The sequence below is a fragment of the Halomonas sp. CKK8 genome (assembly GCF_029625235.1).
Classification (GTDB): domain Bacteria; phylum Pseudomonadota; class Gammaproteobacteria; order Pseudomonadales; family Halomonadaceae; genus Halomonas; species Halomonas ventosae.
Genome location: NZ_CP121193.1, coordinates 1,912,880 through 2,024,634, shown reverse-complemented (window position 1 = coordinate 2,024,634; position 111,755 = coordinate 1,912,880). Strand labels below are relative to the sequence as shown.

At 68.9% G+C, this 111,755-nt stretch carries 107 protein-coding genes (2 of these 107 running past the window's edge); 42 read left to right on the top strand and 65 right to left on the bottom strand.

What is annotated here, in order from left to right:
* Positions 1-857, bottom strand: partial view of a histone deacetylase family protein gene (locus tag P8934_RS09675; protein WP_278030847.1) — the 5' portion only. The gene continues 79 nt to the left of window position 1, outside the view; 857 of the gene's 936 nt are visible here — the first part of the coding sequence; its start codon is at positions 855-857; the stop codon falls past the left edge of the window.
* A gap of 110 nt (positions 858-967) precedes the next feature.
* Between P8934_RS09675 and P8934_RS09670 the strand changes: the two genes are divergently transcribed.
* A complete protein-coding gene (locus P8934_RS09670; protein ID WP_278030846.1) occupies positions 968-3,715 on the top strand; it encodes a bifunctional acetate--CoA ligase family protein/GNAT family N-acetyltransferase in 2,748 nt (915 codons plus the stop codon).
* 66 nt (positions 3,716-3,781) lie between these two features.
* Here P8934_RS09670 and pdxH read toward each other — a convergent pair whose 3' ends face one another.
* The 3 genes from pdxH to P8934_RS09655 all read right to left on the bottom strand — a co-directional run bounded on the left by pdxH (position 3,782) and on the right by P8934_RS09655 (position 5,553).
* On the bottom strand, positions 3,782-4,423 hold the full coding sequence (pdxH, locus tag P8934_RS09665; RefSeq protein ID WP_278030845.1) for a pyridoxamine 5'-phosphate oxidase: 642 nt from the start codon (positions 4,421-4,423) through the stop codon (positions 3,782-3,784).
* A gap of 93 nt (positions 4,424-4,516) precedes the next feature.
* Complete coding sequence (locus P8934_RS09660; RefSeq protein ID WP_278030844.1) at positions 4,517-4,864, bottom strand: AzlD domain-containing protein; 348 nt, start codon at positions 4,862-4,864, stop codon at positions 4,517-4,519.
* Positions 4,861-5,553 carry an AzlC family ABC transporter permease gene (locus P8934_RS09655; RefSeq protein ID WP_278030843.1) on the bottom strand — a complete coding sequence of 231 codons (693 nt, stop codon included), beginning with the start codon at positions 5,551-5,553 and terminating at the stop codon, positions 4,861-4,863. The genes P8934_RS09660 and P8934_RS09655 overlap by 4 nt, the downstream gene beginning before the upstream one ends.
* Positions 5,554-5,680: 127 nt before the next feature.
* Here P8934_RS09655 and P8934_RS09650 point away from each other — a divergent pair, with 127 nt between their 5' ends.
* Positions 5,681-6,364, top strand: a complete 684-nt coding sequence (locus P8934_RS09650) for a cytochrome b/b6 domain-containing protein (protein WP_278030842.1) — start codon at positions 5,681-5,683, stop codon at positions 6,362-6,364.
* 67 nt (positions 6,365-6,431) lie between these two features.
* On the opposite strand, the gene P8934_RS09645 is transcribed toward P8934_RS09650, so the two are convergent.
* From P8934_RS09645 to P8934_RS09620, 6 genes are all read right to left on the bottom strand, one after another.
* Entirely contained in the window at positions 6,432-6,899 is a 468-nt protein-coding gene (locus P8934_RS09645; protein WP_278030841.1) for a cytochrome c, read from the bottom strand.
* An 88-nt stretch (positions 6,900-6,987) separates the two neighbouring features.
* Complete coding sequence (locus P8934_RS09640) at positions 6,988-7,380, bottom strand: DUF2069 domain-containing protein (RefSeq protein ID WP_133634101.1); 393 nt, start codon at positions 7,378-7,380, stop codon at positions 6,988-6,990.
* Positions 7,377-8,003, bottom strand: coding sequence for an NAD(P)H:quinone oxidoreductase (gene wrbA / locus P8934_RS09635; RefSeq protein ID WP_106231302.1), 627 nt, complete (start codon positions 8,001-8,003; stop codon positions 7,377-7,379). Before wrbA ends, P8934_RS09640 begins: the two co-directional genes overlap by 4 nt.
* Before the next feature lie 44 nt (positions 8,004-8,047).
* The gene (arsC, locus tag P8934_RS09630) at positions 8,048-8,389 is read right to left on the bottom strand and encodes an arsenate reductase (glutaredoxin) (RefSeq protein ID WP_278030840.1); all 342 of its coding nucleotides are present in this window, start codon (positions 8,387-8,389) and stop codon (positions 8,048-8,050) included.
* A gap of 76 nt (positions 8,390-8,465) precedes the next feature.
* Entirely contained in the window at positions 8,466-8,927 is a 462-nt protein-coding gene (locus tag P8934_RS09625; protein ID WP_278030839.1) for an MgtC/SapB family protein, read from the bottom strand.
* 59 nt (positions 8,928-8,986) lie between these two features.
* The gene (locus tag P8934_RS09620; protein WP_278030838.1) at positions 8,987-9,403 is read right to left on the bottom strand and encodes a gamma-glutamylcyclotransferase family protein; all 417 of its coding nucleotides are present in this window, start codon (positions 9,401-9,403) and stop codon (positions 8,987-8,989) included.
* Between the two features lie 115 nt (positions 9,404-9,518).
* On the opposite strand from P8934_RS09620, the gene smrA reads away from it, so the two are divergent.
* Positions 9,519-10,112: a DNA endonuclease SmrA gene (gene smrA, locus P8934_RS09615; RefSeq protein WP_278030837.1), complete on the top strand. Its 594-nt coding sequence runs from the start codon at positions 9,519-9,521 to the stop codon at positions 10,110-10,112.
* Positions 10,113-10,176: 64 nt separating this feature from the next.
* On the opposite strand, the gene P8934_RS09610 is transcribed toward smrA, so the two are convergent.
* From P8934_RS09610 to metH, 4 genes are all read right to left on the bottom strand, one after another.
* Positions 10,177-10,707, bottom strand: coding sequence for a DUF934 domain-containing protein (locus P8934_RS09610; protein ID WP_278030836.1), 531 nt, complete (start codon positions 10,705-10,707; stop codon positions 10,177-10,179).
* A complete protein-coding gene (locus P8934_RS09605; RefSeq protein ID WP_133634112.1) occupies positions 10,700-12,352 on the bottom strand; it encodes a nitrite/sulfite reductase in 1,653 nt (550 codons plus the stop codon). Before P8934_RS09605 ends, P8934_RS09610 begins: the two co-directional genes overlap by 8 nt.
* 116 nt (positions 12,353-12,468) lie before the next feature.
* On the bottom strand, positions 12,469-13,797 hold the full coding sequence (locus P8934_RS09600; protein WP_278030835.1) for an MATE family efflux transporter: 1,329 nt from the start codon (positions 13,795-13,797) through the stop codon (positions 12,469-12,471).
* A 50-nt stretch (positions 13,798-13,847) separates the two neighbouring features.
* Positions 13,848-17,549, bottom strand: a complete 3,702-nt coding sequence (gene metH, locus P8934_RS09595) for a methionine synthase (RefSeq protein ID WP_278030834.1) — start codon at positions 17,547-17,549, stop codon at positions 13,848-13,850.
* A gap of 307 nt (positions 17,550-17,856) precedes the next feature.
* On the opposite strand from metH, the gene nfuA reads away from it, so the two are divergent.
* Positions 17,857-18,447, top strand: a complete 591-nt coding sequence (gene nfuA / locus P8934_RS09590) for a Fe-S biogenesis protein NfuA (RefSeq protein WP_133634118.1) — start codon at positions 17,857-17,859, stop codon at positions 18,445-18,447.
* Positions 18,448-18,513: 66 nt separating this feature from the next.
* Here nfuA and P8934_RS09585 read toward each other — a convergent pair whose 3' ends face one another.
* Positions 18,514-19,554, bottom strand: a complete 1,041-nt coding sequence (locus P8934_RS09585) for a DNA-binding protein (RefSeq protein WP_278030833.1) — start codon at positions 19,552-19,554, stop codon at positions 18,514-18,516.
* 209 nt (positions 19,555-19,763) lie between these two features.
* On the opposite strand from P8934_RS09585, the gene P8934_RS09580 reads away from it, so the two are divergent.
* Together P8934_RS09580 and P8934_RS09575 are read left to right on the top strand one after the other, a co-directional pair.
* Positions 19,764-20,978 (top strand): site-specific integrase, encoded by a 1,215-nt coding sequence (locus P8934_RS09580; protein ID WP_278030832.1) that lies wholly within the window; start codon positions 19,764-19,766, stop codon positions 20,976-20,978.
* 28 nt (positions 20,979-21,006) lie between these two features.
* Complete coding sequence (locus P8934_RS09575; protein WP_278030831.1) at positions 21,007-21,435, top strand: SufE family protein; 429 nt, start codon at positions 21,007-21,009, stop codon at positions 21,433-21,435.
* On the opposite strand, the gene yidD is transcribed toward P8934_RS09575, so the two are convergent.
* From yidD to P8934_RS09545, 6 genes are all read right to left on the bottom strand, one after another.
* The gene (gene yidD / locus P8934_RS09570) at positions 21,436-21,708 is read right to left on the bottom strand and encodes a membrane protein insertion efficiency factor YidD (protein WP_278034019.1); all 273 of its coding nucleotides are present in this window, start codon (positions 21,706-21,708) and stop codon (positions 21,436-21,438) included. It lies immediately after the preceding gene.
* A 69-nt stretch (positions 21,709-21,777) separates the two neighbouring features.
* Positions 21,778-22,218: a phosphoribosyl-AMP cyclohydrolase gene (hisI, locus tag P8934_RS09565; protein WP_278030830.1), complete on the bottom strand. Its 441-nt coding sequence runs from the start codon at positions 22,216-22,218 to the stop codon at positions 21,778-21,780.
* Positions 22,215-22,688, bottom strand: coding sequence for a transcriptional repressor (locus P8934_RS09560; protein ID WP_278030829.1), 474 nt, complete (start codon positions 22,686-22,688; stop codon positions 22,215-22,217). The genes hisI and P8934_RS09560 overlap by 4 nt, the downstream gene beginning before the upstream one ends.
* A gap of 75 nt (positions 22,689-22,763) precedes the next feature.
* On the bottom strand, positions 22,764-23,726 hold the full coding sequence (locus P8934_RS09555) for an alpha-L-glutamate ligase-like protein (protein ID WP_278030828.1): 963 nt from the start codon (positions 23,724-23,726) through the stop codon (positions 22,764-22,766).
* A 4-nt stretch (positions 23,727-23,730) separates the two neighbouring features.
* Positions 23,731-25,236 (bottom strand): UUP1 family membrane protein, encoded by a 1,506-nt coding sequence (locus P8934_RS09550; protein WP_278030827.1) that lies wholly within the window; start codon positions 25,234-25,236, stop codon positions 23,731-23,733.
* Between the two features lie 39 nt (positions 25,237-25,275).
* The gene (locus tag P8934_RS09545) at positions 25,276-26,127 is read right to left on the bottom strand and encodes an ATP-dependent zinc protease (protein WP_278030826.1); all 852 of its coding nucleotides are present in this window, start codon (positions 26,125-26,127) and stop codon (positions 25,276-25,278) included.
* A gap of 314 nt (positions 26,128-26,441) precedes the next feature.
* Between P8934_RS09545 and P8934_RS09540 the strand changes: the two genes are divergently transcribed.
* The 4 genes from P8934_RS09540 to P8934_RS09525 all read left to right on the top strand — a co-directional run bounded on the left by P8934_RS09540 (position 26,442) and on the right by P8934_RS09525 (position 31,537).
* Positions 26,442-28,868: an outer membrane beta-barrel protein gene (locus tag P8934_RS09540; protein ID WP_278030825.1), complete on the top strand. Its 2,427-nt coding sequence runs from the start codon at positions 26,442-26,444 to the stop codon at positions 28,866-28,868.
* Between the two features lie 190 nt (positions 28,869-29,058).
* Positions 29,059-30,306, top strand: coding sequence for a hypothetical protein (locus P8934_RS09535; protein ID WP_278033975.1), 1,248 nt, complete (start codon positions 29,059-29,061; stop codon positions 30,304-30,306).
* Between the two features lie 73 nt (positions 30,307-30,379).
* Positions 30,380-30,844, top strand: coding sequence for a hypothetical protein (locus tag P8934_RS09530; RefSeq protein WP_278033974.1), 465 nt, complete (start codon positions 30,380-30,382; stop codon positions 30,842-30,844).
* Positions 30,845-30,994: 150 nt separating this feature from the next.
* A complete protein-coding gene (locus P8934_RS09525; RefSeq protein WP_278033973.1) occupies positions 30,995-31,537 on the top strand; it encodes a DUF3833 domain-containing protein in 543 nt (180 codons plus the stop codon).
* 64 nt (positions 31,538-31,601) lie between these two features.
* Here P8934_RS09525 and P8934_RS09520 read toward each other — a convergent pair whose 3' ends face one another.
* The 4 genes from P8934_RS09520 to gorA form a co-directional block, all read right to left on the bottom strand.
* Positions 31,602-32,012: an ectoine synthase gene (locus P8934_RS09520; protein ID WP_278033972.1), complete on the bottom strand. Its 411-nt coding sequence runs from the start codon at positions 32,010-32,012 to the stop codon at positions 31,602-31,604.
* Positions 32,013-32,103: 91 nt separating this feature from the next.
* Positions 32,104-33,369, bottom strand: coding sequence for a diaminobutyrate--2-oxoglutarate transaminase (gene ectB, locus P8934_RS09515; protein WP_278033971.1), 1,266 nt, complete (start codon positions 33,367-33,369; stop codon positions 32,104-32,106).
* 110 nt (positions 33,370-33,479) lie between these two features.
* Positions 33,480-34,058: a diaminobutyrate acetyltransferase gene (ectA, locus tag P8934_RS09510; RefSeq protein WP_133634146.1), complete on the bottom strand. Its 579-nt coding sequence runs from the start codon at positions 34,056-34,058 to the stop codon at positions 33,480-33,482.
* Positions 34,059-34,296: 238 nt separating this feature from the next.
* Positions 34,297-35,658 (bottom strand): glutathione-disulfide reductase, encoded by a 1,362-nt coding sequence (gene gorA, locus P8934_RS09505; RefSeq protein WP_278033970.1) that lies wholly within the window; start codon positions 35,656-35,658, stop codon positions 34,297-34,299.
* A 159-nt stretch (positions 35,659-35,817) separates the two neighbouring features.
* Between gorA and can the strand changes: the two genes are divergently transcribed.
* The 11 genes from can to P8934_RS09450 all read left to right on the top strand — a co-directional run bounded on the left by can (position 35,818) and on the right by P8934_RS09450 (position 47,417).
* A complete protein-coding gene (gene can / locus P8934_RS09500) occupies positions 35,818-36,468 on the top strand; it encodes a carbonate dehydratase (RefSeq protein WP_278033969.1) in 651 nt (216 codons plus the stop codon).
* A 146-nt stretch (positions 36,469-36,614) separates the two neighbouring features.
* A complete protein-coding gene (locus P8934_RS09495; RefSeq protein ID WP_278033968.1) occupies positions 36,615-38,189 on the top strand; it encodes an ABC transporter substrate-binding protein in 1,575 nt (524 codons plus the stop codon).
* Between the two features lie 105 nt (positions 38,190-38,294).
* Positions 38,295-39,341, top strand: coding sequence for an ABC transporter permease (locus P8934_RS09490; protein WP_278033967.1), 1,047 nt, complete (start codon positions 38,295-38,297; stop codon positions 39,339-39,341).
* Positions 39,338-40,279, top strand: coding sequence for an ABC transporter permease (locus tag P8934_RS09485; protein ID WP_278033966.1), 942 nt, complete (start codon positions 39,338-39,340; stop codon positions 40,277-40,279). Before P8934_RS09490 ends, P8934_RS09485 begins: the two co-directional genes overlap by 4 nt.
* Before the next feature lie 3 nt (positions 40,280-40,282).
* The gene (locus P8934_RS09480) at positions 40,283-41,302 is read left to right on the top strand and encodes an ABC transporter ATP-binding protein (RefSeq protein ID WP_278033965.1); all 1,020 of its coding nucleotides are present in this window, start codon (positions 40,283-40,285) and stop codon (positions 41,300-41,302) included.
* Positions 41,302-42,366, top strand: a complete 1,065-nt coding sequence (locus tag P8934_RS09475; protein WP_278033964.1) for an oligopeptide/dipeptide ABC transporter ATP-binding protein — start codon at positions 41,302-41,304, stop codon at positions 42,364-42,366. Before P8934_RS09480 ends, P8934_RS09475 begins: the two co-directional genes overlap by 1 nt.
* 64 nt (positions 42,367-42,430) lie before the next feature.
* On the top strand, positions 42,431-43,381 hold the full coding sequence (locus P8934_RS09470) for a LysR family transcriptional regulator (protein WP_278033963.1): 951 nt from the start codon (positions 42,431-42,433) through the stop codon (positions 43,379-43,381).
* Positions 43,378-44,697 carry a Xaa-Pro dipeptidase gene (pepQ, locus tag P8934_RS09465; protein ID WP_278033962.1) on the top strand — a complete coding sequence of 440 codons (1,320 nt, stop codon included), beginning with the start codon at positions 43,378-43,380 and terminating at the stop codon, positions 44,695-44,697. The genes P8934_RS09470 and pepQ overlap by 4 nt, the downstream gene beginning before the upstream one ends.
* 203 nt (positions 44,698-44,900) lie before the next feature.
* A complete protein-coding gene (locus P8934_RS09460; protein ID WP_347403462.1) occupies positions 44,901-45,752 on the top strand; it encodes a hydrolase in 852 nt (283 codons plus the stop codon).
* Between the two features lie 84 nt (positions 45,753-45,836).
* Positions 45,837-46,475, top strand: a complete 639-nt coding sequence (locus P8934_RS09455; protein ID WP_278033961.1) for a hypothetical protein — start codon at positions 45,837-45,839, stop codon at positions 46,473-46,475.
* A gap of 255 nt (positions 46,476-46,730) precedes the next feature.
* Positions 46,731-47,417, top strand: a complete 687-nt coding sequence (locus tag P8934_RS09450; RefSeq protein ID WP_278033960.1) for a Crp/Fnr family transcriptional regulator — start codon at positions 46,731-46,733, stop codon at positions 47,415-47,417.
* Here P8934_RS09450 and msrA read toward each other — a convergent pair.
* From msrA to P8934_RS09430, 4 genes are read right to left on the bottom strand one after another with little or no spacing between them, the layout of a single operon-like run.
* Positions 47,398-48,012, bottom strand: a complete 615-nt coding sequence (gene msrA, locus P8934_RS09445) for a peptide-methionine (S)-S-oxide reductase MsrA (protein WP_278033959.1) — start codon at positions 48,010-48,012, stop codon at positions 47,398-47,400. The two genes, P8934_RS09450 and msrA, sit on opposite strands and share 20 nt — an antisense overlap.
* Positions 48,013-48,065: 53 nt before the next feature.
* Positions 48,066-52,148: a translocation/assembly module TamB domain-containing protein gene (locus P8934_RS09440; protein ID WP_278033958.1), complete on the bottom strand. Its 4,083-nt coding sequence runs from the start codon at positions 52,146-52,148 to the stop codon at positions 48,066-48,068.
* Between the two features lie 11 nt (positions 52,149-52,159).
* Positions 52,160-54,001 carry an autotransporter assembly complex family protein gene (locus P8934_RS09435; RefSeq protein WP_347403455.1) on the bottom strand — a complete coding sequence of 614 codons (1,842 nt, stop codon included), beginning with the start codon at positions 53,999-54,001 and terminating at the stop codon, positions 52,160-52,162.
* 39 nt (positions 54,002-54,040) lie between these two features.
* Positions 54,041-54,883 (bottom strand): hypothetical protein, encoded by an 843-nt coding sequence (locus tag P8934_RS09430; protein ID WP_278033956.1) that lies wholly within the window; start codon positions 54,881-54,883, stop codon positions 54,041-54,043.
* 233 nt (positions 54,884-55,116) lie between these two features.
* Here P8934_RS09430 and P8934_RS09425 point away from each other — a divergent pair, with 233 nt between their 5' ends.
* Positions 55,117-55,695 carry a Fe-Mn family superoxide dismutase gene (locus P8934_RS09425; RefSeq protein WP_133634177.1) on the top strand — a complete coding sequence of 193 codons (579 nt, stop codon included), beginning with the start codon at positions 55,117-55,119 and terminating at the stop codon, positions 55,693-55,695.
* Between the two features lie 109 nt (positions 55,696-55,804).
* Here P8934_RS09425 and P8934_RS09420 read toward each other — a convergent pair whose 3' ends face one another.
* Positions 55,805-57,094, bottom strand: coding sequence for a nucleotide sugar dehydrogenase (locus tag P8934_RS09420; protein WP_278033955.1), 1,290 nt, complete (start codon positions 57,092-57,094; stop codon positions 55,805-55,807).
* A gap of 5 nt (positions 57,095-57,099) precedes the next feature.
* Entirely contained in the window at positions 57,100-57,990 is an 891-nt protein-coding gene (galU, locus tag P8934_RS09415) for a UTP--glucose-1-phosphate uridylyltransferase GalU (RefSeq protein ID WP_133634181.1), read from the bottom strand.
* A 142-nt stretch (positions 57,991-58,132) separates the two neighbouring features.
* Between galU and ubiG the strand changes: the two genes are divergently transcribed.
* On the top strand, positions 58,133-58,858 hold the full coding sequence (ubiG, locus tag P8934_RS09410) for a bifunctional 2-polyprenyl-6-hydroxyphenol methylase/3-demethylubiquinol 3-O-methyltransferase UbiG (protein ID WP_278033954.1): 726 nt from the start codon (positions 58,133-58,135) through the stop codon (positions 58,856-58,858).
* Positions 58,858-59,532, top strand: a complete 675-nt coding sequence (locus tag P8934_RS09405) for an HAD-IA family hydrolase (protein ID WP_278033953.1) — start codon at positions 58,858-58,860, stop codon at positions 59,530-59,532. Before ubiG ends, P8934_RS09405 begins: the two co-directional genes overlap by 1 nt.
* 31 nt (positions 59,533-59,563) lie before the next feature.
* Here P8934_RS09405 and P8934_RS09400 read toward each other — a convergent pair whose 3' ends face one another.
* From P8934_RS09400 to P8934_RS09340, 13 genes are all read right to left on the bottom strand, one after another.
* Entirely contained in the window at positions 59,564-60,328 is a 765-nt protein-coding gene (locus tag P8934_RS09400; RefSeq protein WP_278033952.1) for a YciK family oxidoreductase, read from the bottom strand.
* Positions 60,329-60,345: 17 nt separating this feature from the next.
* Positions 60,346-61,125, bottom strand: coding sequence for a tol-pal system protein YbgF (ybgF, locus tag P8934_RS09395; protein ID WP_278033951.1), 780 nt, complete (start codon positions 61,123-61,125; stop codon positions 60,346-60,348).
* Between the two features lie 29 nt (positions 61,126-61,154).
* A complete protein-coding gene (pal, locus tag P8934_RS09390; protein ID WP_278033950.1) occupies positions 61,155-61,691 on the bottom strand; it encodes a peptidoglycan-associated lipoprotein Pal in 537 nt (178 codons plus the stop codon).
* Between the two features lie 37 nt (positions 61,692-61,728).
* Positions 61,729-63,018 carry a Tol-Pal system beta propeller repeat protein TolB gene (tolB, locus tag P8934_RS09385; RefSeq protein ID WP_278033949.1) on the bottom strand — a complete coding sequence of 430 codons (1,290 nt, stop codon included), beginning with the start codon at positions 63,016-63,018 and terminating at the stop codon, positions 61,729-61,731.
* A complete protein-coding gene (gene tolA / locus P8934_RS09380) occupies positions 63,018-64,151 on the bottom strand; it encodes a cell envelope integrity protein TolA (protein WP_278033948.1) in 1,134 nt (377 codons plus the stop codon). Before tolA ends, tolB begins: the two co-directional genes overlap by 1 nt.
* Positions 64,152-64,160: 9 nt before the next feature.
* Positions 64,161-64,601, bottom strand: a complete 441-nt coding sequence (tolR, locus tag P8934_RS09375; protein WP_278033947.1) for a protein TolR — start codon at positions 64,599-64,601, stop codon at positions 64,161-64,163.
* A 13-nt stretch (positions 64,602-64,614) separates the two neighbouring features.
* Positions 64,615-65,304, bottom strand: coding sequence for a protein TolQ (gene tolQ / locus P8934_RS09370; protein WP_106231030.1), 690 nt, complete (start codon positions 65,302-65,304; stop codon positions 64,615-64,617).
* Positions 65,305-65,351: 47 nt separating this feature from the next.
* Complete coding sequence (gene ruvB / locus P8934_RS09365; protein WP_278033946.1) at positions 65,352-66,368, bottom strand: Holliday junction branch migration DNA helicase RuvB; 1,017 nt, start codon at positions 66,366-66,368, stop codon at positions 65,352-65,354.
* Between the two features lie 44 nt (positions 66,369-66,412).
* Positions 66,413-67,027, bottom strand: coding sequence for a Holliday junction branch migration protein RuvA (ruvA, locus tag P8934_RS09360; protein ID WP_278033945.1), 615 nt, complete (start codon positions 67,025-67,027; stop codon positions 66,413-66,415).
* Between the two features lie 141 nt (positions 67,028-67,168).
* A complete protein-coding gene (gene ruvC / locus P8934_RS09355) occupies positions 67,169-67,708 on the bottom strand; it encodes a crossover junction endodeoxyribonuclease RuvC (protein ID WP_278033944.1) in 540 nt (179 codons plus the stop codon).
* A gap of 9 nt (positions 67,709-67,717) precedes the next feature.
* Positions 67,718-68,467: a YebC/PmpR family DNA-binding transcriptional regulator gene (locus P8934_RS09350; protein ID WP_278033943.1), complete on the bottom strand. Its 750-nt coding sequence runs from the start codon at positions 68,465-68,467 to the stop codon at positions 67,718-67,720.
* An 84-nt stretch (positions 68,468-68,551) separates the two neighbouring features.
* Positions 68,552-70,333 carry an aspartate--tRNA ligase gene (aspS, locus tag P8934_RS09345; protein ID WP_278033942.1) on the bottom strand — a complete coding sequence of 594 codons (1,782 nt, stop codon included), beginning with the start codon at positions 70,331-70,333 and terminating at the stop codon, positions 68,552-68,554.
* Positions 70,334-70,383: 50 nt separating this feature from the next.
* The gene (locus tag P8934_RS09340; RefSeq protein WP_278033941.1) at positions 70,384-70,641 is read right to left on the bottom strand and encodes a zinc ribbon domain-containing protein; all 258 of its coding nucleotides are present in this window, start codon (positions 70,639-70,641) and stop codon (positions 70,384-70,386) included.
* 213 nt (positions 70,642-70,854) lie between these two features.
* Between P8934_RS09340 and P8934_RS09335 the strand changes: the two genes are divergently transcribed.
* Genes P8934_RS09335 through P8934_RS09325 form a run of 3 tightly spaced genes read left to right on the top strand, consistent with a single transcriptional unit; the run spans position 70,855 to position 73,675 of the window.
* Positions 70,855-71,790 carry a D-2-hydroxyacid dehydrogenase gene (locus tag P8934_RS09335; RefSeq protein WP_278033940.1) on the top strand — a complete coding sequence of 312 codons (936 nt, stop codon included), beginning with the start codon at positions 70,855-70,857 and terminating at the stop codon, positions 71,788-71,790.
* A gap of 14 nt (positions 71,791-71,804) precedes the next feature.
* The gene (locus tag P8934_RS09330) at positions 71,805-72,737 is read left to right on the top strand and encodes a ribokinase (protein ID WP_278033939.1); all 933 of its coding nucleotides are present in this window, start codon (positions 71,805-71,807) and stop codon (positions 72,735-72,737) included.
* Positions 72,734-73,675 (top strand): nucleoside hydrolase, encoded by a 942-nt coding sequence (locus P8934_RS09325; RefSeq protein ID WP_278033938.1) that lies wholly within the window; start codon positions 72,734-72,736, stop codon positions 73,673-73,675. Before P8934_RS09330 ends, P8934_RS09325 begins: the two co-directional genes overlap by 4 nt.
* Before the next feature lie 61 nt (positions 73,676-73,736).
* On the opposite strand, the gene P8934_RS09320 is transcribed toward P8934_RS09325, so the two are convergent.
* Positions 73,737-74,009: an acylphosphatase gene (locus P8934_RS09320; RefSeq protein WP_278033937.1), complete on the bottom strand. Its 273-nt coding sequence runs from the start codon at positions 74,007-74,009 to the stop codon at positions 73,737-73,739.
* A gap of 214 nt (positions 74,010-74,223) precedes the next feature.
* On the opposite strand from P8934_RS09320, the gene P8934_RS09315 reads away from it, so the two are divergent.
* Complete coding sequence (locus P8934_RS09315; RefSeq protein WP_278033936.1) at positions 74,224-75,270, top strand: Glu/Leu/Phe/Val dehydrogenase dimerization domain-containing protein; 1,047 nt, start codon at positions 74,224-74,226, stop codon at positions 75,268-75,270.
* 78 nt (positions 75,271-75,348) lie between these two features.
* Here P8934_RS09315 and P8934_RS09310 read toward each other — a convergent pair whose 3' ends face one another.
* A complete protein-coding gene (locus P8934_RS09310) occupies positions 75,349-76,275 on the bottom strand; it encodes a YihY/virulence factor BrkB family protein (RefSeq protein ID WP_278033935.1) in 927 nt (308 codons plus the stop codon).
* A gap of 131 nt (positions 76,276-76,406) precedes the next feature.
* Here P8934_RS09310 and P8934_RS09305 point away from each other — a divergent pair, with 131 nt between their 5' ends.
* Positions 76,407-77,498, top strand: coding sequence for a bifunctional nicotinamide-nucleotide adenylyltransferase/Nudix hydroxylase (locus tag P8934_RS09305; RefSeq protein WP_278033934.1), 1,092 nt, complete (start codon positions 76,407-76,409; stop codon positions 77,496-77,498).
* Between the two features lie 34 nt (positions 77,499-77,532).
* Here P8934_RS09305 and P8934_RS09300 read toward each other — a convergent pair whose 3' ends face one another.
* From P8934_RS09300 to P8934_RS09270, 7 genes are all read right to left on the bottom strand, one after another.
* Positions 77,533-78,450: a LysR substrate-binding domain-containing protein gene (locus tag P8934_RS09300; RefSeq protein WP_106230924.1), complete on the bottom strand. Its 918-nt coding sequence runs from the start codon at positions 78,448-78,450 to the stop codon at positions 77,533-77,535.
* 94 nt (positions 78,451-78,544) lie between these two features.
* Positions 78,545-79,963 (bottom strand): cardiolipin synthase, encoded by a 1,419-nt coding sequence (cls, locus tag P8934_RS09295; protein ID WP_278033933.1) that lies wholly within the window; start codon positions 79,961-79,963, stop codon positions 78,545-78,547.
* A gap of 116 nt (positions 79,964-80,079) precedes the next feature.
* Positions 80,080-81,585, bottom strand: a complete 1,506-nt coding sequence (locus tag P8934_RS09290; RefSeq protein WP_278033932.1) for a fumarate hydratase — start codon at positions 81,583-81,585, stop codon at positions 80,080-80,082.
* A gap of 184 nt (positions 81,586-81,769) precedes the next feature.
* Complete coding sequence (gene nei, locus P8934_RS09285) at positions 81,770-82,594, bottom strand: endonuclease VIII (protein ID WP_278033931.1); 825 nt, start codon at positions 82,592-82,594, stop codon at positions 81,770-81,772.
* Positions 82,595-82,606: 12 nt separating this feature from the next.
* Positions 82,607-84,631, bottom strand: coding sequence for an excinuclease ABC subunit UvrB (uvrB, locus tag P8934_RS09280; protein WP_278033930.1), 2,025 nt, complete (start codon positions 84,629-84,631; stop codon positions 82,607-82,609).
* Between the two features lie 66 nt (positions 84,632-84,697).
* Positions 84,698-85,123, bottom strand: coding sequence for an OsmC family protein (locus tag P8934_RS09275; protein ID WP_278033929.1), 426 nt, complete (start codon positions 85,121-85,123; stop codon positions 84,698-84,700).
* Positions 85,123-85,320, bottom strand: a complete 198-nt coding sequence (locus tag P8934_RS09270) for a hypothetical protein (RefSeq protein ID WP_278033928.1) — start codon at positions 85,318-85,320, stop codon at positions 85,123-85,125. Before P8934_RS09270 ends, P8934_RS09275 begins: the two co-directional genes overlap by 1 nt.
* A 146-nt stretch (positions 85,321-85,466) precedes the next feature.
* Here P8934_RS09270 and P8934_RS09265 point away from each other — a divergent pair, with 146 nt between their 5' ends.
* Complete coding sequence (locus P8934_RS09265) at positions 85,467-86,504, top strand: folate-binding protein (protein ID WP_278033927.1); 1,038 nt, start codon at positions 85,467-85,469, stop codon at positions 86,502-86,504.
* Here P8934_RS09265 and P8934_RS09260 read toward each other — a convergent pair whose 3' ends face one another.
* The 5 genes from P8934_RS09260 to dkgB form a co-directional block, all read right to left on the bottom strand.
* Positions 86,505-87,266 (bottom strand): TatD family hydrolase, encoded by a 762-nt coding sequence (locus P8934_RS09260; RefSeq protein WP_278033926.1) that lies wholly within the window; start codon positions 87,264-87,266, stop codon positions 86,505-86,507. It abuts the gene before it with no gap.
* 104 nt (positions 87,267-87,370) lie between these two features.
* Entirely contained in the window at positions 87,371-88,960 is a 1,590-nt protein-coding gene (locus P8934_RS09255; RefSeq protein WP_278033925.1) for a peptide chain release factor 3, read from the bottom strand.
* A 121-nt stretch (positions 88,961-89,081) separates the two neighbouring features.
* On the bottom strand, positions 89,082-89,579 hold the full coding sequence (locus P8934_RS09250) for a DUF6647 family protein (protein WP_347403461.1): 498 nt from the start codon (positions 89,577-89,579) through the stop codon (positions 89,082-89,084).
* Positions 89,580-89,800: 221 nt separating this feature from the next.
* The gene (locus P8934_RS09245) at positions 89,801-90,466 is read right to left on the bottom strand and encodes an SDR family oxidoreductase (protein ID WP_278033923.1); all 666 of its coding nucleotides are present in this window, start codon (positions 90,464-90,466) and stop codon (positions 89,801-89,803) included.
* 26 nt (positions 90,467-90,492) lie between these two features.
* Positions 90,493-91,302 (bottom strand): 2,5-didehydrogluconate reductase DkgB, encoded by an 810-nt coding sequence (dkgB, locus tag P8934_RS09240; RefSeq protein WP_278033922.1) that lies wholly within the window; start codon positions 91,300-91,302, stop codon positions 90,493-90,495.
* A gap of 177 nt (positions 91,303-91,479) precedes the next feature.
* Between dkgB and ftsH the strand changes: the two genes are divergently transcribed.
* The gene (ftsH, locus tag P8934_RS09235; protein ID WP_278033921.1) at positions 91,480-93,333 is read left to right on the top strand and encodes an ATP-dependent zinc metalloprotease FtsH; all 1,854 of its coding nucleotides are present in this window, start codon (positions 91,480-91,482) and stop codon (positions 93,331-93,333) included.
* On the opposite strand, the gene P8934_RS09230 is transcribed toward ftsH, so the two are convergent.
* The 3 genes from P8934_RS09230 to P8934_RS09220 are packed head-to-tail and all read right to left on the bottom strand — an operon-like array spanning position 93,315 to position 99,058.
* On the bottom strand, positions 93,315-94,637 hold the full coding sequence (locus P8934_RS09230; protein ID WP_278033920.1) for an erythromycin esterase family protein: 1,323 nt from the start codon (positions 94,635-94,637) through the stop codon (positions 93,315-93,317). The genes ftsH and P8934_RS09230 overlap by 19 nt on opposite strands.
* A gap of 54 nt (positions 94,638-94,691) precedes the next feature.
* Positions 94,692-97,823, bottom strand: coding sequence for an efflux RND transporter permease subunit (locus P8934_RS09225; RefSeq protein ID WP_278033919.1), 3,132 nt, complete (start codon positions 97,821-97,823; stop codon positions 94,692-94,694).
* A complete protein-coding gene (locus P8934_RS09220) occupies positions 97,820-99,058 on the bottom strand; it encodes an HlyD family efflux transporter periplasmic adaptor subunit (protein WP_278033918.1) in 1,239 nt (412 codons plus the stop codon). Before P8934_RS09220 ends, P8934_RS09225 begins: the two co-directional genes overlap by 4 nt.
* A 166-nt stretch (positions 99,059-99,224) precedes the next feature.
* Here P8934_RS09220 and P8934_RS09215 point away from each other — a divergent pair, with 166 nt between their 5' ends.
* Together P8934_RS09215 and P8934_RS09210 are read left to right on the top strand one after the other, a co-directional pair.
* Complete coding sequence (locus P8934_RS09215; RefSeq protein ID WP_278033917.1) at positions 99,225-100,496, top strand: ATP-binding protein; 1,272 nt, start codon at positions 99,225-99,227, stop codon at positions 100,494-100,496.
* A 42-nt stretch (positions 100,497-100,538) separates the two neighbouring features.
* Complete coding sequence (locus P8934_RS09210) at positions 100,539-101,078, top strand: response regulator transcription factor (protein WP_133634260.1); 540 nt, start codon at positions 100,539-100,541, stop codon at positions 101,076-101,078.
* Between the two features lie 124 nt (positions 101,079-101,202).
* Here P8934_RS09210 and P8934_RS09205 read toward each other — a convergent pair whose 3' ends face one another.
* Complete coding sequence (locus P8934_RS09205) at positions 101,203-101,973, bottom strand: 3-hydroxybutyrate dehydrogenase (RefSeq protein ID WP_106230939.1); 771 nt, start codon at positions 101,971-101,973, stop codon at positions 101,203-101,205.
* A gap of 122 nt (positions 101,974-102,095) precedes the next feature.
* On the bottom strand, positions 102,096-102,530 hold the full coding sequence (gene hybE, locus P8934_RS09200) for a [NiFe]-hydrogenase assembly chaperone HybE (protein ID WP_278033916.1): 435 nt from the start codon (positions 102,528-102,530) through the stop codon (positions 102,096-102,098).
* A gap of 110 nt (positions 102,531-102,640) precedes the next feature.
* On the opposite strand from hybE, the gene P8934_RS09195 reads away from it, so the two are divergent.
* The 5 genes from P8934_RS09195 to P8934_RS09175 all read left to right on the top strand — a co-directional run bounded on the left by P8934_RS09195 (position 102,641) and on the right by P8934_RS09175 (position 106,971).
* Complete coding sequence (locus P8934_RS09195; protein WP_278033915.1) at positions 102,641-103,459, top strand: inositol monophosphatase family protein; 819 nt, start codon at positions 102,641-102,643, stop codon at positions 103,457-103,459.
* A 135-nt stretch (positions 103,460-103,594) separates the two neighbouring features.
* The gene (locus tag P8934_RS09190; RefSeq protein ID WP_106230942.1) at positions 103,595-103,864 is read left to right on the top strand and encodes a GrxA family glutaredoxin; all 270 of its coding nucleotides are present in this window, start codon (positions 103,595-103,597) and stop codon (positions 103,862-103,864) included.
* A gap of 106 nt (positions 103,865-103,970) precedes the next feature.
* The gene (locus P8934_RS09185; RefSeq protein WP_278033914.1) at positions 103,971-104,942 is read left to right on the top strand and encodes a bifunctional enoyl-CoA hydratase/phosphate acetyltransferase; all 972 of its coding nucleotides are present in this window, start codon (positions 103,971-103,973) and stop codon (positions 104,940-104,942) included.
* A complete protein-coding gene (locus P8934_RS09180; RefSeq protein WP_278033913.1) occupies positions 104,939-106,096 on the top strand; it encodes an acetate/propionate family kinase in 1,158 nt (385 codons plus the stop codon). The genes P8934_RS09185 and P8934_RS09180 overlap by 4 nt, the downstream gene beginning before the upstream one ends.
* A 107-nt stretch (positions 106,097-106,203) precedes the next feature.
* Positions 106,204-106,971, top strand: a complete 768-nt coding sequence (locus P8934_RS09175) for a DUF1338 domain-containing protein (protein WP_278033912.1) — start codon at positions 106,204-106,206, stop codon at positions 106,969-106,971.
* Positions 106,972-107,147: 176 nt separating this feature from the next.
* On the opposite strand, the gene P8934_RS09170 is transcribed toward P8934_RS09175, so the two are convergent.
* Together P8934_RS09170 and P8934_RS09165 are read right to left on the bottom strand one after the other, a co-directional pair.
* The gene (locus P8934_RS09170; protein ID WP_278033911.1) at positions 107,148-107,810 is read right to left on the bottom strand and encodes a CoA transferase subunit B; all 663 of its coding nucleotides are present in this window, start codon (positions 107,808-107,810) and stop codon (positions 107,148-107,150) included.
* A 52-nt stretch (positions 107,811-107,862) separates the two neighbouring features.
* Entirely contained in the window at positions 107,863-108,564 is a 702-nt protein-coding gene (locus tag P8934_RS09165; RefSeq protein ID WP_106230947.1) for a CoA transferase subunit A, read from the bottom strand.
* 171 nt (positions 108,565-108,735) lie between these two features.
* Here P8934_RS09165 and P8934_RS09160 point away from each other — a divergent pair, with 171 nt between their 5' ends.
* The 4 genes from P8934_RS09160 to P8934_RS09145 form a co-directional block, all read left to right on the top strand.
* Positions 108,736-109,641 carry a LysR family transcriptional regulator gene (locus P8934_RS09160; protein WP_278033910.1) on the top strand — a complete coding sequence of 302 codons (906 nt, stop codon included), beginning with the start codon at positions 108,736-108,738 and terminating at the stop codon, positions 109,639-109,641.
* A gap of 72 nt (positions 109,642-109,713) precedes the next feature.
* Positions 109,714-110,586, top strand: coding sequence for an acetyltransferase (locus P8934_RS09155; RefSeq protein WP_278033909.1), 873 nt, complete (start codon positions 109,714-109,716; stop codon positions 110,584-110,586).
* Complete coding sequence (locus tag P8934_RS09150) at positions 110,532-111,461, top strand: LysM peptidoglycan-binding domain-containing protein (RefSeq protein WP_278033908.1); 930 nt, start codon at positions 110,532-110,534, stop codon at positions 111,459-111,461. The genes P8934_RS09155 and P8934_RS09150 overlap by 55 nt, the downstream gene beginning before the upstream one ends.
* Positions 111,462-111,599: 138 nt before the next feature.
* Positions 111,600-111,755, top strand: partial view of a glycosyltransferase family 1 protein gene (locus P8934_RS09145; protein ID WP_278033907.1) — the start only. Its footprint extends 1,005 nt past the window's final position; only the first 156 of its 1,161 coding nucleotides appear in the window; the start codon lies at positions 111,600-111,602; its stop codon lies off the right edge, out of view.

Here is a 111,755-nt window from a genome sequence, read left to right as displayed (position 1 = left end):
CCTTCCAGGACCGACACCAGGCGGCCATCGGCGTAGAGGGCGGCGATCTCCAGCGCCATGTGGGTGATCCAGTGGTAATCCTCGTCCTCCAGGCAGAGCTCCGCCATGGGGTCCTCACGGTGGGCATCGAAGCCCGCCGAGACGAGCACGATCTCCGGCTTGAAGGCGTGCAGGGCAGGCAGCCAGTCGTCCTCGATCGCCTGGCGAAAGGCGGCGCTGTCGGTGCCAGCGGGCAAGGGGGTATTGACCACGTTCTGCCATTCGCTGCGCAGGTAGCGCCAGGGGTAGAAGGGGAACTGGAAGCTGGTGCAGACCAGCACCTCGGGGTCATCCTTGAAGATGTCGATGGTGCCGTTGCACTGGTGGACGTCGAAGTCGAGGATGGCGATCCGGCGGGCCCCGTACTTGGCCCTGGCATGCGCCGCGCCCACCGCCACGTTGTTGTAGAAGCAGAAGCCCATGGCGTCGCTGGCCTCGGCATGGTGCCCCGGGGGGCGCACCGCGCAGAAGACGTTGTCGGCCTGGTGGCGAAACACCTGGTCGACGCCACGTACCACCGCCCCCGCGGCCACCCTTGCCGCCTTGAGGCTGTTCGGGTTCATCATGGTGTCACTGTCGAGGGTGACGATGCCATGCTCAGGGACGCACTTGTCCAGGGCCCGCAGGTGGCGAAGAGGGTGGACCCGGGCGAGCTGTTCCTCGGTTGCCTCCCGGGCCTCGGACTGCATGGTCTGCTGCAACACACCGGAGAGCATCAGCCGCGCCCGGATGGCATCCAGCCGCAGCGGGCTCTCGGGATGTTCGGGGCCCATGTGGTGCAACTGGCAGTCGGGGTGAGTAATGTAGGCGGTGATCATGCACTGGCTCCGAAGTGACTTAGGTCACCTTAATCGTGACGCCCGCTTGCAGAACAGTGTCAATAAGTCTTACACAATGAAGGGCAACGTTCCTTCAGGGAGAATCCTGCTTGAGCACCCGCTTCCTGCGCCACTTCTTCGAACCCGCCACCATCGCGGTGATCGGGGCCTCCGAGAAGCCCCACTCCATGGGCGGCCTGGTGATCCGCAACCTCCGGGAAGGCGGCTTTGCCGGTAGCGTATGGGCGGTCAATCCCAAGGGCTATGAGTCGGTCTTCTCGATGCCCTGCGTCAGCCGGGTCTCGCAGCTGCCCGAGGTGCCCGACCTGGCGGTGATCTGCTCGCCGGTGGAGACGGTGCCGGGCCTGATCGAGAGGCTCGGGCGCTTCGGCGTCAAGGCCGCGCTGGTGCTCTCCGGCGGTGCCCACCTCGACGATGCGCGGGGCGACAAGGGCTCGATCCGCAGTCGCATGCTCGCCGCCGCCCGGGCATCGGGCATCCGCGTCCTCGGGCCCGAGTGCATGGGGCTGATCGTGCCGGGGCGCAAGCTCAACGCCTCCTATGCCAGCCAGCCGGTGAAGGCCGGGCGCGTGGCCTATCTCGGCCAGTCGGGGATGCTCGGCAATGCCATGATCGACTGGGCCGCCGGCCGCGGCATCGGCTTCTCGCACCTGCTCACGGTGGGCGACAGCGTCGACGTCCTGCTGCCCGACCTGATGGACTACATCAACCAGTTCTCGCCCGCCCAGGCGATACTGCTCCACCTCGAACGCATCATGGATGCCCAGCACTTCATGACCGCGCTGCGCGATGCCTCGCGCAACCGCCTGGTACTGGCCATCAAGAGCGGGCGCACCGCGGAGTCCGACATTTCCGGCCTGCCGCCCACGCCCGGTATCGCCAATCGTGACCAGGTCTTCGATGCGGCCTTCGCCCGGGCGGGGGTGGTCAGGGTCGACGACTCCGACGAGCTGTTCGACGCCCTGGAGACGCTGTCGCGCATGAAGCCCCTGAAGGGGGACCGCCTGGCCATCGTCTCCAATGGCCTGGGGCCGGCGATGCTGGCCATCGACAAGCTGATCAACGCCGGGGGCAAGCTGGCCCGCTTCAGCGAGGCGACCCGCGATGCCCTGCGCCGCGACGACTTCGACATGAGCAAGCCCGGCGAGAACCCGGTGGATCTGGGCGGCAATGCCAGCCCGGAGCGACTCGTCGAGGCCCTGGAGATCGTGGCGGCCGACCCGGGCGTGGATGCCGTGCTGGTGGTCCATGCCCCGACCCGCCTGGCCCCGTCGAAGACCACCGCCCAGGCGATCATCGCCGCACGCAAGCGCTTCCGGCGCAACCTGCTGACCAGCTGGATGGGCCTGGAGGAGGCGCTATCGGCACGCCACGAGTGCAACCTGGCCGGCATACCGACCTATATCTCCCCGGAGAAGGCGGTGAAGGCCTTCATGCACATGGTCGACTATCAGCGCGTGCAGGCACTGCTGCAGGAACTTCCCCCGAGCCTGCCCTTCACCACCACCCCGGAGATCCGGCGGCGCTGCCGGTCACTGATCGAGGAGGCCCGCGAGGCGGGTCGGGAGTGCCTGTCGCACTCCGAGACCGCGCAGGTGCTGGAGGCCTACGGGCTGCCGGTGGCCCCAAGCCGCTATCCGCAGACCGCCGAGGAGGCCGCCGAGGCAGCCACCGCCTTCGAGGGCCCCCTGGCCCTCAAGGTGATCCACGAGGGCAACTGCCGTCCCTTCCGCTACCGCCAGCACCCGCACAAGATCTCCGCCGGCCTGATCCAGGACCTGGCGAGCCCGGAACAGGTCGCCGAGGCCGTGGGTCGTCTGCACGACAAGGTGAAGGAGAAGTTTCCGGACTTCGCGATCCGCGAGTACTGCCTGCAGGCCATGCAGCGCGGCAAGCACTCCATGCAGCTGTGCGCCGGCATCACCCGGGATCCGATCTTCGGTCCGGTGATCGTGTTCGGCATCGGCGGCTACAAGGTCAACATCCTGGCCGACCGCCAGGTAGCGCTGCCCCCGCTCAACATGAGCCTGGCCGCGGACGTGGTGGGGCGTACCCATGCCGCCCGACTGATCCGCGAACACTCCAGCCATCCCGAGCGTGACCTGGAGCGGCTCTGCGAGCTGCTGGTCAAGCTGTCACAGATGGCCAGCGACCTGCCCCAGCTGCGCGGCCTGGAGCTCAACCCGCTGCTGCTCAACCGCGATGGCGTGGTGGCGGTGGACTTCGCCATGGACCTCGGCACCCCCGCGCGCTTCGCGATAATGCCCTATCCCGAGGAGCTGCGGGAGTGGGTGACGCTCAAGAACGGCTGGCAGGTCGAGGTTCGCCCGATCCGGGCCGAGGATGCGCCGCTGATCACGCGTTTCCACGAGCAGCTCTCCGAGGAGAGCATCCGCTTCCGTTACTTCCACAACAAGGCCGACCTGACCCAGCGAGACCTGTCGCACCTGTCGCACATCAACTACGACCGGCAGATGGCCTTCATCGCCGAGCACCTGCGAGACGACGGCAGCAAGGAGATGCTCGGGGTGGTCCGCGTCTGGAACGACCCGGACAACATCCGCACCGAGTTCTCGGTCATCATCCGCGACGACCTCCAGGGGCTTGGCATCGGCAGCCTGCTGATGAAGAAGATGATCAGCTACTGCCGGAGCGTGGGCACCCTGGAGATGATCGGCAAGATCATGGTCGACAACCACCCGATGCGCGCCCTGATGAAGCATCTGGGCTTCAAGCAGCGCTACAACATGGAGGAGCAGGTGGTGGATGCGGTGCTGCGGCTCAATGAGCCGGAGAGCGACTGGCAGAAGCATCGCCTGGAGAGCCTGCCGGACTGAGTCGCCCGCCGAAGGACGACGGCCCTCGCTGTTGCGGGGGCCGTTCCTCGGGGGCGGAAGGCGCGCTCAGGGCGCCAGGCGGAAGCGGTGCCAGCTGCCGTCGCGCCGCTCGTAGCGGATACGGTCGTGGAGCCGGCTCGGCTGCCCCTGCCAGAACTCGATCATGTCGGGAACGACCCGATAGCCACCCCAGTGGATGGGACGGGGGACCTCCTGTCCCTCATAGGCGCGCTCGAAGCGCTGCTCGCGCTCCGCGAGCCAGGTACGATCCGGGATCACCACGCTCTGGGTGGCTACCCAGGCCCCGAGCTGGCTGCCGCGCGGGCGAGTGGCGAAGTAGGCATCCGACTCCTCGGGCGCCACCTGCTCCACCCGGCCCTCGACGCGCACCTGCCGGGAGAGCGACGGCCACCAGAACACCACGGCCGCATGGGGCACGTTGGTCAGCTCGCTGCCCTTGTGGCTGTGGTAGTTGGTGTAGAAGACCAGCCCCTGGTCATCGATGCCCTTGAGCAGCACGATGCGCGCATGGGGGAGGCCCTGGCTGTCGGCAGTGGCCAGGGTCATGGCATTGCCGTCGTCCCCCTCTTCCTCCAGCGCCAGGGTCAGCCACTCGTCGAACAGCGCCATGGGCTCCTCGGGGGTGGCGGACTCGTCGAGCTGGCCACCTTCATAGTCGCGCCGGATGTCGGCAATCTTGCGTGTCATGACCTTCTCCTCGGATTTTGTGCCATGGTCGCCGCTCGCCGGGTCGAGCTCAATACCTCGGACGGGGCGGGTGAGAGATATTTTCGGCTGAGCTTATGGCGCCCAGCCCAGCTGCACCATCGCCATGTAGGCGCCGGTACCGCCGATGATCGACAGCAGGGCGTTGCGCTGCCAGAGGTGCAGCCCCACCACCGCCAGGGCGGCGAGGATCATCGGCCAGCCATCGGCCGCGGCATTGAGCTGGCCGTCGGCCAGCGGGCGGAAGTCGCGCAGGGCGTAGAGCACCAGGATCATCATCACCGCCGGCGGCAGGTAGCGCCCCAGGTGCAGGATCAGCGGATGCTCCGCCTGACGCGCCAGCGCCACGAAGGGCAGCACCCGGGTCGCGAGGGTCGCCGCGGCACACACCAGGATGAATCCCATCAGGTCGAGGCCGTTCATGGGCGACCTCCGGACTGCCGACGCCGATAGTCGACCAGCAGCACCAGGCTGGCCGCCCCGATGGCCCCCAGCAGCAGGTGGCGGTCCGGCAGCAGCAGCATGGCCCCGAGACCGGTGGCCAGGGCAATGGCGAAGGGCAGCAGCTGGCGCAGCCGTCGTGCCTGTTCCAGGGTCAGCACGATGAACAGCGCCGTGAGGGCGAACTCGATGCCGCGGCTGTCGAACGCCAGGGTGGTGCCGACCAGCACACCGGACATTGACCCCAGCACCCACCAGAGCTGGTTGAGCAGGCTGACCCGAAAGGCCTGGGCATGGTCCAGGCCGGCATCCCCGGCGTGAGTCGTAAGCAGCGAGTAGGTCTCGTCGGTGAGGGCGAAGACCAGGTAGGGCTTGCGCCAGCCGGCCCCCTGGAAGCGGCGCAGCAGGGAGAGGCCATAGAAGAGGTGGCGGGAGTTCAACATCAGGGTGGCCACGGCCACCTCCACCAGGCCGGCACCGGCGGCCAGCAGGGTGACGGCCAGGAACTGGCCGGCCCCGGCATAGATCAGCAGTGACATCAGCAGCGCCCCCCATGCCGGGATGCCCACCTCGATGGCGAGGATGCCGAAGGCCGCCCCCAGCGGCAGGTAGCCGAACATGACCGGCAGGGTGGTGACACCGGCTTCCTGCCAGGCGTGACGCTTGGGCAAGGTGGACCTCCTTGTCGTCGTGTGGCGTAGCGCCGACACTTTGATGAGCGGAACATTATACGCCGAGGCGGGCCGAGCCTCACCCATCGGCAAGGACGAAGTGCCATCAACGCGAGGAGCCAGCACGATGCACCAAGTGAGGGTCTGGGACCTGCCGATCCGCCTGTTTCACTGGGCCCTGGTCAGCGCCGTGGCGCTCTCCTTCTACACCATGAAGACCGGTGGCGCGCCCTTCGTGTTTCCCGTGGAGATCCATGGTCGGGTCGGACTGGTGGTGCTGGGCCTGCTGCTCTTTCGCTGGGGCTGGGCCCTGGGCGGCAGCCAGCATGCACGGCTGTGGCATTTCCTGCATGGGCCGGGGGCCATGCTGGACTACCTGCGATCCCTTCGCCGCGGGCCGCTGCCGCCCTATGCCGGCCACAACCCCCTCGGCGGGCTGGCCGTGCTGGCCATGCTGGTGTCACTGAGCGTCCAGGCGACCAGCGGACTCTTCCTCAGCGACGACATCTTCTTCCAGGCGCCGCTGCATGACCGGGTCTCGACCGAGGTCAGCGACACCCTGCGCACCCTGCACCACTGGAATGCCCAGCTGCTGATCGGGCTGATCGGGCTGCACCTGGTGGCCCTGGTGGTGCATCGGGCGAAGGGGGAGCGCCTGGTGGGCGCCATGCTCACGGGCCGCAAGCGGCTGCCGGGGCGTCCCGCGGATCGGGTCGACGACGGCGCGGACTCCGCACGTGGCAGCCCCTGGCTGGCGGCCGTCCTGCTGCTGGTCGCCGTCGGGGTGGTGAGCTGGCTATGGCAGCTGTGACAGGCGGTGAGCTGACGTCACGGCGGAGGCGGCTCGCTGCGCCGCCTCCGCATGAGCGCGCGCCGGATCACTCGGCGCGGTAGTTGTCGTGGCAGCCCTTGCAGGTGTCGGCGACCGTCGCCACCTGCCGGCGCATGGCGGCGAAGTCATCTCCCCGGGCGAGCTCGGCCAGGGTGGCGGTCTCCTCGATCAGGGTCTGCTGGCGAGACTCGAAGTCCTCCCGGTCGTCGGCGATATCGGCCAGGGCATCGGTGTCGACACCATGGTCGCCTCCCCGCAGGGAGCCCTCCACGAATCCCTCCCAGGGGAGAGGGGCCACGGCGGCGAGGTTCTCGGCACGCCGGGCGAACGTCTCGGCGTCGTAGTCGATCTTGCCCTGGGCCATGTCACCCAGCGGGCCGATCTGCCAGGCCATGACGCCCAGGGCATCCTGGCGATACTCGATGGCCTTGTCGACGTCGGCCTGGCTGCTGGTCGAGGCGAGAAGGGCGGTGGTGAGGGTGGCCGCGATGAGGGAAAGGCGGGACAGGGGCATCACGATCTCCGTTTCGTGTCCGGTGAGGGGGTGACCGGGCGTCGCTTGACGCCGGTCACGCTCAGCCTAGCAGCTCCCGCGCCATCCGCTAGTCGGCCCGCTGCTGCCGGCTGCGGAAGCGGGCGTAGGCCGTGCAGCCGACGAACAGGGCCAGGGCGACCAGGGCCTCGGCACCGCCGCGCAGCCCCTGGCCGGGCAGGGTGGCCACCATCACCCCCTGGGTGAAGTAGAGCAGGCTGACGAAGGCCAGCCAGGCATGGCCGCGGGGGCGGCGCGTGAGGATCGAGGGCAGGAAGAGCACCAGCGGCAGCACGAAGGCCAGCAGGGGCACCAGGGGGTTGCCGTCGGTGGTGACGATCACCCCACGATAGACCATCAGCGCCAGCAGCAGGCCGTAGCTGCCCAGCACCAGCCGGCGCGAGCCGTCGGTCAGCCGGTCGAGCCCCTTGCGGGCTTCTACGCCTTCCAGCCACTGTCTCATTTGGCCTCCCGGCGCGAGGCCTCGAGGGCCAGGGCCAGCCGGGCCAGGCGTTTGCCCTGAGCGAAGGCGAGGTGTCGCTCATGCTCGTCCAGCGGCCGGTCGCTGCGCTTGCCGGCGACATGGCTCGCCCCGTAGGGCGTCCCGCCGGCGGCGGTCTCCATCAACTCGACCTCGCTGTAGGGCAGGCCGGCATAGACCATGCCGTGGTGCAGCAGCGGCAGCAGCATCGAGACCAGGGTGGTCTCCTGGCCCCCATGCAGGCTGGAAGTCGAGGTGAAGGCGGTGGCCGGCTTGTCGACCAGGGCGCCACCGAGCCATAGCTCGCTGGTGCCGTCGATGAAGTACTTGAGCGGAGCGGCCATGTTGCCGAAGCGGGTCGGGCTGCCGATGGCCAGGCCCGCGCAGTGACGCAGGTCATCGAGACTGGCATAGACGGCACCCGCCTCGGGAATCTCGGGGTCGACGGCCTCGCAGGTGGCCGAGACCGGTGGCACGGTACGCAGTCGGGCCGCGATGCCGGGGCAGGACTCGACGCCGGCGACGAGGCGCTCGGCCATGGCGCGGGTGGCGCCGTGGCGCGAGTAGAAGAGGATCAGCACATAGGGGCGGTGGTCGTCGGTCATGGGGGTTCCTGATGGCCTGAAGAGACGGGGCGTGCGGATGGCGCTCAGTCGAGCAGGGCGAGGACCGCCTCGGGCGGACGGCCGATGACCGCCCGTCGCCCATCGTCGGCGATGGGCCGCTGCAGGATGCGCGGGTGGGTGACGATGGCATCGATCACCTGGCGGGGATCCTCGACATCGGCCCCCAGCTGCTTCCACTCGGTCTCGTTGCGCCGCACCAGCGCCGAGACACTCCCCTCCAGGCGCTGGATCAGGGAGCGCAGCTCATCGGCATCCAGCGGCTCGTCCAGGTAGCGGCGGACGGTCACCTCGGCACCGGCCTCCTCGAGCAGGGCCAGGGCCTGGCGTGACTTGGAGCAGCGCGGGTTGTGCAGGAGGGTGATCATGGACGCATCCTTTTGCCACTCGGAGAGAAGGGGCTCATTGTAGGCTGCGGCGGAATCTCGCCACAACCGGCCGGACTCAGTCTGCGTCCCGGTGGCCGGGGAGGACTCGCTCGATGGCGCCCAGGACCGACATGATCACCAGCGCCATGAAGGTGACCATGGCGGCCAGGGCGAAGTTGTTGACCCCGGCCGCAATGCCGATGGCGCCGGCCAGCCAGATCGAGGCGCCGGTGGTGATGCCGTGGACACTGGCGCCGCTGCGAATGATGCTGCCGGCCCCCAGGAAGCCGATGCCCCCGATCACCCCTTCGACGATACGCGTGGGGTCGATGCGCGCGGAGGGGTCTCCCTCGGCGGTGGCGAACAGGATCTCCAGCCCCACGATCAGGAAGGCCGCGGCCCCGAGCGCCACCAGCATGTGCGAGCGCAACCCCGCGGGCTTGCCGCGCAGCTCGCGTTCCAGGCCCAGCACCAGCGCCAGGCCGGCGGCCACGCCCAGCCGGGCGAACATGTCGAGCAGCGAGATCTCGCTTTCCATGATGTCTCCTTGAGCCGAAAGGACCGCCTATCCCCAACCCCGGATAACCGCGAAGCCGCCTAATCGCGTCGTCGATAGGCCCAGGCGCGGCGGCCATCCGCCAGCGTCACCCGGACGCGATCATAGCGAATGCCAAGCCTCTCGTAGCGATCCAGACGGGCCAGTTCCCCGGCATCGACGGTCAGCACCAGGCCTTCCACCTCTCCGCGAGGGGCCTTCTCAAGATCCAGGTCGTTGCGCCGGTAGCCCTCCAGCACGGCCGGCTCGGGATCGCCGGCGCGGCCGTAGACCAGCCAGCGGACCGGCGCATGGGTGAGGGTGCCATAGACGAAGACCCGATGGGGCCCCTCCTGGACGGGAGCCAGGTGGTCGGGACGGTCGTAGGTCCAGGGGCTGAGCAGGGAGAGCCACAGCCAGCCGGCCAGGGCCAGCGGGGTGCCGAGGGCCAGGGCCCCCAGCCACTTGAGGGGTCGCATGGGGCATCCTTGTCGTGGTCCGAGGGCCATCCTGCCACGATCGGGCCGGCGACTTAAGCCGCCGGGACGGCTCTGCTAGGATGGGATTTCCCCCATGACGTTCAGGAGGTGCCCCATGAGCCAGGCGAATCGCGACGACGTGGATTTCCGGGCACTGATGGGGGATGTTCGCCCCCTGCACGGCGCCACCAACCGGGCCGACCCCGGGCGCGCACGGCACGCGCCCAGCGAGGCGCAGCTGGCCAGGCGCGAGAGTGCCGCGGCCGAGGCGGCGGGCCGTGACTTCCTCTCCGACGACTTCGTCGACCTGTTGCCGCCCTTCGATCCCCTGGCCTTCCACCGGGACGGCATCCAGCAGGCGGTGGTCGACCGCCTGCGCCACGGTGGCTATCCGGTGCAGGCCAGCCTGCACCTGCTGCGTCGCCCCCTGGAGGAGTGCCGGCGCCTGCTGCCGCCCTTCATCCGCGAGGCCTACGCCCACGACCTGCGCTCGGTCATGATCGTCCACGGCCGGGGGCGCGAGATCGACAGCCCACCCAACGTGCTGCGCTCCTACCTGGCGAAGTGGCTCGGCGCCTTTGACGAGGTGCAGGCCTTCGTCTCGGCGGGGCAGGCAGACGGCGGCCTGGGCGCAACCTGGGTGATGCTGCGCAAGAGCGAACGGGCGAAGGCCGCCAACCGGGAGCGCCAGCAGAAGCGGCGCGGCTGAGGTCCTCGGCAAAACGACGCTGCCGGCCCGAGGGCCGGCAGCGTGCGCTACCCCGGGCAGGGTGTCAGGCCAGCGCGGGTTGCGCGCGCCGCTGGGCGAGCTCGCGCAGGCGCCGACGGAACAGTGGTTCGGGGTCGTCGGTGCCCGGCTGGTAGCCGCGACTGAAGGTATCCAGGGCGCGCAGGGCATCCTCAACGACCTGGTCCTCGCGCAGCGAGAAGGCATCGAAGCCGCAGCGGGACATGTAGAACAGCTGGTCGATCAGCACGTCGCCCAGGGCGCGGATCTGGCCCCGGTAGCCATGCCGCTCACGCAGCAGCCGGGCAATGCTGTAGCCCCGGCCATCGGTGAACTTGGGGAAGTCGATGCCGACCAGCGGGGCCGCCATCAGCTCGTCCGCCAGCGCCGGCGTGAGCTCGGTGTCGCTGGGCAGCCAGGGGGCCAGGTCGTCGCGCCGGCCGGCGGCCTGCCACACCGCCAGGGGGACCAGGGCAGGACCCTGCGCCGGGGCGGTCTCCTCGTCGTGGCGGATCCAGTGGTCCTCGACCAGGCGGCGCTTGACGATCAGCGGGCGGGTGACGGTCTGCTCAGGCATAGACACGCTCCTTGAAGGGTTTGAGGCCGATGCGGCGATAGGTGTCGAGGAAGGTCTCGTCGGGCTGGCGGCTGCCGACATAGACCTGCAGCAGCTTGTCGATCACCTCCGGCACGTCCTCGCGGAAGAACGAGGGCCCCAGGATCTTGCCCAGGGAGGTGCCATTGCCCTGGCTGCCGCCCAGCGAGATCTGGTAGTACTCCTCACCCTTCTTGTCGACGCCGAGGATGCCGATGTGGCCGACATGGTGATGGCCGCAGGCATTCATGCAGCCGGAGATATTGAGCTCCAGCGGCCCCAGGTCGTAGAGGAAGTCCAGATCCTCGAAGCGCTCCTGGATGGCATGGGCGACCGGGATCGACTTGGCATTGGCCAGGCCGCAGTAGTCGCCGCCGGGGCAGCAGATCAGGTCGGCCAGGGTGCCCACCGTGGGGTTGGCCATGCCCAGGGCCTCCAGCCGCTGCCAGAGTGCCTCCAGGCGGTCCACCGGCACGTCGGTGAGCACCAGGTTCTGCTCGTGGGTGACCCGCAGCTCGCCATGGCCGAACTCGTCGGCCAGGTCGGCGATGGCCGCCATCTGCTCGGAGGTGACGTCCCCGGGCGAGTGCTCGCGACGCTTGAGCGACAGGGTCACGGCCTTGTAGCCGGACACCTTGTGGTCGTTGACGTTGTTGGTGACGAAGCGGGCGAAGGCGCGGTTCTCGCCGCGCAGCCGCTCGAAGGCCGCGATGGCCTCGGCCGGCACCTCACGGCGCGGCGGCTCGACGAAGTGCGCCGCCACGGCCTCGACGGCGCCCTGGGTCAGGGTCTGGGGGCCATCCTTGAGGTGGGCCCACTCCTCCTCGACGCGGCGACGGAACTCGTCGACGCCCAGTGCCTTGACCAGGATCTTGATGCGCGCCTTGAACTTGTTGTCGCGGCGACCGAACTGGTTGTAGACCCGGACCAGGGCCTCCAGGTAGGTCAGCAGGTGCTGCCAGGGCAGGTCCTCGCGGACCACCTCGCCGATCATCGGCGTGCGGCCCAGCCCGCCGCCGGCCAGCACCTTCACGCGCACCTCGCCATCGCGATCGCGCCACAGGCGCAGGCCCACGTCGTGGACCTGGATGGCGGCGCGGTCCTCGACGGCACCGGTCACGGCGATCTTGAACTTGCGCGGCAGGTAGGCGAACTCGGGGTGGAAGGTCGACCACTGGCGGATCAGCTCGCACCAGGGGCGCGGGTCGACCTCCTCGTCGGCCGCCACGCCGGAGAACTGGTCGGTGGTGGTGTTGCGGATGTCGTTGCCACTGGTCTGGATGGCGTGCATCTGCACGCTGGCGAGATCGGCAAGGATATCCGGCACGTCCTCGAGCTTCGGCCAGTTCAGCTGCAGGTTGGTGCGGGTGGTGAAGTGGCCGTAGCCGCGATCATAGCGGGCGGCGATCTCGCCCAGCTTGCGCAGCTGATAGGACGCCAGCATGCCGTAGGGAATGGCGATGCGCAGCATGGGGGCATAGCGCTGGATGTAGAGGCCGTTCTGCACGCGCAGCGGCAGGAACTCCTCCTCGCTGATCCGGCCCGCGAGATAGCGGCGCATCTGGTCGCGGAACTGGGCGACGCGTTCATCGACCAGGGTCTGGTCGTGGGTGTCGTAACGATACATTCAGCGCATTCCTGATGCTGGGAAGTGGCGGACTATGGCGCTACCTTACCGTCTGTCTTTTATTCTAGAAAAGAATAAATGTTTATAGTTTATATGCAAAATGGAATGACGCCGACTCAGATGACCAGCGCCTGCCAGCGCCGACGCTGCCAGATCAGCACGAAGCCGGCCGAGTTCAGGGCGCGATAGCCCAGCTGCACCCACCAGATGCCGACCAGCCCCTGGTCGTGCACCACCCCGACCCACCAGGCGAGTGGCAGGAACACCAGCCACTGCAGGGTGAGGGTGGTCGCCATCACCGTGCGGTGGGCGCCGGCGCCGAGCAGGGCCTGGGCGAACACCAGTGCCGCGGCATCCAGCACGATCATCGCGGCGGTCAGGCGCAGCGGCAGCGTGCCCAGGACGACGAGCTCGGCATCATGCAGGAAGAGGCCCAGTACCGCCTCGGGAAACAGCACCATCGGCAGGGCCAGTACCGCCAGGCAGAGCCAGGCCAGATGGACCACCTCCCAGCCCCAGCGGTGGGCCTCGCCATGGGCCTCGCGCCCCAGCGCCTGGCCCACCAGGCTCATCGCCGCCATGCCGAGGCCCACGCCGGGCAGGATCAGCAGCAGCGAGAGGTTGACCAGCACGTGGCCGACGGCAACGCTGGCGGTCCCGATCTGCCCCAGGATCCAGAACAGCACGGCATAGCCGGCGGCAAACCAGATCTGCTGGAAGGAGTGGGGCGTGGCCAGGCGCAGGGTGGTGGCCAGGGCGGTGCGCCGGGGTAGCCCGGCCAGGAAGCCGCTGGCGGTGGCATGGCGCAAGCTCAGCCCGGCCCAGATGGCGAGCCCGACGAAGAGCGACAGCGTGGTGCCGGCCCCGGCCCCGGCCGCGCCCATGGCCGGCAGGCCGAGGAGCCCGAAGATCAGGCCGATGCTCGCCACCACGTTGATGGCATGCATCACCAGGATGATGCGCAGGTAGATGCCCGTCTGCTGGATGCCGTTCCAGTAGCCTCGGAAGCAGAAGATCATCGCCACCGGGATCAGCGAGACGACCCGCCAGCGAAAGTACGCCACCGCCTCGGCAGTGACCGCCGGGTCCTGGGTGATCAGCGCCAGCAGGCGCGGCGCCTGCCACAGGCAGAGCAGGGTCAGGGGCAGGGCCACCGCCAGGGCGATCGCCAGGCCGGCGTTGAGCGCCATGGCGCGCCGTGCCCAGTCCTGTTCCCCGTGGCGACGGGCCGTCTGGGCCTGGACGCCGGAGGAGAGTCCGAAGAGCACGGCGGTGACCAGGAACATGGCGTAGCCGCCGATGCCCACGCCGGCCAGCGGCACCTCGCCGAGCGAACCCACCAGGGCCGCGTCGATCAGGTTGAGCAGGCTCTGGGTGAGCATGCCGGCGATGATCGGCAGGGCGAGGCGCAGGATCGTCTGGCGGCGAGTGGGCTCGGGCAGCATCCGTGTTCCGGGCAGGTGAGGGCAAGGCCCGCCGCAGCGGGCCGGAAGGGTCAGGCCGGGTCGTAGGAGAGCACCGGCGCGAGCCAGCGCTCGAGCTCAGCGAGGCGCATGCCCTTGCGGCTGGCCAGCGCCTCGACCTGGTCCCGGGTAATCTTGCCGGTGGCGAAGTACTTCGAGCGCGGGTGGGAGAAGTACCAGCCGGCCACCGCGGCGGCGGGCCACATGGCGAAGTTCTCGGTCAGCGCGAGGCCGGTATTCTCGGTGGCCTCGAGCAGACGGAACAGGGTCGCCTTCTCGGTGTGGTCGGGGCAGGCCGGGTAGCCGGGGGCCGGGCGGATGCCCTGGTACTTCTCGGCGATCAGGGCGTCATTGTCCAGCGTCTCGTCGGGCACATAGCCCCAGAACTCCTTGCGGACCCGCTCGTGGAGCCGCTCGGCGAACGCCTCGGCCAGCCGGTCGGTGAGCGACTGGACGAGGATGGCGTTGTAGTCGTCGCCGGCGGCCTTGTACTGCTCGGCCAGGGCCTCCACGCCATGCCCGGTGGTGACGGCGAAGCCACCGATCCAGTCGGGCTTGCCGCTCTCCTTCGGGGCGATGAAGTCGGCCAGGCTGTGGCAGACGCCGTCACGGTTCTTGGTGGTCTGCTGGCGGATATGGTGAAGCCGCTCGATCACCTCGCGGCGCGACTCGTCGGCATAGACCTCGATGACATCGTCATCGACGCTGTTGGCCGGCCACAGGCCGATCACGCCGCGGGCCTGGATGCGCTTCTCGTCGATCAGCTTGCGCAGCATCGCCTGGGCATCGGCGAAGAGCTGGCGGGCCGCCTCGCCGACCTTGGCATCATCGAGGATCTTCGGGTACTTGCCGGCCAGCTGCCAGCTCATGAAGAAGGGGGTCCAGTCGATGCGCTCGACCAGCTCCTCGATGTCATAGTCGTCGAACACCTCGAGCCCGGTGATGGCCGGCCGCGGCGGCGTGTAGCCGTCCCAGTCCATGGCCGGCTTGCGCTGGCGGGCCTCGGTGTAGGTGAGGTCGGCGGCCTTGGGGCGACGCTTGGCATTGCGTTCGCGCACCGTCACATACTCGGCGCGGATCTCCTCGACATAGGCCGGCTTCAGGGCCGGGGAGAGCAGCTTGCCGGCCACGCCCACGGCACGCGAGGCATCGGTGACATAGATCACCGGATGCTCGTAGCCGGGTTCGATCTTCACCGCGGTATGGGCCTTGGAGGTGGTGGCGCCACCGATCAGCAGCGGCAGGGTGAAGCCCTGGCGCTGCATCTCCCTGGCCACGTGGACCATCTCGTCCAGCGACGGGGTGATCAGCCCGGAGAGGCCGATGATGTCGGCATTCTCGTCGCGGGCGGTCTGCAGGATCTTCTCGGCGGGGACCATCACGCCGAGGTCGATGACCTCGTAGTTGTTGCACTGGAGCACGACGCCGACGATGTTCTTGCCGATATCGTGGACATCGCCCTTGACCGTGGCCATGACGATCTTGCCCTTGGCCTGGGTGTCGGCGCTCTTCTCGGCCTCGATGTAGGGAATCAGGTAGGCCACCGCCTGCTTCATGACCCGGGCCGACTTGACCACCTGGGGCAGGAACATCTTGCCGGCGCCGAAGAGGTCGCCGACCACGTTCATGCCGTCCATCAGCGGCCCCTCGATCACCTCGATGGGCCGCTCGGCCCGCTGCCGGGCGAGCTCGGTATCCTCCTCGATGTAGGCGGTGATCCCCTTGACCAGGGAGTGGGCGATGCGCTTCTCGACCTCCCAGCTGCGCCACTCCAGGTCCTCCTTCCTGGCCGGGCCGCTGCCGTCGCCCTTGTACTTGTCGGCGAGGTCCAGCAGCCGCTCGGTGCTGTCGCTGCGGCGGTTGAGCACCACATCCTCCACGGCCTCGCGCAGCTCCGCCGGCAAGTCGTCGTAGACGGCCAGCTGGCCGGCATTGACGATGCCCATGGTCAGCCCGGCGCGGATGGCATGGTAGAGGAACACCGAGTGGATCGCCTCGCGCACCGGGTTGTTGCCGCGGAAGGAGAAGGAGACGTTGGAGACGCCGCCCGAGACCAGGGCGTGGGGCAGGTGCTCGCGGATCCAGCGGGTGGCCTCGATGAAGTCCACGGCGTAGTTGTCGTGCTCCTCGATGCCGGTGGCGATGGCGAAGATGTTGGGGTCGAAGATGATGTCTTCCGGCGGGAAGTCCAGCTCGTCGACCAGGATCCGGTAGGCACGCTGGCAGATCTCGGTCTTGCGCGCGAAGGTATCGGCCTGGCCGGCCTCGTCGAAGGCCATCACCACCACGGCCGCGCCATGGCGACGGCAGATGGTGGCCTGCTCGCGGAAGGCCTCCTCGCCCTCCTTCATCGAGATGGAGTTGACCACCGCCTTGCCCTGCACGCACTTGAGGCCCGCCTCGATGATCTCCCACTTGGAGGAGTCGATCATGATCGGCACCCGCGCGATATCGGGCTCGCCGGCAATCAGGTTGAGGAAGCGCACCATCGCCTCCTGGGACTCCAGCATCCCCTCGTCCATGTTGACGTCGATGACCTGGGCGCCGTTCTCCACTTGCTCCAGGGCGACCTCGAGGGCGGTGGTGTAGTCCTCCTCGACGATGAGGCGCTTGAAGCGCGCCGAGCCGGTGACGTTGGTACGCTCGCCGACGTTGACGAACAGTGAGTCGGCCTCGATGTTGAAGGGCTCGAGGCCGGAGAGACGACAGGCCCGCGGCCGCGCGGGCACCCGGCGCGGCGCCAGCCCCTGGATGGCGGCGTGGATCGCCGCGATATGCTCGGGGGTGGAGCCGCAGCAGCCGCCGATGATGTTGACCAGGCCGCTCGCGGCGAACTCGGCGACGATTGCCGCCATCTCCTCGGGGCTCTGGTCGTACTCGCCGAACTCGTTGGGCAGGCCGGCGTTGGGGTGGGCCGAGACGAAGGCGTCGGCCTTGGTGGCCAGCTCCTCGACATAGGGGCGCAGCTCCTGTGCCCCCAGGGCACAGTTGAGGCCGACGGAGAGCGGGCGGGCATGGCGGACCGAGTTCCAGAACGCCTCGGTGGTCTGGCCCGAGAGGGTACGCCCCGAGGCGTCGGTGATGGTCCCGGAGATCATCACCGGGTGCCGCTCGCCGCGTGCCTCGAACAGCTCCTCCAGGGCATAGATCGCCGCCTTGGCATTGAGGGTGTCGAAGATGGTCTCGATCAGGATCAGGTCGGCGCCACCCTCGATCAGTGCCTCGGCGGCCTCGAGGTAGTTCTCGCGCAGCTCGTCGAAGGTGACGTTGCGCTTGGAGGGGTCATTGACGTCCGGCGACAGCGAGGCGGTACGCGAGGTGGGCCCGAGCACGCCGGCCACGTAGCGCGCCACCCCCGTCTCCTCGGCCACGGCGTCACAGACCGCGCGGGCCAGGCGCGCCGACTCCCGGTTGAGCTCGGGCACCAGGTCTTCCATGCCGTAATCCGACTGGGAGAGGCGCGTGCTGTTGAAGGTGTTGGTCTCGACGATGTCGGCGCCGGCTTCCAGGTACTGGCGGTGGATCCGCGTCACCAGGTCGGGGCAGGTCAGGCCCAGCAGGTCATTGTTGCCCTTGAGGTCGCTCGGCCAGTCGGCGAAGCGCTCACCACGGAACTCCTGCTCCGAGAGCCCGGCGTTCTGCAGCATGGTCCCCATGCCACCGTCGAGCATCAGGATGCGTCGCGCGAGGCTGTCATGGAGCGTGGCGGTCAGGGAGGTGGGAGCGGCGGCCATGGGTCGAATCAATCTCCAGCGTGGGGCAGTCAGGGTCGAGCCGGCAGCGGGGCGCCTGGGGCGTCTTGTCGAGGATAGGCGCTGCGGGCAAGGGGCGGGTCCACCGGACTCGGGAACATCGGCAGACCGCCGGGAAAGGCGCTCATCTTAGCAAAAGCCATGACGCCGCGGCAGGGGGCAGCCTAAAACCCAGCAATTCAGTCGGGATTGTGTCGGCCGCGTGGGTCGCTTACCATTGAGGGCATCACACGTTCAGTACATGTCGCGACGCCACCCCGGCGCGGCATGTCGCGATAGCGAGAGCACCATGAGCGACAGCATACAGATTACCGACAGCGCCCAGGACTACCTTGCCGAACTGCTCGAGAAGCAGAACGTCGAGGGCATCGCGGTGCGCATCTTCATCACCCAGCCGGGCACCCCCTACGCCGAGACCTGCCTGGCCTACTGCCGGCCCGGCGAGGAGGAGCCCAGCGACGAGCTGCTGGAACTCGAGAAGATCCGCGTCTACCTGGACAAGAACAGCCTGCCCTTCCTCGAGGAGGCCGTGGTCGACTTCAACGCCGACCGCATGGGCGGGCAGCTGACCATCAAGGCGCCCAACGCCAAGATGCCCAAGGTCAACGCCGACAGCCCGCTCGAGGATCGCGTCAACTACATCCTCTACAGCGAGATCAACCCGGGACTGGCCTCCCACGGCGGCGAGATCAAGCTGGTCGAGCTGACCGAGGACCAGGTCGCAGTGCTGGCGTTCGGCGGCGGCTGCCAGGGGTGTGCGGCGGTGGACCTCACCCTCAAGGATGGCGTCGAGAAGACCCTGCTGGAACGCATCCCGGAGCTCGCCGGGATCCGCGACGTGACCGACCATACGGACACGACCAACGCCTACTACCGCTAGGCCCCGTTGCCAGCTCCAGGGCGGGAGCAATCCATGCCCCGGGTCGCGCCCGGGGCGAGTCCCGCATCACGTTGAATCCCCTCTCGAAGGCCCCGCTCCCGCGGGGCCTTCGTCGTCCTCGGGCTCCTCCTCGCGGGGCCGGGAGGGCACCGGCGCCTGCCACAGGCAGCGATGGAGCTGGGCCTCCAGGTCGCGCAGCCGGCGCACCTGCTCCTCCAGCAGCTGCTTCTGCTCGTCGATGCGCGCCTGCATCAGGGCCTGCTCGTGCTGCAGGGACAGGGTTCGCTCCTCAGCCTGGTGACGCGCCCACTCGGTCTCGCGGTGGCGCTTCTCCTCCTCGGCCAGGGCACCACGCGCCTCCTGCACCAGCTGCTGCGCCCGCTCCAGCCGTGCCTCGAGCTGCTGCAGCCGCTGGGCCTGCTGCTTGTCGGCGGCCTGTCGCTCCTGACGCGCCTCGTCGAGCAGCCCCATGAGGCGCGCCTCGCTGCTCTCGTGACGCTTCTCCTCCCGCGCCAGGCGCTCCTGGTGGCGCGCGGCCTGCTCGGTGAGGGCCTGCTGCTGCTCGCGTGCCTGTCGCTCGTTCTCCTGCTGCAGGCTCGCCAGCTGCGCCTCGAGGCGAGTCTGCCGGGTGGCGAGTTTCGCCTCACGCTCCGCCAGCACATCACGCTCTGACTCACGACGCGCCAGCTCGCCGCTCTGCTCCTCGAGGCGCTGCTCGGTTCGCGCCAGGTGGGCGGCCAGCGCCGACTCGCGCTGCTCGGCATCCTCGGCCCGGCGCAGGGCCTCGCCGGCTTCCTCCCGCGCTGTCTCTACCCGGCCCTCGGCCTCCTGTCGATAGTGGGCGAGTGCCTCGTTGGCAGATGCCTGGGCCTTCTCCCACAGCGACTCCGCGAGTTCCTGCAGGGCCTCGGGCATGCCCCGGGGCGGGGGCAGGTCGCGGTTCTCCTCGCGCCGTGCGCGCCACTCCCTCAGGTGCTCGCTGATGGTCGTGAAGCTGCCGGTGCCCAGTACCTCGCGCACCTTGTGCACGCTGGGCGCTTCTCCCTTCTCCAGCAGGGCGTCGATGGCCCGCTGGACATCCTCATACCGCACGCCGCTGCGCGCCATGGTCGTGTCCTCGTGGTTGTCTGCCGGGGCTGCCCCTGGGCTTTCGAGGGCAGTGTACCCGCGGGCGGCTCGATATTGAAGATAATTACGTAATACGTTCAACGTAATTTTATTTACGAATTGCGAAAGAAAATCAAGATTACGCGGCTTATCTTGATTTTGTTGCAGGGAAGGCCGGATACTTGGCCGGCATGGCGCAAGGAGTGGAGATGGACAGCGAGACGAGGACTGCAGCGTCCAGCGAGGTGCTCGAGGCGACATCGACGGCAGTCGAGCGACTGCCCGACGGGGCGAGAGAGCGGCAAGGCCTGCATATCGCCGCCAGCACGGACGCCGAGGCCGTGGCGCAGTGGCTGGCCGAGTACCGGGCCAGCCCACGGACCCGGCACAGCTATCGCCGCGAGGCGCAGCGCCTACTGCTGTGGCTGGCGGAGCAGGGCAGGGGGCTCGATGCACTGCGCCGGGAGGACCTGGACGCCTTCGAGGCCTTCCTGGCCGACCCGCGCCCCGTCGAGCGCTGGATCGGGCCGGTACGCCCGCGTAATGACCCGCGATGGCGTCCCTTCCGTGGCCCGCTGTCGCCCGCCAGCCGCCGGCAGAGCCTGGTGATCCTGCAGGGCATGTTCGCCTGGCTGGTGGAGGCGGGCTGGGTCCGCCACAATCCCTTCCGCCTGATGCGCGACAAGCGCCGGCGCCTGGACAACCGCCAGGGCGGGATCGAGCGCTACCTGGAGCGCCCCCTGTGGGAGTGGCTCTGGGAGTGGCTTAACCGGCCGGCAGGAGAGGGCGCCTCGAACCGACATCGCTACGAGCTGACCCGGCGACGCCTGGTCTTCGGCTTCGCCTACCTGCTGGCCCCGCGGATCAGCGAGATGAGTGCGGCGCGCATGAACGACTTCCGGCGCCGCGAGGGGCGCTGGTGGTGGCACGTGGTGGGGAAGGGCGACAAGGCGGCGCGCATCCCGGTGCCGCCGGACATGATGGCGCTGCTGGGCGAATGGCGAAGCACGCTGGGCCTGGCGGCGGCCCCCTCGCCGGATGACGCCTCCCCCCTGCTGCGGGCCCTCGATGGCCGGCGCGGGCTGGGTGACAACCGCCTCTACCGGCTGATCCGCGATGGCTTCCGGGAGGCGGCCGAGGCGCTCGAGCGGGAGTCGGGCGGGATGGCGCAGGGCGAAGCGGGGCGCCTGCGTCAGGCGACACCGCACTGGCTGCGCCATACGGCCCTGACCCATCAGGCCCAGGCCGGGGTGGAACTGCGCTACCTGGCCGCGACGGCCCGCCATTCACGTCTCGACACCACGGCGCGCTACCTGCATGCCGAGGACGAGGAGTGGCATCGCCAGCAGGCGCAGCACGGCCTGGGGCCGGGGCGCCTGGCAGGCGATGACAATGATCGAGATGGCGGGCGTGAGCCGTTATAATGGCACAAGCCACCTTCCAGGAGAGACCATGACTGCCGAGAGCACCGCCGAACAGGCCCAACAGGAACTTCTCGACGAGTTCGAGATGTTCGACAACTGGATGGATCGCTACCAGTACATCATCGACATGGGCAAGCAGTTGCCGGCCTTTCCCGAGGAATGGAAGGTCGAGGAACTGAAGATCCAGGGCTGCCAGTCCAATGTCTGGATGCACCACCGCCGCGACGGCGAGACCCTGCATTTCGATGCGGTCTCCGACGCCGCAATCGTCTCCGGGCTGATCGCCGTACTGATGCGCATCTACAACGACCGTCGTCCGGCGGATATCCGCGCCACCAGCCCCCACTTCATGCGCGACCTTGGCCTCGACAAGCACCTCTCGCCGACCCGCAGCAACGGCCTCAACGCCATGCTGGAGCGGATCTACCGCGTGGCCGACGAGGAAGCGGCCGCCTGATCAGTGGTCGTCCGTCCGGCAGCGGAACTGCTCGTCCAGCTCCGGGTCCTCCCGGCAGAGCCGCTCGCTGGGGCCGCCCGGGACCGGGTCGATGCCCCCCTCGCAGCCCGGGTGGCAGCGGGCGATACGGCGCAGCGCCATGACCCCGCCCCGGAAGGGGCCATGCACCTGCAGCGCCTCCCGCGCGTAGCTCGAACAGCTGGGCCAGTAGCGACAGCGCGGGCCCAGCAACGGGCTCAGCGTCAGCTGGTATAGCCTCACCGCGCCGATCATCAGCCAGCCGAGTGCCCGGCCCAGCCAGCGCAACAGGCGATGGATGCCCGCGGCCAGGCAGGACACGTCTCAGCCCTTGCCGTAGAGGGCGTCGGGGTCGATCAATGGCTCGCTGGCGACGCGCGCCTCGTCGCCCTCCAGCGCCACGTAGAAGCAGCTGCGCCTGCCGCTGTGGCAGGCCGGCCCCGTCTGCGCCACCTGCAGCAGCAGGGTGTCGCCGTCGCAGTCCAGCGCCGCGCCCTTCAGGTGCTGCTGCTGGCCGGAACTCTCGCCCTTGCGCCACATCATGCCCCGCGAGCGCGACCAGTAGCAGACGCGGCCGGTGCGCAGGGTCTCCTCCAGGGCCTCGCGGTTCATCCAGGCCATCATCAGCACTTCGCCGCTGTCGTGCTGCTGGGCGATGGCGGGGATCAGGCCATCGGCGTTGAAGCGGATGGCGTCGAGGATCCCGGCCAGGGGGAAACGGCTGTCTCGGGGGGCCCGTTCGAGGGCCTTGAAGGTGTCGGTCATGGAAACTCCGCAGGGGCGGCGGGGCGCTCGAGGGCCTGTCGGCAGGCGTCACATTGGCCCAGCAGCTCGATGGTCTGGCGCTGGACCTCGAAGCCCAGCTCCCTGGCGCGTCGCGCCAGGTGGTCGTTGACCTCGTCCAGGTGCAGCTCCTCGACCCGCCCACAGAGGCGGCAGATCAACAGCTGGAAGCCGTGGGCATGCTCGGGGCAGGGGCAGGCCACATAGGCGTTGAGGGACTCGATGCGATGCACCAGCCCCTGGTCGATGAGGAACTCCAGGGCGCGATAGACGGTCGGCGGGCGTGCCGCGGCGTGTTCCGCGGCCAGGCGGTCGAGCAGGTCGTAGGCCTTCAGGCTGCCGGGAGCAGCGGCGATCATCTCCAGCACCCGACGGCGGATCGGCGTGAAGCGCGCGCCGCGCTGCTGGCACTGCCGTTCGGCCTGGCAAATCATGTCGCGGGGATCGGTCATGGCACCCGGAGAATGGCGGATCAAGGAAGCGCCATTCTACGCGCCGGGCCGGCAAGGGGCCAGCCGCGGCCGCCGTCAGGCCGTCTCGCGCAGCTCGCTGGAGCGGGCGAAATGGTGCTGGGCGAAGGCGACCCTTTCCTCGGGCGCGACCCCCTCGGGCTGGCGTTCGATCAGGTCGAGCCGGGAGCGCAGCCCCTCGCCGTTGGCCATCTGGATCGCCAGCCCCGGACGGGCGTTGAGTTCGAGCAGCATGGGGCCGTGGTCCCGGTCGAGCACCATGTCGGTACCCAGATACCCCAGCCCGGTCATCTCGAAGCAGCCGGCCGCCAGCCTCAGCAGCGTGCCCCAGTCGCTGATGTGCAGGCTGGCGAGCTCGTGGCCGGTATCCGGATGGTCGTGGCGCGTGCGGTCGAACTGCACCCCGCGGATCGCGCAGCCGCTGGCGATGTCGATGCCCACGCCCACGGCGCCCTGGTGCAGATTGGCCTTGCCGTCCGAGGCGGCGGTGGAGAGGCGCATCATCGCCATCACCGGATAGCCCTTGAAGACGATGACCCGGATGTCCGGCACGCCCTCGTAGGTGTATTCGGAGAAGGACGCGTCGAAGTTGATCAGCGCCTCGATCAGGGCCACGTCCGGGGAGCCCCCCAGGGAGTAGAGCCCGGAGAGGATATTGGAGACATGGCGCTCCACGTCGCCGAGGGTCAGCTGGGCGCCGCTGGGCTTGATGTAGCGACCGCCCTCGATCCGCTCGATGACCAGGATTCCCTTGCCACCGCTGCCCTTGGCCGGCTTGATCACGAAGCCGTGGTGGCCGATGAGCATGGTACCGATGTGCTTGACACCGAACTGGGTGGTCACGGTGCCGATCAGCGCCGGCGTGGTGATGCCGTACTCCTGGGCCAGCAGCTTGGTCTGGAGCTTGTCGTCCACCAGCGGATAGAGCCGGCGGTTGTTGTAGCGTCCGATGTAGCGAATGTTGCGCCGGTTCATGCCGATGATTCCCTTGGCATGCAGGCGGGCAGGGGTCGTCCACATGGGATCAGTCCTCCGTGACCGGCTTGAAGCGGCGCAGCTCGAGCAGGCGGTAGCCGGTGTAGTTGCCGAGCAGCAGGATCAGCGCCATCAGGATCAGCTGTACCCCGAGGAAGTTGAAGGTGATGTGGCGGATCCAGGGATTGTTCATCGCCAGGTAGGCCAGCACCGCGGTGAGCAGGCTGCCGCCGCCCTGGATGAGCACCTGCTTGGGGCCTTCCTCCTCCCAGAGGATCGACATCCGCTCGATGGTCCAGGAGAGGATGATCATCGGGAAGAAGGTGATGGTCAGTCCCGCATTGAGCCCGAAGCGGTAGGAGAGCACCGAGAAGACCGAGATGATGGCGATGACCGTGATGATCACCGCCGTCACTCGCGCCACCAGCAGCAGGTTCAGGTAGGAGAGGTAGTTGCGGATCACCAGCCCCACGGCCACCACCAGCAGGAAGCCGACCAGCCCGGTGATCAGCGTAGTCTGGATGAAGGCCAGGGCGATCAGCACGGGCATGAAGGTGCCCGAGGTCTTGATGCCGACCAGCACCCGCAGGATCACCACCATCAGGGCGCCGATGGGGATCAGCAGGATGGTCTGGAAGAGCGCCTGGTCCTCCAGGGGCAGGCTGTGGATCGAGAAGTTGAGCAGGGTGTCATCGGCCAGCTGGCTGCGCACCGCCGCCGCCGCCGGCTGGTTGCGGGAGAGCATCGAGAAGCCGACCCGCGAGTTGCTGCCGCCCTGGACCTCGAGCACCGCCTGCCCGGCGGACTCCCAGAGCAGCAGGTTGTCCGGCCGCCCGCGGGTCCCGGTGCGGGGGTCGAACAGCGCCCACTCCTGGTCGTCGAAGACCTGGATCCAGGAGGTCAGGCTCTGCCGACGGCGGCCATGCTCGAGCAGCAGGCCGCTGACCTCGCGGGCCGGCACACCGGCCTGGTTGAGCAGGCGTACCAGCAGCGGGGTGCGGTCGAACTGGGTCAGCAGCAGGCGGGCATTCTCGCCCTGGCGCTCCTCGGTGAAGTCGGTGATCAGCTCGCGTGCGAAGGTGAAGGGATCGGCGCTGCGTGACCAGGCCCGCTCGATCACCTGGCTGGCTGCGGTGTCATAGGGCGACTCCCAGACGATGTCGCGGCGCAGGGGAGGGGACTCGATCGCCGTGTTCTTCGACTCCGGGGCGACCAGTGCCTGGACGCTGTAATAGAGCTGCTGGTCGCCGGTGGCCTCGCGCGTGGACCATTCCGCGCGCCGGCCGCCGTTCTCCTCGAGAAAGGCCAGCCCGTAGCCGGGGGAGGCGGTGTGTTCGGTGAGGATGCGATAGCCCTGCTGGCTCGAGGGCAGCGCCATGTTGACCTTGGCCGGGCCGCCATCGGCGGTGAAGTTGACCTGGGCCTCGATCTCCCAGACCTGGCGCTGCTCGCCGGGCGTCCAGGGAACCTCGAACTGCACGTGCCGGTGGATGCTCAGGGCGACACCGGCCACCAGCAGGAAGGCGACGATCAGGTAGAAGGGCAGTCGTGACATGGGTCTTCCTTGATGGGGCTTGGATCAGACGTGACAGCGTCACTCTTCGGCTTCTTCTTCATCGCGATCGGCGGCTTCGTCGGCGCCGGCTTCCTCTGCCGGACGCCCGCCCGGGAACTCGGGACGCTCATGAAGGTACTGCTCGGCCACGTCGATGACGGTGATGTCCATCAGGAAACGGCGACCCAGCAGGACCGGATGGTCCAGGTGGGTGCGGTCATTAAGGGTGAACTGCACCGTCTCGCGCAGCGGCCCCAGGGTCATCAGCAGGCTGATCACCGGGCGTGACTCCTCGCCGGAGGCCTGGATGATGCGCACCCGGCGCTCCACCGGCGCCTCGATCCACTCGTCGCGCACGCTGTCGACCACGCTGTCATCGTCGTTGAGCCCGAGCTTGAAGCGCACCCAGTTCTCGCCGTCGCGTTCGAAGCGGGTGATCTCGGTGGCGGACAGCGATGAGGTGGTGGCCCCGGAGTCGATGCGCGCCTTGAGGTAGGTGCCCACACCGGGCAGGCCGATCCATTCGCTGCGCCCCAGGATCTCCTTGTTGTCCAGGCGCGTCTGGCTGTCGCGGCACTCGCGCGTCGCCTCGGGCTGGTCGTCGGGACGCCCGAGCTGCGCCACCTCGCCCCGCAGCTGCCGCAGCAGGCTGCCGACCTCACGCACATCCGCCGAGAGTGCCTGCTGCCGCTGTCGCTGCTGGTCGAGCCGGGCCTGTTGGCCAGTCACGCAGCTGGCGGTGACCGCGCCTTCCAGCCGGTCGATGCGCGCCTGGAACTCGGCGCTGGTGACGGGCGGGGGCGGGGGCTCGCGCTCGGGCAGCAGGGTGCAGCCGCTCAGCAGCAGGGTGGCAAGGAGCAGGGTGCCGACAGACGGCAGACAATGGCGCATGAACAGGGCTCGGGCGTCAGGATGATGCGTGATGATAAGGAGTCGCCTCCAGCCTTGTCCAACGTGGACGGGACGCGACAGCATGATTATAGTCGGCCTCGAGGCATCTACCTATGACCATCATTTAACATAATATACATTATACGAACCAATGGAGATGGCCCCATCCGGGACCCTTGATGCCGGTCAAGCCGCGTGGCGAATCCCGCGAATCCACTGTTCCAGCAGGCAATGCCTGGACTACCCTGCGCCATGGGGAGCTGGCCCGACGATCGCCGTCAGGGCTTCGAGAAGGATCACTCAAGGGGATCAAGATGCACACGAGGAACCGTCAACCCGCGTTCGTCCTGCTGCCGCTGGTGCTGGCAGTGTCGGCGGCCAGCCACACCCAGGCCCAGGACGCCACCGGAAGGACCGACTGGAGCCATGACGTGGGCGTCACGGTGGGCAACGAGTACAACGACAACATCTTCTATGAGCGCGAGAACCGCGTCTCCGATACCATCACCACCGTCTCGCCCCGCGCCGAGCTTGTCGGCAAGGGGCAACGCCACGAGATCCGCGCCTTCGGCAGCGCCGAGCGTGGCAAGTACCATGAGTACCAGGACGAGAACTATACCGACTGGCGCCTCGGCGGCGAGGGTCGCTACGCCTACAGCGAGGCCGGCAGCCTGTTCGGCGGCGTCAACCTGGCGCGTGGCCACGAGGAGCGCTCCTCGCCGGACGCCGTGAATGGTGAGGAGCCGACCCTCTACGACCGCCTGGGCACCTTTGCCGGGATCAACCACCGGTTCGGGCGCATCACCAGCCGCGTCGGCGGCACCTTCGAGACCCTGGACTTCGAGGACGTGGGCGCCCTGGATGGCCTGACCATCGAGAACGACGATCGCGACCGCGACCAGGCCACCTTCGGCGGGCGTTTCGGCTACCGCCTCGATGCGTCCCTGGAACCCTTCTTCCAGGTCGCGGCGGACCTGCGTGACTACGACCAGGCCGTGGACATCGACGGCTTCGACCGCGACTCCGAGGGGGGCAACGCTGCCGTGGGCCTGCTCTTCAAGCCCTCCCCGTCGCTCGACCTCGAACTGCTGGCCGGCTGGCTGGAACAGGACTACGACGACCCGGCCCTCGAGGATGTCGGCACCTGGGACCTGGGGGGCGAGCTCTCCTGGCGCCCCGCCGGTTCGCCGACGCGCGTCAGCGCCCGGCTCGACCGCAGCGTGGAAGAGACCACCGTGCGCGGGGCCTCGGCCAACCTGCGTACCGGCGTGGGGGCCCAGATGACCACCGCGATCCGCCCCGACCTGACCCTGAGCACCCGGGCGAGCTACAGCGACCACGATTACCAGGGGGTGGCGCGCAACGACAACCTGCTGGGGCTCGGGCTCGGCCTTCGCCACTATCTCAACCCGCACCTCTTCGTCGGCATGGACTACGACTTCCTCCAGCGCGACTCCAGCCTCCCGGCCGAGGACTTCGACAACAACCGCCTGATGGTCAGCCTCGGCACCCAGCTCGCCAGGGGCTACGAGGACGCCGAACTGCTGGCCGCGGCCCGCGATACCGACCTGCTCCTTGATGGCTACCTGGGCCTCCAGGCGGGCTACGGCGAGATCGGCACGGCCCAGGCCGGTTCGCGCGGCTCCGGCGGCACCCTGCGTGCCGACTTCCGCGATGCCGGCGGCAGCCTGGGGCTGTTCGGCGGCCCTGCCCTCACGTTCGGCGACTGGCGCCTGGCCCTGGAGCTCGAGGCCGAGGAGGCCGACGCCGAGTGGTCCCACGAGCGCTCCGGTGGACGCGTCTTCTCGGTGGAGAAGCAGCGCGAGTACGGTGCCGGGCTGCGCATCGGCCACCTGCTGGCCGGCGATAACGAGGTGTACGCTCGCCTGGGGCTGGTGCGCGGCCGCTTCGACCTGGCCTTCGCCGAGGGGGGCGAGAACGACGACCAGAGGGAGTGGCTGGATGGACGTCGCCTGGGCGGTGGCCTGGAGGTGCCGCTCTCCACCGCCCTGGGCCTGCGCATGGACTACAGCTATACCGACTACGAGGACCTCGACATCGGGGTCGGCGGCGAGAGCGACGACTTCGCCCAGGAGGAGAGCCGGATGCGCCTGGGGCTGGCCTGGCACCCCGGGCGCCAGGCCAGCAAGCGCCCCCCGACCGCACCCGAGGCCCATGACGGCCTCTATCTCGGCGGCCAGGTCGGCTACGGCAGCCTGATCACCGACCTCGAGGGGCCGCGTACCGAACCCTCCGAACTCGAGGCACGATTCGGTGACTCCGGCGCCCTGGCGGGCCTGCATGTCGGCTATGGCCAGACCTTCCAGCGGTTCTACCTGGGGGGCGAACTCGCGGCCGAGGTCAGCGACGTGACCTGGAACCACGAACGCCAGCCCACCGGTCGCACCTACTCGGTGGACCGCGAGTCGAGCCTGGGCCTGGCCCTGCGCGCCGGCTACGTGATCGACAGTGGCGCCCTGCTCTACCTGCGTGGCGGCCCGGCCTGGACGGCCTTCGAGACCCGCTACGCGCGTGGCGAGCAGCGGGTCCAGCTGGACGAGACCGAGCAGGGTTGGCAGTTCGGTGGCGGGATCGAGGTACCCCTGCGCGAGCGCCTGCGCCTGCGCCTGGACGTCAGCCATAGCCGCTATGACGACGTCGAGGTCGACTATGGTTCCGGCGTCGACACCCTGGACAGCGAGGAGAACCAGATGCGGCTGGGCATGAGCGTCCGCTTCTGAGAGCGGCCATGTCGGACGCGGCCCCGAGGCCCCGTCCGACCTTCACGACGCCATCTTTAATGACCAAATCGGATATTGATATACGTCAATTGCATTTGATACTGATGCGCCCATACTTTGATCACTGGCACTCCGCAACCACGGCTCTACCAGTTCACGGCACGTCGAACTGATATTCCAGGAGCTACACATGAAGACCTTGTGCAAGACCCCCTCCCTCACCCGCCTCGCCACCCTGACCGGTGCGGCCGTCCTGCCGCTGGTGGGTACCGCCATGCTCGGCACGGCCGTCGCGCCCGAGGCGGGCTTCTTTATCCAGAGCGCCGAGGCCCAGCAGGGCCAGGGCCATGGTGGCGGTCGCGATGACCTGCTCAACATCGGACGCGGCAAGGGCAACGGCTTCGGCGCCGGCGGTCAGGGGCGCTCGCTCGAGTCCGACATCTTCCGCGATGACGCCGCCGGCGGCCCGCCGGAGGGCAAGGGTCAGGGCCAGGGCGGCAGTGGCGGCGACCGCGGTGGCAAGCCGGATGGCGCCGGCGGTGGCGGCGGCCCGGACAGCGGCAAGGGCGGCGACTATGGCGATATCGTCATCATCCTGCGTGACGACGACGGCACGCCAATCCTCGACGACAACGGCAATGTCCAGCCCTGCCTGGATGCGGCCTGCGAGGAGGTCATCCAGCTGGTCCAGGAAGAGGACGGCAAGTACGAGATCCCGGCAGAGTATGCCGACCAGGTGATCCCGGTCGAGTTCGGCCGTCTCAACGTCGCTCGTTCGCCGGAGAGCGTCACCGACCACTCCCTGGCCGAGCTGCTCAGCAAGATGGATGGCGTGGAAATCACCGCCGAGACCTTGGCCGAGATGACCGATACCTCCGGTCGCCTGATCACCCCGGACGGTGCCACCATCGACTCGCCGCTGGAGAACCTGGCCTTCTACATTGCCCTGCTCGAGGCGACCAACGAGGATCCCGTCGACGGGCTCTATACCCTCAGCATCTCCACCAATCCCCACGGTGACGAGCCGGCCGAATCCTACTCGATGACTGTCGACGCGGATATCGTGCTGACCTTGGCCGCCTCGGCCCTGGCCGCCGGTTCAGACAAGTATGGTGACCTGACCATCGACGAGGTGATGGGAATCAGCGGCTTCCTGGGTGTCGCCGACGAGCTCTCCGCCCTGGTGTCGTCGGACAGCTACTCCTACAGCCCCGATGACCTCTATGGCGGGGTTACCGTCACGGTGCTCCAGGAGGTCGTGATCGACGGCACCACCTACTACCAGCCCACCGAGGTGAACCTGCTCGACGAGGTGGTGTTCAACACCGTCCCGACCATCGAGGACAACGGTTACGGTATCGATACCTTCACCCAGCAGGCCGACGATTCCGTCCAGGTGCTGGAGTATGTCCATGACTTCGGTCTGGAGTCCGAGTGACCCTAGCCGCGACATCACTACAGGAGTTGAAGCGGCCCCTTACGGGGCCGCTCCTGTTTGACAGGAGGCATCCATGAACGAGCAGCACTCCCCTGCCCTGCGTCGACGCCTGATGGCTGGCCTGCTGCCGCTGGCCCTGGCCCTGACGGTGCCCGCCGGCCTTGCGCAGGCCGACGCCTTCACCCCGGTGCCCAGCGACCAGCACCTGCTGGCCCAGCACAGCGACCATACCGATAGCCACGCCGATGGCGATGACCACGGCTCGGGTGGCAAGCAGGGTGGCGGCCAGGGGCAGCGCAAGCGCCTGGGCAAGGGCGCCGGCACCGGCGAGGCCCGCGGCGGCCACTCGGCGGAATCCGACATCTTTCGCGACGAGGGCTTCGATCGCGGCAACCCGGAGCGTGGCGGTGGCCCGCCGGCCGACCGTGGAGGGAGCCATGAAGATGGCGACGACCACGAGGATGGCGAGGAAGGCGGCGGCCCGCCCGAGGGACGCGGCGAGCACGAGGATGGTGAGGAGCACGACCACGAGGTGTGACGAATTGCCCCTCACCAGATGACACGACACCGCCCGGGGGCCGAGGCCCGCCGGGCGGTGTCGTGTCATCTGGCCCCTTGCGTGGTGGGATGGCGCCGGGGTCGCTGATCCGCTAGCATTCCTGTACGAATCCTCTTTATGGAATGTTAAATGTACAGGAAATGGCTTTTCCGCCTGGTCGTGCTGCTGCTCTCCCTGGGGCTGCTGGCCGGCTGCAGCAGCGTCGATATCGAGCGCTATGCAGGCACCACGCCGCGCCTCGACATCGGAGAATACTTCGACGGCAAGACTCGCGCCTGGGGCATGGTGCAGGACTACAGCGGGGAGGTGCAGCGCCGCTTCACCGTGGAGATCGACGGTCAGCTCGAGGGCGATACCTTGACCCTGGACGAACGCTTCACCTATGACGACGGCGAGACCGACCGGCGCGTCTGGACCTTCGAGCGTCAAGGCGAGGATCGCTGGATCGGCCGAGCCAATGACGTCGAGGGCGCGGTAGAGGCGCGCCAGGCCGGCCACGCCTTCACCATGCGCTACCGCCTGCCCGTCGAGGTCTCGGGGCGCGAGATCACCTTCACCCTGGACGACTGGATGTACCTGCAGCCCGACGGGCGGCTGATCAACCGGACAGCCATGAGCAAGTTCGGGGTCACCCTCGCCGAGATCACCATCGTCTTCGATCGGGCCCCCTGACGAGAACGCCCCCGGCTCGAGTGAGCCGGGGGCGTCGCAGGACCCTCTCGAGCGCGCTGGGCGGTCAGAGCGGCTTCTTGTCGTCGGCCTCGGCCGGCGCGTAGGAGCCATCCTCGCGGTGCACCTCGTTGCCGGTCAGGCCCGGCGTGAACACGCAGGCCAGGTGCATGGTCTTGCTGGCGCGCAGCAGGTGCTCGTCGTGCTGGTCGAGGATGTAGATGTCACCCGGCTTGATCGGCCAGATCTTGCCGTCGGCCAGGGTTTCCACCTCGCCCTCGCCTTCGATGCAGAAAACGGCCTCGAAGTGATGCTTGTAGTGGATGTGGGTCTCGGTGCCTTCGTAGATACGCGTGATATGGAAGGAGCAGTTGCCGCCATCATCGGCCAGACTCAGGCGGGTGCTGTCCCAGTTGCCGTTTTCGGCCTTGACCAGGCGGTCGGTCTTGCGGGCGTCATCGAGATTGCGAACGATCATGAATGCTCTCCAATGGTATCAGTGACGGACCGGTCGGCCCCTGCCGACCGGTCGATGACTGGGCCGCCCATGGGGCGACACCCTCAGCCTATCAGCTAAGCGCCTGCTTGGTGCTGGTCTCGAGAATATCGAGGCCCATGTCCAGCTCCTCATCGGTGATGGTCAGCGGGCAGAGGCACTTGACTACCTCGCCGTCCTGACCGCTGGTCTCGATGACCAGCCCGTTCTCAAAGGCCTTGTGGGTGATCTTGTCGGCGATGTCACCGCTACCCACGTCGATCCCGCGCATCAGGCCGCGGCCACGCTCGGAGGCCTCGATGCCCAGTTCGCCGAGCATGCCGGCGATCTTCTGGAAGCGCTTGGCGACCACCTCGCCCTTGCGCGCCACGTCCTGGGCCAGGGCGTCGTCGCTCCAATAGTGGCGCAAGGCGGCGGCCGCGGTGGTGAAGGCAAGCGCGAAGCCGCGGAAGGTGCCGTTGTACTGGCCCGGCTTCCAGACATCGAGTTCAGGACGCATCAGCACCTGGGAGAACGGCAGGCCGAGGCCGGAGAGCGACTTGGAGTTGGTGACGATATCGGGAACGACGTCGGCGTGTTCGAAGCTGAAGAACTTGCCGGTGCGGCCGCAGCCGGCCTGGATGTCGTCGACGATCAGCAGGATGTCATGGGCGCGGCAGATGCCCTCGAGGCGCTTGAGCCAGTCGAGGCCAGCGACGTTGATACCGCCCTCGCCCTGCACGGTCTCGACGATCACCCCCGCCGGGATGTCCAGGCCGCCGGACTTGTCGCCGAGCAGCTTCTCGAAGTAATCCAGGGTGTCGGCGCCCTCGCCCAGGTAGCCGTCGAAGGGCATGAAGCTCCCGCCGACCGTGGGCACGCCGCCCGTGGCCTCGCGGAACTTGCGGTTACCGGTGGTGGCCAGCGCCCCCATGGTCACGCCGTGGAAGCCGTTGGTGAAGGTGACGATGTTGTGGCGGCCCTTGGCGTTGCGGGCCAGGCGGATGGCCGCCTCGACGGCATTGGTGCCGGTCGGTCCAGGGAACTGGACCTTGTAGTCCAGGCCGCGCGGCTTGAGGATCACCTCGTCGAGGGCCTCGAGGTAGTCACGCTTGGCGGCGGTCCAGAAGTCCAGGCCATGGATGATGTTGTCCTCGGCCAGGTAGTCGAGCAGCGCCTGCTTGATGTGCGGGTTGTTGTGGCCGTAGTTCAGGGTGCCGGCACCGGCCAGGAAGTCGATGTACTCGCGGCCGTCCTCGTCGGTCAGACGGGCATTCCGGGCCTTGGTGAAGACCACCGGAAAGGAGCGGGAATAGGTCCGAACTTCGGACTCCATGCGTTCGAGGATCTGGGTCTGCATGTGCGACCTCCTGTTGGCAAATAGAAAGGGATCAGGACGCGCGAGCGCGGCTGAAGGGAGTGCGGACGCCTGCCGCCAGGCACAGCAGGCGAGAGAAGAAGCGGGGGCGCTCAGATGCGATCGGTCTGGAAGGGGCCGATGCGCACGAGGTTTTCCGGGTCGTGCTCGCCACCGAGCTGGTCGGTGGAGAAGTACTCGCGGCTGTTGAGCGGCGCCTGCCAGCGTTCGGCAAGCCGCCGGAACAGGCCCCAGGAGGCCTGGTTGTCGGGGGTGATGGTGGTCTCGAGGTGGTGGACCTCGGCCATCTCCGGGCGGGTCATCACGGCTTCCACCAGGCGCCGGGCCAGGCCGGTGCCGCGCGCCTTCTCGCCGACCGCCACCTGCCACAGGAAGTAGGTGTCCGGGGCGTTGCTCTTCACGTAGCCGGAGACGAAACCGACGATCTCGCCCTCCTCGTTGGTGGCCACGGCACAACTGTCGCGGAACTGGGTCGCCAGCAGCAGGTAGGCATAGGCGGAGTTGACGTCCAGCGGGGGGCAGGACTTGACCAGCTCGTAGATGCCCCAGCCGTCATCGGGGTTGGGCTTGCGGATGAACAGCGGATAGGCCTCGTGACCGACCACGGCGTCCGCCACGGTGGGGCGTGCCAGGTCGGCGGAGGGTGTGAAGGGCTCGGTGGTTGCGTTCATTGTCATGGTTCGCTGTAGCGAATTTGGAGAGGAGTATAACAGCGGCTTATCGGCAATTCAAAACCATGATTATCCTGGCGACACGGATCCATAATGGAAAATTATGCTGCGCCAGCCGGTCCCGCCAGTCGAGCCGCTCCTCTTCGATAATAGCCCACTCCGATGACGTCGGGAGCCCGAAACGCCGCGGGCCACCCCACAGGGTGGCCCGCGGCAATGCCCGAGGCATGGAAGGGGCTCAGCGCCGGGTCGCCGCGCGCATGGTGACGAACTCCTCGGCGCCGGTGGGGTGGATGCCCACGGTGGCGTCGAAGTCGGCCTTGGTGAGGCCCGCGCGCACCGCCACGGCGATGCCCTGGATCACCTCGCCGGCCTCCTCGCCCACCATATGGGCCCCCACCACGACGTCGCTGGCGTCATCGACGACCAGCTTCATCATGCAGCGTTCGCTGCTGCCGGAGAGGGTGTGCTTCATGGGGCGGAAGTCGGCGACATAGACGCGGATCTCGCCACACGCCTCGCGGGCCTGCTCCTCGGAGAGCCCCACCGTGCCGATGTTGGGGTGACAGAACACCGCGGTGGGGATGTTGCGGTAGTCAAGCGCGGCCGGCTCGGCCTCGTCGAAGTGGTATCTGACCAGCTGCATGGCCTCGGCGAGCGCCACCGGGGTCAGCTCGAGGCCGCCGGTCACGTCACCGATGGCGAGGATCGAGGGCACCGAGGTCTCGAAGCGCTCGTTCACGGCCAGGTGGCCGCTCTCGGTGCGGGCCACGTCCAGCTCGTCGAGTCCCAGCCCTTCAAGATGGGGGCGACGACCGGTCGCGGTCAGCACGGCATCCACCTCCAGCTGCTCACCGTTGGTGAGGCTCACCCGCAGCCCCTGCTCGACCTTCTCGATCGAAGCGATATTGGCGTCGAAGTGCAGCTGGACACCCTTCTTGGCCATCTCGTCCCGGGTGAACTCGCGCACCTGCTGGTCGAAGCCGCGCAGGAACAGCCCGCCCCGGTAGACCAGGTGGGACTCGCTGCCCAGGCCATTGAAGATGCTGGCGAATTCCACGGCGATATAGCCGCCGCCGAGGACCAGGAAACGCTCGGGGAAGGTGGCGAGATCGAAGACCTGGTTGGAGTGGACCACCAGGTCGTTGCCCGGAAAGTCCGGCGTCCAGGGCCACCCGCCCACGGCGACCAGGATCTTCGCCGCGCTCAGGGTCTCGTCGTTGACGCTGACATGGTGCGCATCTAGCACCTTGGCGCGGCCGTTGATCAGGCGCACCCCGGCGGTGTCGAGCAGGCGTCCGTAGATCTCGTTGAGCCGCTTGATTTCGCCGATCTTGTTGTCGCGCAGCGTGGCCCACTCGAAGCGTGGGGCCTCGGGCAACTGCCAGCCGAAGCCGCCCGCGTCCTCGAAGGCCTCGTGGAAGTGGGCGGCATAGGAGTAGAGCTTCTTGGGCACACAGCCCACGTTGACGCAGGTGCCGCCCAGGTAGCGATCCTCCGCCACGGCGACCCGCGCGCCGGTGGCGGCGGCGGTGCGGGCGGCGCGAACGCCACCGGACCCCGCCCCGATCACGAAGAGGTCATAGTCGAAGTCTGACACGCAAGTCTCCTGTCGAAGGTCGAGCCGCGTCGGCCCGTCAGTGAATCTCGAGGCGGATCATACCAGCCGAGGCGACACCCCGGGAGAGCGGTTGACCACCCCGGCAGGCGAGGTTACAAGGGGGACCGTTCTTGCCTGCCATGCCTACCGGAGCCCGCCATGAAACAAGAGATCGAGAGACTGCTGGCCAACAACCGCAGCTGGGCGGAGAAGATGTGCCGGGACGACCCGGACTACTTCGCCCGCCTGGCCCGCCAGCAGAGTCCCGACTACCTGTGGATCGGCTGCTCCGATTCCCGCGTGCCGGCCAACCAGATCATCGATCTGCCGCCGGGCGAGGTGTTCGTCCACCGCAACGTCGCCAACCTGCTCCACCACAACGACATGAACGCCCTCTCGGTGGTGCAGTTCGCCGTGGACGTGCTCAAGGTGCGCCACATCATGGTAGTCGGCCACTACGGCTGCGGCGGCGTGCGGGCGGCCGTCGCCGGCGGCGAGTGCGGCATGGTCGACTACTGGCTGCACTCGGTCCGCGAGCTCTACAGCCGCCACCGCAGTGCCCTGGAAGCGCTGCCCCTGGAGGCGCAGGTCGATCGCATGTGCGAGCTCAATGTCGAGGCCCAGGTCAACAACCTGTGCCGGACGAAGATCGTCCAGCGCGCCTGGCAGCGTGGCCAGGCGCTCTCCGTGCATGGCTGGGTCTACGGGCTGAGCGACGGCCGGGTCTCCGACCTCGACTGCAGCGTCCACGGCCTCGACCAGGTCGCCACCCTCTACCGCATCGACCGCATCGCCCCCGCCGGAGACTGAGACAGGGCCCATCCCGCGGGACTCATTCACCGGGCGCATGACCCCTCTCACAATTTCGATTGTGCCTCCATGCCCGGGGTCACTATGTTGTTGGCTGGACCTTCACGGTCATCACCAACAACAAGTCAACCGGCATGGAACGACACATGACTCTCAAGAAGACTCTGCTGGCGAGCGTGATCGGCGCCGCCATGACCACCGCCGTGCTGCCCTCCGTGGCCAGCGCCGAGACCACCCTGCGCATGGCCTACGATGCCGACCCGGTCTCGCTGGACATCCACGAGCAGCTCTCCGGGGGGATCCTCCAGCTCTCTCACATGACCTTCGACCCCCTGGTGCGCTGGAACAAGGACCTCTCCTTCGAGCCGCGCCTGGCCACCGGCTGGGAGCAGGTCGACGACACCACCCTGCGCATGACCCTGCGTGAGGGGGTGGAATTCCACAGCGGCAACGCCTTCACCGCCGAGGACGTGGTCTGGACCGTCGAGCGCCTCAAGCGCAGCCCGGACTTCAAGGCGATCTTCGAGCCCATCGAGAGCGTCACCGCGGTCGACGAGACCACGGTGGAGTTCAAGACCGCCGAGCCCTACCCGCTGCTGCTCAATCTCGCCACCTACATCTTCCCGCTGGACAGCGAGTTCTACAGCGGCACCGCCGAGGACGGCGACCCCAAGGACGAGATCGTCAAGAACGGCAACTCCTTCGCCTCGGCCAACCTCTCCGGCACCGGCCCCTTCACCGTGGTCGAGCACCAGAAGGGCACCCGCATGGAGTTCGACCGCTTCGACGGCTACTGGGACGAGGCGTCCCCCGGCAACGTGGAGCACATCGTGCTCACCCCGATCAGCGAGAACGCCACCCGCGTGGCCGCCCTGCTGTCCGGCGACGTGGACTTCATCGCCCCGGTGCCGCCCAACGACCTGGACCGGATTCGCGAGGACGAGGACGTCAAGCTGGTGACCATGTCCGGCACGCGGATCATCTTCTTCCACATGAACCAGGAGCGCGTCGAGGCGTTCCAGGATCCGCGGGTCCGCCAGGCCTTCGCCTATGCGGTCAACCAGGAGGGTATCGCCGATCGCCTGATGAAGGGCTTCGCCACCCCGGCGGCGCAGTTCTCGCCGCAAGGCTATGCCGGCCATGTCGAGAGTCTCGAGCCGCGCTACGACCTGGAGAAGGCCAAGCAGCTGATGGCGGATGCCGGCTACGAGGACGGCTTCGAGATCTCCATGATGGCGCCCAACAACCGCTACGTGAACGATGCCAAGATCGCCCAGGCAGTGGCCGCCATGCTGGCACGCATCAACGTCACCGTGGACCTCAAGACGCTGCCCAAGGCCCAGTACTGGGGCGAGTACGACGACCGCGCCGCCGACATGATGCTGATCGGCTGGCACGCCGACACCGAGGACAGCGCCAACTTCCACGAGTACCTGACGGCCTGCCCGGATGCCGACAGCGGTGCCGGCCAGTACAACGCCGGCAACTACTGCAACCCGGAGCTCGACAAGCTGGTGGCCGAGGCCAACCTGGAGGTCGACCTCGAGCAACGGGCCGAGATGCTCCAGCAGGTCGAACAGACCCTGCACGACGAGGCAGCCGTGGTGCCCCTGCACTGGCAGGACCTGGCCTGGGCCTCGGCGGACAACGTCATGATCGAACCCATCCTCAACGTGATGAACTTCCCCTACCTCGGGGACCTGGTCATCGAGGACGAGTAAGCCTCCCTCGCGCCGGCCCTCGCGGGCCGGCCATCCGAAACCTGACCCCTGTGACGCGCTCGCCAGCCGAGTGCGTCACCGCGTGTTGCACACGGGACGCCAGCCATGATCGCCTTCCTGATCAAGCGCCTCTTCCATGCCCTGCTGGTGATGTTCATCATCAGCGTCATCGCCTTCGCGATCCAGGACAACCTGGGCGACCCCATCCAGCAGATGGTCGGCCAGTCGGTCCCCGAGAGCGAGCGCGAGGCCCTGCGTGAGCAGTTGGGCCTCAACGACCCCTTCCTGGTCCAGTACCTGCGCTTCGCGGGCAATGCCCTGCAGCTGGACTTCGGCTACTCCTACATCTTCAACCAGCCCACCACCGAGGTGATCCTGCGCCACCTGCCGGCGACCCTCGAGCTGGTCTTCGCCACCACCCTGCTGATCGTGCTGTTCTCGGTGCCGATCGGCGTCTATAGCGCGATCCGGCCCCGGGCCTGGTTGTCGCGCTTCTTCATGGGGGTGTCGATCATCGGCATCTCCATCCCGGTCTTCCTCACCGCCATCATGCTGATCCAGCTGTTCGCCATCGGCGTCTTCTGGTCACCTTTCCCCGCCGATACCGGCTGGGGGGCCTGGCTCAACGACCTGGTCAGTACCGAGGGCGGGATGCCGGCCTACGGACGCGGCAACCCGGTGCCCGTGTTCGGCACCTGGGCGACCAACTTCGCCTCCCTCGAGGGCCTCACCTACCTGGTGCTGCCGGCCATCTCGCTGGCCTCGATCATGCTGCCGCTGTTCATCCGCCTGATCCGCGCCGAGATGCTCGAGGTGCTGCAGTCCGAGTACGTGAAGTTCGCGCGCGCCAAGGGCATCTCGCTGCGTCGCATCTACTTCCTGCACGCGCTGAAGAACACCATGCTGCCGGTGATCACCATGGGCGGGGTGCAGATCGGCACCCTGGTGGCCTATACCATCCTCACCGAGACGGTCTTCCAGTGGCCGGGCATGGGGCTGATGTTCCTCAATGCCATCCAGCGTTCCGACGTGCCGCTGATCATTACCTACCTGATGATCGTGGGGCTGATCTTCGTGATCACCAACACCCTGGTCGACCTGATCTACGGCCTGGTCAACCCCACCGTCAAGCTGACAGGGAAACCCGCATGACAACCACGACCCCCCGGGTGGCGAGCCGCTGGTCGCGCTTTCGCGGCTCCTACCTGCTCTACAGCTTCAAGCGTGACCTGATCGCCCAGCTGAGCCTGGTGGTCTTCATCGCCCTGGTCGCCGTGGCGGTGCTGGCCCCGTGGCTGGCGCCCATGAACCCCTATGACCTGGCGCAGATCGACATCATGGCCTCGGAGCTGCCGCCCTTCTGGGTCGAGGGCAGCGACCCGACCTATCTGATGGGCACCGACGCCCAGGGCCGCGACCTGCTCTCCACGATTCTCTACGGCGCCCGGGTGTCGCTGATCATCGGCTTCGGTGCGGTGGCCCTCCAGGCGCTGCTGGGCGTCAGCTTCGGGCTGCTTGCCGGCTACCTGGGCGGTCGCGTGGATGCCTTCCTGATGCGCCTGGCCGATATCCAGCTGTCGTTCTCCACCCTGATGGTGGCCATCGTGGTGGGCGCCCTGGTCAAGGCGATCTTCGGCGGCGCCACCTTCAGCGCCTATGCGGTGCCGCTTCTGGTGCTGATCATCGGCCTGGCCGAATGGCCCCAGTACGCGCGCACGGTGCGCGCCTCGGTGCTGGCCGAGCGCCACAAGGAGTATGTCGATGCGGCCCGGGTGATGGGCTTCACCAGCCGGCGGATCATGTTCCGCCATATCCTGCCCAACACCCTGTCGCCGATCTTCGTCATCTCCACGGTCCAGGTGGCCAACGCCATCATCTCCGAGGCGGCGCTCTCCTTCCTGGGCCTGGGCATGCCCGAGACGCAGCCATCGCTGGGCTCGCTGATCAAGTCCGGCTTCGACTACCTGCAGTCGGGCTCCTGGTGGATCACCCTGGTCCCCGGCCTGGTGCTGGTGGTGCTGGTGCTGGTGATCAACCTGCTCGGCGACTGGCTGCGCGACGTCCTCAACCCGCGACTCTACAAGGGCTGAACCATGGCACTCCTCGACGTAAACCATCTCGACGTGCGCTTCGCCCTTCGCCGCGGCGATGTCCAGGCGCTGCGCGACGTCAGCTTCAGCCTCGAGCGCGGCGAGCGCCTGGGGATCGTGGGCGAGTCCGGCGCCGGCAAGTCGGTGGCGGCCTTCAGCCTGCTCAACCTGATCGCCAAGCCGGGCTACATCGCCGGTGGCAGTATCCACTTCGACGGTCGCGACCTGACCCAGATGAGCGACCGGGCACTGCGCCATGTCCGCGGCCACCGCATGTCGATGATCTTCCAGGATCCGATGATGACCCTGAACCCGGTGCTCTCCATCGGCGAACAGATGGTCGAATGCCTCAAGGCCCACCGGCGCATCTCGACCCGCGAGGCCCGGGCGATCGCCCTGCGCAAGCTCGAGCAGGTGCAGATCCCCTCGCCCGCGGCGCGCCTGGACCAGTATCCCCACGAACTCTCCGGCGGCATGCGCCAACGGGTGATCATCGCCATCGCCCTGCTGCTCGATCCCGACATCATCATCGCCGACGAGCCCACCACCGCGCTGGACGTGACCATCCAGGCCGAGATCATGGCGCTGCTGCTGGAGCTCTGCGAGAAGCACAACGTCGGCCTTATCCTGATCACCCACGACCTGGGCGTGGTCAGCCAGGTCACCCAGCGCATGCTGGTGATGTACGCCGGCCGGGTGATCGAGCAGGGCCCGACCCGGGAGATCATCAACGACCCCCAGCATCCCTACACCCAGGGGCTGATCAACGCCCTGCCCCAGATGGCCACCCCGGGCAGCCGGCTGAACCAGATCCCCGGCAGCATGCCGTCGCTGGACAACCTGCCGAGCGGCTGCGCCTTCCACCCGCGCTGCGGCTTTGTCGAGCGCGCCGATGGCACCACCCGCCGCGCTTGCATCGACGAGGTTCCCGGTTTCGTGACCTCCGGCAACTGCCGGGTCGCCTGTCACATGGTCGCCGAGATGCTCGACCGCGAACGCATCCCGGCCGAGGAGATTCGCTGATGAGTTCCACCGCCCACGCCCACGCCCAAGCCCCTGGCCAGGCCCCCGAGGCGGCCCGCCCCCTACTGGAGATCCGCGGGCTGGAGAAGCACTTCTCGCTCTCCGGGGATTTCCTCGAGCAGCTCAAGTTCAGGAAGGGCCGGATCGTCCGCGAGCAGAAGCACGTGCATGCCATCAACGGCGTCGACCTGGATATCCAACGCGGCGAGGCGCTCTGCGTGGTCGGCGAGTCCGGCTGCGGCAAGTCCACGGTGGCCCGCACCGTGATGGGCCTGCTCCACCCCAGTGCCGGCGAGATCCGCTACGACGGCCAGCGCATCGACGACCTCTCCCACAAGGCGCTGATGCCCTACCGCCGGCGCATGCAGATGATCTTCCAGAACCCCTATGCCTCGCTCAATCCGCGGATGACCATCCAGCAGACCCTGGAGGAACCGATCCGGCTGCACCACCCGGACTGGTCGGCGCAGCATATCAAGGAGCAGGTGGCCGAGGTGATGGCCTCGGTGGGTATCGCGGCCGACTGGGGCGCACGCTACGGCCACGAGTTCTCCGGCGGCCAGCGTCAGCGCATCGCCATCGCCCGCGCCCTGGCCGTCGACCCGGAGTTCATCGTCGCCGACGAGCCGATCTCGGCGCTGGACGTGTCGATCCAGGCCCAGGTGCTGAACCTGCTGATGGAGGCCCAGCAGCAACGCAACCTGACCTACCTGTTCATCACCCATGACCTGGCGGTGGTCGAGCACTTCGGTACCCGGGTCGCGGTGATGTACTTAGGAAGGGTCTGCGAGGTGGCCCCGACGGCGACGCTCTTCGCCCGGCCGCGACACCCCTACACCCAGGCCCTGATGTCGGCGATTCCGCGACTGGAGGACGACCGGCCCCAGCACATCCGCCTGGAGGGCGAGGTGCCCACGCCGGTCAACCTGCCCTCGGGCTGCGTCTTCCACGGCCGTTGCCCCCATGCCGATGAGCGCTGCCGGCGCGAGATCCCGGCGCTGATCGCCACCGCCGACGGCGGCCAGGTCGCCTGTCACGCCGTGGAGGAAGGGCGCATCGACTGAGGCCCGCCACGCTATGGCACAATGCCGGGGCCGAGACACGGCCGCGGCACGCACGAGGACCGACATGGAACTGCGCTGGCTGGAAGACTTCATCGCCCTGGCCCGGACCCAGCACTTCTCCCGGGCGGCGGAGGAGCAGAACGTCACCCAGCCGACCTTCTCGCGACGCATCAAGCTGCTCGAGGAGGAGATGGGCACCACCCTGGTCAATCGCCAGACCCTGCCGCTGTCGCTGACACCGGCCGGGGAGGAGTTCCTCGGCCTCTGCCAGGAGGTCACCCGACGGGTGGCGGCGACCCGGCAGCGGCTGGTTCACCTGGCCGAGGAACAGGCCGGACAGCTGCGGCTGGCGGCGCCGCAGAGCCTGCTGGCGCACTTCCTCCCCGAATGGCTGGCCGGCTGGGCCTCGCCGCCCCCGCTGACGCCCTACCTGCGTGCCACCGGCTGGCTGGCCAGTGACTTCTTCGAGGCCCTGGCCCGCGACGAGTGTGATCTGGTCCTCTGCTACTGGCCAGCCGGCGCCTGCCCGCTCATGCCCGAGACCGAGGGGCTCGCCCATCACTGCCTGGGCCACGAGCGAATGATCCCGACCTCGCTGCCCGAGGCCGACGGCCGCCCGCGTTTCGCGCTTCAGGCCGGGGGCCGCTTCACCCTGCCACTGATCGCCTACCATCCCCGCGGGCTGATCGACCTGGCCCTGCGCAGCCACCTGGATGAGCTGCCCGGGGCACCACGCTTTCGGGTGCTCCACGAGAGCATCCAGAGCGGCAACATCCGCGAGCTGGTCGGCCTGGGCTATGGCCTCGGCTGGCTGCCCGAACGCACCGTGCGCGACGACCTGGCCGCCGGCCGTCTGGTACGAGCCGGCGATGCGCGCTGGGAGGTGCCTCTCGAGATCCGCCTCTTCCGCCGGCGCGGTCACGGCCCTGCCGTGCTGGAGGCCCTCTGGGAGGCGCTCTCCGGCGGCGCCGCCCATCCCCGTCACACGCCGATCCCCTCACCGGAGTCCCCATGACCACTCCTGTCACGCCCTCACGGCTCGCCCCCCTGCAACGGCACCACCTGGCGTCCCTGCAACGGGCCTACGGCGAGGTGCTCACGCGCCTCGGGCTCGACGGCGTCCTGCTCTACAGCGGCCACCCCCGCCGTCACTTTGCCGACGACCAGGAGGCGAGCTTCGCCGCCTATGGCCACTTCATGCACTGGACCGGCCAGGCCGACCTCGCACGCAGCTGGTTGCTGATCCAGCCGGGCCAGCGACCCAGGCTCAAGGTCCATGCCCCGGACGACTTCTGGCACCTGCCGGCCCACCTGCCCGACGAGGCCTGGGTGGAGACCTTCGACATCGAGATGGGCCGCGACGATGCCCCGCCGGCCCTGCCGGCCGGTCGCTTCGCCGTGCTGGGTGACGTGTCGGCGACGCTCGCCGAGGCGCTCGGTGCCGACCGCAACCCCCCGGCCCTGGTGGGGGCCCTGGACGAGGGCCGCGTCCGCAAGAGCGACTACGAGATCGCCTGCCTGGGCGACGCCAACCGGCAGGCCATGGCCGGCCATCGCGCCGCCCGGGAGACGTTCCTGGACGGTGGCGCCGAGCTCGACATCCAGCTCGCCTACCTGGGCGCCTCCCGCCAGCGCGAGACGGCCCTGCCCTATGCCAGCATCGTCGGGCTCAACGCCCACGGCGGCGTGCTGCACTACCAGCACTACGACAGTGTTCCTCCCTTGAGGCGGCGTAGCCTGCTGCTTGACGGCGGCCATCGCCAGCGCGGGTACTGTGCCGACATCACCCGCACCTGGGCGGGGCCCGATGCCGTCCCCGCCTTCGCGGCGCTGATCGAGGGGGTCACGTCGCTGCAACACCGGCTGATCGGCGAACTGGCGCCGGGTGTCGACTATGTCGCGCTGCACCGGCGCATGCACCGGGGCCTGGGAGAGCTGCTGGCCGACCAGGGCCTGGTCCACTGCACGCCTGAGGCGGCGGTGGACCAGGGCATCACCCGGGCCTTCTGTCCCCATGGTCTGGGCCATTCGCTGGGCCTGCAGGTCCATGACGTGGCCGGCCGGGTGGACGACGCGGGGCGGCCACTGCCGCCGCCCGAGGCGGACCCCGCCCTGCGCCTGACCCGGGAACTAGAGGCTGGCATGGTGGTCACCATAGAACCCGGGCTCTACGTGATCCCCATGCTGCTGGCACCGCTCAAGGAGGGCGCGGTGGGCCGCGACATCGACTGGCCGCTGGTCGAGCGCCTGGCCGACCACGGCGGCATCCGCATCGAGGACAACCTGGTGATCACGCCCACCGGCCATGACAACCTGACCCCGCCGGAGTGACCCGCCGATGGACGCGACCTGGCACGCTGCCGACTTCCGCCCACCCCCGGGGCTTTCCAACCGGCACGTCCAGACCCTGCTGCCCCGCTGCCTGCCACGACCGGTGGTCGACGTCGACACCGAGATCCTAGAACTGCCGGACGGGGACTTCGTCGAACTGGCCTGGGCGCGGCCGCAGCCCGAACGGGCGGACGCCCCCCCTCCTGCTGCTCTTCCACGGGCTCGAGGGCTCGCTGGCCTCGCCCTATGCTCGCCACCTGTTGCACGTCGCTGCCAGCCTCGGCTGGCGCGCCCTGCTGATGCACTTCCGGGGCTGCGGGGCCTTGCCCAATCGCCTGCCCCGGGCCTATCACAGCGGCGACACCGCGGATGCCTACTGGCTGATCGGCCAGCTGGCCCACCGCTATCCGCGCGCCCTCAAGGTGGCCGCCGGGGTCTCCCTGGGCGGCAACATGCTGCTCAAGCTGGTCGCGGAACAGGGCGACAATGGCCTGGACCTGGCCGGGGCCATCGTCATCAGCGCACCGCTGGAGCTCTCGGCCTGTGCCGATACTCTCCACCAGGGCTTCTCCAGGGTCTACGAGCGCCACCTGCTCGGCTCGCTGAAGCGCAAGATGCTCCCTCGCCTGGCAAGTGGCGAACTGCCGCTCTCGATCACCCCGCAGGCCCTCGAGGCCCTTGAGAGCCTGCGCGACTACGACGAGGCCGTGACGGCTCCCCTGCATGGCTTCGACGGCGCCGAGGACTACTACCGGCGTGCCTCTGCCGGCCCCCTGCTGGACCAGGTCGAGCTGCCGATGCTCATCCTGCATGCCGACGATGATCCCTTCATGCCGCCGGCACTGTTCAGGCGTCTCCCCACACCTCCCGGCTCGGTGCGGGTGGAACTCGCCCGACACGGGGGGCACGTCGGGTTCGTGGAGTGGCATCAGGGGCGGCCAGCCAGCTGGCTCGCGCGTCGCGTCGCTCAGCAGCTGGCGGATTGGCAATCGACGATGTCGGCCATCCACTTCGCCCTCGATGCGAAAAAGTGCAAAAAAAATGCAGGTTATTAACCCAGGTTGGCAGACCCTGGCGGCGCCCTTTCCTAGGCTGTTCCTCAGGCATGGTCATCGAGGGTCATTCGAGGCCGCGAGCCCATGCCGTGGATCGAGGTGCCACAAGAGGTGAATCGCATCGTGAACACGCCAAGCGTCACCATCCTGATCGAGGATATCCTGGCCCGGGCCAGTGCGCATGAGCACCAGGCGTACCAACGCTATCGCTGGCTGAGCCTGCGCTTTTTGACCTATCACATCGGCACCAGCAAGCTCATGCAGGCCCTGGCGAGCGAGAGTCAGCAGCGGATCCAGTCCCTGATCGAGGTGTCCGCGTCGCTACCGATCGAGCAGTCTCCGCTTCGGAAGCCGGCCAGGAGGCCCGTGCAGGAATTGCAGGTACAGCCCCACTTCTTCATCTTCGATGATGAGGTGGCGGCTGAGGAACTCAGCCGGGCACTGCTCGAGGAGTGGCGGTCACGGCGCTTCTATGAACGCCTGCAGGCCTACAACGCCATCCCCGATCTGGATGCCTGGTTGAATGACTGTATCGGCCAGCGCCGGGCACAGTTCCAGATTCTCCAGGAAGCACGGGATCAGCTGCCCGGCGTCGCGTTGCCCACCCCGGCGAGTTCGCACGGCGGGCGAACGATCACGTCCTCGGCGCCACCTCGCTGGCGGGAGGGGTCGCCGGCGAACCGCGGGCGAGGGGACCATCGTGGCCAGGCGCCATGGGGATAGGTTCGTGGGCAGTGTCTCTAAGGTGCGACTAGAATACGCCATGAGGAAGGCCTCCCATCGGGCGTTGCCTGTGCCCATGACCCAAAGGAGCATTATCATCTTCGCTTTCCCGCATTGCATGGAGCGGCAGCGGCTTGCCTCGACGACCAGGCGCCGGGCGTGAGCCTTTTCCAGATCGCCATGGGGCGGTTCCTGGACCTGAGTGAAAAGGATAAGCAACTCCTGGCACGGTTCGAGCAAGCGGCCGAGCCAGCCATGAAGAATCAGCGGCTCTGGGGCCCCCGCGACAGGGTGGGCCAGCTGTACATCCTGCAGAGTGGCTGGGCCTGCACCGTCCGCCGCACCGAGGATGGCGAGCGACAGGTCATCGACCTGCTGCTGCCCGGCGAAATCATCGGCCTCAGGGAGTTTACCTTCATGCGGCACGTGACCGAGGCCAGCTTGATCACCCGGGGCATGATCCAGCCGTTCCCCCACGAGGACCTCGTCGACCTCATCGCGGCCTCCACGCCCCTGGCGATTGCGCTCTTCGCCACCATCAGCCGACAGGAGGCCCTCCTTACCGAACGGATGCTCGTCACCCTCCATCGCAGCGCGCGCTCACAGGTGCTGCATTTCATGATCGAGACCTTCTTTCGCCTCGAGAAGTTGCAGCGCGTCGACCTGGCCCTCTTCGAGTTCCCCGTTTCCCAGCGGCTGCTGGGACAGATCCTTGGCCTGTCGCCGGTGCATATCAACCGAACCCTCAAGGCACTGGAGCAGGATCGGGTGCTGAAGAAGCACCGTGCCCACATCGAGGTCTACGACCCGGCGCGCCTGATCCAGGAAGCGGCGTTCGATGCCGAGTACATGAGCGATGCATTAAATGGCCTGAAGGCACGCCTGGCGCAGCTCCAGGCCCCTCGGGCACTCCCTGCCGGCCTCAACCGATCGGGCAGCTGACGCCGGTACCCTTCAGGCCGCAGTAGCCCCCGGGGTTCTTCGCCAGGTACTGCTGATGGTACTCCTCGGCGTAGTAGAAGGCCTCGAGGGGCTCGACCTCGGTGGTCACGGGTCCCCTGCCGCTGCGCGACAGCGCCTCGCCGTAGGCCTCGCGGCTACGTTCGGCCGCCTCGCGCTGGCCAGCGGTGGTGGTGAGGATGATCGAACGGTACTGGCTGCCGATATCATTGCCCTGGCGGTGGCCCTGGGTCGGGTCATGGGCCTCCCAGAACACCCGCAGCAGGGTCTCCAGGTCGACCCGGCGGGGGTCGAAGACCACCCGCACCACCTCGGCATGGCCGGTGCGTCCGCTGCAGGTCTCTTCGTAGGTGGGGTTCGGGGTCACGCCGCCGGCGTAGCCCACGGCGGTGACGTGCACGCCCGGCAGCTGCCAGAAGAGCCGCTCGGCCCCCCAGAAGCAGCCCAGCCCCAGCACGATCTCTTCCATGCCCTCGGGCCAGGGGGGCTGCATGGCGTGGCCGTTGACCAGGTGGGTCCCGCTGATCGGCAGCGGCGTGTCGCGCCCCTCGGGCGCTTGGTCGGGATGCAGTGGCATGGGTGGGGCTCCATCGTACGGTGGATTGTCCGCCTGGCATGGCGGGGTCGTCTTCATGGGCTCGGGGGGTTGCCCGGCAGACTGAAACTGTAGACCAGGTCGACCGCCTGGGCCGCCCCCGAGATCGCCTCGAGATAGAGGCTGCGCCACAGCTGGTAGCGCAGGGTGAGCTCGGCGATAGGCGAGAAGACGCCCACCCCGTAGCCGATGCTCAGGCGCTCGGTGAGGTTGCCGCTGACCACCACCTGGCTCTCCTCCCCGGCCCCGGCAGTGTCGAGGGTCAGGTCGGAGATGCCGAAGGCCTCGCCGATGGCGCCCACGGCGCCGCCGGTCTGTCCCAGGGTGATGCCGATCAGCGCCGAGGTCAGGGCGCCATCGGCGCCGCCGCTGCTGTCCGGTGCGCGGCCGCGCAGCAGGTAGGAGAGCGCGCTGGCCTCGTCCATGGCAGGTTCCGAGAAGATCTCCAGGGTCGGGGCGCTGGCCGAGCCGGTGACGCGCAGGCCGGCAATCACCTCGTCCTGGGTCGCCGCGGGATTGCGGATCGCCTCGAAATCGAGCAGCGGCTGCCCCGGGGGCCCGCTGAAGAAGATGATCCCCTCGCGGATCAGCAGGTCCTGGCCGAAGGCCCGGAAGCGGCCGTCGACCAGGCTGACGTCGCCGAACAGCTGGACAGGCCCGTTCTGCTGGCGCACCTCGAGGTTGCCCGAGAGCCCCGACTCCAGGCCATAGGCCTCCAGCTGCATGTCCGGCCCCAGCGAGAGGGTGATCAGGATGTCGGTGGCCATGCCGGCCCGGGCCATGGCCTCGGCGGTGGACTCGCCGGGCTGTTCATCTGCCGCGGCGGCCTCGGCCTGGGCGGCTTGACGGTCCTGCTCCTCGGTGATGATCACCTCGTCCGGGCTCGGGGCCATGGCCGAGTCGGGCACCTCCCCGGCCTCGAGCCGCGCCCAGGGAATCTCGACCGTGCCGCGGACCTGCAGCCGCTCCGGGGTGGCGCGAATCCTCAGGTCGGGCGCCAGGCGCAGGCGCCCGAACTCGGGCAGCACCGCCAACAGCGGATCATCGACGGCCTGCAGATCGACGGCGGCCTGCCAGCTCCCCGACGCCGGCCAGCGCGCATTGCCCGCGATCTCCAGGCGTCCCTCGTCGGCGGCCAGGAAGCCGTCGATGTCGGCCCGGTCGCCGACCAGCTCCACGACCAGCTCCCCGTCGCGCACCTCCAGCGGCAGGTCCAGGCCGCCGGCCCTCAGCCCGGCCAGGGCGAGCCGGCCATCCAGTCGGGGCGCCTCGCGGGTGCCGCCGATGCGGATATCACCGTCGACTCCCCCTTGCAGGGTCTCCAGGCCGGCGGCCAGGGGCCGATAGGGGGCCAGGCGCAGGTCATCGAGGCGCAGCCGGCCGTCGAGCACGCCCTCCCCCAGCGGCTCGTCGATGGCCAGGGCCAGGCGCAGCTCGCCGCTATCGGCCAGGCCCAGCTCAAGGTCAAGCTCCGCTCGCGCCTCGCTGGCCGCCAGCGCCACGCCCAACGTGGTGCCGGGGACCGACCAGGGCCGACCATAGGCGTCCTCGCCGGTGACCTCGGCGCGGCTGTCGAGGTCGGCGTCCAGTTGCCAGCGCGTCCCGCCGTCTGACCAGCCGGCCGCCAGGGTGCCGGCGCTCTCGCCGCTGATGCGCCACCCCGGCGGCATGGCGGCATCGGCCAGGTCCATGGGCAGGTCGCGGATCTCGAGCGCGGCCCGACCGGTCTCTGCCGAGGCCTCCAGCGGCTCGGTCAGGCACACCTCGCCGCCCTGGCGGCGGGTCAGGCAGAAGGGCGCCACCCGCGCCGACCCCGCGGGCAGGTCGGCCTCGAAGGTCAGCGCCTCGGCAAGGCGGATATCGCCGAAATCGCTGTCGACCTCCAGCGGGGTCAGGACCCCGCGATAGCGTTCCCGGGCGCCGTCCAGCCCGCCCTCCAGGGCCAGGGTCAGTCGCGACAGCGGCATCTGGTCGCCGCCCTCGGCGGCCAGGCGCAGGACATGCTCGGAGAGTCGCCCATCGAGGTCCAGGGTGAGAGCGTCGAGACGCTGGCCACCGGCCTCGAGGCGGCGGACCTCCAGGGCCAGCGCCAGGTCGGGGTCCTCCAGGCCGGCGACCCGGGCCGTCAGGTCGAGCGCCTCCACGGCATTGCCGGCGAAGGCCAGCGAGCGGCCGGTCAGCGCGAGATCGAGCTCCGGCGCCTCCAGGCTGCCCGCCGTGGTGAAGCGTCCGGCCAGGGCACCGCCGAGCCCGGGGTAGAGGCTCTCCAGCGCGGGCATGTCCAGGTCGCCGGCCAGGTCCAGGGCCTCGCGGGTCACCCGCCCGGCCGCGCTGACCCGGTTGGCGCCCTGGCGGAAGTCCAGGGTCTCGATATCCCAGCGCATCTCGCTGTCCCCGGCGAGGACGGCCTCAAGGCTCAGCGGCCGGTCATCGAGCACGCCCTGGAGATCCAGCCCCGGCACCTCGAGTCGCCAGCCCGCCTCGTCCTGGACGAAGGTGAGCTCGGCGCCGCCGCCCAGGCGACCGTCGAGGCCCTCGACGAAGCGGCCGGGGTCCAGGTTGTCAAGCGACAGCGTGGCCTCGACGTCGAGGCCGTCGCGCCAGGCGGCCTGGCCGCGGCTGACCAGCATGGCGCCCTGCTGGTTGACGGTCAGCGGTGACCAGCGGAAGTGCTCGAGGTCGCCACTGCCGCTGAGCAGCAGGTCGGTAGAGGGCAGTGACGGGCCTCGGGCGGTGAGCGACACACGGCTGCGGTAGTCCACCAGGCTGCCCTCCAGGTGCACCGCGAGCCCCTCGACCCGCCAGGGCTCGGCCGGCGCGTCGCCCGCGTCTTCTTGTCGTTCCTCGACTGCCGTCTCTTCCGGCTCGACCGGCGCCGTCTCGTCTTCTGTCGGGTCCGGCGTGGCGTCCCCCTCGCCAGCCGGCGTGGTCTCGGTTCCGTGCAGCGGCCACTGGAGGGCATCGCTCTGCAGCGAGGCGGTGAACGGCAGGGTCGGGTCGAGGGCGTCGAGCCGGGCCACCAGGTGGGCCTCCACCGGCCCCCGGGTGACCAGGTCCACCTCGAGGTCGGCCAGGCTGCCGGCCAGGGCAAGCTCGATGCGCTCCCCTTCCAGCGCCGGCATCCGTTCCGGCAGATAGAGGTCGGCGGCCAGCCGGGCCTCCAGGGGATAGTCGTCGCGAAGCGCCACGCGGGCCTTCAGCTCGGCATCCGCATCGGCGCTGGCCACCGCCAGGGTGTCGACCTCGACCTCCTGGCCGCGGGCGCTGAGGCGCAGCAGCAGCTGCTCCACGCCATACTCCACCGACCCCGCGATCGCGAAGTCTTCGATGGCGAGTTGCGGCACCTCCACGGCGATGGGCAGGGTCACCTCGGGGAGCACGCGCCGCGGCCGTTCGTCCAACGGCAGGTCGGCGAGCCTCTCCAGCTCGGCGGCGGCCGCTGCCGGCAGCGGCGAGCGAACGGCGATGGCCGCATCGATGGCCGCCGCGGTGAGACGGGGGCCATCCTGCTCGGCCTCGCTCAGGGCCAGGCGGGTGCCCGCCGAGAGCGGCAGGGTCAGGCGCGTGCCGGCCAGCCGGGTGGGCAGCAGGGTCAGGGTGTTCTCCTCGGCCCGGAGGCCGGTGGTGAAGGAGTCCCAGGTCAGCCGGGTGCCGTCGGCGAGCTGCAGGGTCACATCACTCAACGACAGCTCGCGCAGTTCCACCGGGAACGGCAGCTGGATCTCCTCGAGGGGCGCGCCGGGCGCCTGCTGCGACTCCACCTCCGGCTCGGCATCCGAGCCGGCCAGGCGGATATCGGCACCCTCCACGGCCAGCCGGTCGAGACACAGCCGGCCCTGCAGCACGCACTCCTCGGACCAGGCCAGTTCGAAGCGGCTCAGGGCGATCTTGGCCGCGCCGGCCTCCAGGCGAAGATCATGCAGCACCAGGCGATCCAGCGGGGCGCCCTCCACGGCACCCAGCTCGTAGAACCCGCGCTTGGCGCCCTGCTCGAGCAGCACGCCGGTGCCCCAGGGCGAGAACGCCAGGCCCAGCAGCAGCAGCACCAGGCCCAGCAGCCACAGCGGCAGGACGATCAGCAGTCGGGCCAGGGCCCAGGTGAATGCAAGGGGTCTCAAGATGGGGACTCTCAGAATTCCGGGCCGATGGCGAAGTGGATGCGATAGGCATCATCCACGTCGAAGGGATGGGCGACATCGAGGCGAATCGGGCCAACCGGGGAGATCCAGCGCACCCCCAGGCCGGCCCCGGTCTTGAGCTCGCTCGGGCCCCAGTCGCTGAAGGCATCGCCGGTGTCGATGAAGCTCGCCGCCCACCACTTGCCGGTGATGCGGCGCTGGGCCTCGAGGCTGGCGGTGAACAGCTGCTCGCCGCCCAGCAGGCGGCCCTCGTCGTCCTCGGGCGCGAGGCTTTCGTAGGCGTAGCCGCGTACGCTGCGATCGCCGCCGGTGAAGAAGCGCAGCGAGGGCGGCACGTCCTCGAAGTCGTCGGTGGTGATGCTGCCGAGGCCGACCCGGCCGACGAAGCGGTTGTCATCGCCGAGCATGCGGATCCATTCGCTGTCGCCGGTGAGGCGCAGGAACTCGGCGGCAGAGCCCCACCAGTCGCTGGAATACTCCACGGCCAGGCGCTGGCGATCGCCCCAGGTGGGAAAGGTGGGATTGCGGGTACGCGTACGCGACCAGCTGATGCCGGGATAGAGCAGCAGCACCTGGTTGGAGACGCCGGCCTGGGTGAAGTCCTCGTAGGTGCCGCGCAGGTAGAGGGTCTGCTCCCAGCCGTTGTCGAACGTCCAGCGACGGGCCGCCTCCACCGTGCTCTCCAGGGTCCGGGTGTCCTCGTTGTCCTTGTTGCGCAGGCCATACTGGAAGCGATAGCTGTCCCGCAGCGGGTCTTCCAGCGGCAGGGTATAGACCCCGGTGAACTGCTGCTCCGGCCCCGAGAGGTAGAGGTCGTGATCCAGACCGTGGCCATAGCGGTTGATCCAGGGCTGGTCCCAGGAGAAGCGCAGGCGGGGCCCCACGTCGGTGGCATAGCCCACCCCCACCTCGAACTGGTGGCGGTCGGCAGGGGTCACCACCACGTCGATGGGCACCTCGGGGACGGCCGGGCGCTGCAGGCCGGCGGCCGCCACCAGCGCCTCGGCGGCGATGCGCGCCCCCCGGTCGACGGACGCCACGCCCTCGACGTCGAGGGACTGCCACCAACCCGGCTCGGCATCCGGCAGGGCCAGTCGAGCCAGCTCCCGGTCGAGGCGCGGGCGCACGTTCACCGAGGCGAACCACTCGGTCTGGCCCAGGCGCTGGTTGAACCTGGCCACCTCGCTCGCCAGGTAGGGTTCCCCGCGGGCGAAGGGGGCCAGCGCCTCCAGCCGGGTGGTCTCGATATGGTGGCCCTGGAAGGTCACGTCACCGAAGCGATGGCGCTGGCCACTCTCCAGCGCCAGGTAGAGCCGGGCGCTGTTGGCGTAGGGCCTGACTTCCATCCGGCGGTCAGCGAAGCGCCAGTCGAAGTAGCCGCGCTCGAGGGCGAGGTTTGCCAGCCGGCTGCGCAGGCTGTCGAAGGGGGCATGGCGCAGGCGATCCCCCTCCGAGAGGGGAAAGGCCTCGATGGCCTCGGTGAAGGGGGCATCCTCGGCGGCGTCGCCGGTCACGGAGAGCGACAGGACCTCGATGCGCACCGGTTCCCCCGGGCTGATGGCGAGCGTCACCCGGGCCGGGTCTTCGGGGTCGTCGAAACGCGGCTCGATCCGCGGCGAGTAGTAGCCGTAGACCCGCAGCGCCTCGCTGCTGCGCCGCAGTACCTCGCTCTCCAGGCGCTCGGGGCTGTACTGCTCGGCCTCCAGTCCGTCGAGATAGAGGCGGACGTTCTCCGCCAGCGGATCCTCGATGCCCTCGATGCTGGCCTCGAGGGCCAGGGCGCCGGGCGCCAGGCCCAGGCAGACTGCCGCCGTCCCCAGGCGTGTGAACACGCGATTATCCATAAGTACCGCTTCCTGACTGGCGACATGTCACTGGCGAAGGGCCTCGAGCTGGGCACTCGTGGCGAGCTGCGCCTGGCGCAGCTCGCGCAGCCCGGACTCGACGTCCCGGAGCCGGTTATCCAGCGTCTCGATCCGTTCCAGGGCATCATCGCGTGATCCCGCCAGGGCTTCAACGTCGTCCGCGAGGTCCGCCAGCGCCTCCTCCAGGGACGCCAGGCGCGACTGCCGAGCATCACGGTGGTCGGCGAGGCGCCCCTCCAGCGCTTCCAGTGCCGTGGCCAGGGTCTCGCGTCGTGCGGCCTCTGCCTCACGGGCAGCGTCGAGGGCGGTCAGTTGCTCGCGCAGCGCGGCGCGCCCCTCCTCCCCTGCCCGCTCCAGGGCATCCAGGGAACGACGGGTCGCGGCCAGAGTCGCCGCCAGGGTGTCGTCCTCGTCGCCTTGGCTGGCAAGGCGAGTCTCGAGGGCATCGACCGCCTCCTCGAGGGGGGCCAGGCGTTCCTGCTGCCGAGTCTCGAGCGTGGCCAGGCGCTGGTCGATGACCGCGTCGACCTCCGCCTCCAGGTTGGCCAGCTCGTCCAGGCGCTCCTGCAGGATGGTGAGGGCCTCCCCCCGACCCGCTTCCGCGTCGAAGCGCGCATGCACGTTGGAGAGCTCGCCGCTGACCCGGGCGAGCTCGGCCTGCAGACGGACGCGCTCCTGCCAGCCGGCCCAGGCCAGGGCGGCACCGGCAACGACGAGAAGCAGCACCAGCAGCCACAGGGGCCATACCCGCGGCGCTGGGGGCTGCCGCCAGCGTGGCGCCGACAGGCTGGCATCCGGGTCCGGTACGATCGGCCGGGTGTACCGGGGGGGATCCGGGCGCTCTGCCATGTCGAACTCCTTCTCTGGGGAACGGGGGTTCCGGGGCCCGGTCGATTGGCGCCCCCGGGACCGGGTGCTATGATGCCGCGACAGCACCGACACATCGTCCTGATAGTGTAAGGTTTTTTGTCATCGGAACGCACGGGGTCCGTCAACGCCAGCTGACGGACCTTGAACCTCGACGTTCCGATGCCGCACCATGGGGTGCTGTACCGACACCGCTGACGACAAGGAGAGATTCGATGGCATTCGAACTGCCCGCACTGCCTTACGAGAAGAACGCGCTGGAACCGCACATCTCCGCCGAGACCCTCGAGTATCACTACGGCAAGCACCACCAGACCTACGTGAACAAGCTCAACGAGCTGACCGACGGCACCGACGATGCCAACAAGTCCCTCGAGGAGATCATCAAGTCTTCCTCCGGCGGCCTGTTCAACCAGGCGGCTCAGGTCTGGAACCACACCTTCTACTGGCACTGCCTGTCGCCCAACGGTGGCGGTGAGCCGAGCGGCGCGCTGGCCGAGGCCATCAATGCCAAGTTCGGATCCTTCGACAAGTTCAAGGAAACCTTCAATGCCCAGGCCGCGGGCAACTTCGGCTCCGGCTGGACCTGGCTGATCAAGACCGACGACGGCGGTGTCGATATCGTCAACACCAGCAACGCCGACACACCCATCGCCCATGGCCAGACCCCGCTGCTGACCATCGACGTCTGGGAACACGCCTACTACATCGACTATCGCAACGCGCGTCCCAAGTACCTCGAGAACGTCTGGAGCGTGCTCAACTGGGACTTCGTCGCCCAGAACTTCAGCTGATCCTCCGGCGCCAAGGCGACGACCGGCTGAACGCAAGCGGCCCCGCCAACTGGCGGGGCCGCTTGCGTTGGTCGCCCCGATGCGGGGCGACCGGGGTCGCGAGCACCGGCTAGGGATCGGCGCGACGCCCGATCCCGCGGTAGTGCATGCCGCAGGCGGCGACATGGGCGGGGTCGTAGATGTTGCGCCCGTCGAGCAGCAGCTTCTCGCCGAGCCGCTCGGCCAGCCGCGGCCAGTCGGGATTCCAGTAGGCCTTCCACTCGGTGACCAGCATCAGCGCATCGGCCCCCTCGCAGGCCTCCAGGGGGTCCCCCCGGAACACCTCGAGCAGCGGGTGCTCGCCGACCTCGGCCAGCACGGCCGGGATCGCCGCCGGGTCATGCAGGCGGACCGTCACGCCCTGGGCCCAGAGGGCGCGCAGCAGCGTAAGCACCGGCGCCTGGTCGATGCGGGCGGTGCCGGGCTTGAAGGCCGCCCCCCAGATCGCCACCCGGCGCCCCTCCAGGCGACCGTGGAAGTGCGCCCAGAGCTTGCGGAACAGCGTTTCCTTCTTGTGTTCGTTGATGTCGAGCACCTGGTCGAGCAGCGCCGAGTGACGCCCGCTCGCCGACTGGACGTCGGCCAGGCGCATCAGGTCGCGGGAGAAGTTGGGGCCGCCGAAGCCGCAGCCGGGATAGAGGTACTCGTAGCCGATGCGCGAGTCGGCGCCCATGCCCTGGCGGACGTACTCCACGTCGACCCCCAGGCTGTCGGCCAGCCCGGCGATGTCGTTCATGTAGCTGATACGCGTGGCGAGCATGCCATTGATGGCGAGCTTGGTGAGCTCCGCGGCGCGCCGCGGCATGCGCTGGAACACTTCGCGGCGCCGGTTGAAGGCACGCAGCAGCTCGCGCACCTGACGCTCGGCGCCGTCGTCGTCACAGCCCAGCAGCCAGCGGGAGGGCCGGGTGAAGGTCTCCCAGGCGCGACCCTCCTCGAGCAGGTCGGCGAGGGCCACCGCCCGGCAGCCATCGAGGCGAGATTCCAGCTGCTCCGTCTCGCCCACCGGGAAGGTGGAGTTGTTGACCAGCACCGCCCCCGGACAGAGCCCGGCCATCAGGCGCTCGACGCTTGCGGCCGCATCCTGGCGCTGGTCCGGGGAGACGGCGAGCCACAAGACGTCGAAGGGCTCGCCGCCGACGGCGTCCCCCTCATCGGCCACCAGGCGCAGGCTGCCTTGACCCAGCCCCTCCTCCAGGCGTCGCATCAGCTCCGGTTCGCTGGTCAGCCAGCCGCTGGCGGAGAGCGTGGACCAGTCGGCCGAGGCGTGGGGCAGCCAGGTCACCCGGTGGCCGACCCAGGAGAGTGCCGCCGCGGAGGTGGCGGCGGCCAGCTCGCTACCGTGGATCAGTACCCGCATGGGCCTCACTCCTCTCCGGCGTAGCGTGTCAGCAGCTCACGGAACCCCTGGCCGTAGCGGGCGTGGCGGCGGCCATAGGCGAGGATCGCCTCCAGGTAACCCAGCTGGTGGCCGCAGTCGTAGGTCTTGCCGCGCATCCGCCAGGCATCCACGCCCTCCTCGCGACGCAGGGTCTCGATGGCATCGGTGAGCTGGATCTCGTTGCCGGCTCCCGGCGGGGTATCGGCGAGCAGCGAGAAGATCCGTCCCGGCAGCACGTAGCGACCGATCACCGCCAGGTTGGAGGGCGCCTCGTCGACGGGTGGCTTCTCCACCACGCCGGCGATCGGCCGCGACTCACCGGGTCCGGGTAGCTCGCCGCCGGTGTCGACGATGCCGTACTTGTGGACCATGTCATGGGGCACCTCCTCGACCATCAGCTGGCTGTGGTGGCTGGCCTCGAAGGAGGCGATCATGCCGGCCAGGTCGTTGGGCTCGATGCCCTCGTCGTCGACCAGCACGTCGGGCAGCAACACCGCGAAGGGCTCGTCGTCGCCCACCACCGGACGCGCGCAGAGCACGGCATGGCCCAGGCCCAGCGGCTCGGGCTGGCGCACGCTGATGATGTTGACGTCGGCGGGGACGATGGAGCGCAGCTCCTCCAGCAGCTCCGTCTTGCCCTTGGCCTCGAGGCTCGCCTCGAGCTCGAAGTGCTTGTCGAAGTGGTTCTCGATGGCGCTCTTGGTGCCATGGGTCACCAGCACGATGTCGCGAATGCCGGCGGCGACCGCCTCCTGGACCACGTACTGGATCACCGGCCGGTCGACGATGGTGATCATCTCCTTGGGAATGGCCTTGGAGGCCGGGAGACAGCGTGTGCCGAACCCGGCAACGGGAAGAACAGCCTTGTTGATCATGGTGCGGTCCCTGTCACTGTTGAGAATGTGGCCCCGGGGAAAGCGTGTAAATGCCCTCCCGGGAGCGGGTACAATACCTCATGATACCGGACCGAGCCTGGCCTGCCAGAGTGTCAGGTCGGCGACACCATGGAGAGAGCAGATGAGTGCAAGCCACCCGGAAGCGGACAACGTCGACCAGGCCGAGATTGCCAAGTTCGAGGCCCTGGCCGACCGCTGGTGGGATCCGCAGGGCGAATTCAAGCCCCTCCACGACATCAACCCGCTGCGCCTGGACTTCATCGATGCCCGGGCGGGACTGGCCGGGCGACGGGTGCTCGACGTGGGCTGCGGCGGCGGCATCCTGGCCGAGGCCATGGCCCATCGTGGCGCCGAGGTCACCGGCATCGACCTGGGGGAGGCACCGCTGGCCGTGGCCCGCCAGCACGCCCGGGAGAATGGGGTGGCCATCGGCTACCGCCATGTCAGCGTCGAGGAGATGGCTGCGGCCCATCCCGGCGAGTTCGACGTGGTGACCTGCCTGGAGATGCTCGAGCACGTGCCGGATCCCGGCTCGGTCGTGCGCGCCTGCGCCACCCTGGTCAAGCCCGGTGGCCAGGTGTTCTTCTCGACCTTGAACCGCAACCCCAAGGCCTATGCGCTGGCGGTGCTCGGCGCCGAGTACCTGCTGCGCCTGCTGCCGCGCGGCACCCACGACTACAGCCGCTTCATCCGCCCCTCGGAGCTGGCGGCCTGGTGCCGCGAGGCGGGGCTGGACGTCCGTGAGCAGAACGGCCTGGTCTTCCATCCGCTGACCCGTCGCTACGCCCTGTCGACGATCGATGTCTCGGTCAACTACCTGATGCACTGTCGCCGGGAGGCGACGTGATGGCCGGCCGGCCTCCGCGGGTCCTGCTCTTCGATCTGGACGGCACCCTGGTGGACACCGCGCCGGACCTGGCACGAGCCACCAACGCCCTGCGCCACCACCACGGCCTGCCCGCCCTGCCCTACCCGGTGATCCGTGCCCAGGTCTCCAACGGCGGCAGCGCCCTGGTGACCCTGGCAGTGGGGCTCGCCAAGGAGGCCGAGGGCCATGGTGAGGCACGCGCCTTCCTGCTTGAGGCCTACGGACGGGCGGTGGCCGAGGAGAGCCGGGTCTTCCCCCCGCTGGATCGGCTGCTGGCCGAGTGGGAGGCTGGCCAGCGCCCCTGGGGGATCGTCACCAACAAGCCGCGGGCCTATGCCGCGCCGCTGGTCGAGGCCCTAGGGCTGGCCCCCGGCACCCTGCTCTGCGCCGACGACCTGCCGGTCAAGAAGCCCGACCCCGAGCCCCTGAGGGAGGCCGCGCGTCGCCTGAGAGCGACACCGTCGGAGTGCTGGTATGTCGGCGATCACCGGCGTGACATGCAGGCGGCACGCGCCGCCGGCATGGCCGCGGTGGCGGTCGGCTACGGCTATATCGAGGCGGGAGACAACTACCGGGAGTGGCCGGCCGACCTGTGGTTCGATACCGCCGAGGCCCTGGTAGCGGCGCTGCAGGGCGCCAGGCGGGACGGGTGAGCGGGCCCCGGGCGACCCCGGGGCGCCGCCCTCACCCCTGTTTCGGTGGCTGGGCGTCGAACTTCTCGCCGTTGTGGCCGTGGCTGTCCGGCCCCATCAGCCACAGGTAGGTGGGCATGATCTCTTCCGGGGCGCGCAGCGTCATCTCGTTCTCCCCGGGATAGGCACTCTTGCGCATGGCAGTGCGTGTCGCCCCGGGGTTGAGGCTGTTGACGCGCAGCGTGCCCAGGTGCTCGACCTCGTCGGCCAGTACCTCGACGAACCCCTCGGTGGCGAACTTGGACACCGCGTAGGCCCCCCAGTAGGCCCGGCCCCGACGCCCCACGCTCGAGGAGGTGAACACCACCGAGGCGTCCGGCGAGCTCTTCAGCAACGGCAGCAGGGCCTGGGTCATCCAGATCGGGCCGTTGATGTTGACCTGCATCACCTGCTCCCAGAGCTCGGGATTGTACTGCTCGAAGGGCGTGATGCGGCCGAGGATGCCGGCGTTGTGCAGGATGCCGTCGAGGCGGCCGAACTCCTTGTCGAGGGTCTCGGCCATGTCGTGGTAGTCCTTGAGCGTGGCCCCCTCGAAGTTGAGCGGGAAGATCGCCGGCTGGGGCCCCCCGGCAGCCTCGATCTCGTCGTAGACCTTCTCCAGCTTGGTAATGGTGCGCCCCAGCAGGATCACGGTGGCCCCATGGCCGGCGAAGGCCAGGGCCGCGGCACGACCGATGCCGTCGCCGGCACCGGTCACCAGGATGATGCGGCCGTCGAGCAGGTCGGCCGCCGGCTGGTAGTCGATCTTGCAGGTCATCACGGTTCCCCTGTCCCTCAGTTGCCTGCCTGGCGCAGGAAGTCATCGGCCAGCCCGGCGGCGCTGCTATCGGGGTGCTCCTCACGCACGCGGTCGAGCAGCGCCCGGCTCTCCTCGGGGCGCCCTCGGCGCGCCTCGAGCAACCCCAGCTTGTAGAGGGCATCGGGCACCTTGCTGCTCTCCGGGAAGTCCTGCAGGACCCGCCGGAAGGCGGCATCGGCGGCCTCCAGGTCGCCCTCGGCCGAGTAGAGCTCACCGAGCCAATAGTGGGCATTGTCGGTGAGACGACTATCGGGATGCTGAGTCACGAAGGACTCGAAGGCCTCGATGGCCTGGCCGAACTCGCGAGCCTGGACGTGCGAGAAGGCCGTCTGGTAGGCCGACTGCACGGCGGGGTCGTCGCCGCTCGGCGGGGGAGTCTCGGCGACTTGGCGGGCGCTCTCCTCGTCCACGGCCGAGGCGTCCTGGTCGACGCCACTGCCCGACGCCATCAGGCGTTCCTCGATGTCCAGATATTGCTGGCGGGTCTGGCGGCGCAGCTGCTCCAGCTGATGACGCAGCTCCTCCACCTGGCCGCGCAGCTGGCGGATCTCCTCCTGGTGCTTCTGGACCTGGTTGAAGATCACCAGGCTACCGCCGGCCTCCTGGCGGGTGGCCGTCTGGTCATAGAAGCCACCGGACCCCGATTGCCCGGTGAGGTCCTCGATCACCGGCTGCTGTGCCAGGGCCGGTGCCACTACGGTCAGCGGGAGCACCAGGGCTCCCGCGCCGCACAGTCCCTTCAGACCGTGTCTCATCGCTTTCTCCCTCGTCGTGTCGGCCCGGCTCAGTAGGCGAAGACTACCCGACGGTTCTGGGCGTAAGCCTGCTCGTTCTGACCGCGTGCCGCGGGCCGCTCCTCGCCGTAGCTGACCACCTCGATCTGGGAGGGCGACACGCCCTGGACGTTGAGGTAGCGCTCGACGGCATTGGCACGGCGCTCGCCCAGTGCCAGGTTGTACTCGCGGGTGCCCCGCTCGTCGGTGTGGCCCTGCAGGACGACGCTGGCGTTGGGGTTGCTCTGCAGGAAGCGGGCATGGGCGGTCAGCACCGGCTCGAACTCGCTGCGGATGGCATTGCTGTCGTACTCGAAGTAGATGGTGCGGGTCTCCGGAATACGGCCGTCGGCCTCGGTCATCTGGCCGGTGCGGTCGCCGCTGACGCCACTGCCATTGACGCCGCCCGTGGACACACCGCCACGATCGGTGCCGCCGGCACCGCCCGTCAGGTCACCGTCCTGGCCGCCACCCGTGCTGGAACAGCCGGCCACGAAGGCCAGGGACAGGGCAATAGCCAGGGTTCTGGCATAGGGCTTGAGCTGCATCGTGAAACTCCTTGTTGGATATATCGTGCTGGATACATCAGTTCAGAAACGGTGACCACGCGGGCTCGCGGACATCACCCTGCGCCGCCGGCAGCCGGAAGGAGGCGCGCCCATCGGCGGAGACCCCGCCCAGCACGCCGTTGCCGCCCTGCTGGGTGGCGAAGATTACCATGGTGCCATTGGGCGCGACACTGGGCGATTCCGCCTGACCGGTGTCGCTCAGGGCCACCAGGCGGCCGCTTTCCAGGTCCTGACGTGCCACCTGGTAGCCGTTGCTGCCGCGATGGATCAGGAAGATCGCCTCGCCGTCCGGCGCGAAGCGCGCCCGGGCATTGTAGTTGCCGGTGAAGGTGAGACGCTCCTCCTCGCCGCTGCCCAGCTCGAGGCGATAGATCTGCGGCCCCCCGCTGCGGTCCGAGGTGAACAGCAGGCTGCGACCGTCCGGCGACCAGGCGGGCTCGGTGTCGATGCTGGAATTGTTGGTGACGCGCCGCACGTCCCGCGACCCGATGTCCATCACGTAGATCTCGGGCTGGCCATCCTTGGAGAGCGCCATCGCCAGGCGACGGCCGTCCGGTGACCAGGTGGGGGCGCTGTTGAGCCCCTCGAAGGAGGTGGCACGCACGCGTCGGCCGGAGGCGAGGTCCTGGATGTAGATCGCCGGGCGTTCGGTCTCGAAGGAGACGTAGGCCAGCTTGCCGCCATCCGGCGACCAGGCCGGCGACATGATCGGCTCGTCGGACGAGAGGATCTGCTGGCTGTTGCGCCCGTCGGCATCCGCCACGTGAAGAGCGTACTGGGTATCGTCTCCCACGCCGCTGGAGGTCACGTAGGCGATGCGGGTCGAGAAGGCCCCGCGGATATCGGTGATCTCCTCGAAGATCTGATCGCTGATGTAGTGGGCGGCGTCGCGCAGTCCCTGGCGGCCGGCCGTCACGCTCTCGGCGATCATGCGGCTCTCGCCGCTGACGTCCATCAGCTCGTACTGGATGCGATACTGATCCCCCTCGCGGCTGATGCGCCCCGCCACCAGGTAGCGTACGTCCAGGGCGCGCCAGTCGACGTAGCGCACCTCCTCGCTCGAGGCGGGTCGCTCGAACATGGCGCGACGCTCCAGCGGCTCGAAGTAGCCACTGCGCTCCAGGTCATCGGAGACGATCTGCGCGATGTCCTGGGGCATGTCGTCGCCGTTGGCGAAGGGCACGATCGCGATGGGCGTGGCACGGTCGCTGCCACGGGTGATCTCGATGGTCAGGTCGGCGGCCTGGGCCAGGCTGGTGAACAGCATCAGCATGGCGGCCAGCCAGGTGGTCTTCAGGATGTTCATCAGCGGATATCCCCCGGTCGGAATCGCAGGTTGAATTGACGGTAGTCGCGCTGGGCCGAGGCCGGCAAGTCGCGCAGCTCGGCGAAGGGCGCGGCGGCCTCGACGGCCTGGACCGCGGAGCGGTCGAAGGCGCTGTTGCCACTGCTCTGACCAATGGTAGCCGCGAACAGCTCCCCCGAGGGGCCCAGCCGCACCGATACCTCAGCGCTGGCACCGTCGGGCACGTTGGGCGGAATCACCCAGGCCTGCTCCACCGCCCGGCGCACCAGGTTGATGAAGCTGTTGGCCGCCTCGTTGGCCTGGCGGGCATTGGCCACGCTCTCGGCCTCACCCTCGATGGCACGCTCCAGGCCCTGGCTGGCGGCCTCGGCGGCGCGGCGGGCCTGCTCCTCGGCCTGACGCTGGCGTTCGGCTTCCGCTTCGGCCTGGCGCTGGCGTTCGGCCTCCGCTTCGGCCTGGCGCTGGCGTTCGGCTTCCGCCTCGGCCTGGCGCTGGCGTTCGGCCTCCGCCTCGGCCTGGCGCTGGCGTTCGGCCTCTGCTTCGGCCTGGCGCTGGCGTTCGGCCTCCGCTTCGGCCTGGCGCTGGCGTTCGGCTTCCGCCTCGGCCTGGCGCTGGCGTTCGGCTTCCGCCTCGGCCTGACGCTGGCGTTCGGCTTCCGCCTCGGCCTGACGCTGGCGTTCCGCTTCTGCCTCGGCCTGGCGGCGGCGCTCGGCTTCCGCCTCGGCCTGCTCGGCACGCCGCGCGGCCTCCTCCTCGGCGGCCCGGCGAGCTTCCTCCCGGGCCTCGGCTTCCGCCTGGCGCTGCCGCTCGGCCTCCTCGGCCTGGCGGGCGGCTTCCTCCGCGGCCTCGATGGCCTCGGTCTCTGCCTCGCGAGCATCCTCCTCCTCGGCACGCGCCGCGGCCTCCTCTTCGGCCTGGCGGGACGCCGCCCGGGCACGGGCCTCCTCGGCGCGCTGGGCCTGGTCGGTGGTGGTCTCGGTACTGACGAGGGTCGCCTGGACGATATTGGTGCTCGGCGGCTCGGTCTCCCGCTCGGGAAAGCGGATCACGCTGGCCACCAGGATCGCCAGGTGCAGGGCGATGGCGAGTACCAGCGGCAGGCCATAGCCCACGCGTCGGTCATGTCTGGCCATGTGGGCTCCTCAACTGTCCCCGGGGGGCGGTTCCGAGATCAGCCCGACATTGCTCACCCCCGCGGTCTGCAGGGTGCTCATCAGCGTCACCACCTGGCCGTAGGGAACGTTGCGGTCCCCGCGCACCATCACCGGGGTGCCCGGCTGACGATCCAGCAGGATAATCACCCGCTCGCTCACCTCGTCCAGGCTGACCGGCGTCTCGTCGTCGCCCAGGGAGATGTAGTACTGGCCGTCACGATCCACCGAGACGATGATGGGATCGCGATCCTCGGTCTCCTCGATGGGTTCGGAGCTGACCTGGGGCAGGTCGACCTGCACGCCCTGGGTGAGCATGGGCGCGGTGATCATGAAGATCACCAGCAGCACCAGCATCACGTCGATGAAGGGCACGACGTTGATCTCGCCCATGGGCTTGCGGCGCCCGCCACGATTGAAGGGTCCTAGCATGACGGCCTCTCCTTCAGTCGGCGCCGGGGTCGGTCCGGCCCTGCAGGTTGCGGTGCAGGATGGAGTGGAACTCCTCGGCGAAGTCCTCGTACTTGCCCAGCAGGCGCCCGGACTCGGCGGAGAGCCGGTTGTAGAAGATCACCGCCGGAATCGCCGCGAACAGCCCCATGGCGGTAGCGATCAGGGCCTCGGCGATCCAGGGGGCCACCGTGGCCAGGGTCGCCTGCTGGGCCATGGAGAGGGACTGGAAGGAGCCCATGATGCCCCAGACGGTGCCGAACAGCCCGATGTAGGGGCTGGCCGAGGCAACCGTGGCCAGAAATACCAGGTGCAGGTTGAGGCGGTCCTCCTCGCGGGACCAGGCCACGCGCATGCTGCGCTGGACGCCCTCGAGGATCGCCTGGGGGCTGCGGGTCTTGGCCAGCAGGCGGTTGAACTCGCGGAAGCCGGCACGGAAGACGTGCTCGGCCCCCTGTGTCTCCTGCTCGGCGGGCGTCTCGCGATAGAGCTCGTTGAGGTCCACGCCGGACCAGAAGCGCTCCTCGAAGACCCGATGGGCCTTGCGCGCCCGGCGCATCACGAAGGTGCGCTGGAAGATCACCACCCAGGAGAGGATGGAGCCGATCACCAGGATCAGCATCACCATCTGCACCACGCCGCTGGCGTTCATGATCAGGTGGGGTATGGACATGGAGTCGTTCACGGGCATCCTCGTCGGTCTTGGTCAGTCGTCACGGGAGTGGGGATCCGCTAGTCGGGCGCCCGCTCGTGGGGCGCCATGTCGAAGTGTTGCCAGGCCTGACGGGTCACCACCCGGCCACGGGCGGTACGCATCATCAGGCCCTGCTGGATCAGATAGGGTTCGATGACGTCCTCGATGGTGTCGCGCTCCTCGCCGATCGCCGCGGCCAGGGAGTCGATGCCCACCGGGCCACCGTCGAACTTCTCGATCATCGCCAGCAGCAGGCGCCGGTCCATGTGGTCGAGGCCGTGGTGGTCGACGTGGAGCATGTTCAGCGCCTGGTCGGCGATCTCGGCATCCACGCGGCCCTGGGCACGCACCTCGGCGAAGTCGCGCACCCGGCGCAGCAGCCGGTTGGCGATGCGCGGGGTGCCGCGGGAACGGCGCGCGACCTCCCGGGCGCCCTCCCGGTCGCTCTCGACCCCCAGCAGCCGGGCGGAGCGCACGACGATCTCGGTGAGCTCGTCGATGCTGTAGAACTCCAGGCGCTGGACGATGCCGAAGCGGTCGCGCAACGGCGAGGTCAGCAGGCCCGCCCGGGTGGTGGCGCCGACCAGCGTGAAGGGGGGAAGGTCGAGCTTGATCGAGCGCGCCGCCGGTCCCTCGCCGATGACGATATCGAGCTGGAAGTCTTCCATGGCGGGATAGAGGATCTCCTCCACCACCGGCGACAGGCGATGGATCTCGTCGATGAAGAGCACGTCGCCGGGCTGCAGGTTGGTGAGCATGGCGGCGAGGTCGCCGGCCCGCTCGAGCACCGGCCCCGAGGTGGACTTGAGCCCCACCCCCATCTCGGCGGCGACGATGTTGGCGAGCGTCGTCTTGCCGAGCCCCGGCGGGCCGAACACCAGGGTATGGTCGAGGCTCTCCTCGCGGCCGCGGGCGGCGCTGATGAAGATGTCGAGCTGCTCGCGCACCCGCGGCTGGCCGATGTAGTCGGCCAGCCGCTTCGGCCGGATGGCGTGGTCGGCGCCACCCTCCCCGTCCCGGGGGTCGGCGGCGATCAGGCGATCACTCTCGAGCATGGCGGACGTCCGGCATCGAATGGAAGCGTTGGGGCGTCATCGGTTCACCCCGCGAGGCGACGGGTCAGCGCCGCCTTGATCATGGCCTCGGTGGAGCCGGCCTCCTCGAGACCGACCAGCATGCGGGCCGCCTCGGCGGGCTTGTAGCCGAGGCTGACCAGAGCCGCCTCGGCATCGGCGACGGGGTCCGTGGCCCCGGACGACACGCTGTCGACCGAGTCCCGGGTGCCGACAGCCAGCTCGCCCGGCTGCTCCCAGTGGGGAAAGCGGTCACGCATCTCGATGATCAGCCGCTCGGCGGTCTTCTTGCCCACCCCGGGCAAGCGGGTCAGCGCCTTGACGTCGTCGTCCATCACGCAGCGCACGAAGGCCTCCTCGTCCATGCCGGAGAGGATGCCCAGGGCGAGCCTGGGGCCGATGCCGTTGACCTTGATCAGGGCCCGGAACAGCGAGCGCTCCTGCTCCCGGGCGAAGCCGTAGAGCAGATGGGCATCATCCCGGATGGTCAGGTGGGTGTAGAGCGATACCGGCTCCCCGGTGCCGGGCATGGCCACCAGGGTGGTCATGGAGGCTTCCAGCTCGTAGCCGACACCGGCCACGTCCACCACCATCCAGGGGGGCTGTTTCTCGAGCAGGGTGCCTCGCAGGCGTCCTATCATGGAAGTTCGCTGTCCCTTGGGTTGGAGTCCATCGCGGCCCGCGGGGCCGTCACCGAGCCACTATACTGTTCGCCCGAGCCGCATGCCAGCCCGCGGGAACAGCGTTCGACAATGCGTCACCGTCGCCTCCCGGCGACAGCGTCACGGGCGGAAGTCGCGCCAGGCGCCTCCCTTGCGACGACTGCGGTGCCCGCCGAAGCTTCCCTCGCGCAGCAGCCCCAGGCGAGCATGGGCATGGGTGAGCGCGATGGCCAGGGCGTCGGCGGCATCCGCCTGGGGCGTGGCCGAGAGGCCGAGGATCGCGGTCACCATGTGCTGGACCTGGGCCTTGTCGGCGCTGCCGCTGCCGGCCACCGCCTGCTTGATCTGGCGAGGGCCGTACTCGCTGACCGGCAGGCCATGGTTGGCGGCGCAGACGATGGCCGTGCCGCGGGCCTGGCCGAGCTTGAGGGCGGAGTCGGCATTCTTCGACATGAACACCTGCTCGATGGCGAACTCCCCGGGGGCATGCACCGCGATCAGCTCGCCGACCCCGGCATAGACCTGAGCCAGCCGCTGGGCCAGGTCGTCGGCCTGGATGCGGATGCAGCCGCTGGCCACGTAGCGCGGCGTGGTCGTGGTGACGTCCAGCACCCCGTAGCCGGTGATCCGCGAGCCGGGGTCGATGCCGAGGATCAGCATCCGCAGGGCTCAGTCGAGCGGGTCGAGGACATCGTCGGCGAACTCCGCGTTGGTGGTGACGTTCTGGACATCGTCCAGGTCCTCGAGCATGTCGAGCAGCTTGAGGACCCGGCCGGCGAGTTCCGCCTCGGCGATGGGCGCGGTGGTTTCCGGATAGAGCCCCACATCGCTCTGCTCGGGCTCGATCCCCGCCGCGACCAGGGCATCCTTCACCCGGCCGAAGGAGTCGGGCGTGGTGACCACCTCGAGGCGACCGTCGTCACGGACCTCGATCTCCTCGGGCTCCGCCTCCAGGGTGGCCTCGATGGCGGCTTCCTCGGTGACGCCCTCGGGCAGCAGCAGGCGCCCCTGACGGTGAAACATGAAGGCCACCGAGCCGGTGGTGCCGAGGTTGCCGCCATGCTTGCCGAAGGCATGTCGCACCTCGGAGACAGTCCGATTGCGGTTATCGGTCAGGCACTCGACCATCACTGCCACCCCCTCGGGCCCATAGCCCTCATAGACGCACTCCTCCATGGCGTCGCCGTCGGCATTGCCGGCCCCCCGGTCCACCGCCCGCTGGAGGGTCTCCTTGGTCATGTTGTTGGCCAGCGCCTTGTCGATGGCGGCGCGCAGCCGGGGATTGTCGGCCGGCTCCGGCCCGCCCTGTCGAGCGGCCACGCTCAGTTCACGGATCAGCTTGTTGAAGATCTTGCCCCGCCTGGCGTCCTGGGCCGCCTTGCGGTGCTTGATATTGGCCCACTTGCTATGGCCTGCCATCGCATCCTCCTTGCCGAATCGGGAAGTCAAGACAGCACCGGCGCCCTTGGGCGCCGGTGGAATGTCATCGGGTCGGGGTCGCCGTCACTCGCCGGCGGTCTCCGCCTTGGCCTTCTGGCGCAGGCGGATGTTGAGCTCCTTGAGCTGCTCGGCGCTCACCTCGCCCGGCGCCTCGGTCAGCAGACAGGCCGCGCTCTGGGTCTTCGGGAAGGCGATCACCTCGCGGATGGTCTTCGCCCCGCTCATCAGCATCACCAGCCGGTCCAGGCCGAAGGCCAGGCCGCCATGGGGCGGCGCGCCGTACTGCAGGGCGTCGAGCAGGAAGCCGAACTTTTCGCGGGCCTCCTCCTCTCCGATGCCCAGCACCTCGAGCACGGTCTGCTGCATCGCCTGGTCGTGGATGCGGATCGAGCCGCCGCCCAGCTCGGTGCCGTTGAGCACCATGTCATAGGCCCGCGAGAGCGCGGAGGCCGGGTGGGCCTTGAGGGTCTCGGCGTCGCAGGAGGGGGCGGTGAAGGGATGGTGCAGGGCCTGCAGGCGGGCGCTGCCGTCCTCCTCGAACATCGGGAAGTCGACCACCCACAGCGGGGCCCACTCGGCGGTATAGAGCTCGAGGTCCTCGCCGAGGCGCACGCGCAGCGCCCCCAGGGCCTCGTTGACGACCCGCGCCTTGTCGGCACCGAAGAAGATGATGTCGCCGTCCTCGGCGCCCACCCGGTCCAGCAGCTGCTCGACCACGCCTTCCATGAACTTGACGATGGGCGACTGGAGCCCTTCGAGCCCCTTGGCACGCTCGTTGACCTTGATCCAGGCCAGCCCGCGGGCGCCATAGATGCCGACGAACCGGGTGTAGTCGTCGATCTCCTTGCGGGACAGGCTGGCGCCGCCCTTGACCTTGAGGGCGGCGACGCGACCGTCCTCGGCGTTGGCGGGACCGGAGAAGACCTTGAAGTCGACGTCCTTCATCAGGTCATCGACATCGGTGAGCTCCAGCGGGATGCGCAGGTCCGGCTTGTCGGAGCCGAAGCGGCTCATGGCCTCGGCGTAGGGCATGCGCGGGAAGGCGGGCAGCTCGACGTCGAGCACCTCCTGGAAGAGCTGGCGGACCATCGCCTCGGTGATCGACATGATGTCCTCCTCCTCGACGAAGGAGGCCTCGAGGTCGATCTGGGTAAACTCGGGCTGGCGATCGGCGCGCAGGTCCTCGTCGCGGAAGCACTTGGCGATCTGGTAGTAGCGGTCGAAGCCCGACACCATCAGCAGCTGCTTGAACAGCTGCGGCGACTGCGGCAGCGCGAAGAAGCTGCCCGGATGGGTGCGGCTCGGCACCAGGTAGTCGCGCGCGCCCTCGGGGGTGGCGCGAGTCAGGATCGGGGTCTCGATGTCCAGGAAGCCCTGCCCCTCGAGGAAGGCGCGCACGCTATGGGAGATGCGCGAGCGCAGGCGCAGCTTCTCGATCATCTCCGGGCGGCGCAGGTCGATGTAGCGATGCTTGAGGCGCACCTCCTCGCCCACCTTGCCGTGCTCGTCGAGCTGGAAGGGCGGCGTGGCGGCGGTGTTGAGCACCTCGACCTCCTTGGCCAGCACCTCGATCAGGCCGGTGGGCATGTTGGGGTTCTGGGTGCCCTCGGGACGCAGCCTGACGCGACCGACGATGCGCAGCACATACTCGCTGCGGGCGCGGTCGGCATTGGCGAAGGCCTCGGCGGTATCGGGGTCGACCACGACCTGGGCGATGCCGTCGCGATCGCGCATGTCGAGGAAGATCACGCCCCCATGGTCACGGCGGCGGTGGACCCAGCCGCACAGGGTGACCGTCTGATCCACCAGGGTCTCGTTCAGCTGGCCGCAATAATGGCTGCGCATGTCAAATCCTGTTCTGTTGCGTGAAGTGGTGAAAGGCAACGTCGGGCGGCTCAGGCCGCCGCCCCGTCCTTGCTCGGCGTCTTGTCGGCCTTGCCGGACTCGACGCCGGCAAGGTTCTTCTTGCTGCCGGTCTTGAAATCGGTCTCGTACCAGCCGCCGCCGGCCAGCCGGAATCCGGCGGCGGAGACCAGGCGATTGAGCTCCGCCGCCTCGCAGGCCGGACAGTCCCTCAGCGGCTCGGCGCTGATCTTCTGGAGCTTCTCCAGGCGGTGGCCGCAGGCCTTGCACTCGTATTCGTAGATGGGCATGGTTTGATCACTCCCGGTGTAATGACATTACCCATGGGTCAAGCACGGGCAGGGGCATCCACCGCCTCGCGCTACCGTGGTGCGATATAGGGCCGGCCCGCGGAGATTCCAAGCCTGCCTCGAAAGCCGGCTATTATAGCCTGTCGCGCCGGGCAAGGCCCACCCCTGCCACGGCCCGTTGCCCGACTCGCCTGCATCGACAAGGAAAAATGCATGAAAGCCGTCATCCTCGACGCCGCCAGCCTGGGTCCCGACATCGACCTGGCCCCGATTCGCCAGCATCTCGACATCCTGGACGTGCATGACCAGAGCACGCGCGACCAGGCCGCCGAACGGCTCGCCGGCGCCGAGGTGGCCATCGTCAACAAGGTGGTGCTCGATGCCCAGACCCTCGATGCCCTGCCCGCGCTGCGGCTGATCTGCGTGCTCGCCACTGGCACCAACAACATCGACATGGCCGCGGCCAAGCGGCTGGGCATCGCCGTGAAGAACGTGACCGCCTACGGCACGGCCAGCGTGGCCCAGCACACCCTGATGCTGATGCTGGCCCTGGCCACCCGGCTGCCCCTCTACCAGCGCGACGTGGCCGAAGGACGCTGGAACCAGAGCCCCTTCTTCTGCCTGATGGGCCACACGACCCTGCAGCTGGAAGGCAAGCGGCTGGTGATCGTCGGCCAGGGCGAGCTGGGCTCGAAGGTGGCGCGCCTGGCCCAGGCCTTCGGCATGCACGTCGACTTCGCCGCGCGCCCCGGCAACGAGGCCCATGACAGCCGCCCCGGCCTTCGCGACCTGGCGCCCGAGGCGGACGTGATCAGCCTGCACTGCCCTCTCACCGAGGCCACTCGCCACCTGGTCGACGATGCCCTGCTCGCCAGCCTCAAGCCCGACGCCCTGCTGGTCAACTGCGCCCGGGGCGGGATCATCGACGAGCAGGCGGCGCTCGAGGCCCTGCGCCAGGGCCGCCTGGGCGGGCTAGGCGTCGACGTGCTGCCGGAGGAGCCACCGCGCGACGGACACCCGTTGCTCGACGCCCTGGGGGAGCCGCTCAACCTGATCGTCACCCCCCACAACGCCTGGATCACCCCCGAGGCCCGCCAGCGCATCGTGGCGCTCACCGCCGACAACCTGCGCGGCTGGCAGGCAGGCTGAGCGCGGAGGCTCCCATGCTGCACAACTACGGTTCCATCAACCTCGACCACTTCTACCGTGTCCCCCACCTGGTGCGCCCCGGGGAGACCATCGCCAGCCGCGATTACCGGGTCGGGCTGGGGGGCAAGGGGGCCAACCAGTCGCTGGCCATGGCGCGTGCCGGCGGGCGGGTCCGCCACTGGGGGCGCCTGGGTCGCCAGGATGCCTGGGCCCGTGAGCTGCTGGACCGTGCCGGGGTGGAGGTAGAGGCGATCGCCCTGGTCGACGAGCCCAGCGGCCACGCCATCATCCAGGTGGACGACCGCGGCGAAAACGCCATCATCCTCTTCCCGGGTGCCAACCATGGCACCACGGAACAGGACCTCGACGTGCACTTCGCCACGGCCTCCCCCGGGGACTGGCTGCTGGCCCAGAACGAGTGCAATGCCCTGCCCCGGGTGATGGAGCGCGCCGCCGAGGCGGGCCTGAACATCGCCTTCAATCCCGCACCGATGAGCGATGCGGTGCTCGAGCTGCCCCTGGCCCACTGCCGGCTGCTGTTCGTCAACCGCGGCGAGGCCGCCTGGCTGGCCGGCCTGGACGACGCCTCGCCGCCCGAGGCCCTACTCGATGGCCTCGCCCGCCGCCTGCCCGGCTGCGAGACGGTGCTGACCCTGGGCGGCGACGGTGCCTGGTACCAGTCCGACGACGAGCGCCACTTCCAGCCGGCCCTGCCGGTCACCGCGCGGGATACCACGGCGGCTGGCGACACCTTCATCGGCTACTACCTGGCCGCCCTGCAGCAGGGACGGCCGGTGGCCGACTGCCTGACGCGGGCCGCTACCGCCGCCGCCCTGGGGGTGCAGGTCGCCGGCGCCGCGGAGAGCATTCCCGAGGCGACGGCGGTCGAGCGCGCCCTGCGCGACGACCCGCCCGCGCCCTACCGCCACGACGAGGAGGCACCGTGAGCCATCCGATCATCTTCGACACCGACCCCGGCGTCGATGACGCCCAGGCCATCGCCATCGCCCTGCGCCATCCCGAGCTCGACCTGCTGGGGCTGACCACTACCTACGGCAACGTGGACGTGGAGACCGCCACCCACAATGCCCTGCTGCTCGCCGAGCTTGCCGGGCGAGAGGTTCCCGTGGCCCAGGGCGCCGCGGCACCGCTGGTCAAGGCGCGCCATCCGCCGCCCGCCCACATCCATGGCGCCAACGGCCTGGGCGACATCGAGCTGCCGCCGGTCAGGGGACAGGCCGACCCGCGCAGCGCCGCGCAGTTCATCGTCGACACCCTGAATGCCCGGCCCGGCGAGGTCACCCTGGTGGCGGTGGGCCCGGTGGGCAACCTGGCCGCGGCCCTGCAGCTCGACCCGACGATCATCGAGAAGGTCAAGCGGGTGGTGATCATGGGCGGCTCGGTCCGCGAGGGCGGCAACGTCACCCCGGTGGCCGAGGCCAACATGTTCAACGACCCGGACGCCGCCGCGCGGGTCCTCACCGCCGGCTGGCCGCTGACCCTGGTGGGACTGGACGTCACCCACCGCTGTGTGCTCACCGGCGAGCACATGGCGCGCATCGAAGCCGGCCAGGGCGCGCTCGGCACGGTGCTGGCGGGCAGCTACGGCTTCTACCGGGACTTCTACCGGGAGTTCCTGGGTATCGATGGCTGCTGTCCCCACGACAGCTGTGCCCTGGCCTGGCTACTGCGCCCGGAGCTCTTCACCACGGGCCGCGGCCATCTGACCGTGGCGACGTCCGGTGACGCCGAGGGCCAGACGATCTTCGCCCCCGAGGGGCGCGGCTTCATCGAGGCGCGCTGGTCCCGCACGCCGCTGGTGGAGGTCTGCCTGGGCGTCGACGGCGAGGCCGTCAGCGACTGGATCGCCGATACCCTGGCCTGATGGCTGAACGGCGCCGGCAGGGCACGCGCTCCGGGCGGGCCCTGCCGGTCCCGCCCGTTCGCTAGCCGACGTGGAACTCGTCCGGCGAGTGGGTCTCGATCACCTCGAACTCCACGTGGGTGACGCGGGCACCGTCGGGCCCCTTCCACAGCCACTCGGCGAGCCGCTTGACCGCCTCGCGCTCGCCGCACATCAGCACCTCGACCCGCCCGTCCGGCAGGTTGATCGCATGGCCGGTGATCCTGGCCCTGAGGGCCTGCTCCTGGGTCGCCCGGCGATACCAGACCCCCTGCACCTTGCCCGTTACCAGCGCTCTGGCGCAGCACTTGTCCATGGCCACCTCCTCTCTCGGTCGCGATCGATCACCTGCCCCTTTCTACCAGCCGCGCCAGGCAGGCGACCAGCCCCCGGGCCTTCCCGTCCCGAGGCCGATGCCCTAGTCTTGTCACTATCCCGGACGCCACAAGGCCACAAGCCCTCCGCGGCCGAGGATCGCCCTACCCGGGCCGACACAACCACAATGATCATCCTCACGAGGGAGTTCCACCATGCCGGTCTTCGACCACCCCGAGTTCGACCACCACCAGCAGATCGTCTTCGGCAGCGACGAGGCGAGCGGCCTGCGCGCCATCATCGCCATCCACGATACCACTCGCGGCCCGGCCCTGGGCGGCCTGCGCATATTCCCCTATGACAGCGACGCCGAGGCACTCACCGACGTGCTGCGCCTCTCCCGCGGCATGACCTACAAGTCGGCGCTGGCTGACCTGCCGCTCGGCGGCGGCAAGGCGGTGATCATCGCCGACCCGCGCCGTGACAAGACCCCGGAGCTGCTGCGCGCCATGGGCCGGCTGGTCGACGGCCTGGGCGGCGCCTACATCACCGCCGAGGACTCGGGCAGCAGCGAGGCCGACATGCGGCGCATCGCCGAGGTCACCGAGCACGTCGGCGGCCTGCCCCGCCACGGTGCTGCCTCGGGCGACCCCTCGCCCTTCACGGCCTGGGGGGTGTACTGCGCCCTGAGGAGCGCCGTGCGCCACGGCCTGGGGCGCGACGACCTCGCCGGCGTGCGGGTGGCGGTGCAGGGGGTCGGCAACGTCGGCGCCCACCTGTCACGCCACCTCCATGCTGCCGGCGCCCGGCTGGTGCTGACCGACGTCGATGCCGCGGCCCTGGCCCATCTCGCCGAGGAGCTCGGTGCCGAGGCCGTGGCGCCGGCCGCGATCGCCGATGCCGAGGTCGACGTCTTCGCGCCCTGCGCCCTGGGCGCCGCCCTCTCGGAAGCGGTGGTCGACCGCCTGAAGGCCAGGGTGGTCTGCGGTGCCGCCAACAACCAGCTGGCCGCTCCGGCGATCGCCGAGCGCCTGATGGCGCGCGGCATCCTCTACACCCCGGACTACGTGGCCAACGCGGGCGGGGTGATCGAGATCGCCTGGCAGCGTCGCGACGATTACCGTCGCGAGGCTGTCATGGCGCATATCGAGGGGATCGGGGCCACCCTGGACGAGATCTTCACCCGCGCCGACCGCGAGGGCCGGAGTCCCGCCGGCGTGGCCGACGACCTGGCCCGTGAGCGTTTCCGCCCCGCCGGCTGAGGCGCCCGACGCGGCATGATGCCATCCCGGAGGCCGGCCATCGCTGGCCTCCGGTTCATGGTGCTCAGGCCGTGTCGCTCACTCCTCCAGCAGTTCGTGACGCACCAGCACCGCGGAATTGCGCGGCACCACCGCCTTGCCCGACGCCAGCAGGTGGCACTTGGTAAAGGCGGCGCCGAACAGCAGGATCAGCGAGCTGTAGTAGACCCACAGCAGGATCATCACCACCGACCCGGCCGCGCCGTAGGTCGAGGCCGTGGCCGTGTAGGCCAGGTAGATGGCGATGGCCGAGCGGCCGATGGCGAACAGCACGGCGGTGACAACCGCGCCCACCAGCACGTCCTGCCAGCGCAGCACCACATCCGGCAACACCTTGAAGATGGTGGCGAAGAGCGCGGCGATCACCATGAGCGAGACCAGGAACTCGGCCCCGGTCGTCAACAGCCCGATGAAGGGCAGCAGGTCGTCGGCGGCCTGCAGCATGGCTCGAACCACCACGCCGAGCACCAGCGACACCAGCAGGATGAAGCCGATGGCGAGCACCACGGTCAGCGACAGCAGGCGGTTCTTGAGGAACTTGAGGGCGCTGTTGCTGCTGGGCCTCGCCGTCACGCCCCAGAGGGTATTCAGCGAGAACTGCATCTGGGCGAAGACCGTGGTGGCACCGACCAACAGGGCCCCCACCCCGAGCAGTGTCGGCAGCAGGCCGGACTCCTCGATGCGCGACTGGGCCACCGCCTGCTCGATGGCGGCGGCGGCGTCATGCCCCATGGTGCCCTGCAGCTGGGCGACGATCTGTCCATGGGCGGCCTCCTCGCCGAGCACCACGCCGATCACCGTGACGGCGATGATCATGGTGGGCGCCAGGGAGAAGAGGGTGTAGAAGGCCAGCGAGCCGGCATAGCTGAAGGCATTGCGTTCCAGCCACAGCTTTACGGCCCCCTGCACCACCCCCGCCCAGAACAGCCCTGCCTCCCTGAGGGTCGCCATGCTCGCCTTGATCATCCCGTTCCCCGCATCCCTGACTTTTGCTTCAGCATACGCGAATGCAGCCGGTGCGCCGAGGGCGCCCCCCGATTGCAGCGGCCCTCGGGGGTGACCATAATGGGCCCCGCCCCTCCCTGCCAGGAACGCCCATGACCGCAAGACCGGACGCCGACAACCCGCCCGACTTCGATTGCCTGGTGTTCATCGGCCGCTTCCAGCCTCCCCACCTGGGGCACCTGGCGGTGATCCGCGAGGCCCTGCGGCACGCCCGCCAGGTCATCGTGCTGGTGGGTTCCGCCTGGCAGGCCCGCTCGCTGCGCAACCCCTGGCGCTACGAGGAGCGCCTGCGCATGCTGCGCAGCGCCTTCGAGGAGGAGGAGAATGCCCGGCTCGAGGTCGTACCGCTGCTGGATGCGCTCTACAACAACGACGTCTGGGTGCGCGACGTCCAGCGCAAGGTGCGCGACATTGCTTCTCCCGAGCGCGCCCGGCTGCCGCGCATCGGCCTGATTGGCGCCAGTCGCGGGCAGTCCAGCTACTACCTCGCCCTCTTCCCGCAGTGGGAATCGGTCAGCGTGCCCCTGGTGGAGGGCATCTCGGCCAGCCGTATCCGTGAGCGGCTGTTCCGCTCCGCCTCCTCGGCGGAGGACTACCTGAGCACCCACGCCGCGCATGACCTGCCCCCCGGGGTGGTGGCACGGATACGCGACTTCCTGGAGGAGGTGCCCTACGGCCAGCTGGTCGAGGAGCAGCACCTGCTGGACCAGTACCGCCAGGCCTGGTCCCAGGCGCCCTACCCGCCGATCTTCGTCACCGTGAATGCCGTGGTGGTGCAGTCCGGCCACGTGCTGCTGGTCAGGCGCACGGCCGCGCCCGGCAAGGGACTCTACGCCCTGCCCGGCGGCTTCATCAGCCCCCACGAACGGCTGATGGACGCCTGTCTGAGGGAGCTGCGCGAGCGGGTCCGCCTCAAGGTGCCCGAGGCCGTGCTCAAGGGCTCGCTGCGCGGCCAGCGGCTGTTCGACGAACCCCATCGCAGCTGGCGGGGCCGCACCCTGGCCGAGGCCTTCTACTTCGCCCTGCGTCCCGAGCAGCAGCTGCCCCAGCTCAAGCCGGTGCGCGGCGGTGACCATGCCCGCTGGGTCCCCCTCGCCGACCTCGACCCCGAGGGGCTGTTCGAGGACCACTTCTTCATCATCCAGGACTTTCTGGGCCTCCCGGCGGATTTCGACCGCGCCTGATGTGGCAGGGCCACGCGCCGGGAGGTGGGCCCCATCAGGCCTGGAGGAAGTCGCGGGGCAACTTCATCATCTGCCGCCACAGCTTCTCGACCCCCGGCTTGTGCACCAGCGAGCAGCGGTAGAGGCGGATCTCTAGCGGCACGTCCCACTGCTCGCCCCCGGCGCGCACCAGGCGCCCTTCCTTGAGCTCCTGGCGGATGCAGAAGTCGGGGATCCAGGCCATGCCCATGCCCTGCATCACCATGCCCTTGAGCCCCTCGGCCATGGCCGTCTCGTAGACGGTTCTCAGGCGCATGCGCAGGGGGTCGTTCTTGAGCAGCATGCGCACGCTTCGCCCCAGGAAGGCGCCCTGGGTGTAGGCCAGATACGGAATCGACTCCTGGCCTTCCAGCGGGAAGCGTGGCCGGCCCTGCTCGTCGGGCAGGCAGACCGGCAGCATCTTGACCTGGCCGATGGAGAAGGAAGGAAAGACCTCGGCATCGAGCTGCATGCTGGCGTAGGGATCGTAGTAGGCCAGCATCAGGTCGCAATTGCCCTCGCGCAGCACATGGATCGCGTCGCCCACGTTCATGGCCACCAGGCGGGTCGGCAGCTCGCCGAGCCCCTGCTGCAGGCGGGAGATCCACTGGGGGTAGAAGCTCAGCGCCAGGGAGTGGGCGGCGACGATGTCCAGCGCCTCGTTGGCCATGGCCAGGCCGCGCAGGTGGCCGAGGCTCTCGTTGAGCTGCTCGACGATATTGCGGGCGGTGACCAGGAACAGCTGTCCTTCGGGGGTCAGGTCCACCGGGGTGGTCGAGCGGTCGACCAGGGTCACGCCGACCGCCTGCTCCAGGGAGCGGATGCGCCGACTGAAGGCCGGCTGGGTGACATGCCGCTGCCGGGCCGAGGCGGAAAAGCTGCGCGTACTGGCCAGGGCAACGAAGTCTTCCAGCCACTTGGTCTCGAGGTTCACCAGGACTCCCCAGGATGTCTGCGTGGACGACTCCCGCCAGGGAGCCTTCGAAGCCCGCTAATGTACCCCAGCGGCGGCCGGGACCCAAGCCGCCTCACTGGATCGGCGAGAGCAGGTAGGCCGCCCGGGACAGCAGCTTGCGCCACAGGGGGCGATGGGTCAGCTCTTCCAGGGAGACGCGACGGCAGTCGGTGAAGTCATGCTCGAGCATCAGGCGCACCTCGGCGGCGAACTGCCGGTCGGGCACCACGGCGGTGATCTCGAAGTTGAGGCGGAAGGAGCGGTTGTCCAGGTTGACGGTGCCGACACTGGCGGCGGCATCGTCGATCAGCATCACCTTCTGGTGCAGGAACCCCGGCTGGTAGCGGTAGACCCTGACCCCGGCACGCAGCATGTCGGGCAGGAAGGAGAAGGCCGAGAGGAAGACCAGCAGGTGGTCCGGGCGTTCCGGCATCATGATGCGCACGTCCACCCCGCGCATCGCCGCCAGGCGCAGGGCATCCTGCACCCCCTGGTCGGGCACGAAGTAGGGGCTGGTGACCCAGAAGCGTTCGTGAGCACTGTGGATGGCATGCTGCACCAGCAGGCTCGCCGTCTCCTGAGGGTCCGCCGGCCCGGAGGGCACGATCACCACGTTCTGGTTGGCGTCCTCGCTCGGCCAGGGCGTCCAGGTCAGCGAGATCATCTCGCCGGTGGCCCAGTGCCAGTCCTCCCAGAAGGCCTCCTGCAGGCCCAGCACGCTGGGGCCGGTGAGCTTGAGGTGGGTGTCGCGCCAGTGGCCATGGCGCGGGTGCTGTCCGAGGTATTCGGTGCCGACGTTGAAGCCCCCCAGCCACCCTTCCCGGCCATCGACCACCAGCACCTTGCGATGGTTGCGGAAGTTGAGCTGGAAGCGATGCTTGAGACCGCGGGAGGAGCGGAAGGCGCTGACCTCCACGCCGGCCTCGGCGAGATCGCGGAGGAAGCGGTCGCCAAGGCCGCGGCTGCCGATCTCGTCATAGAGGAAGTAGATGCGCACATCGCGCTCGGCGGCCCGCTGCAGGCGATGCTTGAGCTCGACGCCCAGGGCATCGTCGCGGACGATGAAGAACTGGATGAGGATGTACTCCTCGGCCGCCTCGATCCCGGCGAAGAGGCTGTCGAAGGTCGCCTCGCCGTCGATCAGCAGCGCCGCCCGGTTGCCGCGCGTCAGCGGCATCATCGCCAGCTGCTCCACGGCACGGATGTCCGCATCACCAGGCTCGGGCAGGTAGGGATCGAAGCGGTCGCGGTAGCGTTCCAGCAGGCGGCGCAGCACGGTATCGCGCTCGCCGCGGGCCGAGACATAGCCGTAGAAGCGCGGCCGGCCGAAGATCCAGTAGGCCGGCACCGCCACGTAGGGCATGGTGATCAGCGAGATGATCCAGGCGATGGCGCCCTGGGAGGTGCGACTGGACATCAGGGCCAGTACCGCCGAGACGAAGCCCAGCAGGTAGATCAGGAAGATCGCCAGGCCGATCAGCCAGGAAGTCATGGTCGGATCCCCGTTCCGTGGGAAGACGGCAGTGCCGTCCGGAAAGCACTCACCTGCAGCATACCCCCAACGCGGACGGCCCCACCAGTTGGCGGGGCCGTCGTCGTCAGCGAGGATCAGGCGCGCTCGGCGATGATCTCCTTCCACTTGGCGGGGCCGGTCTGGTGGACCGAGGTACCCTGGCTGTCCACGGCCACGGTCACCGGCATGTCCTCCACCTCGAACTCGTAGATGGCTTCCATGCCCAGGTCCTCGAAGCCCACCACCCGGGCCTTCTTGATCGCCTGGGCAACCAGGTAGGCGGAACCGCCCACGGCCATCAGGTAGACCGCCTGGTTGTCGCGGATCGCCTCGATGGCCGCCTCGCCCCGCTCGGCCTTGCCGACCATGCCCAGCAGGCCGGTCTCCTCGAGCATGGTGCGGGTGAACTTGTCCATGCGCGTCGCCGTGGTCGGGCCGGCCGGGCCCACCACCTCGTCACGCACCGGATCTACCGGCCCCACGTAGTAGATGAAGCGCCCCTTGAGGTCCACGGGCAGCGGCTCGCCCTTGGCGATCATGTCGACCATGCGCTTGTGCGCGGCATCGCGACCGGTGAGCAGCTTGCCGTTGAGCAGCAGGGTGTCGCCGGGCTGCCAGGTCCGCACCTCGTCCGGGTTCACGCTGTCGAGGTCGACGCGCTTGACGTTGTCGCCGGCCTCGCGGGTGATCTCCGGCCAGTCCTCGAGCTTCGGTGCCGGCAGTGCCGCGGGACCTGAGCCGTCGAGGGTGAAATGGGCGTGGCGGGTGGCGGCGCAGTTGGGAATGATCGCCACCGGCTTGTTGGCGGCGTGGGTCGGGAACTCCTTGACCTTGATATCGAGCACCGTGGTCAGGCCACCGAGGCCCTGGGCGCCGATGCCGCTTCGGTTGACCTTGTCGAACAGCTCCAGGCGAAGCTCCTCGGCACGATTGGCCGGGCCGCGGGCCTGGAGCTCCTGGATGTCGATGGGGTCGAGCAGCGCTTCCTTGGCGATCTCCATGGCCTTCTCGGCGGTGCCGCCGATGCCGATGCCGAGCATGCCCGGCGGGCACCAGCCGGCCCCCATCTTGGGCAGCTGCTCCATCACCCAGTCGACCACGTTGTCGGAGGGGTTGAGCATGGCGAACTTCGACTTCGCCTCGCTGCCGCCCCCCTTGGCCGCCACATGCACCTCGACGGTGTCGCCGGGCACCAGCTTGTGGTGGATGACCGCCGGGGTGTTGTCGCCAGTGTTCTTGCGGGCGCCGTCCGGGTCGGCCAGCACCGAGGCGCGCAGCACGTTGTCGGGCAGCTGGTAGGCGCGCCGCACGCCCTCGTTGATCATGTCGTCGAGGCTCATGTCGGCCTCGAAGCGCACGTTCATGCCCACATGCACGAAGACCGTGACGATGCCGGTGTCCTGACAGATCGGCCGCTTGCCGAAGGCGCACATCCGCGAATTGATCAGGATCTGGGCGATGGCGTCCTTGGCCGCCGGGTTCTCCTCACGCTCATAGGCCGCCGCCATGGCGTCGATGAAGTCCTTGGGGTGGTAGTAGGAGATGTACTGCAGGGCATCGGCGACGCTCTGGATCAGGTCATCCTGGCGAATCACGGTCATGGGCAAGGGACTCCTTGGCGTTATCGGCATGCCCGCGCCGGCGGCGCTCGAAGAGCGTTTCGGCGGGGCTTGAACGGCTGGCATTATACCCCACCCCCTTGGCTGTCGACATTGGTGTGGCCGAAGGCCTGAGTGGATGTAAGTGAGTTACAGGGTAGATAACGGTATAAATCTGCCCCGGCGATCAGCCAGCAGGCTGGCAGTGTGGGCAGAAATAGAGCCGCCGGGAGGCCACCATCACCCGCTCGATGGCCGTGCCGCAGCCATGGCACGGCAGGCCCTCGCGCTCGAACACGGCAAAGCGCCAGTGGCGTCGCCTGGCGCCCCGGGCACGGTCGGCGGCGGCCCAGTCGGCCCGATTGGTCACCCCGGCCTGGTCGTAGGCCTGGCGTGTCACGGCCAGGATGCACGCCGCCAGGCGCATCAGGGTGCCCTTCTCCAGGTCCGCCGGCCGGACCTTGAAGTGCAGTCCGGCGAAGAACAGGATCTCGGCGCGCAGGTAGTTGCCGATGCCGGCGAACAGCGACTGGTCGAGCAGCAGGCCGCCCACTCCGCGACGCCGAAAATGCGGTTCGAGAAGCCGCTGCACGGCCTGCTCCACCGACACGCCGTGGGTCAGCAGGTCAGGGCCGAGCCGCGACAGGAAGGGGTGGTCACCGAGCCTGTCCGCCTCCCACAGCGAGACGTCCGAGGCGCTATAGAGGCTCGCCGCCCTGCCCTGTGCCACCAGGCGGACCCGCAGCGAGCGGCCGGTGGCCGGCTCGCGGCCGGCGGCGTGAAGCTTCCAGACGCCGTAGAGCTGGTTGTGGGAGTAGAGCACGCGACCGTCGTCGAACCGTGTCAGCAGCGCCTTGCCCCAGCTGTCGACCGCGGCGACCCGCCGACCGATCAGCGTGGGGGCCTGGCCGGCCAGGTCGGGAAAGGCGAACCAGGCGTCGTCGAGCCGCCGGCCGGCGAGCTGGCGATGCACGCGGTCGGCGGCTCGACGGATCTCGGGGCCCTCGGGCATGGCGGGCGCCCGTCAGGCGGAGCCCAGGAGCAGCTGGCGCTCCTTGAGCTCGTGCAAGCGGTCGCGCAGCCGGGCGGCTTCCTCGAACTCCAGGTTCTGCGCCGCCTCGTGCATCCCGTCCTCGGTTCGCGAGATCTCCTTGAGCAGCTCGCTCGGTGACAGCTCCGCGGGGTCGTAGAGGGCCTCGCGCTCGGCCACCTTGCGCTCGCCCTTGCGCCCCTTCTTCTTCCCCGGGGCCTGGGCGGCCTCCATGATGTCGGCCACCGAGCGCGTCACCGTGGTCGGCGTGATGCCGTGGGCCTCATTGTGGGCGATCTGCTTGTCGCGACGACGCTGGGTCTCGTCCATGGCGCGGCGCATGGAGTCGGTGATCCGGTCGCCGTAGAGGATCGCCTTGCCGTGGGCGTTGCGCGCCGCCCGGCCCATGGTCTGGATCAGCGAACGCTCGTTGCGCAGGAAGCCCTCCTTGTCGGCATCGAGGATCGCCACCAGCGACACCTCGGGAATGTCGAGCCCCTCGCGCAGCAGGTTGATCCCCACCAGGACGTCGAACTTGCCCAGGCGCAGGTCACGGATGATCTCCACCCGCTCCACGGTGTCGATGTCCGAGTGCAGGTAGCGTACCCGCACGTCGTGCTCATCCAGGTACTCGGTGAGGTCCTCGGCCATGCGCTTGGTCAGGGTGGTGACCAGCACCCGCTCACCGACCTCGCTACGCAGACGGATCTCCGAGAGCAGGTCGTCCACCTGGGTGGAGGCCGGGCGCACCTCGATCTCGGGGTCCAGCAGGCCGGTGGGGCGTACCACCTGCTCCACCACCTGGCCGGCATGCTCGGCCTCGTAGGGCCCGGGCGTGGCCGAGACGAAGATGGTCTGCGGGCAGATGCGCTCCCACTCCTCGAACTTCATCGGCCGGTTGTCCAGCGCCGAGGGCAGCCGGAAACCGTACTCCACCAGCGTCTCCTTGCGCGAGCGGTCGCCCTTGTACATGCCCCCCACCTGGGGAACGCTGACGTGACTCTCGTCGATGAACAGCAGGGCATCACTGGGCAGGTAGTCGAAGAAGGTCGGCGGCGGCTCGCCGGGGTTGCGCCCGGAGAGGTAGCGCGAGTAGTTCTCGATGCCGTTGCAGTAGCCGAGCTCGAGCATCATCTCGATATCGTAGAGGGTGCGCTGCTCCAGGCGCTGGGCCTCGACCAGTTTGTCGTGCTTGCGCAGCCAGTCGAGCCGCTCCACCAGTTCCGCCTTGATATCGTCGATGGCGCCGAGGATAGTCTCCCGGGGCGTGACGTAGTGTGACTTGGGGTAGATGGTCATGCGCGGCACCCGGCCCCGCACCTCGCCGGTGAGCGGGTCGAAGAGGCTGATGGTGTCGATCTCGTCATCGAAGAGCTCGACGCGGACCGCCTCGTCCTCGGCATCGGCCGGGAAGATGTCGATGACATCGCCGCGCACCCGGTAGGTGCCACGCTTGAAGTCCATGTCGTTGCGCGTGTACTGCAGCTCCGCCAGGCGGCGCAGGAACTTGCGCTGGTCGATCAGCTCGCCGCGGGTGAAGTGCAGGCGCATCTTCAGGTACTGGTCGGGATCCCCCAGGCCATAGATCGCCGACACCGAGACCACGATGATGGCGTCGCGTCGCTCCAGCAGCGCCTTGGTGGCCGAGAGGCGCATCTGCTCGATATGGTCGTTGATCGAGGCATCCTTCTCGATGAAGGTGTCCGACGAGGGCACGTACGCCTCGGGCTGGTAGTAGTCGTAGTAGGAGACGAAATACTCCACGGCGTTGTCGGGAAAGAACGCCTTGAACTCGCCGTAGAGCTGCGCCGCCAGGGTCTTGTTGGGCGCCATGACGATGGTGGGGCGCTGCAGGCGCTCGACCACGTTGGCCATGGTGAAGGTCTTGCCGGAGCCTGTCACCCCGAGCAGCGTCTGGTGCGCCAGCCCCGACTCCAGCCCACTGACCAGTTCCCGGATGGCGGTAGGCTGGTCGCCGGCGGGCTGGAACTTGGACTGCAGACGGAAGGGCTTGCTCATGGTGGCTCCAGTGACGGGGCGGGCGCCTGCACGGCCCCCGGGGTGAGACGCGTTCGGGCCGGGGGCTCAGGCCTCGGCGGTGTTCTCGACGCTGCGAGTGGTCACCTCCACGGTGGACGTGGTCATCAGCCGGTGGATGGGGCACTTGTGGCTGATCTCCTCCAGGCGCGCCCGCTGCTCGGGGTCCTCGATACCATGGAAGGTCATGGCCACGTCGAGCCGATAGGTCCCGTGGCGCTCCTGGCTGTCGTCCCGGTTGACCGTGACGCTGATGCCCGTCAGCGGCCACTTCTTGCGCCGGGCGTACATCTGCGAGGTGATCGCCTTGCAGGCGCCGAGCGAGAGGTCGAAGTAGTCATGGGGATCCGGGGCACTCCCCTCGCCGCCATAGGCCTCGGGCACGTCGACGAAGAGGTCGTCGAAACCGTCCAGTTCGACCCGCTGGCGATAGATATGGTTGCGCTCACTGACGACTTCAATGGTCTTCTTCATCACTTGACCTCGATACCCAGATTGAGAGATTGCACCGCCTCGATCAGCACGTCACGCCTGGCGCGCCCCTCCACCTCGGCCCCGTGGCGGCCGACCTCGACACTGTCGACGCCGTCCAGCATCATCAGGGCGGTGGTGATGCGATTGACCTGGTCGGCGTTCTCGACGCCCTGGAAGTTCAATGACTGATGGGCCATGGGCGGCTCCTGACGCGGCATGAATATGAGGGAAGACCCGAGTCTAGCATGCCACCCGAGCGCCGGGCAGCGCTTGCAATGCCGCCGCCCCGCCCGCACCTAATGGACATGACCATGCCAGACGCCGAACCTAGAGGAGCCCGGAGATGATGGATTGGATCGCTGCCACCGGCGGTCGGCAGGAGGCCGAATACCGGGTGACCTTCGACACCCCCGATGCACCCCGGCTGGCTCTGGATGCCAGCGTGATGACGCCCCTCGCCCATCTGGGGGTGCTGGACGTCGAGGGCCCCGATGCCGAGACCTTCCTGCAGGGCCAGACCAGCGCCCAGGTCTCACTGGCCGACGGCGACCTCGCCCCGCTGACCTGCTTCTGCACGCCCAAGGGGCGGATGCTGGCCAATGCCCAGCTGCTGCGCGTCGCCCCGGCCCACTACCGCCTGCTGATGCACGCCAGCCTGGTAGCCTCGCTGGCCGAGCACCTGAAGAAGTTCGCCCCCTTCTACAAGGTCGAACTGCGCGAGCGTGACGACCTGGCCCTGTTGGGGCTGATCGGTCACGAGGCCGCGGCGCTGGCCGAGGTGCGCTTCGACCTCCTACCACCCCGTCCCTGGCACCAGGCCGGCAATGAGCAGATACAGCTGCTGGCTCATCCCGGGCCGCGGCCACGCCTGCTGGCCTGCCTGCCGGCCGATCAGGCCGAGGAGGCCTGGAACTGGCTGAAGGCGCACGCCACGCCGGTCGACAACGCCGTGTGGCGGCTGCACGACATCCAGTCGGGCCTGGCCTGGCTCGAGGCCGACCAGCGCGACACCTACCTGCCACAGATGCTCAACTGGGAGGCACTCGGCGGCATCAGCTTCAAGAAGGGGTGCTATACCGGCCAGGAGGTGGTTGCCCGGGCGCACTTTCGTGGCCAGGTCAAGAAGCGGCTGGTGCGTGCCCAGCTAGACGGCGGCCTGCTGCCGGAAGCCGGCAGCGCCATCGAGGACACCGACGACCGGCGCCTCGGTGAGGTGCTCTGCGCCGAACTGGACGCCTACGGCGAGGCCGAGGTGCTGGCGGTGATGAGTACCCGGGAACCCGCCCTGCCACTGCGCTGCGCCGGCCAGAAGCTCAAGCTGCTCAAGCTGCCCTACCCAATCGAGCGCCTGGACCCGGAGAGCCTGGCAGAAGGGACTTAGTCAGCAGTTGAACAGGCGGCGGGCAGTGTCGGTGCTGTCCGTCGCTACCCTGTCGGTATCCTGACCTCGCAGCCTGGCCACCACCCGGCAGACCTCGGCGACCCCTGCCGGCTCGTTGCGCTCGCCTCGGTGGCCCGCCAGTGGCATGTCGGGGCTGTCGGTCTCGAGCACATAGCCATCGTCAGGCAGGCTCTCCACCGCCCGCTGCAGGCGTTTCGCCCGTTCGAAGGTGACGGCGCCGCCCAGGCCGACAACGAACCCCAGGTCGAGGAACTTGCTGGCCTGCTCGGGGGAGCCGGCGAAGGCATGGATCAGTCCCCCGGCGGGGAGCGCCAGCTGGCGAAGGCGCTTGGCCACCTGGTCGTTGGCCCGCACGCAGTGGATCACCACCGGCAGCTCACGCGACTTGGCAAGGCGTAGCTGGACATCGAAGAGCGCCCACTGGTCATCGAGCGTCTCGGCGAAGCGGGCATCGATGCCGCACTCGCCGATTCCCACGACCCTGGGCGCCACCACGTCCAGTGCCGCCTCCAGCGCCGCCAGGTCCCCCTCGCGGTGCTCGTCCATGAAATACGGATGAAGCCCCAGGCAGACGCTGACGTCGCCCCGTTCCCCCAGCGCCAGCACATTGGGCCAGCGCGCCCGGGTGGTGCCCGGCACAACGAAATGCGCCACGCCCACCGCCCTGGCCCGCTCGACCACCGCCTCGCGGTCGGCATCGAAGTCGGGGAAGTCGAGATGGCAGTGGGCGTCGATCAACATGGACACAAGCTACAAGGAGCAAGGAGCAAGGAGCAAGGAGCAAGGAGCAAGGGGTTCCTTGAGGCTTGCTCCTTGTCACTTGAGGCTGGCCGAAGGCCGGTGTTTCAGTGCTCCCGAGTGGGCTGGAAGCGGATCTCCGGCCAGCGCTCCTGGGTCATCTGCAGGTTCACGCGCGTGGGGGCGATGTAGGTCAGGTAGCCGCCGCCGTCGATGGCCAGGTTGGTGCTCGCCTTGCGCCTGAACTCCTCGAGCTTCTTGGCGTCGTTGCTGTAGATCCAGCGGGCGGTGTTGACGTTCACCCCTTCATAGACACAGTCGACCTTGTACTCCTCCTTGAGGCGGTGGGCGACCACGTCGAACTGCAGGGTGCCCACGGCGCCGAGGATCAGGTCGTTGTTGTCCAGCGGCATGAACACCTGGGTAGCACCCTCCTCGGAGAGCTGCTGCAGGCCCTTCTGCAGCGCCTTCATCTTCAGCGGATCCTTGAGGCGCACGCGCTTGAAGAGCTCCGGGGCGAAGTGCGGGATGCCGGTGAAGCGCATGTCCTCGCCCTGGGTGAAGGTGTCGCCGATCTGGATGGTGCCGTGGTTGTGCAGGCCGATGATGTCCCCGGGCCAGGCCTCCTCCACCTGGGAGCGGTCCGAGGCCATGAAGGTCAAGGCGTCCGCGATCTTGACGTCCTTGCCGATGCGCACATGGCGCATCTTCATGTTCTTCTCGTACTTGCCCGAGCAGACGCGCAGGAAGGCGATGCGGTCGCGGTGGTTGGGATCCATGTTGGCCTGGATCTTGAACACGAAACCGGTGAGGCGCTCGTCATCCGGCTCGACGGTGCGGGTGTCGGTCTCCCGCGGCTGGGGCGGCGGGGCGTACTCGACGAAGCCGTCGAGCATCTCGCGCACCCCGAAGTTGCCCATGGCGGTCCCGAAGTAGACCGGCGACAGCTCGCCCCGCAGGTAGGCCTCGTGGTCGAACTCGTGGGAGGCGCCACGCACCAGTTCCACCTCCATGCGCAGCTCCTCGGCCTGCTCCTCGCCGAGCACCGCGTCCACCTCGGGATTGTCGAGCCCCTCGATGCGCCGGTCTTCGGGGATCTGGCTGCCCTGCCCCTGGGTGTAGAGGTGGATCACGTCGTTGTAGAGGTGATAGACGCCCTTGAAGTGACGCCCCATGCCGATCGGCCAGGTCATGGGGGCACACTGGATGTTCAGCACCTCCTCGACCTCGTCCATCACCTCGACGGGATCGCGGACATCGCGGTCCATCTTGTTGATGAAGGTGAGGATCGGCGTGGTACGCAGGCGACACACCTCCATCAGCTTGATGGTCCGCGCCTCGACGCCCTTGGCGCCGTCGATCACCATCAGCGCCGAGTCCACCGCGGTCAGGGTGCGGTAGGTATCCTCGGAGAAGTCCTCGTGGCCGGGCGTGTCGAGCAGGTTGACGATGCGCCCGCCGTAGGGGAACTGCATCACCGAGGTGGTCACCGAGATGCCGCGCTCCTGCTCCATCTTCATCCAGTCGGAGGTGGCGTGGCGGTCGTTGCGCTTGCTCTTCACCGAACCGGCCATCTGGATGGCGTTGCCGAACAGCAGCATCTTCTCGGTGATGGTGGTCTTGCCGGCGTCGGGGTGCGAGATGATCGCGAAGGTGCGTCGAAGCCCGACTTCACGGGCCAGGGTGGGGTTTGACATCAATGCGGTGCCTGGTCAGGACTCGAATGGGATCTCGAAAGGCCGCCATGATACCGCGGCAGGCCGGTGGCCTGCATCCTGCATCACCGCGTGGCCCGTCGGCTCAGTTGATGGGCGCCAACTAGCGGGTGCTGCGCTCGATGATCCGCAGGGTCTTCTCGTCGATGCCCAGGGCACCCCAGGGGTTGTCGACTCCCGCCTCCTCCAGCCAGCGCAGCTGCAGCCGATAGGCCTCCCCCTCCAGAGGCCCCCGATCACGGGGACCGATGTCATCAAGGTTGTGGACCTGGAAGTGGTGCACCAGCTCGTGGAGCAGGTAGCTGTGCCCGACGGCTGACGCGAAGTCGAAGTCGATGTCCAGGTAGATGTTGCCCTCCGCGGGATCGTAGGCCCCGCTCACCCGGACGTCCAGCCTGTCGGGGAAGGCCGGGAAGCAGCGCTGTTGGAGCGCGGCCTGGCTCTCGAAGCGAACCCCCGGCAGGTCGGGTTCGCGGTACTCGGTGCTCGCCGCGAGCCAGGCGCTCATTTCCCTGACCAGGGGCTCAAGGGAAGGGGCTGGCCTTCCCTCCGGACGTTCGGGCGGCCCCGAGGAAGCGAGGGGAGCGGCCAGCAACAGCATGGCGACCAGCAGCCAGCGCGAGTGCCGACGTCGCCGGCATATCGTGTCCATCACCGCAGTCTAGCGGAACCTGACAGCCCAGGGAGAAAAAGCCCCCGGTCGAACCAAGAACACGGCGACCGGGCTCATTGCCCGTCGGCATGCCAGTCGAGGCACCCGGGGCCCCGGCCCGACGGGACGCCCGGCACTCGATATCCGGCGACCTTGATCCTGAGTGTCCGCTACCAGGGCAGCGACTCGCCGTTGCTGTGCCAGAAGCCGCCGCTGGTCGTCAGCGTAAGGGCCGCGATGCGCTCGGCGATGCCCGCGGCGGCCTCCTCCGGGCTGATCAGGCCGTCGAAATTAACCATGCGGGTCTGCACGTAGCCCGGATGCAGCTGGGCCACGGCAATGCCCCGGGGCGCCAGGTCCACCGCCAGCGACTTGCCGAAGGCGTTCAGCGCCGCCTTGCAGGCGCGGTAGCCATAGCGGCCGCCGGAGTCGTTGTCGGCGATGGAGCCCATGCGGCTGGTGATGTTGGCGACCTTGGCGCCCTCGCCCAGGCACGGCAGCAGCGCCTCGGTCACCCGCAGCGGGGCATAGGCATTGATCTCCATCTGCGCCCGGATGGCGTCGAAATCGAGCGCCCCCAAGGACTCGTCGTGGAGCATGCCGGCATTGTTGATCAGCAAGTCCAGCGACTGGTCGGCGAATGCTTCGGCGAGCCTGGCGACATCCGTCTCCCGGGTGACGCCGATGCCGTCGATGACCCGGTCGGCTACCGCGGCGAGCTCATCGGAGGCGTGGCGGCAGACGCCGATCACCCGCCAGCCTGCCTGGTAATAGTGGCGCGCCAGCGCCAGCCCGACCCCACGGTTGGCACCGGTGATCAGTACGGTGGAAGCCATGTCGTCTCCTCTCGAAGGGGCCGGGATCAGTCCCAGGCCGGGGCGAAGTCCGGGTCGGCGATGCGCTCGCCGCGATCCAGGCCGGCGATCGCCTCGAGTTCGTTCTCGTCCAGGGTAAGGTCGAGGGCGGCCAGGTTGCCCGCCAGGTGCTCGCGACGGGTGGACGACGGGATGCTCACCACGCCGCGCGACCGGGTCCAGGCGAGGGCCACCTGGGCGGGCGTGACGCCATGGGCCTCGGCGATGCCCTTCAGGGTCTCGTCGCCCAGCACCTTGCCCACGGCCAGCGGCATGTAGCCGGTCACCGTCAGGCCGCGTGCCTGGCAGTGCGCCACCACTTCGCGGTTCTGCAGGAACGGATGGACCTCGATCTGGTTGGTCAGCAGCGCCTCCGGGCCGAGGATCTCCAGGGCCCGGTCGACCTGGGCGATGGTGAAGTTGGAGACCCCGATGTGGCGTGCCTGGCCGGCCTGCTGCACCTCGCGCAGGGCCGTCAGGGTGTCGGCCATGGGCACGGCATCGTCCGGCGAGGGCCAGTGGATCAGCAGCAGGTCGACGTAGTCGGTGCCGAGCTTCTCCAGGCTCTCGCTCACGCTGGCCTTGAGCGACGCAGGCGCGAGGCGGTCGTGCCACACCTTGGTGGTGAGGAAGACCTCCTCCCGGGGCACCTCGCTCTCGGCGATGGCCGCGCCCACGTCCTGCTCGTTGTCGTACATCTGGGCGGTGTCGATATGGCGAAACCCGAGCGCCAGGGCCTCGTGGATCACCCGCTTGAGGGTGTCGCCCTTGAGGCGGAAGGTCCCGAGCCCGGGGTTGGGCAAAGTCGAGGTGCTCATGGAATCTCCTTCTCATGCCATGGTGTCGATGCGACTCCCTCCTAGATGCGGCGATCCAGGCGGGACTTCAAGGGCCGGCATGCCCTGGGGCCATTCCGCCTGCCGAGCCTGGCCTACACTGAAGGCCATCATCGGGGCATCGCGATGTCCTCCGCGGCCACGGGACGAGGACCCGGCATGGAACCCAATCACCGCTTCAACGTGATCTATCTGATCATCGCCGTGATGCTCTTCCTGACCTTCCAGAGCGTCTATCGCGACTGGCAGACCACCGAACCCATCCCCTACTCGGAGTTCACCCGGCTGCTGGAGGAGGGACGGATCGCCGAGGTGCAGGTCGGCGACGACCGCCTCACCGGCACCTTCACCGCCCCGCAGCCCGACGGACGCACCGCCTTCACCACCAACCGCGTCCCGCCCGACCTGGCCGACCGCCTGGCGCAGCACGACGTCACCTTCAACGGCCGCCCGGAGAGCCCTTTCCTGACAGTCCTGCTCTCCTGGTTCCTGCCGCTGGTGCTGCTGTTCGCGATCTGGTCATTGCTGATCCGGCGGATGACCGGCGGCGGCGGGATCGGCGGGATGATGTCCATCGGCAAGTCCAAGGCCAAGGTCTACGTGGAGACCTCCACCAAGGTCACCTTCGAGGACGTCGCCGGGGTCGACGAGGCCAAGAACGAGCTCCAGGAGGTGGTGGCCTTCCTGCGCGACCCCGAGCGCTACGGCCGGCTCGGCGCCCATATCCCCAAGGGCATCCTGCTGGTCGGCCCGCCGGGCACCGGCAAGACGCTGCTGGCCAGGGCCGTGGCGGGGGAAGCCTGGGTGCCCTTCTTCTCCATCTCCGGCTCGGAGTTCGTCGAGATGTTCGTCGGGGTCGGCGCCGCGCGGGTCCGCGACCTCTTCGAGCAGGCCGGCAAGGCCAAGCCCTGCATCATCTTCATCGACGAGCTCGACGCCCTGGGCCGGGCCCGGGGGCCGGGCGGTATGAGCGGCCAGGACGAGAAGGAGCAGACGCTCAACCAGCTGCTCTCCGAGCTCGACGGCTTCGACCCCTCCACGGGCATCGTGCTGCTCGCCGCCACCAACCGGCCGGAGATCCTCGACCCTGCCCTGCTGCGCGCCGGCCGCTTCGACCGCCAGGTGCTGGTCGACCGTCCCGAGCGCAAGGGCCGCCGGCAGATCCTCGAGGTGCATATCGGCCGGATCCGCTCGCTGGCCGCCGACGTGGACCTGGACCATATCGCCTCGCTGACCCCCGGCTTCACCGGGGCCGACCTCGCCAACCTGGTCAACGAGGCCGCCCTGCTGGCCACCCGCCGGGACAGCGAGGAGGTGGCCATGGAAGACTTCACCAATGCCATCGAGCGCATCGTTGCCGGCCTCGAGAAGAAGAGCCGGCTGCTCAACGACCACGAGCGGACCGTGGTGGCCCACCACGAGATGGGCCACGCCCTGGTGGCCGCGTCATTGCCGGGCATGGACCCGGTGCACAAGGTCTCGATCATCCCCCGCGGCGTCGGCGCGCTGGGCTACACCATCCAGCGCCCCACCGAGGACCGCTTCCTGCAGACCGTCAGCGACCTGAAATACCGCATGGCGGTGCTGATGGGCGGCCGCGCCGCCGAACGGCTGATCTTCGACGAGATCTCCACCGGCGCCGCCGACGACCTGGCCAAGGTCACCGAGATCGCCCGTGACATGGCGACCCGTTTCGGCATGGCGGACGAGGCCGGCCAGGTGGTCTACGAGAAGGACCGTCAGGCCTTCCTGGGCGACGTCTACGGCACCAGCCAGCAACATGACTACTCCGAGGCCACCGCCCGGGAGATCGACCTCGCGGTGCGCCAGCTGGTGGACGAGGCCTACGCCCTGGCCCGTGAGACCCTCGCCGCCCGTCGCCAGGACCTGGAGACGGGCGCCGCCCTGCTGCTCGAGCGCGAGACGCTCACCGCCGACGAGTACCCGCCGATGAAGCCGTCGCTGCCCGCCGAGCCGCGAACGGCCAGCGCGCCTCAGACCCCGAAGGGATAGGTGTCGGGGATCGCCTCGCGCTGCCAGCTCGATCCCGGTTCCAGCGGCTCGACGGCCGTGGTCTCGTCCAGGTGGTAGAGCGCATCGAACTGCTCGGCCAGGCAGGCCTGGAAATAGTGGCTGCCCCGCTCCGTCTCGGGCCGATAGATCACCCCGATCGCCCGCTCCAGCAGGCTCTCCTTCAGGGGCTCAGCCCTCGCCGGCGAGAGGGGCAGGTAGAAGCGGTCGCGACCACTCTGGTGGAAGAGCCGCTCGACGCTGCCCTCGAGCGAGGGCCGCACCCAACGATGCTCGGCGGGCCCATCCCAGTCACGGGCGGCCGTGACATGGCCGGTATGGGTGGTGAAGCCCACCAGCACCACCCGCTCGTGCCCGAAGCGCTGTCGCGCCAGCTGGCCGACGTTGTGCTGTCCCTGGCGCCAGCCCATCTCGGTGGCTCGGGCGTCACCCAGGTGCGAGTTGTGGGCCCAGACCACCACCTTGCCGGCTCCCCCCTGTTGGCGCAGGTGGTCATGCAGTTCGGCGAGGGTCTCGGTCATGTGCCCGTCACGCAGGTTCCAGGTATCGACCCGGGCGCCGAACATGGCCCGATAGTAGGCCTCGGCATTGACCACCACCCGGGCGTTCTGCTCGGCGAAGAATTGCGCGTCGACGGCGCGGCGACCGTCCGCCTCGAGGTAGTCAGGGGCCCGCTCCCTCAACCGGACCTGCAAGCCCACGGCCGTCCGCTCGCAGGAGGGGCTCAGGCCGAAGGCCACGTTGCGCCCGTAGTGGAAGGGGTCGCCGCGATGGTCGAGACAGGCATAGCCCCGGCGGGCGACCTCGGCCTGCTCGGGATCGACCCGCGCCAGGTAGTCGATCACCGCCTCGGCCGATCGGTGCAGGCTGTAGAGGTCCATGCCGTGGAAGCCGACCTTCGTTGCCAGCGGCTGGCGGGCATTGTGCCGGCGCAGCCAGGCAATGAAGTCGCGCACCTCATGGTTGCACCACATCCAGTGGGGGAAACGCTGGAAGTCCGCGAAGGCCCCGTCCAGGGAGTCCTCGCCCCCGCCACGCACGTAGCGGTCGAGGCGCAGGGCATCGGGCCAGTCGGCCTCCACCAGCACCGCCTCGAAGCCCTTCTCCTCGACCAGCCGCCGGCTGATCGCCGCGCGCAGGCGATAGAACTCGGCCGTGCCGTGGGAGGCCTCGCCGAGCAGCACGAAGGGCCGCTCGCCGACCCGTTCCAGCAAGGCGTCATGGTCGCTGGCGCGGTCGTCCAGTCGCCGGGCGAGTCCACGGACACAGGCAAGGGGGGTCGTCATGAAGGCACCTCCAGGTGAACGCAGCGAAGTCCACGCTGACAGTCTAGCCCCGGCTCATGTCCGCTGCTGCCCGGTGGGCACGTCCTCGCTGCGCCCGAGCCGCTCGCGTAGCCGCTCCAGGTAGCTGAGCAGCACCGGGATCACCGCGAGCACCAGCAGGGTCGAGAAGGCCAGGCCGAAGGCGATGGAGACCGCCATGGGGATCAGGAACTGCGCCTGCAGCGAGGTCTCGAAGAGCAGCGGCAAAAGGCCGCCGATGGTGGTCAATGAGGTGAGCAGCACGGCGCGCACGCGCTGCACCACCGCCTCGTTGAGTGCCGCCTCGATGGCCAGCCCCTGGTGGCGCTGATGGCGATAGAAGGCCACCAGGATGATGGCGTTGTTGACCACGATGCCCGAGAGGCCGAAGAGCCCGAACAGCGAGAGCATGGTCAGGTCGAGTCCCAGCAGCCAGTGCCCCAGCAGGGCCCCCACCAGCGCCAGCGGGATGATCGCCATGACGATCAGCGGCAGGCTCCAGGAGGCGAAGACCCAGGCCAGCACCACGTACATCAGCCCCAGGCCGATCATCAGCCCGGTGCGCATGTCGGCGAAGGTCTCGCGCTGGTCGGCGGCGCGCCCCTCGAAGCTGTAGCGCAGGCGGTGGGTGCTGGCCAGGCTCGGCAGCACCTCCGCGGAGACGGCATCGAGCACGCGCTCGGCGGAGGTCATCTCGGTATCGAGCTCGGCGGTGACCTCCACCGCCAGGCGACCGTCGGCATGGCGCAGCGCCTCGAAGCCCTGGCGGTGATCCAGGGCGATGACCTGGTCGAGCGGGACGAAGCGCCCGTCGGGGACGCGCACGCTGAGCCGCGACAGGGTCGCGAGCCGCTCGCGCTGTGCCCGGGGCAGCAATACCCGCACCTCGATCTCGTCGGCGCCGTCCTGGTAGATCTGCACCAGCCGACCGTCGAAGGCGTCCCTGAGCTGCCGGCCGAGATCGGCCGTGGTCAGCCCCAGGGCTTCCCCCCGGGCGTTGACCCGGTAGATCAGCTGTTCTCGCCCCCAAGGCATGTCGTCCTCGGTGTCGAGCACGCCGGGCAGCTCGCGCAGCGAACGGGAGAGCGACTCGGCGGCGGCCTTGAGGGCACCGGCCTCCTCGCCGGTCAGTCGGATGTTGACGTCCTTGCCCGGCGGGCCCGCGGCACGCTCGTTGATGGTCAGGTTCTCCAGCCCCGCCGGTTCGGCGAGGCGCGAGCGCCAGGCGCGGATGAACTCGGCATTGCGCACGTCGCGGTCGTCCGAGGGGGTGAGCTCCACCATCATCGAGCCGAGGTTGTCGCCGCTGCGCGCCTGCATGCCGCTGGCGAGCGTCGCCCCATGGCGGGTCACGGCATGCTGGACCAGGTTGCCCCCCAGGGCCTGCTCGGTCTCCTCCAGGGCCGCCTGCAGGCGCGCCAGCAGCTCATCGACGCGCGCGCTGTCGGTCCCCGCCACGAAGCTGGCATTGGCGTAGAGCACGTTGGGCTCGGGCGTGGGGAAGAAGTTGAACGCCAGGCGCCCGCCGGCCAGCAGGCCCAGGGTGAAGAGCACCACCGCCACGGCCGAGGCCAGGGTGGCGCCACGATGGCGCAGGGTCAGTGCCGAGAAGCGCCGGAAGGGCCCCTCGCGGAAGCGCTCGAAGGCCGCCTCGAAGCGCTCGCGCGGCCGCGACAACGGATGGCGTCGCGGCGTTCGGCCCGGCACGAAGGCGTTGCGCAGGTGGGCGGGCAGCACGACGAAGCACTCCAGCAGCGAGGCGATGAGCACGCAGATCATGATCACCGGGATGTCGCCGAGGATGTTGCCGATCACGCCCCCCACCAGCAGCAGCGGCATGAAGGCGGCCACCGTGGTCAGCGACGAGGCCAGTACCGGCCAGAACATGCGCCTGGCCGCCCCCTCGGAGGCGTGACGGGCGGGCTCTCCCATGCGGAAGTGGGCGTCGGCGTCCTCGCCCACCACGATGGCGTCATCGACGATCACCCCCAGGGCCATGATCAGCGCGAACAGCGACATCATGTTGATCGACCCGCCGATGCCCCAGAACACCGCCATGGCCGCCATGAAGGCCGTGGGGATGCCGATGGCCACCCACAGTGCCACCCGGGCGGGCAGGAAGAAGTAGAGCAGCAGCAGGACCAGCACCAGGCCACCGAGGCCGTTGCTGATCAGCAGCCCGATACGGTCGGCGATCAACTGCCAGGTCTGGTCGTGGACCTCGAGCGACACGCTGGGCGGCAGCTGGGGACGGGTCTCGGCCAGCCAGTTCCCCAGCACCTCGGCGGCGGCCAGGGAGTTGCCGTCCTCGCTTCGCTGCAGCATCAGCTCCACCGCCGGATGGCCGTCGCGGCTCAGGGTCACCTGTTGCTCGCGGGACTCCTGGCGAATGGTGGCGATGTCGCCCAGCCGCAGCTGCACCCGTTCGCCGCTGAGCACCGGCAGGTCGGCGAAGGCGCGCTCGTCGCGGCGCTGTTCCACGGCCCGCAGCTCACGGGTGCTGTCCTGCTGGCCGAGCAGCCCCGCCGGCAGGTCCCGGGACATGCCCTCGATACGCTCGGCGATCTGGGCGAGGCTCAGCTGCAGCCCCTGGAGTCGCTCCGCGGGCACCTCGATGCTGATCTGCTGCTCGGGCAGGCCGCTGATCTCGACCCGGTCGATGCCCCGCTGCAGCAGCTGATCCTCGAAGCGGTTGGCCAGATGGCGCAGTTCGTCGTGGTTCACCTCGCCATGCACCAGCAGCCGGGCCACCGGCTCGTAGCGGGCGGCCCGGGCGACCCGCGGCACTTCGGCGTCAGCCGGCAGGTTGGTGAACTCGTCGACCTGCTGGCGAACGTCGTCCAGGGCCAGGATCGGGTCGCTGCCCTCGTGGAACTCCAGGGTGATGCTGGAGACCCCCTGGGCCGAGGTGGAGGTCATCCGCTTGAGGCCATCGAGGCTGCGCAGCCGCTGCTCGAGGGGCACGGTGATGCCCTGCTCGATGTCCTCCGCCGAGGCGCCGCTCCATACCGTGCGTACGCTGACCACGTCCAGGGCGAAGGTGGGGAAGAACTGGATGTTCATGCGCGACAGGCCCAGTACTCCGCCAAGCAGCATCATCAGCATGACCAGGTTGGCGGCGACCCGGTGGTGGACAAAGAAGCCGATCAGGCCGCGCCGTCGGCTCATGGCCGCCCCTCGTCACCGGCATCGGCGGCCTCGACCCGCAGGCCATGGATGGCATTGGGCAGGTGGGTGGTGATCACCCGGTCGCCCTCGGCGAGGGCCTCGCCGCTGACCAGTGCCCAGCGCTCCCCGTCGTCGCGGAGCACCTCGCCGTGACGGGTCACCGCCAGGCGACGCATCCGGCCCTCCTCGCCCATCACGTAGAGGGCATCGTTGCCGTAGAGCGCGCTGTAGGGCACCGCCAGGCTGTCCGTGATCGCCGGGCGGGCCAGCGACACGGCGAGCAGGCTGCCGGGACGCAACGCTGTCCCGCCGGTCTCGAGGCGGAAGATCGCCTCGGTGCCGGCCGGGTCGCCCTCCCCGGCCAGCCCCTCCAGTACCAGGCGGGCCCCCTCGTCGCCGGTGGCCACCAGGTGCTCCCCGCGGGACAGGGCCTCGAGCAGCTCGGCCTGGTGACGCCGGGTGATGCGCGCCCGCAGCTCCAGCCCCTCCTCCGGATAGACGCTGAGCAGCTCGCTGCGGGCGGCCACCTGGTCGCCCGGGGCCACTCGGATGCGCGTGACGATGCCGTCGAAGGGTGCCTCCACGCGGCTGCGGTCGGCATCGCGACGGGTGGCGGCCAGGGCGGCCGTGGCGCGCGCCAGGCCGGCCTCCAGGGCAGCGAGGCGGGCGGGATGCTCGGCGATGGCGCGCTCCCTGGCCGCCACCGTCACCTGGGCCCGGGCGAGCTCGTTGCGGGCCGCATCCAGATCGGACTGGGAGGCGAGGTTGCGCCCCACCAGGGAGCGGGTGCGCTCGAGCTGGCGACGGGCGGTCTCGAGCAGCTCCCGCTCGCGCTCCAGGGTGGCGAGGTCGCTGTCGTGGCGCACCTGTTCGCTCGAAAGCTGGGCCCGGCGATCGGCCACCTCGGCCTCGGCCTGGGCCAGCGGGGGACGGATGTCAGCCTCGTCCAGGGCCACCAGCAGCTCGCCGCGGGCGACCCGCTGCCCCTCGCGCACCGGTCGCTCGGCGATACGTCCGGCCAGTGGCGCGGTGACAGTGAGCATCTCGGGGGCCGTCACCTCGCCATAGAGCGGCAGGACCGGGGCATGGCGGCCGGGCGCGGCCACCAGGGTCTCGACCCGCCAGCTGCGCTCCTCCGGTGTGACACTGGCACTCTCCGGCCGGGTGGCCCGCAGCCACAGGAAGGCCGCCACGCCGAGGGCCAGGATCAGCAGGGGAAGCAGGCGTCTGAGCATCGGGCTGGGGTCCACCGGTCATATCAACAGGCCCCAATATACCGCCATCGACCTGCGATTGTCGGCGCCCGTTGCCGATGGGCGACACTGTGCCTCAGGGGGGATACCCGGCCACAGCGTCCCCCGGATCGGGTATCATCGGGCCGACGCATCCCACGGAGTCGCCATGCCAGCCGCCCTGCCCCTGCCGCTCTCCACGCCCAACCGCAACCTGGTGCGGCTGACCATCGTGCGCGGCATCACCTGGACCGGCTTCCTGGCCGCGATCATCATCGGCATCGAACTGCTGGGCTTCTCGCTGCAGGTACCCGCGGTGATCGCGGTGATCGTCGCCATGGGGGCGATCAACATCGCCACCTGGTGGCGCATGGGCCGCCCCCGGGCAGTGACCCACGCCGAGTACCTGGTCCATCTGCTGATCGACGTGACGGGCCTGACGCTGCTGTTCTACTTCACCGGCGGCTCCCACAACCCCTTCATCAACTACTACCTGGTGCCGGTGACCATCGCCGCGGCGACCCTCCCCTGGCGGCACGCCTGGGTGATCGCCGCCGCCTCCATGGCCGCCTACAGCTTCCTGATGGTGGTCTATCAGCCGGTCCCGCAATTCGCCCAGGGCCACGGGGGAGCGACCCTCAGCCTTCACGTGCTCGGCATGTGGCTCAACTTCGGCCTCTCGGCAGGGCTGGTCACCTTCTTCATCTACAAGATGGCCCGCGCCCTGCGCAGTCGCGACCAGGCACTCTCGCGCACCCGCGAGGCCGCCCTGCGCAACGAGCAGGTGCTGGCCGTGGCCACCCAGGCGGCAGGCACCGCCCACGAGCTGGGCACGCCACTCTCGACCATGGCGGTGCTGCTCAGCGAGATGCGCGAGGATGCCAGGGACCACCCGGCGCTGACCCGGGACATCGAGCTGCTGCGCCAGCAGGTCGACACCTGCAAGTCGCGGCTGCGCCACCTGGTGGAGAGTGCCGATCGCCGACGCATGGCCGAGCCGGAGGTACACGATGCCCAGGTCTGGCTGGCCGGGGTGGTCCAGCGCTGGCTGGTGCTGCGCCCCGATGTCAGCCACCACCTGGAGGTCGCCGCGCGACGCGGCCATCCCTGGCTGGCGGTGGATGCCACCCTCGACCAGGCCCTGACCAACCTGCTCAACAACGCCGCCGATGCCAACCCGGACGACGTCACCATCCGACTCGACTGGAACAGCGACGAGGTGGTCATCGACATCCGCGACCACGGTCCCGGCGTGGCGATGTCCATCGCCGACCAGCTGGGCGAGACCTTCGTCTCCACCAAGAGCAAGGGGCTGGGCATCGGGCTGTTCCTGACCCACGCCACCATCAACCGCTTCGGGGGCGGCGTGAGCCTGTACAATCACCCCGAGGGCGGCACCCTGACCGAGGTGACCCTGCCGCGCAGCCAGCCCGAGCCCTGACGCCCGACGGTTGCCGGCCCCCGTGACCCCTGCGAGGACAACATGCAAGAGACCGCCGAACGCCTGCTGATCATCGACGACGACGAGATGTTCTGCCACGTGCTCGACCGTGCCCTGAGCCGCCGGGGCTTCGAGGTGCTGGTGGCCCATGACGCAACCCAGGCCCTCAGCCTGGCGCGGCGCCACCAGCCCCAGCTGGCCACCCTGGACCTCAAGCTGGAGCACGAGTCGGGGCTGAAGCTGCTGCCGGAGCTGCTGGAGATCGTGCCGGAGTGCCGAGTGGTGGTGCTGACCGGCTACTCGAGCATCGCCACCGCGGTGGAGGCGATCAAGCTGGGGGCGGTGAACTACCTCTGCAAGCCGGCGGATGCCGACGAGGTACTGATGGCACTGTCGCGGGCGGAGGGCGACCCGGAGACCGAGGTGGCCGACAACCCGCCGTCGATCAACCGGATCACCTGGGAGCACATCCAGAAGGTGCTGCAGGAGCACGACGGCAACATCTCCGCCACCGCCCGCGCCCTGGGGATGCACCGCCGCACCCTGCAGCGCAAGCTGCAGAAGCGGCCGGTGAGGCGCTAAAGCTGCAAGCGGCCAAGCGGCCAAGCGGCCAAGCGGCCAGGAAGTGATACCGGCGAACAGTCGCAAACCCCGAGGCCACGGCCTCGGGGTTTGCTTGTGGCTCGGCGCTTGTAGCTCGGCGCTGTTATTGGGCCGTCCAGCCCAGGTCGATGTTCCAGCTCGCGCCGGTGACGGCCCCGGCGAGATCGGAGGCCAGGTAACCGACCAGCTCGGCCACCTCGGCGGGCTCGATGAGACGCTTCACGGCCGCGTTCTTGAGCATGATCTTCTCGATCACCTCCTGCTCCTCCATGCCGTGCATCCTCGCCTGGTCGGCGATCTGGTTGTCGACCAGCGGGGTCTTGACGTAGGCGGGACAGATGGCATTGGCCGTGATGCCCTGGCTGCCGCCCTCCAGCGCCGCGGTCTTGGTCAGGCCGATCATGCCGTGCTTGGCGCTGATGTAGGCCGACTTGCCCGGCGAGGCCACCTGGGCATGGACCGAGGCGATGTTGACGATGCGCCCCCAGCCGTTCTCGCGCATGGAGGGCCAGGCGGCCTGGGTGAGCAGGAAGGGTGCCGTGAGCATCAGGTCGATGATCTGGCGCCACTTGTCCTCAGGGAACTCTTCGATGGGCGAGACATGCTGGATGCCGGCGTTGTTGACCAGGATGTCGACACGCCCGAAGCGCTTGACCGCCTCGGCCACCGCCGCCTTGCAGGCCTCGCCGTCGGTGAGGTCGGCCTGGAAGAAGGCGGCACCCGCCTGCTCGGCGACCTCCTTGCCTGCCGGGTTGAAGTCCACGGCCAGCACCTGGTGGCCCTGCTCGCAGAAATGGCGAACCACGGCCTCGCCGATGCCGCTGCTGGTGCCGGTGACCAGGGCGACGCGGGGGGTGGAAGCGTTGGCGGTCATGCGTGACTCCTCTGTCCTGTGAACCGGGCCGGGGCGGCACCGGGCAGGCCCCTCATGGGCCCGGGGTGACATGGTCGATCTCCGCCACCAGCATAAGGCGGATGACGCAGCGCGTCATCCGCTCAGCCGGCCGGTGGCTCCGGTGTCATGACCCGCTCCATCAGCTGCTGGGCGAGGCGGCTGCCCTCCTGCAGGGAGCCGACGTCGGAGAGGTCGTCGAGCAGCTCGCAGCGCCACCACCAGTCCGTCTCGCCCAGGGATTCGAGCACGAAGGGGTAGCGTCCCGAGGGCAGCGCCAGCGTCAGCTGCGCCGCGGCAGGCCGCGGCGCGGCCGGTTCGTCGAGGGCCAGGGCGAGCGAGAGCGAGATGGGCGTGACCAGGGCCCCGAGCAGCCCGCGGCGGCCATCCTCGAGCGAATGGGGCTGGAAGCAGAGGGCATCCACGCCCAGTCGCGGATTGAAGCGGGGCTCGCGCTTGGCGGCCTTGAGGTGGCGGTGGCGCCAGGCCTCGGCCAGCTGGCGCAGCCGGGCATACTGGTTGGCGGTCAGGGCCTGCATGGTGTCCTCCAGGGCGACGGGGGCGCCAGTATAGCCGCCGCGGCAGGCATTCGGCAGGGGCAGGCCGAGCTGCTAGCATGAACGGCCGATTCCCCTGCCGAGGAGCTGCCATGACCCCCGCCCAGCGACTGGAGATCGCCGTCGACATCGCCCACGAGGCCGGCCGGATGATCGTCGAGGCCCGTGAACGCCAGGTCTTCGGCCATCGCTACAAGCATGGCCACGAGCTGGTCACCGATACCGACGTCGAGGTGGACACGCGTATCGGCGAGCGTCTCGAGCAACACTTCGCCGGGGAAGCGCGCCTCAGCGAGGAACTGGCCCCGGATCGCGAGGTGCTGGCCAGCCCCCGGGCGCTGTGGGTGGTGGATCCCATCGACGGCACGGTCAACTTCGCCCATGGCCTGCGCCATGTGGCGGTCTCCATCGGCTGGGCCAGCCAGGGCCGCACCCGCCTGGGCGTGGTGCATGCCCCCTTCCTGGGCGAGACCTTCACCGCGCTCGACGGCCAGGGGGCCTGGCGCAACGGCGAGGCGATCCATGCCAGCCGCACCAGCGACATGGCCCATGCCCTGGTGGGGACCGGCTTCCCCTACCGCCGCGACAGCCGCCCGCCGCTGCTGCGTCGCCTCACCGCCGTGCTGGCCCACTGCCAGGACGTGCGTCGCAACGGCTCGGCGGCCCTGGACCTGTGCGACGTGGCCTGCGGCCGACTCGATGCCTACTACGAGAGCGTCTCCCCCTGGGATTGCGCCGCCGGCTGGCTGATCGCCCGGGAGGCGGGCGCCCGCACCGGCCACCTCTATCCCGGGCCGGCGGGGATTCCCGAGGACCTCTACGGCGAGAACCTGCTGGTCACCAGTCCCGGCATCCATGACGCACTGGGCGCCCTGCTGCGCCGGGCCGATGCCGGGGAGGTCGAGCCCTGAATGGCGCAGGCCATAGGGCGGCGCGATCACCGCACAAGGCGGCGACTATTGGCGGATCGCCGCCAATTCCGTCACACTATTCGGCCTTTTCCCCGGTTCCCTCTTTACGCACCCTGACGTGCAAGGAGTCGCTGCATGTTCGTCGTCATCTTCGGTCGCCCCGCCTGCCCCTTCTGCGACCGAGCCAAGGCCCTTGCCGCCCGGCTGGAGAGTGCCGGGGCCATCGAGGGTCACCGCTATGTCGATATCCATGCCGAAGGCATCACCAAGGCCGACATGGAGAAGACCATCGGCAAGCCGGTGCATACCGTGCCGCAGATCTTCGTCGACCAGACCCATGTCGGCGGCTTCACCGAGTTCGACCGCTACGTGCGTGACCAGGCCCTGCTGACCGTCTCGGGCTGAGCCGCCAGGCCCTCGTCGCCCCCTGACGCCGCCATCCTGCCCGGGAGGCGGCGTCGTCGTCCCCGGCGGTGCTACCCTTGGAGCAGCCCCCTGCCTGGAGCCGCCCATGGACCGTCCCCTGACCGCGCCAGACCCCGACCGCCACTGGCACCAGACCGGTGCCCAGCATCGCCGGCTCATCGAGGCCACCCGCGACCTGTCGCCACTGCGCACCGCGGTGGTCCACCCCTGCGACGCGCCGTCGCTGGCAGGAGCCCTGGCCGCCTGGCGCGAGGGGCTGATCGAGCCGCTGCTGGTCGGCCCCCGGGCCCGCATCGAGGCCGCCGCCGAGGCACTGGGCGAGAGCCTCGACGCCTTGCAGCTGATCGACACGCCCCACAGCCATGCCTCGGCGGAGCGCGCCGTGCGCCTCGCCGCCGACGGGGAGGCGGAGGCGCTGATGAAGGGCGCCCTGCATACCGATGAATTGATGAGCGCGGCGGTCGTCAGGCAGGCAGGACTGCGTACCGAACGCCAGATGAGCCATGTCTATGCCCTGGACGTCCCCAGCTACCCCCGCCCGCTGCTGATCTCCGATGCCGCCCTGCACATCGCGCCGGACCTGGCCACCAAGGCCGACATCATCCAGAACGCCATCGACCTGGCCCGCGCCATCGGCATCGACCGACCGCGGGTGGCCGTGCTCTCGGCGGTGGAGACGGTGCGCGCCACCCTGCCCTCCACCATCGAGGCCGCGGCGCTGTGCAAGATGGCCGAGCGCGGCCAGATCGAGGGCGGCGTGCTCGACGGCCCGCTGGCCATCGACAACGCCGTCTCCCTGAGCGCCGCCCGGCAGAAGGGACTCGACTCAGCGGTGGCCGGCCAGGCCGACATCCTGATCGCCCCGGACCTCGAGGCCGCCAACATGGTCGCCAAGCTGCTGATCCATCTGGCTGGCGCCCAGGCCGCGGGGCTGGTGGCCGGCGCCCGGGTGCCGATCATGCTCACCAGCCGCGCCGACGACGTGGAGACGCGGTTGGCCTCCGCCGCCCTGGCCCAGCTGCTGGTGCGCCGTCAGGGCGAGGCGTCCGTGCCATGAGCCGGGTCCTGGTGCTCAATGCCGGCTCGGCGACCCTCAAGTTCGGCCTCTACGAGGAGGCGGCGTGCGAGCTGCGCGGGGTGGTGGAGCGCATCGGCGAGGCCCCGGCGCTGCGGCTGTTCAGCGGCGATCTCGATACCGGCGGCTTCCTACCGGCGGAGAGCGGCCACGCCGCCGTGGCCGAGGCGCTGCTCGACTGGCTGGGCACCCATCTCGACCTCGGGGGGCTCGTGGGTGTCGGCCACCGGGTGGTCCACGGCGGCACCCGGCTGGCCGAGCCGGTCCGCCTGGATGCCGACCGCCTGGCCTACCTGGAACGCCTGGAGCCCCTGGCCCCCCTGCACCAGCCCCAGTCACTGGCGATCATTCGCGACCTGCTGTCACGCCACCCGAGGCTGCCCCAGGTCGCCTGTTTCGACACCGCCTTCCACCGCACCCAGCCGCGGATCCGCCAGCTCTTCGCCCTGCCGCGGCATCTCGCGGACGAGGGGGTGCTGCGCTATGGCTTCCACGGTCTCTCCTATGCCCACGTGGCCCGGCAGCTGCCGATCGTGGTCGGTGAGGCAGCCGCACGCGGCAGGGTGGTGGTGGCCCATCTGGGCCAGGGGTGCAGCCTCTGCGCACTGGAGAACGGCCAGAGCGTGGCGACCTCGATGGGCTTCACGGCGCTCGACGGCATGATGATGGGCAGCCGCTGCGGCCGCCTCGATCCCGGCGTGGTGCTCTACCTGCAGCAGCAGCGGGGCATGAGCGTCGCCGAGGTGGAGCGGATGCTCTACCACGACAGCGGCCTGCTCGGTGTCTCGGGGGTCTCCGCCGACATGCGTGACCTGCTGGCCAGCCCATCGCCCAGTGCCGAGGAGGCGGTGGCGCTGTTCATCGACCGGCTGCTGGGAGAGATCGGCGCCCTGGTGGCACTGCTCGGTGGGCTCGATGCGCTGGTCTTCACCGGCGGCATCGGCGAGCACGCCACCGAGATTCGTGCCCGTACCCTCCATGCCATGGAATGGCTCGGCATCCGCCTCGACCCACCCGCCAATGACCGCCATGCCCTGCGCATCGACGCCGGGCGAGGTCCGGCCGTGGCCGTGATCCCCACCGACGAGGAGGGCGAGATGGCCCGCGGCACCCTCGCCTGCCTGGGCCCGGGATGATCCCGCCACGACGAGCGTCTTCCCCGCGTTGAATGCCACTGCGGACCCGCTGCCTATACTGGCGGCGTGCAGGCGCACAGGGCATCACGACAGAGGGACAAGGCACGATGCAACGGGAAGAGTTCGTCCAGCAGCTGTGGCTGGACTATATCCACCAGCATCCGGACGTGGGCGGACTGCGGCTCTGGCCCGTGGAGGCGCCGGCGGAGTACCTGGCAATCCTGACCCTGAACCATGGCCCCTGGGCCATGGAGGCCCTGCTGCCGACCCTGGTGCGCTACGGCTATCGGCCGCACCAGCGCTACGCCATGGCCGATCGCGGCCTGCTTGCCACCCTGTTCACCGCGCCGGACGACGGCGCCTGGGTGCTGCTCGCCGAGCTCCAGCTCGGCACCCTCTCGCGCCAGCCCCGCGAGCGTCTCCAGCAGCTGGTCGGCAACGCCGACCCCCGCGAGGCCCGCAGCCAGGCGCTGCTCTGCCACGGTCGCCCCTGGCCGATGCCCGACTGGGACACCTATCTGGCCCTGCAGCAGGCCCACCCGCTGGCCGGCTGGCTTTCGGTGATGGGGCCACGGATGCATCACGCCGGCTTCGACTGCCAGCGCCTGGGGCACGACATCGTCACGCTCGACGGCCAGCTGCGCCAGGCCGGCCTCGCCGGCAGCAGCGACCGCCACCACGGCCTCTTTCCCGTCTCGCCGCTGCTCGACTACCGCTTCTACGCCACCAGCTCCCGGCGCCTGGCCTTCGCCGAAGGCGACGAGCATCGCGTCGGCCTCGGCGGGCTCGCCCTCGTCCAGAAGCAGGTCAGCGCCAACCAGGAGCGCGCCGCCGAGCTCCTGCTCCCCCACCACACCCGCTGCGAGCTCTCCTGACCCCGGTCATCCACAGAATCTGTGGATAACGCTGTGCATCATCTCCCTGGAAGGGCGTCCCGGGCGGGAGGCCAGGGGGCTCGACGCGGAATGGTCAGTTTTTCGACACTCGATGCCCCTTACGAAAGCGGCCCGGACAGGAGTCCGGGCCGCAGGCCTTGCCGACAATGGCGGGATCAGGCCTCGAAGGTCATCTCCGGGACGTGGTCGGGCACCACGAGCTTGCCCGCGGTCAGCGACTTGATCTCCTCCACGGAGACGCCCGGGGCGCGCTCCTTGAGGTGGAAGGCGCCATCCTTGATCTCCAGGTAGGCGAGGTCGGTCAGCACCCGGTTGATGCAGCCCGCGCCGGTCAGCGGCAGGTTGCAGGACTCGAGCAGCTTGGACTCGCCGTGCTTGGAGGCATGGGTCATGGTGCAGATGATGTTCTCGGCGCCGGCCACCAGGTCCATGGCGCCGCCCATGCCCTTGATCAGCTTGCCGGGGATCATCCAGGAGGCGATGTTGCCGTTCTGGTCGACCTCGAAGGCCCCCAGCACGGTCAGGTCCACGTGGCCGCCGCGGATCATGGCGAAGGATTCGGCCGACGAGAAGATCGCCGCGCCCGGGCGTGCGGTGACGGTCTGCTTGCCGGCGTTGATCATGTCCGGGTCGACCTCCTCCTCGGTAGGGAAGCGCCCCATGCCCAGCAGGCCGTTCTCGGACTGCAGCATCACGTCGATGCCGTCCGGGATGTAGTTGGCCACCAGCGTCGGGATGCCGATGCCCAGGTTGACGTAGAAGCCGTCCTCGAGTTCGCGCGCCACGCGCATTGCCATCTGTTCGCGAGTCAGTGCCATCTTGTTGCCTCTTGTGGTCGGTGGAGAAGCGGTCGTGGAAAAGCGGCGGGGCTCAGCCCTCGCGCACGGTGCGCTTCTCGATGCGCTTCTCGAAGGTGCCCTGGATGATGCGGTCGACGTAGATCCCCGGGGTATGGATCTGGTCGGGCTTGAGCTCGCCGGGCTCGACGATCTCCTCGACCTCGACCACGGTGATCTTGCCCGCGGTGGCGGCCAGGGGGTTGAAGTTCTGGGCGGTGTCGCGATAGACGACGTTGCCGTAGCGGTCTGCCTTCCAGCCCTTGACGATGGCGAAATCGCCCACCACCGACTCCTCGAGGATATAGTGGCGGCCGTTGAACTCGCGCACCTCCTTGCCCTCGCCGATCGGCGTGCCGTAGCCGGTGGCGGTATAGAAGGCCGGGATACCGGCGCCGCCGGCACGCATCTTCTCCGCCAGGGTACCCTGGGGCGTCAGGACCACCTCGATCTCGTCGTTGAGCATCTGCTGCTCGAAGAGCGCGTTCTCGCCGACGTAGGAGGCATGGATCCGGCTGATCTGCTTGTCCTCCAGCAGCAGGCCCAGGCCGAAGCCGTCGACACCGCAGTTGTTGGACCATACCGTCAGGTCCTTAACGCCGCGGCGCTTGATCTCGGCGATCAGGTTCTCGGGGATGCCGCAGAGGCCGAAGCCGCCGGCGATCACGGTCATGCCGCTCTCGATGCCGTCCATTGCCTCTTCGTAGGAATACACACGCTTGTCGAATCCGGCCATAGTGGCGCCTCGCGTTGTTGTGGAGTGAACTGTGGAGTGAGTTGTGGAGTGAGTTGTGGAGTGAGTGGGCAGAATCTCAGGCCAGTGTTGCCGCTGCCAATATATTTGTTAAGTTTGTTTTATTTATTGATTGATCCGTTTCGCTGATAAATTGGACCTTGGTAGCATGCCATGACCGTCAAGCAACTGCGCGCCTTCCTCGCCGTGGCCCGGACCCTGAGCTTTACCCAGGCCTGCGAGCACCTTCACCTCTCCCAGCCGGCCCTGAGCCTGGCGATCAAGGGACTCGAGGAGAGCCTGGGCGGTCGCCTGCTGATCCGCAGCACCCGCAGCGTGCGGCTTACCCCGGAGGGGGAGTCGCTGGTACCCCTGGCCAAGCGACTGATCGCCGAGTGGGACAACACCGAGGAGCTGCTGCGCCAGCGCTTCACCCTGCAGCTGGGCCGCCTGGCGGTGGCCACCATGCCCTCCTTTGCCAGCAACCTGTTGCCCCCTGCCCTGCGCGTCTTCCGCCAGCGCCATCCGCGGGTCAACGTCACGGTCCATGACGTGATCAACGAGCAGGTGATCGAGATGGTGCGCGCCCGTCAGGTGGAGCTGGGGCTGGTGTTCGAACCGGAAGCCACCGGCAGCCTCTCCTTCACCCCCCTGTTTCGCGACCGCTTCGTTGCCGTGGTGCCGGCCGAATCGCGCCTCGCCGGGCGCTCGCGGCTCGGCTGGCCGACGCTGATGACCCGCGACTTCATCGCCCTGCAACGCCCCTCCATGGTGCGCCGGCTGCTCGAACAGGCGCTGGAGAGTCGCGGCCTGACCCTGCCCGCCGCCTTCGAGTGCCACCAGCTGGCCACCGTGGGACGCATGGTGGCCAGCGGCCTGGGCGTCAGCGCGGTCCCCTCGCTGTGCATCGACCAGATGCAGGAGCTCGGCGCCGTCTGCGTGCCCCTCGATGACCCGGTGATCGAACGCGACGTCGGCGTGCTGACCTGGAATACCCACGAGCTGTCGGTGGCCGCCCTGGCGCTCAAGGAGGTGCTCGCCGAGACCATCCGCACCCCGGGCCTCGCCGCGGGCCGTTGACCCCGACCGCTGGGCAGCCCGCGGCCGATCCATTAGCATGGGCGGCTCGTGAATCCGGCCGAGGAGACAGGCATGTCGACCCTCAGGGGGCTCGTCAGCATCCTGCTGCTGACACTCACCACCCTCGCCTGGGGGGTCCCGCTGATCCTGCTCACCCTGGTCAAGCTGGTGACCCCGGGGCGGCGGCTGCGCCGCCGTGTGCTGACGGCCCTCAACCGGGTCGCGCTCAACTGGGTGGGCAGCAACCTCTGGTGGATGCGTCGCTGGCTGAGGCCTCGCCTGGAGATGGCCCTGCCCGAGGGGCTCTCCCGCGACCAGTGGTGGCTGGTGCTATCGAACCATCGCAGCTGGACCGACATCTTCCTGCTGTTCTTCGCCCTGCACCGGCGCATTCCCATGCCCCACTTCTTCGTAAAGCGCCAGCTGATCTGGATCCCGATCGTCGGCCTGGCCTTCTGGGCCATGGAGTTTCCCATGCTGCGACGCCTGACGCGCGAGCAGCGCGAGCGCAACCCCCAGCTGGCGCGCCGCGACCGCGAGGCGACCGAGCGCATGTGCCGCCACGCACGGGAACGCCCCATCGCCATCTACAACTTCGTCGAGGGCACCCGCTTCACCCCCGCCAAGCAGGCCGCCCAGGACGCCCCCTATCGCCACCTGCTGAGACCTCGCGCCGGCGGCATCGCCCAGGTGGTGAGCCTGCTCGGCGACCGCCTTGGCGGCATCCTGGATGTCACCCTGCACTACGAGAACCCCGACCCCAGCTTCTGGGGCTTCCTCTGCGGCCGCGAGGGACGGGTGTGGCTGGAGGCCCGGCGCCTGGCGGTCCCGGCCTGGATGCTCGAGGGCGACTATCACGACGACACGGACTACAAGGAACGCTTCCAGTCATGGCTCAACGCCCTGTGGCAGGACAAGGATCGCCGTCTCGACTCATCGCGCTGACCCTGCTGCTCGGCCTGGCGCTGCTGCTGGCCGGCTGCGCCGGCCGCGGGGGCGAGGGCCGAACGGGTGAAGCGATCGCCGGCGAATGGATCACCATCCAGCGTGGCGACACCCTGGGCGAGATCGCCCGTCGCGCCGAAGTGCCCCTGGTGCGCCTGGAGCGCTTCAACCCCGGGGTCGATGCCCGGCGCCTGGCCGTGGGCCAGCGACTCCTTGTCCCCGGACGCGACGAGCGGGCCCCCTCCGGGGGCCCCTACCGCTACCGGGTACGCCCGGGGGACACCTACAGTGCCATCGCCCGGCGCTTCGGCGGCGACGCCGGCCGGATCCAGGCGGCGAACCCCGGCATCGCGCCCACCAGCCTCAGGGTCGGCCAGCTGATCCAGGTCCCGCTGGGCGGCCGGCAGGCCGCCGCCTCGGGCCGCACCGGCAGCAAGGCATCCGGCAAGCGTCAGGCCGCCCGACCGGCGAGCAAGCGCCTGCCGGATCCTGGCGGCCTGCCCGCCTCCGCCCGGGGCTGGCCCTGGCCGCTGGACGACTACCGGGTCGAGCGCGCCTTCGGTGCCGACGGGCGCGGCACCCTGCAACCCATGCTGCTGGCCACCGGGCGGGGCAGCCGGGCCCGCGTCGTGGCCGACGGCGAGGTCCGCTTCGCCGACAGCATGCGACAGCTCGGCCAGGTGGTGATCGTCCACCATGCCGACAACCTGCAGAGCGTCTATGCCCTCTGCGCGAGGCCACTGGTGGCCAGTGGCGACGCGGTCAAGCGCGGGACCCCGGTGTGCGAGGTCGGGCAGCAGGATGGCAGCCCGCGGCTGCTGTTCGACATGCGCCACGGGGGCAAGCCCATCGACCCGGCCCGGGTACTGCGCTGACGGAGGCGACGCGGCCCGGCACCGACGGCCGGCCTGCCGTCATGTCCTCTTCATCGCCGTGACGCACGGCTGTCATGGCCCACCGGCATCCTCGACGGTGTCAGCCCCCTCCGGGCCTGCCACCGCACGAGGAGCCCCATGCGCATCTGCCTGGTCAGTGAAACCTGGTCCCCCGACATCAACGGCGTCGCCCATACCCTCGGCCAGATCGGCACGGAACTGCGCCGGCGCGGCGTGGCCCTGCAGCTGATCCGTCCCCGGCCGGCAGACAGGGCCGTGCCACGCGCCGAGGGG

Bases quoted from the DNA above. Each gene is read 5' to 3' on its own strand.
- pdxH (WP_278030845.1), bottom strand. From the start codon at position 4,423: ATGACACGCAAGATTGCCGACATCCGGCGCGACTATGAAGGTGGCCAG.
- P8934_RS09660 (WP_278030844.1), bottom strand. From the start codon at position 4,864: ATGAACGGCCTCGACCTGATGGGATTCATCCTGGTGTGTGCCGCGGCG.
- P8934_RS09650 (WP_278030842.1), top strand. From the start codon at position 5,681: ATGCACCAAGTGAGGGTCTGGGACCTGCCGATCCGCCTGTTTCACTGG.
- P8934_RS09645 (WP_278030841.1), bottom strand. From the start codon at position 6,899: ATGCCCCTGTCCCGCCTTTCCCTCATCGCGGCCACCCTCACCACCGCC.
- P8934_RS09640 (WP_133634101.1), bottom strand. From the start codon at position 7,380: ATGAGACAGTGGCTGGAAGGCGTAGAAGCCCGCAAGGGGCTCGACCGG.
- wrbA (WP_106231302.1), bottom strand. From the start codon at position 8,003: ATGACCGACGACCACCGCCCCTATGTGCTGATCCTCTTCTACTCGCGC.
- arsC (WP_278030840.1), bottom strand. From the start codon at position 8,389: ATGATCACCCTCCTGCACAACCCGCGCTGCTCCAAGTCACGCCAGGCC.
- P8934_RS09625 (WP_278030839.1), bottom strand. From the start codon at position 8,927: ATGGAAAGCGAGATCTCGCTGCTCGACATGTTCGCCCGGCTGGGCGTG.
- P8934_RS09620 (WP_278030838.1), bottom strand. From the start codon at position 9,403: ATGCGACCCCTCAAGTGGCTGGGGGCCCTGGCCCTCGGCACCCCGCTG.
- smrA (WP_278030837.1), top strand. From the start codon at position 9,519: ATGAGCCAGGCGAATCGCGACGACGTGGATTTCCGGGCACTGATGGGG.
- P8934_RS09610 (WP_278030836.1), bottom strand. From the start codon at position 10,707: ATGCCTGAGCAGACCGTCACCCGCCCGCTGATCGTCAAGCGCCGCCTG.
- P8934_RS09605 (WP_133634112.1), bottom strand. From the start codon at position 12,352: ATGTATCGTTACGACACCCACGACCAGACCCTGGTCGATGAACGCGTC.
- P8934_RS09600 (WP_278030835.1), bottom strand. From the start codon at position 13,797: ATGCTGCCCGAGCCCACTCGCCGCCAGACGATCCTGCGCCTCGCCCTG.
- metH (WP_278030834.1), bottom strand. From the start codon at position 17,549: ATGGCCGCCGCTCCCACCTCCCTGACCGCCACGCTCCATGACAGCCTC.
- nfuA (WP_133634118.1), top strand. From the start codon at position 17,857: ATGAGCGACAGCATACAGATTACCGACAGCGCCCAGGACTACCTTGCC.
- P8934_RS09585 (WP_278030833.1), bottom strand. From the start codon at position 19,554: ATGGCGCGCAGCGGCGTGCGGTATGAGGATGTCCAGCGGGCCATCGAC.
- P8934_RS09580 (WP_278030832.1), top strand. From the start codon at position 19,764: ATGGACAGCGAGACGAGGACTGCAGCGTCCAGCGAGGTGCTCGAGGCG.
- P8934_RS09575 (WP_278030831.1), top strand. From the start codon at position 21,007: ATGACTGCCGAGAGCACCGCCGAACAGGCCCAACAGGAACTTCTCGAC.
- yidD (WP_278034019.1), bottom strand. From the start codon at position 21,708: ATGATCGGCGCGGTGAGGCTATACCAGCTGACGCTGAGCCCGTTGCTG.
- hisI (WP_278030830.1), bottom strand. From the start codon at position 22,218: ATGACCGACACCTTCAAGGCCCTCGAACGGGCCCCCCGAGACAGCCGT.
- P8934_RS09560 (WP_278030829.1), bottom strand. From the start codon at position 22,688: ATGACCGATCCCCGCGACATGATTTGCCAGGCCGAACGGCAGTGCCAG.
- P8934_RS09555 (WP_278030828.1), bottom strand. From the start codon at position 23,726: ATGTGGACGACCCCTGCCCGCCTGCATGCCAAGGGAATCATCGGCATG.
- P8934_RS09550 (WP_278030827.1), bottom strand. From the start codon at position 25,236: ATGTCACGACTGCCCTTCTACCTGATCGTCGCCTTCCTGCTGGTGGCC.
- P8934_RS09545 (WP_278030826.1), bottom strand. From the start codon at position 26,127: ATGCGCCATTGTCTGCCGTCTGTCGGCACCCTGCTCCTTGCCACCCTG.
- P8934_RS09540 (WP_278030825.1), top strand. From the start codon at position 26,442: ATGCACACGAGGAACCGTCAACCCGCGTTCGTCCTGCTGCCGCTGGTG.
- P8934_RS09535 (WP_278033975.1), top strand. From the start codon at position 29,059: ATGAAGACCTTGTGCAAGACCCCCTCCCTCACCCGCCTCGCCACCCTG.
- P8934_RS09530 (WP_278033974.1), top strand. From the start codon at position 30,380: ATGAACGAGCAGCACTCCCCTGCCCTGCGTCGACGCCTGATGGCTGGC.
- P8934_RS09525 (WP_278033973.1), top strand. From the start codon at position 30,995: ATGTACAGGAAATGGCTTTTCCGCCTGGTCGTGCTGCTGCTCTCCCTG.
- P8934_RS09520 (WP_278033972.1), bottom strand. From the start codon at position 32,012: ATGATCGTTCGCAATCTCGATGACGCCCGCAAGACCGACCGCCTGGTC.
- ectB (WP_278033971.1), bottom strand. From the start codon at position 33,369: ATGCAGACCCAGATCCTCGAACGCATGGAGTCCGAAGTTCGGACCTAT.
- ectA (WP_133634146.1), bottom strand. From the start codon at position 34,058: ATGAACGCAACCACCGAGCCCTTCACACCCTCCGCCGACCTGGCACGC.
- can (WP_278033969.1), top strand. From the start codon at position 35,818: ATGAAACAAGAGATCGAGAGACTGCTGGCCAACAACCGCAGCTGGGCG.
- P8934_RS09495 (WP_278033968.1), top strand. From the start codon at position 36,615: ATGACTCTCAAGAAGACTCTGCTGGCGAGCGTGATCGGCGCCGCCATG.
- P8934_RS09490 (WP_278033967.1), top strand. From the start codon at position 38,295: ATGATCGCCTTCCTGATCAAGCGCCTCTTCCATGCCCTGCTGGTGATG.
- P8934_RS09485 (WP_278033966.1), top strand. From the start codon at position 39,338: ATGACAACCACGACCCCCCGGGTGGCGAGCCGCTGGTCGCGCTTTCGC.
- P8934_RS09480 (WP_278033965.1), top strand. From the start codon at position 40,283: ATGGCACTCCTCGACGTAAACCATCTCGACGTGCGCTTCGCCCTTCGC.
- P8934_RS09475 (WP_278033964.1), top strand. From the start codon at position 41,302: ATGAGTTCCACCGCCCACGCCCACGCCCAAGCCCCTGGCCAGGCCCCC.
- P8934_RS09470 (WP_278033963.1), top strand. From the start codon at position 42,431: ATGGAACTGCGCTGGCTGGAAGACTTCATCGCCCTGGCCCGGACCCAG.
- pepQ (WP_278033962.1), top strand. From the start codon at position 43,378: ATGACCACTCCTGTCACGCCCTCACGGCTCGCCCCCCTGCAACGGCAC.
- P8934_RS09455 (WP_278033961.1), top strand. From the start codon at position 45,837: ATGCCGTGGATCGAGGTGCCACAAGAGGTGAATCGCATCGTGAACACG.
- P8934_RS09450 (WP_278033960.1), top strand. From the start codon at position 46,731: ATGAAGAATCAGCGGCTCTGGGGCCCCCGCGACAGGGTGGGCCAGCTG.
- msrA (WP_278033959.1), bottom strand. From the start codon at position 48,012: ATGCCACTGCATCCCGACCAAGCGCCCGAGGGGCGCGACACGCCGCTG.
- P8934_RS09430 (WP_278033956.1), bottom strand. From the start codon at position 54,883: ATGGCAGAGCGCCCGGATCCCCCCCGGTACACCCGGCCGATCGTACCG.
- P8934_RS09425 (WP_133634177.1), top strand. From the start codon at position 55,117: ATGGCATTCGAACTGCCCGCACTGCCTTACGAGAAGAACGCGCTGGAA.
- P8934_RS09420 (WP_278033955.1), bottom strand. From the start codon at position 57,094: ATGCGGGTACTGATCCACGGTAGCGAGCTGGCCGCCGCCACCTCCGCG.
- galU (WP_133634181.1), bottom strand. From the start codon at position 57,990: ATGATCAACAAGGCTGTTCTTCCCGTTGCCGGGTTCGGCACACGCTGT.
- ubiG (WP_278033954.1), top strand. From the start codon at position 58,133: ATGAGTGCAAGCCACCCGGAAGCGGACAACGTCGACCAGGCCGAGATT.
- P8934_RS09405 (WP_278033953.1), top strand. From the start codon at position 58,858: ATGGCCGGCCGGCCTCCGCGGGTCCTGCTCTTCGATCTGGACGGCACC.
- P8934_RS09400 (WP_278033952.1), bottom strand. From the start codon at position 60,328: ATGACCTGCAAGATCGACTACCAGCCGGCGGCCGACCTGCTCGACGGC.
- ybgF (WP_278033951.1), bottom strand. From the start codon at position 61,125: ATGAGACACGGTCTGAAGGGACTGTGCGGCGCGGGAGCCCTGGTGCTC.
- pal (WP_278033950.1), bottom strand. From the start codon at position 61,691: ATGCAGCTCAAGCCCTATGCCAGAACCCTGGCTATTGCCCTGTCCCTG.
- tolB (WP_278033949.1), bottom strand. From the start codon at position 63,018: ATGAACATCCTGAAGACCACCTGGCTGGCCGCCATGCTGATGCTGTTC.
- tolA (WP_278033948.1), bottom strand. From the start codon at position 64,151: ATGGCCAGACATGACCGACGCGTGGGCTATGGCCTGCCGCTGGTACTC.
- tolR (WP_278033947.1), bottom strand. From the start codon at position 64,601: ATGCTAGGACCCTTCAATCGTGGCGGGCGCCGCAAGCCCATGGGCGAG.
- ruvB (WP_278033946.1), bottom strand. From the start codon at position 66,368: ATGCTCGAGAGTGATCGCCTGATCGCCGCCGACCCCCGGGACGGGGAG.
- ruvA (WP_278033945.1), bottom strand. From the start codon at position 67,027: ATGATAGGACGCCTGCGAGGCACCCTGCTCGAGAAACAGCCCCCCTGG.
- ruvC (WP_278033944.1), bottom strand. From the start codon at position 67,708: ATGCTGATCCTCGGCATCGACCCCGGCTCGCGGATCACCGGCTACGGG.
- P8934_RS09350 (WP_278033943.1), bottom strand. From the start codon at position 68,467: ATGGCAGGCCATAGCAAGTGGGCCAATATCAAGCACCGCAAGGCGGCC.
- aspS (WP_278033942.1), bottom strand. From the start codon at position 70,333: ATGCGCAGCCATTATTGCGGCCAGCTGAACGAGACCCTGGTGGATCAG.
- P8934_RS09340 (WP_278033941.1), bottom strand. From the start codon at position 70,641: ATGCCCATCTACGAATACGAGTGCAAGGCCTGCGGCCACCGCCTGGAG.
- P8934_RS09335 (WP_278033940.1), top strand. From the start codon at position 70,855: ATGAAAGCCGTCATCCTCGACGCCGCCAGCCTGGGTCCCGACATCGAC.
- P8934_RS09330 (WP_278033939.1), top strand. From the start codon at position 71,805: ATGCTGCACAACTACGGTTCCATCAACCTCGACCACTTCTACCGTGTC.
- P8934_RS09320 (WP_278033937.1), bottom strand. From the start codon at position 74,009: ATGGACAAGTGCTGCGCCAGAGCGCTGGTAACGGGCAAGGTGCAGGGG.
- P8934_RS09315 (WP_278033936.1), top strand. From the start codon at position 74,224: ATGCCGGTCTTCGACCACCCCGAGTTCGACCACCACCAGCAGATCGTC.
- P8934_RS09310 (WP_278033935.1), bottom strand. From the start codon at position 76,275: ATGATCAAGGCGAGCATGGCGACCCTCAGGGAGGCAGGGCTGTTCTGG.
- P8934_RS09305 (WP_278033934.1), top strand. From the start codon at position 76,407: ATGACCGCAAGACCGGACGCCGACAACCCGCCCGACTTCGATTGCCTG.
- cls (WP_278033933.1), bottom strand. From the start codon at position 79,963: ATGACTTCCTGGCTGATCGGCCTGGCGATCTTCCTGATCTACCTGCTG.
- P8934_RS09290 (WP_278033932.1), bottom strand. From the start codon at position 81,585: ATGACCGTGATTCGCCAGGATGACCTGATCCAGAGCGTCGCCGATGCC.
- nei (WP_278033931.1), bottom strand. From the start codon at position 82,594: ATGCCCGAGGGCCCCGAGATCCGTCGAGCCGCCGACCGCGTGCATCGC.
- uvrB (WP_278033930.1), bottom strand. From the start codon at position 84,631: ATGAGCAAGCCCTTCCGTCTGCAGTCCAAGTTCCAGCCCGCCGGCGAC.
- P8934_RS09275 (WP_278033929.1), bottom strand. From the start codon at position 85,123: ATGAAGAAGACCATTGAAGTCGTCAGTGAGCGCAACCATATCTATCGC.
- P8934_RS09270 (WP_278033928.1), bottom strand. From the start codon at position 85,320: ATGGCCCATCAGTCATTGAACTTCCAGGGCGTCGAGAACGCCGACCAG.
- P8934_RS09265 (WP_278033927.1), top strand. From the start codon at position 85,467: ATGATGGATTGGATCGCTGCCACCGGCGGTCGGCAGGAGGCCGAATAC.
- P8934_RS09260 (WP_278033926.1), bottom strand. From the start codon at position 87,266: ATGTTGATCGACGCCCACTGCCATCTCGACTTCCCCGACTTCGATGCC.
- P8934_RS09255 (WP_278033925.1), bottom strand. From the start codon at position 88,960: ATGTCAAACCCCACCCTGGCCCGTGAAGTCGGGCTTCGACGCACCTTC.
- P8934_RS09250 (WP_347403461.1), bottom strand. From the start codon at position 89,579: ATGCTGTTGCTGGCCGCTCCCCTCGCTTCCTCGGGGCCGCCCGAACGT.
- P8934_RS09245 (WP_278033923.1), bottom strand. From the start codon at position 90,466: ATGGCTTCCACCGTACTGATCACCGGTGCCAACCGTGGGGTCGGGCTG.
- dkgB (WP_278033922.1), bottom strand. From the start codon at position 91,302: ATGAGCACCTCGACTTTGCCCAACCCCGGGCTCGGGACCTTCCGCCTC.
- ftsH (WP_278033921.1), top strand. From the start codon at position 91,480: ATGGAACCCAATCACCGCTTCAACGTGATCTATCTGATCATCGCCGTG.
- P8934_RS09230 (WP_278033920.1), bottom strand. From the start codon at position 94,637: ATGACGACCCCCCTTGCCTGTGTCCGTGGACTCGCCCGGCGACTGGAC.
- P8934_RS09225 (WP_278033919.1), bottom strand. From the start codon at position 97,823: ATGAGCCGACGGCGCGGCCTGATCGGCTTCTTTGTCCACCACCGGGTC.
- P8934_RS09220 (WP_278033918.1), bottom strand. From the start codon at position 99,058: ATGCTCAGACGCCTGCTTCCCCTGCTGATCCTGGCCCTCGGCGTGGCG.
- P8934_RS09215 (WP_278033917.1), top strand. From the start codon at position 99,225: ATGCCAGCCGCCCTGCCCCTGCCGCTCTCCACGCCCAACCGCAACCTG.
- P8934_RS09210 (WP_133634260.1), top strand. From the start codon at position 100,539: ATGCAAGAGACCGCCGAACGCCTGCTGATCATCGACGACGACGAGATG.
- P8934_RS09205 (WP_106230939.1), bottom strand. From the start codon at position 101,973: ATGACCGCCAACGCTTCCACCCCCCGCGTCGCCCTGGTCACCGGCACC.
- hybE (WP_278033916.1), bottom strand. From the start codon at position 102,530: ATGCAGGCCCTGACCGCCAACCAGTATGCCCGGCTGCGCCAGCTGGCC.
- P8934_RS09195 (WP_278033915.1), top strand. From the start codon at position 102,641: ATGACCCCCGCCCAGCGACTGGAGATCGCCGTCGACATCGCCCACGAG.
- P8934_RS09190 (WP_106230942.1), top strand. From the start codon at position 103,595: ATGTTCGTCGTCATCTTCGGTCGCCCCGCCTGCCCCTTCTGCGACCGA.
- P8934_RS09185 (WP_278033914.1), top strand. From the start codon at position 103,971: ATGGACCGTCCCCTGACCGCGCCAGACCCCGACCGCCACTGGCACCAG.
- P8934_RS09180 (WP_278033913.1), top strand. From the start codon at position 104,939: ATGAGCCGGGTCCTGGTGCTCAATGCCGGCTCGGCGACCCTCAAGTTC.
- P8934_RS09175 (WP_278033912.1), top strand. From the start codon at position 106,204: ATGCAACGGGAAGAGTTCGTCCAGCAGCTGTGGCTGGACTATATCCAC.
- P8934_RS09170 (WP_278033911.1), bottom strand. From the start codon at position 107,810: ATGGCACTGACTCGCGAACAGATGGCAATGCGCGTGGCGCGCGAACTC.
- P8934_RS09165 (WP_106230947.1), bottom strand. From the start codon at position 108,564: ATGGCCGGATTCGACAAGCGTGTGTATTCCTACGAAGAGGCAATGGAC.
- P8934_RS09160 (WP_278033910.1), top strand. From the start codon at position 108,736: ATGACCGTCAAGCAACTGCGCGCCTTCCTCGCCGTGGCCCGGACCCTG.
- P8934_RS09155 (WP_278033909.1), top strand. From the start codon at position 109,714: ATGTCGACCCTCAGGGGGCTCGTCAGCATCCTGCTGCTGACACTCACC.
- P8934_RS09150 (WP_278033908.1), top strand. From the start codon at position 110,532: ATGGCTCAACGCCCTGTGGCAGGACAAGGATCGCCGTCTCGACTCATC.